This is a genomic window from Streptomyces sp. NPDC053367 (genome assembly GCF_044545925.1).
Lineage (GTDB): Bacteria > Actinomycetota > Actinomycetes > Streptomycetales > Streptomycetaceae > Streptomyces.
Genome location: NZ_JBITYN010000010.1, coordinates 112,877 through 227,929, shown reverse-complemented (window position 1 = coordinate 227,929; position 115,053 = coordinate 112,877). Strand labels below are relative to the sequence as shown.

94 protein-coding genes and 2 pseudogenes (2 of these 96 only partly in view) are annotated in these 115,053 nt (G+C 72.3%); 59 read left to right on the top strand and 37 right to left on the bottom strand.

Annotated elements, in window-relative coordinates; genetic code table 11:
* Both ACIGXJ_RS27800 and ACIGXJ_RS27795 read right to left on the bottom strand, forming a co-directional pair.
* Window positions 1-32, bottom strand: the beginning of a protein-coding gene (locus ACIGXJ_RS27800) for a hypothetical protein (RefSeq protein WP_399650698.1). Its footprint begins 1,228 nt before the window's first position; only the first 32 of its 1,260 coding nucleotides appear in the window; the start codon lies at window positions 30-32; its stop codon lies beyond the left edge, outside the window.
* Window positions 29-1,234 carry an ATP-grasp domain-containing protein gene (locus tag ACIGXJ_RS27795; protein ID WP_399650696.1) on the bottom strand — a complete coding sequence of 402 codons (1,206 nt, stop codon included), beginning with the start codon at window positions 1,232-1,234 and terminating at the stop codon, window positions 29-31. The genes ACIGXJ_RS27800 and ACIGXJ_RS27795 overlap by 4 nt, the downstream gene beginning before the upstream one ends.
* A 345-nt stretch (window positions 1,235-1,579) precedes the next feature.
* Here ACIGXJ_RS27795 and ACIGXJ_RS27790 point away from each other — a divergent pair, with 345 nt between their 5' ends.
* The 11 genes from ACIGXJ_RS27790 (at window position 1,580) to ACIGXJ_RS27740 (ending at window position 13,643) form a co-directional block, all read left to right on the top strand.
* Window positions 1,580-2,629, top strand: coding sequence for an N-acetylneuraminate synthase family protein (locus tag ACIGXJ_RS27790; RefSeq protein WP_399650694.1), 1,050 nt, complete (start codon window positions 1,580-1,582; stop codon window positions 2,627-2,629).
* Window positions 2,630-2,636: 7 nt separating this feature from the next.
* Window positions 2,637-3,446 carry an SDR family oxidoreductase gene (locus ACIGXJ_RS27785; RefSeq protein ID WP_399650692.1) on the top strand — a complete coding sequence of 270 codons (810 nt, stop codon included), beginning with the start codon at window positions 2,637-2,639 and terminating at the stop codon, window positions 3,444-3,446.
* Between the two features lie 34 nt (window positions 3,447-3,480).
* Window positions 3,481-5,385 carry a transketolase C-terminal domain-containing protein gene (locus ACIGXJ_RS27780; RefSeq protein ID WP_399650689.1) on the top strand — a complete coding sequence of 635 codons (1,905 nt, stop codon included), beginning with the start codon at window positions 3,481-3,483 and terminating at the stop codon, window positions 5,383-5,385.
* A 58-nt stretch (window positions 5,386-5,443) separates the two neighbouring features.
* On the top strand, window positions 5,444-6,118 hold the full coding sequence (locus ACIGXJ_RS27775; RefSeq protein ID WP_399650687.1) for an RraA family protein: 675 nt from the start codon (window positions 5,444-5,446) through the stop codon (window positions 6,116-6,118).
* A gap of 9 nt (window positions 6,119-6,127) precedes the next feature.
* Window positions 6,128-7,036 (top strand): SDR family oxidoreductase, encoded by a 909-nt coding sequence (locus tag ACIGXJ_RS27770; RefSeq protein WP_399650684.1) that lies wholly within the window; start codon window positions 6,128-6,130, stop codon window positions 7,034-7,036.
* Complete coding sequence (locus ACIGXJ_RS27765) at window positions 7,033-8,370, top strand: D-arabinono-1,4-lactone oxidase (RefSeq protein WP_399650682.1); 1,338 nt, start codon at window positions 7,033-7,035, stop codon at window positions 8,368-8,370. The genes ACIGXJ_RS27770 and ACIGXJ_RS27765 overlap by 4 nt, the downstream gene beginning before the upstream one ends.
* Window positions 8,367-9,044 carry an HAD family hydrolase gene (locus ACIGXJ_RS27760; protein WP_399650679.1) on the top strand — a complete coding sequence of 226 codons (678 nt, stop codon included), beginning with the start codon at window positions 8,367-8,369 and terminating at the stop codon, window positions 9,042-9,044. Before ACIGXJ_RS27765 ends, ACIGXJ_RS27760 begins: the two co-directional genes overlap by 4 nt.
* On the top strand, window positions 9,041-10,030 hold the full coding sequence (locus tag ACIGXJ_RS27755) for a branched-chain amino acid transaminase (RefSeq protein ID WP_399650677.1): 990 nt from the start codon (window positions 9,041-9,043) through the stop codon (window positions 10,028-10,030). Before ACIGXJ_RS27760 ends, ACIGXJ_RS27755 begins: the two co-directional genes overlap by 4 nt.
* A gap of 205 nt (window positions 10,031-10,235) precedes the next feature.
* Complete coding sequence (pssA, locus tag ACIGXJ_RS27750) at window positions 10,236-11,024, top strand: CDP-diacylglycerol--serine O-phosphatidyltransferase (protein ID WP_399650674.1); 789 nt, start codon at window positions 10,236-10,238, stop codon at window positions 11,022-11,024.
* A gap of 37 nt (window positions 11,025-11,061) precedes the next feature.
* Window positions 11,062-12,339, top strand: a complete 1,278-nt coding sequence (locus ACIGXJ_RS27745) for an ATP-grasp domain-containing protein (RefSeq protein ID WP_399650671.1) — start codon at window positions 11,062-11,064, stop codon at window positions 12,337-12,339.
* Window positions 12,336-13,643: an MFS transporter gene (locus tag ACIGXJ_RS27740; protein ID WP_399650669.1), complete on the top strand. Its 1,308-nt coding sequence runs from the start codon at window positions 12,336-12,338 to the stop codon at window positions 13,641-13,643. Before ACIGXJ_RS27745 ends, ACIGXJ_RS27740 begins: the two co-directional genes overlap by 4 nt.
* 68 nt (window positions 13,644-13,711) lie before the next feature.
* Here the strand turns inward: ACIGXJ_RS27740 and ACIGXJ_RS27735 are convergent, their stop codons facing one another.
* Window positions 13,712-15,121: an aminopeptidase P family protein gene (locus ACIGXJ_RS27735; protein ID WP_399650666.1), complete on the bottom strand. Its 1,410-nt coding sequence runs from the start codon at window positions 15,119-15,121 to the stop codon at window positions 13,712-13,714.
* 128 nt (window positions 15,122-15,249) lie between these two features.
* Here ACIGXJ_RS27735 and ACIGXJ_RS27730 point away from each other — a divergent pair, with 128 nt between their 5' ends.
* From ACIGXJ_RS27730 to ACIGXJ_RS27710, 5 genes are all read left to right on the top strand, one after another.
* The gene (locus ACIGXJ_RS27730) at window positions 15,250-16,233 is read left to right on the top strand and encodes a LuxR C-terminal-related transcriptional regulator (protein ID WP_399650663.1); all 984 of its coding nucleotides are present in this window, start codon (window positions 15,250-15,252) and stop codon (window positions 16,231-16,233) included.
* Window positions 16,234-16,371: 138 nt separating this feature from the next.
* Entirely contained in the window at window positions 16,372-16,761 is a 390-nt protein-coding gene (locus tag ACIGXJ_RS27725) for a cell division protein SepF (protein WP_399650662.1), read from the top strand.
* A gap of 130 nt (window positions 16,762-16,891) precedes the next feature.
* A complete protein-coding gene (locus tag ACIGXJ_RS27720) occupies window positions 16,892-18,130 on the top strand; it encodes an ATP-binding protein (protein WP_399650660.1) in 1,239 nt (412 codons plus the stop codon).
* On the top strand, window positions 18,082-18,462 hold the full coding sequence (locus tag ACIGXJ_RS27715; protein ID WP_399650656.1) for a nucleotide pyrophosphohydrolase: 381 nt from the start codon (window positions 18,082-18,084) through the stop codon (window positions 18,460-18,462). The genes ACIGXJ_RS27720 and ACIGXJ_RS27715 overlap by 49 nt, the downstream gene beginning before the upstream one ends.
* Window positions 18,463-18,659: 197 nt before the next feature.
* A complete protein-coding gene (locus ACIGXJ_RS27710; RefSeq protein WP_399650653.1) occupies window positions 18,660-19,124 on the top strand; it encodes a DUF6099 family protein in 465 nt (154 codons plus the stop codon).
* On the opposite strand, the gene ACIGXJ_RS27705 is transcribed toward ACIGXJ_RS27710, so the two are convergent.
* Window positions 19,121-19,270 (bottom strand): hypothetical protein, encoded by a 150-nt coding sequence (locus tag ACIGXJ_RS27705; RefSeq protein WP_399650650.1) that lies wholly within the window; start codon window positions 19,268-19,270, stop codon window positions 19,121-19,123. The two genes, ACIGXJ_RS27710 and ACIGXJ_RS27705, sit on opposite strands and share 4 nt — an antisense overlap.
* 112 nt (window positions 19,271-19,382) lie before the next feature.
* On the opposite strand from ACIGXJ_RS27705, the gene ACIGXJ_RS27700 reads away from it, so the two are divergent.
* The 10 genes from ACIGXJ_RS27700 (at window position 19,383) to ACIGXJ_RS27655 (ending at window position 36,034) form a co-directional block, all read left to right on the top strand.
* A complete protein-coding gene (locus tag ACIGXJ_RS27700; protein WP_399650648.1) occupies window positions 19,383-20,306 on the top strand; it encodes an LLM class F420-dependent oxidoreductase in 924 nt (307 codons plus the stop codon).
* A 224-nt stretch (window positions 20,307-20,530) separates the two neighbouring features.
* Window positions 20,531-22,006 (top strand): 3' terminal RNA ribose 2'-O-methyltransferase Hen1, encoded by a 1,476-nt coding sequence (locus ACIGXJ_RS27695; protein WP_399650646.1) that lies wholly within the window; start codon window positions 20,531-20,533, stop codon window positions 22,004-22,006.
* A complete protein-coding gene (locus tag ACIGXJ_RS27690) occupies window positions 22,003-24,543 on the top strand; it encodes a polynucleotide kinase-phosphatase (protein WP_399650643.1) in 2,541 nt (846 codons plus the stop codon). Before ACIGXJ_RS27695 ends, ACIGXJ_RS27690 begins: the two co-directional genes overlap by 4 nt.
* Before the next feature lie 282 nt (window positions 24,544-24,825).
* A complete protein-coding gene (locus ACIGXJ_RS27685; protein WP_399650642.1) occupies window positions 24,826-26,277 on the top strand; it encodes a hypothetical protein in 1,452 nt (483 codons plus the stop codon).
* The gene (locus tag ACIGXJ_RS27680) at window positions 26,274-27,335 is read left to right on the top strand and encodes an AAA family ATPase (protein WP_399650638.1); all 1,062 of its coding nucleotides are present in this window, start codon (window positions 26,274-26,276) and stop codon (window positions 27,333-27,335) included. The genes ACIGXJ_RS27685 and ACIGXJ_RS27680 overlap by 4 nt, the downstream gene beginning before the upstream one ends.
* Window positions 27,336-31,616, top strand: coding sequence for an FxSxx-COOH system tetratricopeptide repeat protein (fxsT, locus tag ACIGXJ_RS27675; RefSeq protein WP_399650635.1), 4,281 nt, complete (start codon window positions 27,336-27,338; stop codon window positions 31,614-31,616). It begins immediately after the preceding gene.
* Window positions 31,617-31,635: 19 nt separating this feature from the next.
* Window positions 31,636-32,820 (top strand): hypothetical protein, encoded by a 1,185-nt coding sequence (locus tag ACIGXJ_RS27670; RefSeq protein ID WP_399650633.1) that lies wholly within the window; start codon window positions 31,636-31,638, stop codon window positions 32,818-32,820.
* Window positions 32,817-33,956 (top strand): caspase family protein, encoded by a 1,140-nt coding sequence (locus tag ACIGXJ_RS27665; RefSeq protein WP_399650630.1) that lies wholly within the window; start codon window positions 32,817-32,819, stop codon window positions 33,954-33,956. The genes ACIGXJ_RS27670 and ACIGXJ_RS27665 overlap by 4 nt, the downstream gene beginning before the upstream one ends.
* A gap of 74 nt (window positions 33,957-34,030) precedes the next feature.
* Complete coding sequence (locus tag ACIGXJ_RS27660; RefSeq protein WP_399650627.1) at window positions 34,031-34,249, top strand: hypothetical protein; 219 nt, start codon at window positions 34,031-34,033, stop codon at window positions 34,247-34,249.
* 87 nt (window positions 34,250-34,336) lie between these two features.
* Entirely contained in the window at window positions 34,337-36,034 is a 1,698-nt protein-coding gene (locus ACIGXJ_RS27655) for an HEXXH motif domain-containing protein (protein WP_399650623.1), read from the top strand.
* 7 nt (window positions 36,035-36,041) lie between these two features.
* On the opposite strand, the gene ACIGXJ_RS27650 is transcribed toward ACIGXJ_RS27655, so the two are convergent.
* Together ACIGXJ_RS27650 and ACIGXJ_RS27645 are read right to left on the bottom strand one after the other, a co-directional pair.
* The gene (locus tag ACIGXJ_RS27650; protein WP_399650620.1) at window positions 36,042-36,929 is read right to left on the bottom strand and encodes a hypothetical protein; all 888 of its coding nucleotides are present in this window, start codon (window positions 36,927-36,929) and stop codon (window positions 36,042-36,044) included.
* The gene (locus ACIGXJ_RS27645; protein WP_399651007.1) at window positions 36,926-38,071 is read right to left on the bottom strand and encodes an SPFH domain-containing protein; all 1,146 of its coding nucleotides are present in this window, start codon (window positions 38,069-38,071) and stop codon (window positions 36,926-36,928) included. Before ACIGXJ_RS27645 ends, ACIGXJ_RS27650 begins: the two co-directional genes overlap by 4 nt.
* Window positions 38,072-38,206: 135 nt before the next feature.
* Between ACIGXJ_RS27645 and ACIGXJ_RS27640 the strand changes: the two genes are divergently transcribed.
* The 3 genes from ACIGXJ_RS27640 (at window position 38,207) to ACIGXJ_RS27630 (ending at window position 42,069) form a co-directional block, all read left to right on the top strand.
* Window positions 38,207-39,430, top strand: a complete 1,224-nt coding sequence (locus ACIGXJ_RS27640; protein WP_399650618.1) for an arginine deiminase — start codon at window positions 38,207-38,209, stop codon at window positions 39,428-39,430.
* A 64-nt stretch (window positions 39,431-39,494) separates the two neighbouring features.
* Entirely contained in the window at window positions 39,495-40,502 is a 1,008-nt protein-coding gene (gene argF, locus ACIGXJ_RS27635; RefSeq protein WP_399650615.1) for an ornithine carbamoyltransferase, read from the top strand.
* A gap of 127 nt (window positions 40,503-40,629) precedes the next feature.
* Window positions 40,630-42,069 (top strand): amino acid permease, encoded by a 1,440-nt coding sequence (locus ACIGXJ_RS27630; protein ID WP_399650612.1) that lies wholly within the window; start codon window positions 40,630-40,632, stop codon window positions 42,067-42,069.
* On the opposite strand, the gene ACIGXJ_RS27625 is transcribed toward ACIGXJ_RS27630, so the two are convergent.
* A complete protein-coding gene (locus tag ACIGXJ_RS27625) occupies window positions 42,020-42,481 on the bottom strand; it encodes an ATP-binding protein (RefSeq protein ID WP_399650609.1) in 462 nt (153 codons plus the stop codon). The two genes, ACIGXJ_RS27630 and ACIGXJ_RS27625, sit on opposite strands and share 50 nt — an antisense overlap.
* A gap of 323 nt (window positions 42,482-42,804) precedes the next feature.
* Here ACIGXJ_RS27625 and ACIGXJ_RS27620 point away from each other — a divergent pair, with 323 nt between their 5' ends.
* Together ACIGXJ_RS27620 and ACIGXJ_RS27615 are read left to right on the top strand one after the other, a co-directional pair.
* Window positions 42,805-43,632, top strand: coding sequence for an enoyl-CoA hydratase family protein (locus tag ACIGXJ_RS27620; RefSeq protein ID WP_399650607.1), 828 nt, complete (start codon window positions 42,805-42,807; stop codon window positions 43,630-43,632).
* Between the two features lies 1 nt (window position 43,633).
* Entirely contained in the window at window positions 43,634-45,973 is a 2,340-nt protein-coding gene (locus ACIGXJ_RS27615) for a bifunctional salicylyl-CoA 5-hydroxylase/oxidoreductase (protein WP_399650604.1), read from the top strand.
* Between the two features lie 28 nt (window positions 45,974-46,001).
* Here the strand turns inward: ACIGXJ_RS27615 and ACIGXJ_RS27610 are convergent, their stop codons facing one another.
* Together ACIGXJ_RS27610 and ACIGXJ_RS27605 are read right to left on the bottom strand one after the other, a co-directional pair.
* Complete coding sequence (locus ACIGXJ_RS27610) at window positions 46,002-46,817, bottom strand: PaaX family transcriptional regulator C-terminal domain-containing protein (RefSeq protein WP_399650602.1); 816 nt, start codon at window positions 46,815-46,817, stop codon at window positions 46,002-46,004.
* 15 nt (window positions 46,818-46,832) lie between these two features.
* On the bottom strand, window positions 46,833-48,422 hold the full coding sequence (locus ACIGXJ_RS27605) for an AMP-binding protein (protein ID WP_399650599.1): 1,590 nt from the start codon (window positions 48,420-48,422) through the stop codon (window positions 46,833-46,835).
* A gap of 107 nt (window positions 48,423-48,529) precedes the next feature.
* Between ACIGXJ_RS27605 and ACIGXJ_RS27600 the strand changes: the two genes are divergently transcribed.
* From ACIGXJ_RS27600 to ACIGXJ_RS27590, 3 genes are all read left to right on the top strand, one after another.
* On the top strand, window positions 48,530-49,666 hold the full coding sequence (locus tag ACIGXJ_RS27600) for an acyl-CoA dehydrogenase family protein (protein WP_399650597.1): 1,137 nt from the start codon (window positions 48,530-48,532) through the stop codon (window positions 49,664-49,666).
* 19 nt (window positions 49,667-49,685) lie between these two features.
* On the top strand, window positions 49,686-50,084 hold the full coding sequence (locus ACIGXJ_RS27595; protein WP_399651004.1) for a RidA family protein: 399 nt from the start codon (window positions 49,686-49,688) through the stop codon (window positions 50,082-50,084).
* 83 nt (window positions 50,085-50,167) lie between these two features.
* Complete coding sequence (locus tag ACIGXJ_RS27590) at window positions 50,168-50,593, top strand: DUF6299 family protein (protein ID WP_399650594.1); 426 nt, start codon at window positions 50,168-50,170, stop codon at window positions 50,591-50,593.
* Window positions 50,594-50,722: 129 nt separating this feature from the next.
* On the opposite strand, the gene ACIGXJ_RS27585 is transcribed toward ACIGXJ_RS27590, so the two are convergent.
* On the bottom strand, window positions 50,723-51,457 hold the full coding sequence (locus ACIGXJ_RS27585; protein ID WP_399650592.1) for an ABC transporter permease: 735 nt from the start codon (window positions 51,455-51,457) through the stop codon (window positions 50,723-50,725).
* Window positions 51,458-51,846: 389 nt separating this feature from the next.
* On the opposite strand from ACIGXJ_RS27585, the gene ACIGXJ_RS27580 reads away from it, so the two are divergent.
* Window positions 51,847-52,821: a kinase gene (locus ACIGXJ_RS27580; protein ID WP_399650589.1), complete on the top strand. Its 975-nt coding sequence runs from the start codon at window positions 51,847-51,849 to the stop codon at window positions 52,819-52,821.
* Between the two features lie 15 nt (window positions 52,822-52,836).
* On the opposite strand, the gene ACIGXJ_RS27575 is transcribed toward ACIGXJ_RS27580, so the two are convergent.
* The 3 genes from ACIGXJ_RS27575 to ACIGXJ_RS27565 form a co-directional block, all read right to left on the bottom strand.
* Complete coding sequence (locus ACIGXJ_RS27575) at window positions 52,837-54,366, bottom strand: helix-turn-helix domain-containing protein (RefSeq protein ID WP_399650587.1); 1,530 nt, start codon at window positions 54,364-54,366, stop codon at window positions 52,837-52,839.
* A 64-nt stretch (window positions 54,367-54,430) separates the two neighbouring features.
* The gene (locus tag ACIGXJ_RS27570) at window positions 54,431-54,628 is read right to left on the bottom strand and encodes a DUF4236 domain-containing protein (protein ID WP_399650584.1); all 198 of its coding nucleotides are present in this window, start codon (window positions 54,626-54,628) and stop codon (window positions 54,431-54,433) included.
* Between the two features lie 45 nt (window positions 54,629-54,673).
* Window positions 54,674-55,297 carry a hypothetical protein gene (locus ACIGXJ_RS27565; RefSeq protein WP_399650581.1) on the bottom strand — a complete coding sequence of 208 codons (624 nt, stop codon included), beginning with the start codon at window positions 55,295-55,297 and terminating at the stop codon, window positions 54,674-54,676.
* 476 nt (window positions 55,298-55,773) lie between these two features.
* Between ACIGXJ_RS27565 and ACIGXJ_RS27560 the strand changes: the two genes are divergently transcribed.
* From ACIGXJ_RS27560 to ACIGXJ_RS27550, 3 genes and pseudogenes are all read left to right on the top strand, one after another.
* Window positions 55,774-58,569, top strand: coding sequence for an aconitate hydratase (locus ACIGXJ_RS27560; RefSeq protein ID WP_399650578.1), 2,796 nt, complete (start codon window positions 55,774-55,776; stop codon window positions 58,567-58,569).
* A gap of 234 nt (window positions 58,570-58,803) precedes the next feature.
* Window positions 58,804-59,883, top strand: coding sequence for a lytic polysaccharide monooxygenase (locus ACIGXJ_RS27555; RefSeq protein WP_399650576.1), 1,080 nt, complete (start codon window positions 58,804-58,806; stop codon window positions 59,881-59,883).
* Between the two features lie 259 nt (window positions 59,884-60,142).
* Window positions 60,143-60,593, top strand: a pseudogene (locus ACIGXJ_RS27550) (glycoside hydrolase family 92 protein); the annotation flags it as partial.
* On the opposite strand, the gene ACIGXJ_RS27545 reads toward ACIGXJ_RS27550, so the two are convergent.
* Window positions 60,574-61,578: an acetylxylan esterase gene (locus ACIGXJ_RS27545; RefSeq protein ID WP_399650574.1), complete on the bottom strand. Its 1,005-nt coding sequence runs from the start codon at window positions 61,576-61,578 to the stop codon at window positions 60,574-60,576. The pseudogene ACIGXJ_RS27550 and the gene ACIGXJ_RS27545 overlap by 20 nt on opposite strands.
* A gap of 177 nt (window positions 61,579-61,755) precedes the next feature.
* Here ACIGXJ_RS27545 and ACIGXJ_RS27540 point away from each other — a divergent pair, with 177 nt between their 5' ends.
* From ACIGXJ_RS27540 to ACIGXJ_RS27520, 5 genes are all read left to right on the top strand, one after another.
* Window positions 61,756-62,667 (top strand): ABC transporter permease, encoded by a 912-nt coding sequence (locus tag ACIGXJ_RS27540; protein ID WP_399650571.1) that lies wholly within the window; start codon window positions 61,756-61,758, stop codon window positions 62,665-62,667.
* Window positions 62,661-63,533, top strand: a complete 873-nt coding sequence (locus ACIGXJ_RS27535) for a carbohydrate ABC transporter permease (protein ID WP_399650569.1) — start codon at window positions 62,661-62,663, stop codon at window positions 63,531-63,533. The genes ACIGXJ_RS27540 and ACIGXJ_RS27535 overlap by 7 nt, the downstream gene beginning before the upstream one ends.
* Before the next feature lie 30 nt (window positions 63,534-63,563).
* Window positions 63,564-65,216, top strand: coding sequence for an extracellular solute-binding protein (locus ACIGXJ_RS27530; RefSeq protein ID WP_399650566.1), 1,653 nt, complete (start codon window positions 63,564-63,566; stop codon window positions 65,214-65,216).
* An 11-nt stretch (window positions 65,217-65,227) separates the two neighbouring features.
* Window positions 65,228-66,736: a xylan 1,4-beta-xylosidase gene (locus ACIGXJ_RS27525; protein WP_399651001.1), complete on the top strand. Its 1,509-nt coding sequence runs from the start codon at window positions 65,228-65,230 to the stop codon at window positions 66,734-66,736.
* 75 nt (window positions 66,737-66,811) lie between these two features.
* Window positions 66,812-67,492: a hypothetical protein gene (locus ACIGXJ_RS27520; protein WP_399650563.1), complete on the top strand. Its 681-nt coding sequence runs from the start codon at window positions 66,812-66,814 to the stop codon at window positions 67,490-67,492.
* Window positions 67,493-67,527: 35 nt separating this feature from the next.
* On the opposite strand, the gene ACIGXJ_RS27515 is transcribed toward ACIGXJ_RS27520, so the two are convergent.
* Both ACIGXJ_RS27515 and ACIGXJ_RS27510 read right to left on the bottom strand, forming a co-directional pair.
* Entirely contained in the window at window positions 67,528-69,471 is a 1,944-nt protein-coding gene (locus ACIGXJ_RS27515; RefSeq protein WP_399650561.1) for an alpha-glucuronidase, read from the bottom strand.
* Between the two features lie 21 nt (window positions 69,472-69,492).
* Entirely contained in the window at window positions 69,493-73,233 is a 3,741-nt protein-coding gene (locus ACIGXJ_RS27510) for a GH92 family glycosyl hydrolase (protein ID WP_399650998.1), read from the bottom strand.
* Window positions 73,234-73,649: 416 nt separating this feature from the next.
* Between ACIGXJ_RS27510 and ngcE the strand changes: the two genes are divergently transcribed.
* The 9 genes from ngcE (at window position 73,650) to ACIGXJ_RS27465 (ending at window position 85,885) form a co-directional block, all read left to right on the top strand.
* Window positions 73,650-75,098 carry an N-acetylglucosamine/diacetylchitobiose ABC transporter substrate-binding protein gene (gene ngcE / locus ACIGXJ_RS27505; RefSeq protein WP_399650558.1) on the top strand — a complete coding sequence of 483 codons (1,449 nt, stop codon included), beginning with the start codon at window positions 73,650-73,652 and terminating at the stop codon, window positions 75,096-75,098.
* A gap of 111 nt (window positions 75,099-75,209) precedes the next feature.
* Complete coding sequence (locus ACIGXJ_RS27500; RefSeq protein WP_399650555.1) at window positions 75,210-76,139, top strand: carbohydrate ABC transporter permease; 930 nt, start codon at window positions 75,210-75,212, stop codon at window positions 76,137-76,139.
* A gap of 20 nt (window positions 76,140-76,159) precedes the next feature.
* Complete coding sequence (locus ACIGXJ_RS27495; RefSeq protein ID WP_399650552.1) at window positions 76,160-77,092, top strand: carbohydrate ABC transporter permease; 933 nt, start codon at window positions 76,160-76,162, stop codon at window positions 77,090-77,092.
* Window positions 77,093-77,301: 209 nt separating this feature from the next.
* Window positions 77,302-78,501 carry an ROK family protein gene (locus ACIGXJ_RS27490; protein WP_399650549.1) on the top strand — a complete coding sequence of 400 codons (1,200 nt, stop codon included), beginning with the start codon at window positions 77,302-77,304 and terminating at the stop codon, window positions 78,499-78,501.
* Window positions 78,502-78,635: 134 nt separating this feature from the next.
* A complete protein-coding gene (locus ACIGXJ_RS27485; protein ID WP_399650547.1) occupies window positions 78,636-79,715 on the top strand; it encodes a sugar ABC transporter substrate-binding protein in 1,080 nt (359 codons plus the stop codon).
* 261 nt (window positions 79,716-79,976) lie between these two features.
* Window positions 79,977-80,768, top strand: coding sequence for an ATP-binding cassette domain-containing protein (locus ACIGXJ_RS27480; protein WP_399650544.1), 792 nt, complete (start codon window positions 79,977-79,979; stop codon window positions 80,766-80,768).
* Window positions 80,765-82,087: a sugar ABC transporter permease gene (locus tag ACIGXJ_RS27475; RefSeq protein ID WP_399650542.1), complete on the top strand. Its 1,323-nt coding sequence runs from the start codon at window positions 80,765-80,767 to the stop codon at window positions 82,085-82,087. The genes ACIGXJ_RS27480 and ACIGXJ_RS27475 overlap by 4 nt, the downstream gene beginning before the upstream one ends.
* Window positions 82,088-82,296: 209 nt before the next feature.
* Window positions 82,297-84,219, top strand: a complete 1,923-nt coding sequence (gene dxs, locus ACIGXJ_RS27470) for a 1-deoxy-D-xylulose-5-phosphate synthase (protein WP_399650540.1) — start codon at window positions 82,297-82,299, stop codon at window positions 84,217-84,219.
* A gap of 142 nt (window positions 84,220-84,361) precedes the next feature.
* Window positions 84,362-85,885 carry an amino acid permease gene (locus ACIGXJ_RS27465; protein ID WP_399650537.1) on the top strand — a complete coding sequence of 508 codons (1,524 nt, stop codon included), beginning with the start codon at window positions 84,362-84,364 and terminating at the stop codon, window positions 85,883-85,885.
* Window positions 85,886-85,988: 103 nt separating this feature from the next.
* Here the strand turns inward: ACIGXJ_RS27465 and ACIGXJ_RS27460 are convergent, their stop codons facing one another.
* The gene (locus ACIGXJ_RS27460; RefSeq protein ID WP_399650535.1) at window positions 85,989-86,363 is read right to left on the bottom strand and encodes an NTP pyrophosphohydrolase; all 375 of its coding nucleotides are present in this window, start codon (window positions 86,361-86,363) and stop codon (window positions 85,989-85,991) included.
* A 66-nt stretch (window positions 86,364-86,429) separates the two neighbouring features.
* Between ACIGXJ_RS27460 and ACIGXJ_RS27455 the strand changes: the two genes are divergently transcribed.
* Window positions 86,430-87,452, top strand: a complete 1,023-nt coding sequence (locus ACIGXJ_RS27455; RefSeq protein ID WP_399650532.1) for a hypothetical protein — start codon at window positions 86,430-86,432, stop codon at window positions 87,450-87,452.
* Window positions 87,453-87,706: 254 nt separating this feature from the next.
* Here the strand turns inward: ACIGXJ_RS27455 and ACIGXJ_RS27450 are convergent, their stop codons facing one another.
* Window positions 87,707-89,836, bottom strand: a complete 2,130-nt coding sequence (locus tag ACIGXJ_RS27450) for a 3-hydroxyacyl-CoA dehydrogenase NAD-binding domain-containing protein (RefSeq protein WP_399650529.1) — start codon at window positions 89,834-89,836, stop codon at window positions 87,707-87,709.
* The gene (locus ACIGXJ_RS27445; RefSeq protein WP_399650526.1) at window positions 89,833-91,050 is read right to left on the bottom strand and encodes a thiolase family protein; all 1,218 of its coding nucleotides are present in this window, start codon (window positions 91,048-91,050) and stop codon (window positions 89,833-89,835) included. The genes ACIGXJ_RS27450 and ACIGXJ_RS27445 overlap by 4 nt, the downstream gene beginning before the upstream one ends.
* A 197-nt stretch (window positions 91,051-91,247) precedes the next feature.
* Here ACIGXJ_RS27445 and ACIGXJ_RS27440 point away from each other — a divergent pair.
* Window positions 91,248-91,355: pseudogene (locus ACIGXJ_RS27440) on the top strand (carbohydrate ABC transporter permease); the annotation flags it as partial.
* A 55-nt stretch (window positions 91,356-91,410) separates the two neighbouring features.
* On the opposite strand, the gene ACIGXJ_RS27435 reads toward ACIGXJ_RS27440, so the two are convergent.
* From ACIGXJ_RS27435 to ACIGXJ_RS27425, 3 genes are all read right to left on the bottom strand, one after another.
* Entirely contained in the window at window positions 91,411-92,700 is a 1,290-nt protein-coding gene (locus ACIGXJ_RS27435) for an HRDC domain-containing protein (protein WP_399650524.1), read from the bottom strand.
* A gap of 181 nt (window positions 92,701-92,881) precedes the next feature.
* Window positions 92,882-93,544, bottom strand: a complete 663-nt coding sequence (locus ACIGXJ_RS27430; protein WP_003972894.1) for a response regulator transcription factor — start codon at window positions 93,542-93,544, stop codon at window positions 92,882-92,884.
* Between the two features lie 212 nt (window positions 93,545-93,756).
* Complete coding sequence (locus ACIGXJ_RS27425; protein ID WP_399650522.1) at window positions 93,757-94,443, bottom strand: DUF3000 domain-containing protein; 687 nt, start codon at window positions 94,441-94,443, stop codon at window positions 93,757-93,759.
* A gap of 97 nt (window positions 94,444-94,540) precedes the next feature.
* Here ACIGXJ_RS27425 and hemE point away from each other — a divergent pair, with 97 nt between their 5' ends.
* Window positions 94,541-95,608, top strand: a complete 1,068-nt coding sequence (hemE, locus tag ACIGXJ_RS27420) for a uroporphyrinogen decarboxylase (protein WP_399650519.1) — start codon at window positions 94,541-94,543, stop codon at window positions 95,606-95,608.
* Window positions 95,609-95,615: 7 nt separating this feature from the next.
* Here hemE and ACIGXJ_RS27415 read toward each other — a convergent pair whose 3' ends face one another.
* Window positions 95,616-96,422 (bottom strand): rhomboid family intramembrane serine protease, encoded by an 807-nt coding sequence (locus ACIGXJ_RS27415; protein ID WP_399650518.1) that lies wholly within the window; start codon window positions 96,420-96,422, stop codon window positions 95,616-95,618.
* 107 nt (window positions 96,423-96,529) lie between these two features.
* On the opposite strand from ACIGXJ_RS27415, the gene ACIGXJ_RS27410 reads away from it, so the two are divergent.
* Complete coding sequence (locus tag ACIGXJ_RS27410; RefSeq protein ID WP_399650515.1) at window positions 96,530-96,775, top strand: hypothetical protein; 246 nt, start codon at window positions 96,530-96,532, stop codon at window positions 96,773-96,775.
* Window positions 96,776-96,845: 70 nt separating this feature from the next.
* Window positions 96,846-97,457, top strand: a complete 612-nt coding sequence (locus ACIGXJ_RS27405; protein ID WP_399650513.1) for a hypothetical protein — start codon at window positions 96,846-96,848, stop codon at window positions 97,455-97,457.
* On the opposite strand, the gene ACIGXJ_RS27400 is transcribed toward ACIGXJ_RS27405, so the two are convergent.
* Both ACIGXJ_RS27400 and ACIGXJ_RS27395 read right to left on the bottom strand, forming a co-directional pair.
* Entirely contained in the window at window positions 97,454-98,845 is a 1,392-nt protein-coding gene (locus ACIGXJ_RS27400; protein WP_399650996.1) for an FAD-dependent oxidoreductase, read from the bottom strand. The genes ACIGXJ_RS27405 and ACIGXJ_RS27400 overlap by 4 nt on opposite strands.
* 33 nt (window positions 98,846-98,878) lie before the next feature.
* Window positions 98,879-99,901, bottom strand: coding sequence for a DUF4349 domain-containing protein (locus tag ACIGXJ_RS27395; protein ID WP_399650510.1), 1,023 nt, complete (start codon window positions 99,899-99,901; stop codon window positions 98,879-98,881).
* Window positions 99,902-100,141: 240 nt separating this feature from the next.
* On the opposite strand from ACIGXJ_RS27395, the gene hemG reads away from it, so the two are divergent.
* A complete protein-coding gene (hemG, locus tag ACIGXJ_RS27390) occupies window positions 100,142-101,593 on the top strand; it encodes a protoporphyrinogen oxidase (RefSeq protein ID WP_399650508.1) in 1,452 nt (483 codons plus the stop codon).
* 5 nt (window positions 101,594-101,598) lie between these two features.
* Window positions 101,599-102,330: a hydrogen peroxide-dependent heme synthase gene (hemQ, locus tag ACIGXJ_RS27385; protein ID WP_399650504.1), complete on the top strand. Its 732-nt coding sequence runs from the start codon at window positions 101,599-101,601 to the stop codon at window positions 102,328-102,330.
* Between the two features lie 65 nt (window positions 102,331-102,395).
* Here the strand turns inward: hemQ and ACIGXJ_RS27380 are convergent, their stop codons facing one another.
* From ACIGXJ_RS27380 to ACIGXJ_RS27325, 12 genes are all read right to left on the bottom strand, one after another.
* Window positions 102,396-104,012 carry an alpha/beta hydrolase gene (locus tag ACIGXJ_RS27380; protein ID WP_399650501.1) on the bottom strand — a complete coding sequence of 539 codons (1,617 nt, stop codon included), beginning with the start codon at window positions 104,010-104,012 and terminating at the stop codon, window positions 102,396-102,398.
* Window positions 104,013-104,134: 122 nt separating this feature from the next.
* Window positions 104,135-104,938: a TIGR04222 domain-containing membrane protein gene (locus ACIGXJ_RS27375; RefSeq protein ID WP_399650498.1), complete on the bottom strand. Its 804-nt coding sequence runs from the start codon at window positions 104,936-104,938 to the stop codon at window positions 104,135-104,137.
* A 92-nt stretch (window positions 104,939-105,030) separates the two neighbouring features.
* Window positions 105,031-105,813 carry a DUF4142 domain-containing protein gene (locus tag ACIGXJ_RS27370; RefSeq protein ID WP_399650496.1) on the bottom strand — a complete coding sequence of 261 codons (783 nt, stop codon included), beginning with the start codon at window positions 105,811-105,813 and terminating at the stop codon, window positions 105,031-105,033.
* A gap of 79 nt (window positions 105,814-105,892) precedes the next feature.
* Window positions 105,893-107,215 (bottom strand): DUF692 domain-containing protein, encoded by a 1,323-nt coding sequence (locus ACIGXJ_RS27365; protein WP_399650493.1) that lies wholly within the window; start codon window positions 107,213-107,215, stop codon window positions 105,893-105,895.
* Between the two features lie 117 nt (window positions 107,216-107,332).
* Window positions 107,333-108,121 carry a DUF4142 domain-containing protein gene (locus ACIGXJ_RS27360; RefSeq protein ID WP_399650490.1) on the bottom strand — a complete coding sequence of 263 codons (789 nt, stop codon included), beginning with the start codon at window positions 108,119-108,121 and terminating at the stop codon, window positions 107,333-107,335.
* 118 nt (window positions 108,122-108,239) lie between these two features.
* Window positions 108,240-108,941: a peptidyl-tRNA hydrolase gene (locus tag ACIGXJ_RS27355; RefSeq protein ID WP_399650488.1), complete on the bottom strand. Its 702-nt coding sequence runs from the start codon at window positions 108,939-108,941 to the stop codon at window positions 108,240-108,242.
* A complete protein-coding gene (locus ACIGXJ_RS27350; RefSeq protein WP_399650485.1) occupies window positions 108,934-110,178 on the bottom strand; it encodes an MFS transporter in 1,245 nt (414 codons plus the stop codon). Before ACIGXJ_RS27350 ends, ACIGXJ_RS27355 begins: the two co-directional genes overlap by 8 nt.
* 54 nt (window positions 110,179-110,232) lie before the next feature.
* Window positions 110,233-110,412, bottom strand: coding sequence for a hypothetical protein (locus tag ACIGXJ_RS27345; protein WP_399650482.1), 180 nt, complete (start codon window positions 110,410-110,412; stop codon window positions 110,233-110,235).
* 18 nt (window positions 110,413-110,430) lie between these two features.
* Window positions 110,431-111,276, bottom strand: coding sequence for a polysaccharide deacetylase family protein (locus ACIGXJ_RS27340; RefSeq protein WP_399650479.1), 846 nt, complete (start codon window positions 111,274-111,276; stop codon window positions 110,431-110,433).
* A 116-nt stretch (window positions 111,277-111,392) separates the two neighbouring features.
* Entirely contained in the window at window positions 111,393-112,763 is a 1,371-nt protein-coding gene (locus ACIGXJ_RS27335; protein WP_399650476.1) for an alkaline phosphatase PhoX, read from the bottom strand.
* An 86-nt stretch (window positions 112,764-112,849) separates the two neighbouring features.
* The gene (locus ACIGXJ_RS27330; RefSeq protein ID WP_399650474.1) at window positions 112,850-113,626 is read right to left on the bottom strand and encodes a slipin family protein; all 777 of its coding nucleotides are present in this window, start codon (window positions 113,624-113,626) and stop codon (window positions 112,850-112,852) included.
* 134 nt (window positions 113,627-113,760) lie between these two features.
* Window positions 113,761-115,053, bottom strand: partial view of a SulP family inorganic anion transporter gene (locus ACIGXJ_RS27325; RefSeq protein WP_399650471.1) — the 3' portion only. The gene runs 219 nt beyond the window's last position; 1,293 of the gene's 1,512 nt are visible here — the last part of the coding sequence; its start codon lies beyond the right edge, outside the window; the stop codon is at window positions 113,761-113,763.

Below are 115,053 nucleotides of genomic sequence, written 5' to 3'. Positions count from 1 at the left end.
AGCGGAGTACGGTTCAGGACGAGGAATTTCACCGCACCTCCACGGATATCGCGTCGCGGAACTCCAGGAATCCGGAATCCACGGCCTCGGCGGTCTCGCCGGAGAACAGCACGTGCCCGTGGGCCGCCGACGCGTGCGGCGGCACGAGCACTCGGTCGCCGACGTTCCCGTACAGCACGATTTCGCTGACGCGCTCGTCGCCCTCGACCTTTTCCATGCCGTGCACGCCGACGAGTTCACCGGCTCGCTCGGCGAAGAACAGATAGAAGCCCGTGGGCTTCGGAGCCCGCGGCGGGTCCAGCTCCACCGGGCGTCCAGTGGAAAGATCGAGCAAAGCTTCGACCATGTCGATGCCAGTGCTGAGGAGCACCGACTGATAAACCGGGCCGCCGCCCAGCCGTCCGGCCGTCTCCAGAATGTACGGGTCACCTTCCGCGGTGATCCGGAATTCCGTGTGCGTGGCACCGGTGTCGATGCCCAGCGCCCGGTGCGCCTCGTCGGTGGCGGCCGTTATGCGGGCCACGAGTTCCTGCGGCAGCCGGGTCGGCGTGGTGTAGTAGACCTCTTCGAAGAAGGGCCCCTCCATGGGCAGCGGCTTGTCGTGCACGGCCACCACATGGGTCTGCCCGTCGACGACCAGCGACTCGACGCTGATCTCGGAGCCGGGGACGTACGCCTCCAGCAGCACGGCCTCGCCGTACTCGTCCTTGGTGCGCACATGCAGCGGGTCGTGCGTGAAGCCCGTCCAGGCGCCGCGGCGGATGGTGTCGAAGTGCTCGGCCAGCTCGGTGTCGTCGTCGACCCGGCGCACGTACTTGCTGCCCCCGCCGATGAGCGGCTTGAGCACCAGCGGATATCCGACGCCGACGGCCGCCTCGCGCGCTTCGCCCAGGTCACGGGCGAGCGCGAAGCGCGGCTGCGGCAGTCCGGCGGCGCCGAAGGCGGAGCGCATCGCGTACTTGTCGCGCGCGAGATAGGCGGCCCGCTCGCCCACCGAGGGCAGTCCCAGCTCCGCCGCCACGGCCGCGGCCGCCGGCACGCTCTGCTCGACGAACGTCAGGACACCGCGGATGGGCTCGGTCTCCTCGGCGGCGAGCAGCGTGGCCGCCGCGACCGTCTCCTCGATGCTGGCGGTGTCCGCCACCACCACCCGGTCGACGAAGTCCGCCTCCCACGTCGCGTCCTTCATCACCATCAGGAGCCGCTCGCCGTGCTCCCGTGCATAGTCCCGCACGCGGGCGAGGTGCTTTCGGCGGCTCAGGTTCCGCGTGTGCAGTAGGAGGATGCTCACAGTTGTGTGTCTCTCAAATCGTTGAAGAGTGAGGCAGGATTGGGGTATTGGGAATCGGCTCCTGGTAACCCGGTGCAGCACAGGTTCGTTGAATTCGGGCATACGGCGTCATTCATCAACGAGGGGGACCGGGGCGGAACTTGATGCCCAATTAGGTGTTGCTGAACCATGATCAGATCATGCTAGCGTTCGCCTGGTCAATCGCCTCGGGGGAGCTGTGCGCCGTTTCGCGACCCGTCCCGCCGAGGGATTTCAGGGGACCCATTTTGCATGCGGGGGACATAGTTAATGTCGCGCAGTATCACTATCGGCAACAAGACCATCACTGACAGTGCCGATGCCTATGTCATAGCCGAGATCGGTCACAACCACGGCGGAGACATCGGGCTGGCCGCGGAACTCGTGCGCATGGCCGCAGAATCCGGCGCGCACGCCGCCAAGCTTCAGAAGCGTGACAACAAGTCGCTGTTCACCAAAGCGATGTACAACCAGCCCTACACGGGCCGAAACAGCTACGGGGCCACGTACGGATTGCACCGTGAGGCCGTGGAATTCGGGGAGAAGGAGTACCGCCACCTCGCCGAGGTCGCGGCCGAGGCCGGTATCGACTTCTTCTCGACCGCCTTCGACTTCAACAGTGTCGATTTCCTCGCCGAGTTGGGTGTCCCGGCCATCAAGATGGCCTCCGGCGACCTCACGAACACACCGCTGCTGGCCTACGCGGCCAAGACCGGCATCCCGCTGATCATCAGCACCGGCGGCGCCGGCATGGCGGACGTGCGCCGCGCCGTCGAGACCATCCTGCCGCTGAACGACCAGCTCGCCGTGCTCCAGTGCACCGCCGCCTACCCGGCCACGCCCGACGTGCTGAACCTCTCGGTCATCAGCACCTATCGCGAGGAGTTCCCCGGCGTCGTCGTCGGCCTGTCCGGCCACGACGTCGAGTCCGAGTCGAGCGTCATCGCCTATTCGCTGGGCGCCCGCGTCATCGAGAAGCACGTCACGCTGGACCGCTCCATGCCCGGCAGCGACCACCACTTCTCGCTGGAGGCCGGCCACCTGCGGGACCTCGTCGACAGCCTGGAGCGCACCCGGCGCTCCCTGGGCAGCCCGGTCAAGGAGCTGCTGCCGGTCGAGGCGCCCGCCCTGCACAAGATGGCCAAGAAGCTCGTCGCGGCCCGCGACCTGGCGGCCGGCGAGATCCTCACCGTCGAGGACGTCGCCATCAAGTCGCCCGGCGACGGCCTGCGGCCGTACGTCCTCGACGAGCTCGTCGGCCGCCCCCTGCTGGTGCCGCTCGCCGAGGACGAGGACATCAAGCTCGACGACCTCGGCTGAGCGCGCCATGAGTGCACACATCGACCTGACGGGACAGGTCGCGGTCGTGACGGGCGTCCTCGGCAGGCTCGGTGCCGTCTGGACCGACGCCCTGCTCGGCGCCGGCGCCCGGGTCGTGGGCCTGGACCGCACACCGTCCGTGCCGGACGCCTTCGCCGCCGTCCTCGAACGCCATGACACCGACCGCTTCCACCTGCTGGAAGCCGATGTGACAGACACCGGGAGCCTGCGCGCCGCGCTGGCCCGGTGCCGGGCCGAGGCCGGCCTGCCGACGGTCCTCGTCAACAACGCGGGGATCGACCAGCCGCCGTCCGCCACGGGCGACAGCTGGCTGTTCGGCGACATCCCGGCCGAGGTGTCCGCCGCCGTCCTCGACGTCAACGCCCTGGGCGTCCTACGGGTCTGCCAGGTCTTCGGCACCGCCATGGCCGAGGCGGGCGCGGGATCCGTCATCAACATCGGTTCGCTGTACGGGTCGATGGCGCCCGACCCGCGCCTGTACGAGCACCTGCCGCAGGACCCGCCGTTCCTCAAGCCGCCGGCGTACGGCATGTCCAAGGCGGCCGCCGCCGCCCTGACCCGCTATCTGGCCGCGCTGTGGGGGCCCGCGGGCGTCCGCGTCAACACGCTGTCACCGGGCGGTGTGCTGGGCGGCCAGGACCCGGAGTTCCGGGCCAAGTTCAGCGCACGCGTGCCGCTGCGGCGGATGGCCGAACCCACGGACCTGACCGGACCGCTGCTGTTCCTCGCCTCCGGCATGAGCAGCTACGTCACCGGCACCGAGCTGCTCGTCGACGGCGGCTACGTCAGCTGGTGAGGCGGCGTCCGTCACCCGTACCTCTGGAGAAGTCATGAACACCACTCTCGCCTGGCTGCCCGCCGACGAGTTCACCCGTCTGCTGAACGGCATCCCCGATCGTCACGACCGGAGCAAGGCCTTCGCGGACGCCGCCCGCATCAACACCCTCTACAGCATCATGCGCGCGGGCTCCGGCCACCTGGGCTCCAGCTTCAGCGCCGCCGACACGGTCGCCTGGCTGCTGCTGGAGGAGATGCGCTCGCCCTTCGAGCCCGACGGGGACATCTACTTCTCGTCCAAGGGCCATGACGCGCCCGGCCTCTACGCGGCACTGATCGCCCTCGGCGCGCTGCCCGAGGACAAGCTGCACCGGCTGCGCAGGCTGGGCGGACTGCCCGGGCACCCCGACGTCAGCCTCCCGCACATGCACGCCAACACCGGCTCCCTCGGGATGGGCATCTCCAAGGCCAAGGGCATGATCCTGGCCGACCGGCTGATCGGCGCCGACCGCCGTGTCTACGTCCTCACCGGTGACGGGGAGCTCCAGGAGGGCCAGAACTGGGAGGCGCTGGCCGGGGCCGTCCATCGCGAGATGGGCGAACTGACCGTCATCGTCGACCACAACAAGATCCAGTCGGACACCTGGGTCGCCGATGTGAGCGATCTCGGCGACCTGGAGGCCAAGTTCGCCTCCTTCGGCTGGGCCGTGCTGCGCTGCGACGGCAATTCCGCCAAGGACCTCGACGCCGCCTTCCGCACGCGGGAGACGGAGTACGCGGGCCGGCCCGCGGTCGTCATCGCCGACACCGTCAAGGGCGCCGGCTGCGCCACCTTCGCGGCCACCTCCATGCCGCCGGGGGAGTGGCGCTACCGCTTCCACAGCGGGGCGCCGGCCGTCGAGGACTACCTGCGCGCGCACCGGGAGCTGGTGGCGTCCGTCGACGATCTGCTCGGCCGCCACGGCCTGCCCCCGCTCGCCCTGACGACTGCCGAAACGATTCTGCCCGCCAAGGCGGCCGGACCCCGGCTCCCCGAGGTCTACGGCCGCGCCCTGCTCGACCGGGCGCGCACCGACGAGCGGATCGTGGCGCTCGACGCCGACCTCGTCCTCGACACCGGCCTCATCCCGTTCTCCGAGGCCCTCCCGGACCGCTTCGTCGAGTGCGGCATCGCAGAGCAGGACATGGTGTCGATGGCCGGCGGCATCGCCTCGCGCGGCCTGCTGCCGTTCGCGCACTCCTTCTCCTGCTTCCTGCACGCCCGGCCCAACGAGCAGATGTACACCAACGCCTCCGAGCGCCGGAAGGTCGTCTACGTCGGCTCCCTCGCCGGACTCGTCCCGGCCGCTCCCGGCCACTCCCACCAGGCGGTGCGCGACATCAGCGCCCTGGGCGCCGTACCGGGTCTCGTCCTGCTGGAGCCGGCGAACTCCGCCGAGACCGAGGCCGCCGTCGCGTTCTGCGCCGAGACCGACACCAGCGTCTACCTCAGACTCGTCAGCACCCCGGTCCCCGAGGAGGCGGAGTCGCTCGGCGCGCAGCCGCTGCGGACCGGGCACGGCCGCGTCGTCCGGCAGGGCGGCCGGACCGTGGCGATCGGCTCCGGTCCCCTCGTGCTGACCCAACTGCTGCGCGCAGCGAATCTGTTGGCTGCCGACGGGGTCGACCTCACCGTGGTGGCGCTGCCCTGGCTGAACCGGGTGGACACCGACTGGCTGCACGAGGTGGCGGCGGGCGCCGACGAGCTGTTCGTCGTCGAGAACCACTACACGCACGGCGGCCAGGCCGACCTGATCGCCCGGGCGCTGCTGGAGCTCGGCACCGACCGCACCCCCTCGTTCACCGGCATCGGCCTGACCGACGTGCCGCTGTGCGGCACCGAGGCGGAGGTCCTCGACGCCCACGGCCTGAGCGCCGAGAAGCTCGCCACCCGGATCGGCGCCCGGACGCGGTCGTAACGCGACGACCGACGCACCGGCCCCGGCCATCCACCCACCCAAAGAGGAGCAACCCCCCATGGACACGGTCTACAACGACCTCTCCCGGCCGCCGCAGGACATCGTCGACGGCTTCCGCGAGCTGCTCGCCGAGTACAGCCCGAGCTGCGTGGTCACCGACGCCCAGCGACGGGCCGGAGCCATCGGCGGCTTCCAGGTCGTCCGCCACGACCAGAAGATCGCCGGGCCCGCGTTCACCATCAACCTGTCGATCGACGACTGGGTCAACACCCTGCCCATCCTCTCCCGGGCACAGCCCGGCGACGTCATCGTCATGGCCTGCCACGGCGTGGCCACCACCGCGATGTGGGGCGGCCTGACCGCCACGGTCTCCCACAAGTTCGGCATCGCCGGAGCGATCATCGACGGGGCCGCGCGGGACATCGACGAGATCCGCGACATCGGCTTCCCCGTCTGGTACCGCACCACCTCCCCGCGGCAGTCGCCCGGTGCCGTCCACGACCGCATCGAGCCGGTCCAGGTCAACGTGCCGGTCTCGGTCGGCGGCCAGGTCATCTTCCCCGGCGACATCGTCGTGGCCGACGAGAACGGCGTGGCCACCGTGCCCTCGGGCAGCGCCAAGGCCGTGCTGGAGAGCGCCCGCGGGGTCGCGGCGCGCGAGAACGAGATCCGTGACCGCATCAGCTCCGGCGCTACGGCCGCGGACCTGCGGGCCGAGTTCGGCAACCTCTGAGGGGACACCATGCGCGTCTACATCACCGGAGCGGACGGCAGCCTCGGCAAGGCCCTGACCAAGGAGCTGAGCACCGACCCGCGCACCGCCGACTGGCCCGTCCTCGGCGTGTCCGTGGCGGACTTCGACATCGGCGACGAGCACGCCGTGTCCGCCTCCGTCGAGTCCTTCCGCCCGGACGTCGTCCTGCACCTGGCCGCCATCTCCATCGTGGCCGCCTGCGAGACCGACACCGAGCTCGCCCTGCGCGTCAACGTCGCCGGCGTCCACCAGGTCGCCGAGGCCTGCCGCAAGGCCGGCAGCCGCATGGTGTACATCTCCAGCGACTACGTCTTCGACGGCGTCTCGGCCCCCGAGGAGGACTACCGGGAGACCGACGTCCCCAACCCGCTGAGCCTGTACGCCCTCACCAAACTGGCCGGCGAGCAGATCGCCGAGCGGGTGCCCGAGCACCTCGTGGTGCGCACCTCCTGGCTGTTCGGCGGCGCGGCGGAGAACAACGACGACGTCCTGGCCACCATCCGCTCCGCCGAGCGCGGCGAACGCCAGGAGCTGATCGACGACCAGTACAGCCGCCCCACCTACACCGTCGACCTGGCCCGGGCACTCATCCACCTGATCACCCTGGACGAGTTCCCCACCGGCATCGTGCACGTCGCGAACCAGAACCGGGCCACCCGCTACGAACTGGGCGCGTACGCCCTCAACGAGTACGACCCCAAGCTGCACGCGGAGCACCCGCCGACCGCCGTCTCCTTCGACGACTGCACCTTCGTCGGCGGCAGGCCCAAGGTCTCCGTCCTGAACACCGACCGGCTCGCGCGGCTCGGCCTGACCATGCCGACCTGGCAGGACGCCGTGGCCAGGCACTGCGCGGTCCTCCGCGACGACACCGCATCCCGGAAGGCCACCGCATGAACCTGTTGACCCGGGCCACCGCCTCGCCCGCCACCTGGCGCAACTGGGCCCGCTCCGCCCGCTGCACCCCCGACCGCATCGTCCGTGCCACGCACGAGAGCGACATCGTCGACGCCGTGCGGTACGCCTCCGACCGCGACCTCACCCTGCGTGCCGCCGGGACGGGCCACTCGTTCAACCCCCTCGTCACCACCAGCGGCGTCGTGCTGGACATGACCGGCTACACCGGCATCGTCGCCCTCGACCCCGCCGCCCCCTCCGTCACCGTCCGCGGCGGCACCCTGCTGCGGGAGCTGAACTGGGCGCTGGACAAGGCCGGCCTCGCCCTGTCCAACATGGGGACCCTGGAGGAGCAGACGATCGCCGGGGCCATCTCCACCGGCAACCACGGCAGCGGGCTCACCCACCGCCCCTTCTCCGGCCAGGTCCTCGCCCTCACCCTCGTCACCGCCGACGGCTCCGTGCGCAGCTGCTCCCCGCAGGAGGACCCGGAGCTGTTCGCCGCCGCGGCCACCTCCCTCGGCGCGCTCGGTGTCATCTCCACCGTCACCCTGCGCTGCGTACCGAAGTTCAACCTCCGCGTCACCGAGGGCAGCCGGCCGCTGGAGAGCATCCTGGAGGACATCGAGGCCTACGCCGGCAGCGCCGAGCACGCCACGTTCTCCCTCAAGGGCTGGAGCGACAACGCCTCCACCCTCAAGCTGGAGCCGACCGACGCGCCGGTGTCCGCCGACGCCGCCCGCCGCCGTCGCGCCAACACCCTCGGCGAGGTGCGCTGCGCCACCGCCGGCCTGGTGGGCCGTATCGACCAGCGCAGCGTGCGGCGCATCATGACCGCCCAGCTCGGCGGGGGCTCCGGCCCCGCGGACCACGTGGACGTCAGCTACAACGCGTTCACCTTCCCGCAGCCGGTGAAGTTCCTCTCCCTCGAGTACGCCCTGCCGTTCACCGCGTCGGCCGACGCGGTGCGCCATGTGCACGAGGACGTCAAGCGCTTCGGCCTGCGCACCCCCTACTCCATCACCGTGCGCTTCGGCGCCGGTGACGAGCTCCTGCTCAGTCCCGCCCAGGGACGCACGACGACGTACGTCAACATCACCGTCCCGCGCACCGTCGGCTACACCGAACTGCTGCGCACCTTCGAGGCGGTGCTCCTGGAGCACGAGGGCCGGCCGCACTGGGGCAAGGCGCACACGGCGACCGCCGAGGTCGTCGCCGACCGCTACCCCGGCTGGAAGGCGTTCCAGGACATCCGGGCCGAACTCGACCCGCGGTCCCTGTTCACCAGCGACTACCTCAGGCGTGTGCTCGGAGGCGCGCGCCCCCAGCAGTGACCGCCGCCGTCGCCGTCACGGCCGCCGCCGTCCTCATGGACTTCGACGGGCTCCTGTGCGACACCGAACGGGCCGCCCACCGGTCCTGGCACAACCTCTACGGCCGCCACGGGCTCGCGTTCCCGGACGAGGTCTGGACCGCCATGATGGGCCGGGCCACCGGGGAGTCGTACGCCGCCGAGGACCTCGCCCGGCGGCTGGGCCGCGCCCTGACCCCGTCCGAACTCCAGGAGCGGCGGCGGGACAAGCACCGCCTGGCCTCGGCGGAACCGCTGAGGCCGGGCGTGGCCCGCCTGCTGGAGCACGCGGCGGACCAGGGCATCGCCTGCGCGGTCGTCTCCAGCTCCGAGCGCGACTGGGTCCACGGCCACCTCCGACGCCTGGGCGTCCTGGACCGGTTCACCGAAGTGGTCACCGGCGAACAGGTCCGGGCCCGCAAACCCGCGCCCGACCTGTACCTGCGCGCACTGGAGCTGCTGGGTGCCGCCCCGGCCGACTGCGTGGCGCTGGAGGACTCCGCCACCGGCGTCACCGCGGCGAAGGCGGCGGGGCTGCGCTGCGTGGCGGTCCCGGGCGCCCGGGGCAGCCGCTCCGGCCTGACCGCGGCCGACCTCGTGCTCGACAGCCTGGAGCACATCTCCACCACCAAGATTCCAGAGGTGAAACCCGTATGACGACAGCAGAACAGACACCCGGCGCGCCCATGTCCATCATGGACTCGCTGGTCCGCACGGACGGCGAAGGACCCGACTGGCTCTGGCGCAGCGGCTCCCTGGTGCCCTGGGCCGAGGCGAGCGTGCACGTCAACGCCGTGGGCCACGCCTCCGTCGCGGCGGTCTTCGAGGGCATCAAGGCGTACGTCTCGCACGACGGCGGCCGCCTGCTGGTCTTCCGGCTGGACGAGCACCTCGAGCGCCTGTACGACTCGGCCCGCATCGTCCGCCTCCACCTGCCCCACGACCTGCCCACGCTGCGCGAGGCCGTCCTGGACGTCCTGCGCGCCAACCGGTACCGCGAGGACGTGTACCTGCGGCCCTGGGCGTTCCCGGCGGGCGTCATCCAGGAACAGATGGTGCCGGCCGGCGTCCCGTGTGAAGTGGTCGTGGACAGCTGGACGTTCACCAGCGGCCTGGGCACCGAGCGCGGCTGCCGGGCCGCGGTCAGCTCCTGGACCCGCATCAACGAGGCGTCCATGCCCCCGCGGGTGAAGGCGTTCTCCAACTACCACAACGGCCGCCTCGCGATGATCGAGGCCCGGGAGAACGGCCACGACTGGCCCATCCTCCTCAACGAGCGCGGCAAGGTGAGCGAGGGCCCCGGGGCCTGCATCGCGATCGTCCGCGACGGCGAGGTGATCACCCCGTCGACCACCAGCGGGATCCTGGAGAGCCTCACCCGTGAGACCTCCCTGACCCTGCTGCGCGAGATGGGCCGCACGGTCGTCGAACGCGACGTCGACCGGACCGAGTTGTACCTGGCGGAGGAGGTCTTCTTCATGGGCACCGGCTGGGAGATCCTGCCGGTGACCTCGGTGGACGGACTCCAGGTCGGGGACGGCTCCGCGGGCGAGGTCACCCGCGCACTCGACGCGGCCTACGCGTCCGTGGTGCGCGGAAGGTCGCAGGCCCACCGGGACTGGATCACGGAAGTCCCGTTCTGACCGCCCTGTTGGGCCGATCGCCCTACTGAGCGGTACGGTCGGGTCCCCGACATGCCCGGCCACAGAGCGTCCGGCCCCCGGCCGTGCGCTCGGGCCCTGCTGCGATGATGCTCGTTCCGACGCCGCAGGCAGCCAGACAGACTTGTAGGAGAGCGCGTTGACCGTCACCGAATCCGAAGCCCCCGCTCCCTGGACGGGAGAACCCATGGGCGACGCCAAGGCCACCAAGAGGGAGCCTTCCCCCTCGCGACTGTCGGTGGCGGACGTCCTGACCCTCGGGAACGCGGTCTGCGGCTTCTCCTCGGTCTACTTCATCACCGTCGCGGTACTCGTGCCGTACCTCACCGACGGCCAGAGCACCGGCTCCGTGCGGCAAGGAGCGGCCACCGCGGTGCTGTTCATGCTGATGGCCGCCCTGTTCGACATCTGCGACGGCCTCGTAGCGCGCCGGTTCCGCAGCTCCGGCATGGGCGCCGAGCTCGACAACCTCTCGGACCTGATCAGTTTCGGACTGGCGCCCGCCTACTTCGTGGTCGTGTGGGGGCTGGTGAGCGACTACGACCACCCGGGGCTGGTCGTCGCCGCCGCCGTCGCCGTCATGCTCGGCGGCCTGCTCCGGCTGGCCCGGTTCTCCTGCACCACCATGCAGGACGGCATGTTCCAGGGCATGCCGATCCCCTTCGCGGCGCTGACCGTCGTCTCGGTCGTGCTGCTCCAACTGCCGTCCACGCTCACGCTGCTCTTCGTCGTGGGTGTCGCCTGGCTCATGGTGAGCCGGGTCCAGTACCCCAAGCCGGTGGGCAAGATGGCGGTCGCCACCATCGTGTGGGGGACGGTCAACATCGGATGCCTGGTCGCCTGGGTCGGCGGCGTCACCGGAGCCGAGACGCTCCTGGTGACCGGCTGCACCCTGCAGGTCGCGCTGGCGGCCGGGCTGCCACTCTTCGCCGCCGGGCGACGGATCAACGCCATGCGGTACGGGCGTTCGGCCTGACGTTCCGCGCACACGTCACCTTTGGAGTGCAGCGCACATGCCTTTGAACCACCAAGCCCACGACGGCGTCCGGCACCTGCTGGTCGTCGGTGACGAGCGGGACATCGTCGCCCGCGCCCGCGGCTTGCGTCCCGGACTCAGGACGAGCGTCCTGTGCACGCACCAGGAAGCGCGCAAGATGCGGACCACGGACGGCCACCGCAGGGTGGTGGTCGTGGCGGCGGACGCCCCGCTCGAGGAGTGGACCGCCGCCGCACGCTTCGTCCACGAGGCCGAGCCGGTGGACCGGGTCGTGTGCTACGGCGAGGAGGGCCAGGCGCCCGCCGCGCGCATCGCGCTGGAGCTGGGCCTGCCGTGGCACTCCCCGGAGACGGTGAGGGCCGTCGACGACAAGCGCCTGATGCGCGAGCGCCTGGCGGCCGCGGGAGTCGACGACACCCCCTGCCTGGAGGCGACGACGGCCGAGGAGGTGACGGCCTTCGGCGAGCGGGTCGGCTACCCGCTCGTCTGCAAGCCCGGCCGGGGCGTGGGCAGTCAGGGAGTGGTGCGCTGCGAGGGGCCCGAGGACGTCGCCGAGAAGCTGCGGGTGACGTTCGCGGCCGCCGCGGGCCTGCCCGGTTCCGGCGTGCTGGTCGAACCGTTCCACGAGGGCGAGGAGTTCAGCGTCGAGTGCCTGAGCGAGGACGGTGAGCACATCGCGCTGTGCGTCACCAAGAAGTTCCTCGTCCCGGGCCGTTTCGTGGAGCTGGGCCATGTGCTCCCGGCCCCGCTGCCGGCCGGAGAGGAGGAGCGGATCGTGGCGGCGGTGAAGGCCGCGCTGGACGCCCTGGGCGTCCGGGAAGGGGCCACCCACACGGAGGTCATCGCCGGCGAGGACACGGTCAGGATCGTGGAGACCCATCTGCGCCAGGGCGGTGACCGGATCCCCTACCTGCTGCGGGAGGCCCTCGGCGCCGACATCGTGGCCGCCCTCGCGCGCCAGAGCATCGGCGTGCCCTCCCTCGGCGAGGTGCGCGACGCCCTGGAGAAGGCCGCCGGCGAGCCCCGCTCCGCAGCCATCTGGTACGCGGTGCCGCAGGCGGCCGGTGAACTCCTGGAGGTGCGCGGCGCCGAGGAGATCAAGAGCCGCCCGGGCGTGTGCGACGTGGTGATACGCAGCGCGCCCGGCGACCGCCTCGGGCCCGTGACCTGCTCCGCCGACCGGCCCGCCCATGTCTGGGCCGTGGCGGACAGCCCCGAGGCCGCGCTGGACACCGTGCGCGGCGCCGTGGCGGACCTCCGGTTCGTCGTCGGCGTGCCGGGCAGCCTCGGATGACGGCCGGTGCGGGCGGCTCGTTGCCGAGCGGATTCGCACGGGCCGTCAGGAACAGCTCGGCCGCGGAACGGACCCTCGTCGTCAGTTCCCTGTCCGACTCCATGGGCACCGGGCTCTTCGCCGCGCTCGCCGCCGTGTTCTTCACCCGTGTCAGCGGTCTGACGGCGACCCAGTTCGCGCTGGGCCTCTCCCTCGCCGGGGCCGTCGGCTTCCTGCTCACCATCCCGATGGGCGTGGTCGGCGACCGCTTCGGCGCCCGCCGTACGCTGATCGCCCTCAACCTGTGGCGGGCCGCCGGCTTCGCCTGCTACGTCCTCGTCACCTCCTTCCCCGCCTATCTCGTCGTCGTCCTGCTGACGGCCGTCGCCGACCGGACCGCGGGCGGGGTCAGCCAGGCCATCGTCGCCGACGTGGCCGGAGACGACCGGCGCGTCAGCCTCATGGCCGTCATCCGCTCCGTACGCAACGTCGGGTACGCGGTGGGCGGACTGGCCGCCGGGGTCGCCATCGCGGTCGGCAGCACCTGGGTGTTCCGCGCCACGCTGTTCGGCATCGCGCTGTTCTACGTGGTCTGCGCGGCCCTGCTGGCGCGGCTGAGGACCGCGGACGCCGTGCGCGTCCCCCGCGGGACCAAGCGGCGGTGGGCGTTCCGCGACCGCCGGTACCTGGCCTTCACCGGGCTGAACACGCTGCTGACGCTGCACGTCACCACCCTCAACGTGCTGCTGCCGCTGTGGATCCTCGCGTCCCCCGGTGTCCCCGAGTCCCTCGTCGCGCTGCCGCTGATCCTCAACACCGTCGTCGTCTCGGTGTTCCAGCTGCCGGCCACCCGGCACATCGCCGACCTCCGGGGGGCGGGGCGGGCGGCGCTGGCGTCCGCGGTGCTGCTGACCGCCGCCTGCGCGTTCTTCGCGCTGTCCGCCTGGTGGAACGACCCGGCCGGCGCGGTGCCGGTGCTGCTCGCCGGGGTGCTCGCGCTGACGCTGGCCGAGATGTGGCAGGCGGCGTCCTCCTGGCAGATCTCGATGGACCTCGCCCCCGAGCGCGACCGGTCGCAGTACCTCTCGACGTTCAACCTCAGCAACACGGCGGAGCGGGTGATCGGGCCGGCGGTCCTGCCGGCGCTCGTCATGACGTTCCGGTCCTGGGGCTGGCTCGCCGTGTCGGCCGTGGTCCTGGCCGGCGGCGCCGCCACCTGGTGGCTGAGCCGTCCGGCCGACCCCCCGGCGGCGGACACCGGCGACGAGGTGCCGGGCGACGAGGTCCCCGGCGAGGAGGTGGCCGGCGGCCTCGGCACGGCGTGACGCGGCCCGCCCGTGAACGACTTCGCCCTGTCCGTCGCGGACAGGGCGAAGTCGTTCAGCGGCGTTCCTCAGCCCCCGAACTCCGCCATCCAGGCCTCCACCTCGTCCGCCGAGCGTGGCAGGCCCGCCGAGAGGTTCTCGTGGCCGGAGCCGGTGACGAGGAGGTCGTCCTCGATACGGACCCCGATGCCGCGCCACTCCTGCGGGACCGTGAGGTCGTCCGGCTGGAAGTAGAGGCCGGGCTCGACGGTGAGGACCATGCCGGGCTCCAGGACGCCGTCGACGTACTCCTCCGTGCGGGCGTGGGCGCAGTCGTGGACGTCGAGGCCGAGCATGTGGCCGGTGCCGGCCATGGTGAAGCGGCGCTGCAGGCCGAGCTCGTAGGCGCGGTCGGCGGGGCCCTCGACGAAGCCCCAGTCGACCAGGCGGGCCGCGAGGTGACGCTGGGCCGCCTCGTGGAAGTCGCGGTAGTGGGCGCCGGGCTTCACGGCGGCCATGCCGGCCTCCTGGGCCTCGTACACGGCGTCGTAGACCTGGCGCTGGACCGCGGTGAAGGTGCCGCTGACGGGGAGCGTGCGGGTGACGTCCGCCGTGTACAGCGAGTGCGTCTCCACACCGGCGTCCAGGAGCAGGAGGTCGCCCGGGCGCACCGGGCCGTCGTTGGACGTCCAGTGCATGATGGTGGCGTGCTCGCCGGCGGCGCAGATGGTGCCGTAACCGACGGAGTTGCCCTCCAGACGCGCCCGCCGGTAGAAGGTGCCCTCGATCCAGCGCTCGGACGAGGCGATGGCCCGGGAGAGCTCGCCGACGACGTCGGTGAAGCCGCGGACCGTGGAGTCCACCGCCTTGCGCAGCTCCCCGATCTCCCAGTCGTCCTTGACCAGGCGCAGCTCGCTCAGCGCCTCCTCGAGCTCGTCGTCGCGCGCCTCGTCGGTGGTGACGGCGGCCTCCAGGGCCGGGTCCACGCCGCGCACGATCCGGGTCGGCGCGCCCGAGGCGGCGAGGTCGGCGGCCGCCGTGCGGACGTCGCGGCAGGGCAGGCCGAGCACGCGCTCGGACTCCGTGAGCGAGCGGCGGCGGCCCATCCACAGCTCGGCGGTGTAGCCGGTCCAGAACTCGTCGGTGTCGCGGCCGTCCCGGGGGAGCTGGTAGCAGTAGGCGTCGTGGCCGCCGTCCGCGCGGGGTTCGAGGACGAGCGCGCCGTCGCGGGCCTGGTCGCCGGTCATGTGGACGTAGCCGGAGTACGGGCGGAAGGGGTAGGTGTCGTCGTTCGAGCGGACCTTGAGGTTGCCGGAGGGGACCACGAGGCGTTCGCCGGGGAAGCGGGCGGACAGCGCGGCGCGGCGGCGGGCCGCGTACGGGGCCTGCTCGGCGGGCTCCAGGTCGTGCCGCTCGGTGTCGGCCCAGCCGGTGCGCATGAGGGCGGACAGCTCGTCGGAGATCCCTGCGTACAGACCGTTCTTTCGGCTCTTGGCCACGAGGTTCCCTTCGGTTCGGGGGTGCGTGCGAGGGACCGTAGCCCGGCCGGGGCGCGCGAAGTGCCAGGAAGTGCCACTGGCACGGATCGGCCGTCCGGGCGGGGCGCGAGCCGTCGATAATGCCGCTCATGACGAACGCGAAACTCCGGCAGGCCCTGCGCTTCCTGGGCGTCGACGAGGCCGCGGGACGCGTCTACCTCGCGCTGCTCGAGGTGGCGCCGGCCCCGCTGAGCGCGGTCGGCGCGGCGGCCGGACTCGGGGGTGCGGAGCTCGCCGCCGCGTACGCCGCCCTCGTCGACGCCGGGCTGGCCAGCGCCGCCGACGAGACCGGCGACGTGGTGGCGCCGGTGCCGCCCGCCGCCGGGCTGGAGATCCTCGCCCGGCACCGGGCGGCCGAGGTCGAGGAGTCCCGGATCGCCGTCGGGGGCGCCTTCGAGTCCTTCCGGCGGCATCGGCTCGCCGCGTACAACGACGACCTCGTGGAGGTCGTCACCGGCGACGCCATCGGCCCGCGCATGCGGCACGCCTGGGCGAGCGCCCGCGAGCAGATCCGCCAGTTCGAGTCGCCGCCGTACGTCGCCCTCCCCGGGGCCCGCGAGGACGCGCTCGCGACGCTCGCCCGGGGTGTCACCCAGCGCGTCGTGTACTCCCGGGCCTCGCTGGAGCACCCGGGCCATCTGGAGAACGCCATCGAGCCGTGCGTCGAGGCCGGCGAGCAGGCCAGGGTGCTGCCGTCGGTGCCGGTCAAGCTGCTGATCATCGACGAGGCGTATGCGCTCGTGTCGCTGTCGATCACCGAGGCCGACGTGGTCAACACCCTGCTGGTGGTGCAGCCGTGCGGGCTGCTGTCCGCGCTCGTGGCCCTCTTCGAGCAGTCCTGGCAGAACGCCCTGCCGCTGCACGGCGGCACCGCCCGGCCGGGCGGGCTCACCCCGTCCGACCGCCGTCTGCTGCGCCTCCTCGCGGGCGGCGCGGCCGACGAGACCGTCGCCCGCGAGCTGGGCATCAGCCGCCGCACCCTCTTCCGCCGCCTGCAGATCCTGATGGCCCGGCTCGGCGCCGCGAACCGCTTCCAGCTCGCGCTGCAGGCCCAGCGCGCCGGGTGGCTGTGACCTGACCTGAGCCACTTCGTGGGCGCCGGCCGTCGTCGGAACCTGTCGCGCACCGTGTCGCTGTTGGGCTGAACGGGTGACTTGGCGTAAGAATTGGCTGGTGCAGGCGATGAGTGCGAGTCAGATCGGGGGGAGCCGGTGAACAGCCACGACGTCACCGATGAACAGTGGGAGGGGCTCGCCCAGGTCGTGCCGTTGCGGGGACGCGACGCCTGGCCGTCGTCGGTGGGGCACCGCGCGCTGCCGGACGCGGAGACCGAGACCCGGCGCCGCTTCGTGGTGCTGCGGGTCAATGTGTTCGCCGACGCCCGTGAGGTCGCCGAGACCCTGATGGCGGGCATCCCCGTCCTGCTCGACCTCACCGGCGCGGAGTCCGAGGTCGCCAAGCGGGTTCTCGACTTCAGCACCGGTGTGGTCTTCGGCCTCGCCAGCGGTATGCACCGCGTGGACCGAAACGTGTTCCTGCTGACACCGGCCGGCACGGAGGTCCAGGGCCTCATGGCGAGCGCGGGCGTCCCCGGCGTGTGAGGACGCTGCCGGGTCCGCCGGGCCTCCCGGTGTGCCCGGCGAGGGCCCGGCCTGCGCCCGGGTCGCCCGATCGTAGGAAAGCCGCCGAGGCGGAACGGTTCCGCTGAGAACGGAGCCCTACGGTCCGCGTATGGCCGTACGCCCCGGGTCCTCCGCGACCCCGCTGCCGCGCAGCACACGTCCCGAATCCGTCCCGCCGCCGCGGGAGCCGTCGGCCGCGTCCCGTCCGTCACCTCCGCCGGGCCCGGCAGGCGGCGTCGAGCGGCCCCGGATCACCGAACTGCGGCTGTCCGCGTTCGCCGGGCACCGCGGGGCCGGCTTACCGCTCGGGGCGTTCACCCTGCTCACGGGACCCAGCGGAGCGGGGAAGACCACGGCGCTGCGGGCCTACGAGGCGCTGGCGCGGCTCGGCGGCGGTGCCGGGCTCTACGACGTGTTCACCGAGCCCGAGGCCTACGTGCCCGACTGGGCCCGCCCCGACGCCCAGCGGCGCCGCGGCTTCCGTATCGGGTGCACGGCCGACGGACCCGAGGGACCGGTCCGGCTCGACGTCGCCGTCCAGGCCGAGCCCGAGCTGCGGATCGTCGGCGAGCGGCTCTCCGCCGACGGGGTCGTCCTCCTCCAGACCGCCCTGCGCGATCCCGGCCGCCCCGTCGTGCAGGCCGCGTGGCACACGGCGGGCAGCGCACCCGTCACCCGTGCCCCGCTGCCCGACGACCGGCTCGGCACGGCCCTGCTGCCGCTGCGCGTTGCAGGCAAGACGGACGGACAGCGGCGGGTGCTCGCCGCCGCCGAGCAGATGGTCGTCGCCCTGCGCTCCGTCTTCGTCTGCGACCCCGACCCCGGCCGGATGCGCGAACCCGTGCCGACCGGCTCGGACCGGCTGCTGCCCGCCTGCGACAACCTCGCCGGCGTGCTGTGGCGCACCCGCGCCGAGTGCGGCCAGCGGCACGCCCGGTACGTCGCGGCCGTACGCGCCGCCCTCACCGGCCCCGTACTGGACGTCGTCGCCGAACGGGAGGGCCGGGGCTCGGTCCGCGGCCTCCTCGACCGCGGCGACGGGCTGCGCAGCGACTTCGCCCGGCTCGGCGACGGCGAGCTGCGCCATCTCGCCCTCGCCCTGGTGCTGCTCACCGGCCCGGGCGTCCTCGCCCTCGACGCCCCCGGCGAGGTGCCGTCGGCCCTGCAGGCGCTGACCGTGCTCGCCGACGGCTTCGACCGGGCGCTCGACCCCCGCCAGCGCGCGGAACTCGCCCGGCTCGCCGCGCGGATGGCCGAGCTCGGGCACATCCGGTGCGTCGGCACCGTCAGCGACGCCTCATGGGCCGCGGGGACACCCGGCGTCACAGTGGTACACCTGGACACGTGACAGAAGATCCGCGGCCGCTGGACGTGGCCGGACTCCAGCGCAGGCTCGCCGAGTTCGCCGCCGCGCGCGACTGGCAGCCGTACCACACGCCCAAGAACCTCGCCACCGCGCTCAGCGTCGAGGCGTCCGAACTGGTCGAGATCTTCCAGTGGTTGACACCCGAGGAGTCCGCCCGGGTGATGGACGACCCCGGCACCGCGCACCGCGTCACCGACGAGGTGGCCGACGTGCTGGCCTATCTCCTGCAGCTGTGCGAGGTGCTCGGCATCGACGCGCTGGCCGCGCTGGACGCCAAGATCGACCGCAACGAGCGGCGCTTCCCGGCGCCTTGAGGCGCGGCACGGCGCGGAAGGGCACCCCACGGGGAGGGAACGACATGGAACTGAGACGTCCGCTTTCACTCTCCGCAGTCGGAGTCGAGTCCGAATCCGAATTGTTGTCCACAGATTTCCGTCTTCCTCTGGCTTTTCGCCGCACGGAGCTTCACTCTGGGTAGTGGTCAAAGGAGTTCGGGAGACGGGGGCAGCGCATGGACGCGGTGCGGCTCATCCTGAAGAGCAGGCGTGCCCTGGCGGGCAGCGGCGAGGTGCCGCAGATCATGGCGGAGGTGTGGCAGGCGCAGTCGCTCGCCCAGGCGATCGGCAGCAGACTCGCGGTCTTCGGCCCGCCCCAGCTGCGCGGCGAGGCACTCGGCCTCACCGAGCTGGCGGGCCGCGGCTGCGGCGTCCTCGACGAACCGGAGCTGGGCCCCGGCGAACTGCGCGCGGCCCAGCTCACCGAGCTGGGCGACGCCCGCCAGGCCCTCGTCCACCTCGGCGGGCTCCTCGGCGAGGTCGGCATAGCCCTGGTCGGCGTGGCGAGCGCCGCCGACGACGAGGGCGTCTACTGGCAGTGCATGGAGGCCATCGACGCGGCCGACGAATCCAGGGACCGCGTCCTGGAGATGCTCAGACGCCTGGCGGACGGTGAAGAGGCGCTGGCCGCGGTCCCCTAGGGGCCCGGGGCCGGGTCCGGCTCCTCGTCCGAGGTCCGCCCGGTGGCCTGGAGGTCGGCGTCCAGCGCGGAGAGGTCCGCGTTCAACGCCGCCATCAGTTCCTCCATCTGCTGAAGCAACCCCTTCGGCACGGCTTGCTCGGACATCGAACGGCCTCCTGGTCCCTGCGCACGCACCGGACGTTCCGGCCCGCTCCGCCCGAGCCAACGATCATCGCCGAGGCCGGGTCACGGTGCGGGAGGGTGCAGGATGGAAGGCATGGATCTCCGCATCTTCACCGAACCGCAGCAAGGCGCCACCTACGACACCCTCCTCACTGTGGCGAAGGCCACGGAAGACCTCGGCTTCGACGCCTTCTTCCGCTCCGACCACTACCTCAAGATGGGCGACGCCGACGGCCTGCCCGGTCCCACGGACGCCTGGATCACCCTCGCCGGCCTCGCCCGCGAGACCAAGCGCATCCGCCTCGGCACCCTGATGACCGCCGCCACCTTCCGGCTGCCCGGCGTGCTCGCCATCCAGGTCGCCCAGGTCGACCAGATGTCCGGCGGCCGCGTCGAACTCGGCCTGGGAGCGGGCTGGTTCGAGGAGGAGCACACGGCGTACGGCATCCCCTTCCCGAAGGAGAAGTTCGCCCGCCTGGAGGAGCAGCTGGAGATCGTCACCGGGCTGTGGGCCACCGCGCCCGGCAAGACGTACGACTTCCACGGCACGCACTACGACCTCACCGGCTCGCCCGCGCTGCCCAAGCCCGCGCAGGACAAGATCCCGGTCCTCGTCGGCGGCCACGGCCCCACCCGCACCCCGCGGCTCGCCGCCCGGTACGCGGACGAGTTCAACATGCCCTTCTCCTCGGTGGAGGACAGCGCGCGCCAGTTCGGCCGGGTCCGTGCCGCCGCGGAGGCCGCAGGCCGCGAGGGCGACGACCTCGTCTACTCCAACGCCCTCGTCGTCTGCGTCGGCAGGGACGACCGGGAGGTCGCCCGCCGGGCCGCCGCGATCGGCCGTGAGGTCGAGGAGCTGAAGACCAACGGCCTGGCCGGCTCCCCCGCCGAGGTCGTCGACAAGATCGGCCGCTACGCCGAGATCGGCTCCGGCCGCATCTACCTCCAGATCCTCGACCTGCACGACCTGGACCACCTGGAGCTGATCTCGTCCGAGGTGCAGTCCCAGCTGGCCTGAGCACCGCTCACGGGGGGCGGGGGCTGCGGGCGGGGTCCGGGGCGGGCCCGGGGCGGGCCCCGGCGGGCTCGGGGGCTGCCAGGCGCGACGGCGGTCCCCGCCGCGGCCGGCCGTCGGCGGAACCAATGGCGGGCGATCCGCGGCGGGAAAACCGAAGGCGCAGGTCACAGGCCCTGTGTCACAGTGGGCGTCGTCCATCGTCGACGGCCTGAGAGGCCCCGCCCATGTTCCTCACGATCACGACCACCGGCACGACCGAACGCCCCGCCACCGACCTCGGCCATCTGCTGCACAAGCATCCGGACAAGGCGCAGGCGTTCTCCACCTCCTACGGCACGGCGCACGTCCTCTATCCCGAGGCGCGGCCCGAGCGCTGCACGGCGGCGCTGCTCCTGGAGGTCGACGCGGTGGCCCTGGTCCGCAGGGGCAAGGGGCGCGGCGGCGCACCCGACGCGGCGCTCGCGCAGTACGTCAACGACCGCCCCTACGCGGCCTCCTCCCTGCTCGCGGTCGCGCTGAGCAGCGTCTTCTCCAGCGCCCTGCGGGGCGTGTGCCACGCCCGCCCGGAACTGCCCGGGCAGCCGCGCCCGCTCAGGATCGAGGTGCCCGCGCTGCCCGCCCGCGGCGGCGCCGGCCTCGTACGGCGGCTGTTCGAGCCGCTGGGCTGGACCGTCACGGCCGAACCGGTGCCGCTGGACGGCGAGTACCCCGAGTGGGGCGACTCGCGGTACGTCCGCCTCACCCTGGAGGCGGACACGCTCACCCTCACCGAGGCCCTGCGGCATCTGTACGTCCTGCTGCCGGTCCTGGACGACGCCAAGCACTACTGGGTCGCCCCCGACGAGGTCGACAAGCTGCTGCGCGTGGGCGAGGGCTGGCTGCCCGGGCACCCCGAGCAGAAGCTGATCACCAGCCGCTACCTCTCCCGCCGCTGGTCGCTGACCCGGAAGGCGCTGGAGCGGCTCGAACTGGTCCGGCTCGCCGAGGCCGACGACAGCGAGGTCGAGGACATCGACAACGCCGTCGGGGCCGAGACGGAGGACGAGGAGAAGCCGACCCCGCTGGCCGTGCAGCGGCGCGAGGCGATCCTCACCGCGCTGCGGGCCTCCGGCGCCACCCGGGTGCTCGACCTCGGCTGCGGCCAGGGCCAGTTGGTACAGGCCCTGCTGAAGGACGTGCGGTTCACCGAGATCGTCGGCGTGGACGTGTCCGTGCGCGCGCTGACCATCGCCGCGCGCCGGCTGAAGCTGGACCGCATGGGGGAGCGGCAGGCCTCGCGCGTGCAGCTCGTCCAGGGCTCGCTCGCCTACACCGACAGCCGGCTCAAGGGCTACGACGCCGCCGTGCTCAGCGAGGTCGTCGAGCACCTCGACCTGCCGCGGCTGCCCGCCCTGGAGTACGCGGTCTTCGGCGCGGCCCGCCCCCGAACGGTGCTCGTGACGACGCCGAACGTCGAGTACAACGTCCGCTGGGAGTCCCTCCCGGCCGGCCGGGTCCGCCACGGCGACCACCGCTTCGAGTGGACCCGCGAGGAGTTCCGCACCTGGGCGGGCGCGGTCGCCGAACGGCACCGGTACGCCGTGGAGTTCATGCCCGTCGGCCCGGACGACCCCGAGGTCGGCCCACCCACCCAGATGGCCGTGTTCACCCTGAACGACACACGCGACGGCAGGGCCGAGAAGGAGGCGAAGGCCGCATGACACAGGCAACGACCGGGCGTACGCTCCCCGTCACCGACCTCTCCCTCGTCGTCCTGATCGGCGCCTCCGGCTCGGGCAAGTCCACCTTCGCCCGCCGGCACTTCAAGCCGACCGAGGTGATCTCCTCCGACTTCTGCCGCGGCCTGGTCTCCGACGACGAGAACGACCAGAGCGCCACCAAGGACGCCTTCGACGTCCTGCACTACATCGCCGGCAAGCGCCTCGCGGCGGGCCGCCGTACGGTCGTGGACGCCACCAGCGTGCAGTCCGACGCGCGCAAGCAGCTGATAGCCCTGGCCAAGCAGTACGACGTGCTGCCCATCGCCATCGTGCTCGACGTGCCCGAGGACGTGTGCGCCGAGCGCAACGCGGCCCGCACCGACCGCGCCGACATGCCGCGCCGGGTCATCCAGCGGCACACCCGCGAACTGCGCCGCTCCCTCAGGCACCTGGAGCGCGAGGGCTTCCGCAAGGTGCACGTCCTGCGGGGCGTCGAGGAGATCGAGCACGCCACCGTCGTCACCGAGAAGCGGTTCAACGACCTGACCCACCTCACCGGCCCCTTCGACATCATCGGCGACATCCACGGCTGCTCCGCCGAACTGGAGTCGCTGCTCGCCAAGCTGGGCTACGTCGACGGGGTGCACCCCGAGGGCCGTACGGCCGTCTTCGTCGGCGACCTCGTCGACCGCGGCCCGGACAGCCCGGGGGTGCTGCGCCGGGTGATGGCGATGGTGAAGTCGGGCAACGCGCTGTGCGTACCGGGCAACCACGAGAACAAGTACGGCCGCCACCTGGGGGGCCGCAAGGTCCAGCACACCCACGGCCTCGCCGAGACCGTCGCGCAGATGGAGGGCGAGAGCGAGGAGTTCAAGGCGGAGGTACGGCAGTTCATCGACGGGCTGGTCAGCCACTACGTCCTGGACGGCGGACGCCTGGTCGTCTGCCACGCCGGCCTGCCCGAGAAGTACCACGGCCGCACCTCGGGCCGGGTGCGCTCGCACGCGCTGTACGGCGAGACCACCGGCGAGACCGACGAGTTCGGGCTGCCCGTGCGCTACCCGTGGGCCGAGGACTACCGGGGCCGCGCGGCCGTGGTCTACGGCCACACCCCGGTCCCGGAGGCCACCTGGCTCAACAACACCATCTGCCTGGACACCGGAGCCGTGTTCGGCGGCAAGCTGACCGCGCTGCGCTGGCCGGAGCGGCAGCTGGTCGACGTACCCGCCGAGCAGGTCTGGTACGAGCCGGTCAAACCGCTCAGGTCCGAGGCGCCCGGCGGGCACGACGGGCGGCCGCTCGACCTGGCGGACGTCCACGGGCGGCGGGTCGTCGAGACCCGGCACCAGGGGCGGGTCGCCATCCGCGAGGAGAACGCGGCCGCGGCGCTCGAGGTCATGAGCCGGTTCGCGGTGGACCCGCGGCTGCTGCCGTACCTGCCGCCGACGATGGCCCCGACGGCCACCTCGAAGGCGGACGGCTACCTGGAGCACCCGGCGGAGGCGTTCGCGAGCTACGCCGAGGCCGGTGTCGGGCGGGTCGTGTGCGAGGAGAAGCACATGGGCTCGCGGGCGGTGGCACTGGTGTGCCGGGACGCGGAGGCGGCCCGCAAGCGGTTCGGTGTCGACGGCCCCACGGGCTCGCTCTACACCCGTACCGGACGGCCTTTCTTCGACGACGCGGCCGTCACCGAGGAGATCCTCGGCCGGCTGCGGACCGCGGTCGGCGAGGCCGGCCTGTGGGCCGAACTCGACACGGACTGGCTGCTGCTGGACGCCGAGCTGATGCCCTGGTCGCTGAAGGCGTCCTCGCTGCTGCGCTCGCAGTACGCGGCCGTCGGCGCCGCGGCGGGTGCCGTCTTCCCCGGTGCGCTGGCCGCGCTGGAGGGTGCCGCCGCGCGCGGTGTGGAGGTGTCCGCACTGCTGGACCGGCAGCGCGAACGCGCCTCGGACGCGGCCGCGTTCACGGCCGCGTACCGCCGCTACTGCTGGACCACGGACGGCCTCGACGGCGTCCGGCTGGCGCCGTTCCAGATCCTGGCCGTCCAGGGCCGAAGCCTCGCCGCGCTGCCGCACGACGAGCAACTCGCCCTGCTGGACCGGATGGTGGAGCACGACAACACCGGCCTGCTGCAGACGACCCGGCGGCTCCACGTCGACACCGGCGACCCCGAGTCGGTGCGGGCCGGCGTCGACTGGTGGCTGGAGATGACCGGGCGCGGCGGCGAGGGCATGGTCGTCAAGCCGGCCGGCGCCCTCGTACGTGACGGACAGGGACGCCTGGTCCAGCCCGGCATCAAGTGCCGGGGCCGCGAGTACCTGCGGATCATCTACGGCCCGGAGTACACGCGCCCCGACAACCTCGCCCGGCTGCGGCAGCGGTCCCTCAACCACAAGCGCTCCCTCGCGATCCGCGAGTACGCGCTCGGCCTGGAGGCCCTCGACCGCCTCGCCGACGGCGAGCCGCTGTGGCGGGTGCACGAGGCGGTGTTCGGGGTGCTGGCCCTGGAGTCGGAGCCGGTGGACCCACGCCTGTGATCCCGCGCCGACGGGCGGACGCCATGCCGCGCCCGCCCGTCGGTTCGAACAAAACCCTTGTGGCGGAGGGGAGTTGCCGGCCGGGGTTGTGAGGTGGCCTGGATCGCCCGGAAGCACCGTGCTACGTTCACTGGTCAGTCAGCGGTACCGGCTCGTGGGGGAAGGTCGGTGGAGACAGGGGCGGGATTAGGCGAGTTCGGGCGAGCGCCGCGACGGCACCTGCTGTTCCGCCTGACGGAAGCGCTGTGTGAACTGAGCTGCCTCGAGGACCAGGCAGGGCGCGTGTTCTTCGCGAGAGTCCTCTCGGAGCAGCTCGACACGCATGTCGACCTCCGGGGAAGCAAACAGCGTGAGGACGTCGTCGTGCTGGTGCAGGCGGCGTTGGGCGTGACCGGCGGCGAACGCGTGCTGATCGACGTCGTCCAGGTCATGGAAGGCACCTCGGCCGCCACCGAGCTCGAACAGCTGGTGCTCTCCCTGAGCACGGAGGCACTGCCGCCCCGGCTGCCCGGCCCGCTCACCCCGCGGGACATGGACTCCGCCATAGGTCTCCTGGACGCCGCCGAAACCGGCCTGCCCCTGGGCCGCCTGCGTGACGAACTCGCCGCCGACCTCCAGGTCGAGCTGCCCACCGGCCTCTCGGCCCGCCAGCTCTTCGCGTACGCGACCGAGCTGAACGTCCAGCCGGACGGCGTCCCGCCCGCCGTGCTCCTCCTCGACCGGGCGGCGGAGCTGACCCGCGTCCCCGGCTGGAGCCACGCCCTCGTCACCTGGGCCGAGGGCTGGGCGGAGCGCAACGGACTGCTCGCCCAGCTCGAACAGCGCCGCGCGCGCCGCGCGGAGGCCACGCCCGACCCGACGATCCCGAGGTGCCTGGTCGTCGCCGTCGAACCGGCGCGCGACGGCTCGGGGGACATCGTCGTCCGGACCTGGCTGAACGCGGTCCCCGGTCACTGGCACCCGCAACCGGTCGACCCCGAGGTCACGCGCCTGGACGACCTGGCCGCCGCCGTCGAGCGGGCGCTGAAGCAGACCATGCGGCTGTCGGCCGCCCACGACACCCCGCCCGGCGGGAGCGGCAGCAGCGCGCCGCCGTACGTCGAGTTCCTCCTGCCCTACGACCTGCTCAACTTCGACGTGGCAGGGCTGACCGTCCGTACCGGGGACGGGAATCCGCTGCCGCTGGGGCTGAAGTACGGGGTGCACCTGCGCAGCCTGGAACGGATGCGGGCCGACGACTTCCTGGTGAGGGCCCAGTGGAAGGCGCGGTGGCACACCCTGCAGACCGAGGGCATCACCGTGCACGGCTGGCGGGCCGCCGACGCCCAGGACGTCGGCCGGTGGCAGGCCGCGCTGGCCGCCGAGCCGAGCTGTACCGCCGCGGTCCTCGACGCCCCCGACAGCGGCGCGGCGACGGAGGCGCTCAAGGCCGCCGTCGCCGAGGGCATCGGCCTGGCCGTGTGGGACAGAAGAGGCGAGTTCCCCGAGGAGCGGCGGGAGGTCGTGGCGGCCGTGTTCGCCGCCGTCCAGCAGCCGGCCCGCCTTCCGGGCGTCATTCACGAGCTGCGCCGCCGAGCCGAACTGGACTCGGCCGGACCCCAGTTGGTGAGCCGGCACCTCGCCTTCCTCTGGGACGACCCGAACCGGCTGGTGGACGTCCACACCACCGCCGACCACGGCTCAGGACCTCCCGGCCGTACGGACACCGCCGACAGCGAGGAGACCCCGGTATGAGCGGGCTGGAGCGAGCCGACGACGAGGCCGGGTACGTCTTCCGCGCGACCGGGGCCGCCCCGGACGGGCCGCCCCCCGACCTGCCTCCCGCCCCGCCGTGGCGACGGTTCCACGGCGGACCGCCGCAACCCCCGCCGCCCGACGACGAGCAGGCCGTCCTGCGGCGCCTCGGCCAGGTCGACGCCGTGCCGTATCTCGACCGGGCGGGCGTCGACCTCGTCAACGCGGCGCTGTTGCTGCGCCGGCCGCTCCTGGTGACGGGCGCGCCGGGCGTCGGCAAGTCCACACTCGCCTATCTGCTCTCCCGGGAGCTCGGTCTGGGCCGGGTGCTGGAATGGAACATCGTCAGCCGTACGACCCTGCGCGACGGCCTCTACTCCCACGACGCCCTGGGCCGGGCCCAGGCCATCGCGGCCTGGCGGGCCGGCCTGCGCCCCGCCCCGACGGCCGGCACGGAAGAGTTGGGCGAGGCGGGCGGTCCGCCGCCGGCGCTCGGGGACTTCGTCACCCTGGGCGCCCTCGGCACCGCTCTGCTGCCGTACGACCGCCCCCGCGTCCTGCTGGTCGACGAGCTCGACAAGAGCGACATCGACCTGCCCAACGACCTGTTGCACGTCCTGGAGAACGGCAGCTACGAGATCCCGGAACTCGTGCGGGACCGGGCCGAGAACGCCCAGGTCCACACCGACGACCCCGGACGCTTCGCCGAGGTGCGCCACGGGCGGGTGGAGTGCCGGGAGTTCCCGGTCGTGGTCATCACCAGCAACGGTGAGCGGGAGTTCCCGGCCGCCTTCCGCCGGCGCTGCCTCCCCCTGGAGATGCCGCTGCCCAGCCGGGAGCAGCTGCTCGCCATCGTGGACAGCCACCTCCGAGTGCGTGCGCCCGGCACCGAGGGGCTCGTCGACCGGTTCGTCGAACTCGTCGAGGCCGGCGGTACGCATTCCGTGGACCAGCTCCTCAACGCGGTGCACCTGACCACCGCGGGCACCTTCCGGGCGGACGCGGACGGGCGTGCCCTGCTCGACCTGGTGCTGCGCGACCTGGCCAAGGGGCGCTGAGTGGACGGCCCGCCGCCGTCGGCGCCCCGCGCGGACCGGCCCGCGTCCCTGCCGCACTGGCAGGAGCTGGCCGACGCCGTCTGGCTGAGCGCACACCGCTCCCGGGCCGGGCGCCCCGCGCCGGACAGCGGGCCCGCCCGCACCGACCGGCCGGCGGGTGCCGCTCCCGGGCCGGCCCCGCCCCGGTCGCCGGCCGCCGAGCGGCACCCGCCGCCCGGCTCCGGAACGGCACCGACGCGGTCGTTCACCCCCGACCCCGACGGTCCCGACAGGGTGCGCCTCGGACTGCCCGCACCCGACCGGCCGGGCCTCGGCAGGCGCAGACCGGCGTCGGACGACGGGTACGTACCGGGACTGGCCCGTGCCCTGCACCGGCTCGCCCGCCGGGTGCCGTCCCGCGACGCCGTGGAACTGGACGAGGAGGCCACCGCCGAGCGGGGCGTCTTCGACGAACTGTGGCTGCCCTGGTTCCGGCCTGCCGCGGCCATCGCCTTCGACCTGGTCGTCCTGGCCGACGACGCCCCCACCATGGCGGTCTGGGGCGAGGCGACCGCCGCGCTGCGCGCCGCCGCGGAACACAGCGGGGCCTTCCGCGCGGTGCGTACCGTCCGGGTGTCGGTGCCGTCCGCCGGATCCGCCCGGCTGCGCTGGGGCGGCGCGCGGAACACGGTGGACCCCGGCGAGATCCTCAGCGGCGGGGGCGGCCGTGTCTTCCTCGTCGTCACCGACGGCCTCGGCCACGGCTGGGCGGGACCCGCCGCCGACCGGCTCCTGGACCGGCTGGGCAGGTCCGGTCCCACCGCCGTCGTGCACCTTCTCCCGCCCCACCTGCGGCACCGTTCCTCGCTGCGGCCGTACGAGGCCGACCTGGAGGCGGGGGGATTCGGCGCCGCCAACGACGCCCTGGCCCACCACCCGGCGCCCGGGGGCGGAGATCCCCTCAGACCGCTGCCGGACGCCGGCGAGCGGGCCCTGCCCGTGCCGGTGCTGTCCCTCAAGGCCGGATCGCTCGCGGCGTGGAGCGACCTCGTGACCGGGGGACGCGGTGTGCGCCGGAACCTGCCGGCCCTGCTCACCGGGACCCTGTGCCGGACGGCGGCGGCGCCCGGCCTGCGCCCCCCGCCCTCCCGGAGCGCGGCCACCGCGGCCGTGCGCCGCTTCCTCACCCTGGCCACCCCGGCCGCCCGCCGCCTCGCCACCCACCTGGCGGTCGTGCCCTTCACCCATGACCTCATGGAGCAACTGCGCCGACGCGTCATGCCGGGCACCGGTCCCGAGCACCTCGCCGAGATCTTCATGGGCGGATTGATCGACTGGGGGGACTGGGGGGACTGGGGGGACCGGGGCGACGGCACGGCACGCCCCGACTTCGCCGACGGCGTCCGCGAGGCCCTGCTCGCCACGACCACCCGCACCCAGCTCGCCCGCACCGTCGCCCTGACGGGCGAGCTGCCCGCGGCGGGGGAGCACGGCGTCGCGCTCCGGGCCGCCCTGCACGATCCGCGGACCGCCGCGCTGCCCGACCCGGCCGACGACGGCTGGGTCCGCAGCGAACTGGCCGTCCTGCGCGCACTGTCGGGACCGTACGCCGAGCGGGCCCGTCGGATCACGGCGGGCCGGCCGGCCGGCGGCACCACCGGCAGCCCAGCGCGCGACACACGCCGACGGCTCACCGGGGCGCGTCCACCCGAGCCGCCGCCGGCAGCCGCCACGACGCCACCTTCCGACCTGACCCACCACCCCACGGAGGCACGGCCAGGCATGACAAACACGACGAGCACGCCTGCCCTCCTGGTGAACGTCCCCCTGCGCAACACGACGTTCGTCGGCCGCCACGCGCTGCTGAGGGACGTCGAGGCGCAGCTGAACGCCCAGGACACCGCGGCCGTACTGCCCCATGCGCTGCACGGCATGGGCGGTGTCGGCAAGTCCCAGCTCGTGCTGGAGTACGTCTACACCCACCAGCACGACTACCAGGTGATCTGCTGGATCCCCGCCGAACGGGAGAGCCTCGTCCTCGTCGCGCTCGCCACCCTGGCGGTCCAGCTGGGCGTCGCCCCCACCGAACGCGACAGCGTGGGCGCGCCCGCCGCCGGCACGGCCGTCCCCGCGGCACTGGAGGCGCTGCGCACGGGAGCGCCGTACGTGAACTGGCTGCTCGTCTTCGACAACGCCGAGGACGTCGAGATGGTGCGGCGCTACTTCCCGGCCAGCGGCCCCGGGAAGATCATCGTCACCTCGCGCAACCGTGCCTGGGAGCGGGTGGCCACCCCGCTGCCGGTGAACGTCTTCGAACGCGAGGAGTCCGTCGAACTGCTCCAGCGGCGCTCGCCCCACCTGTCCACCGAGGACGCCGGCCGGCTCGCCGAGGCCCTCGGCGACCTTCCTCTCGCGGTGGAGCAGGCGGGCACCTGGCACGCCGTCACCGGCATGCAGGTCGACGAGTACCTCTCACTGCTCGAACGGCGCAGCCCCGAGATCCTCGACCTCGACCCCGCTCCCGACTACCCGGTCTCCGTCGCCGCGGCCTGGGACATCTCGCTGGAGCGGCTGCGCGAGAGCAATCCGGGAGCCCGCCAACTCCTGGACATCTGCGCCAGCATGGCGCCCGAGCCGATCCCCCGTTCGATGCTGCGCGGCAGCCGGGGCGTCAACATCACCCCGGAGATCGACCCGCTGCTGCGCGAGTCGATCAAACTCAACCGTGCCGTGCGTGACCTCAGCCAGTTCTCCCTGGTCAGGATCGACCCCCGCTCCGACACCCTGCAGATGCACCGGCTGCTGCAGACCGTGCTGCTGGCCAAACTGTCCCCGGAGCAGCGGGAGAAGATGCGGGACGCCGCCCACCAACTGCTCTCCGCCGCCAAGCCGGGCCCCTACGGATCGTCCCTGGAATGGCGCGCCTACCAGGCGCTGCTGCCGCACATCCTGACCTCGCAGGCGGTGACCAGCACCGACACCTGGGTCCGGGAACTGATCGAGGACACCGTGTGGTTCCTCTACTACTGGGGTGACCACACCGGCGCGGCCGATCTCGCACGGCAGGCCTGGCTGGCCTGGCGCGCCGCCTCGGGAGAGGAGGACATCCAGGCCATCCGCATGGCCAAGAGCGTGTCGTTCCTGCTCCGGCAGAACGGGGACGTGGCGGAGTCCATCCCGCTCAGCGAAAGGGCGCTGGAGCTCTCCCGGAGCAGCGAGGTCGAACCCGAGGAACTGATCGACTCGATGCGCGACCTCGCCGACGCCCGTGGCTATCAGGGCCGCTTCCAGGAAGCCCGGGAGCTGGCCAGGGAAGCGACCGAGCTGGCCAGATCCCTGTACGGCGCCGAGGACCCCGTCACGTTGCGCGCCACCCACACATGGGGGGTCGCTCTGCGCCTGTGCGGGGAGTTCACCGAGGCGCTGGGGCTGGACCGGGAGAACGCACGGCACCGGGACCTGCTCTTCGGCCCCGCGAACTTCTTCACCCTCAACAGCCTGAACGCCATCACCCTCGACATGCTGGGGACCGGCGACTACCTGGAGGCCCGCGAGTTCCAGGAGGACGTCCATCGCCGGGCCCGCGCCGCCCTGGGCGACGAGAACCCGCTGTCCCTGCGCATCGCCCGCACCCTCGCGGTGTGCCGGCGCAACGACGGAGCGACCGCCGAGGCCGCCGTCCTCTCCGAGGAGACCCTCCGGCACTTCACGGCCCGCTACGGGGCCGGGCACTTCGACTCGCTGTCGTCGGCGGTCAACGTCGCCGTCGACCAGCGTCTGGCCGGGGACCTGGAGCAGTCCCGCAGGCTTGCCGAGGAGACGCTGCGCCACTTCCGGCAGAAGCTCGGCGACGACCATGTCTACACCCTGGTGACCGCGGCCACGCTCGCCGCCACCCTGCGCACGCTGGGCGCCCTCGACCAGGCCCAGGAGCTGGAGGACGACGCCGCCCGCCGGCTCGGCGCGACGGTGGGCCCGCACCACGACGTCACCCTGACCGTCGAACTCGGGCGGGCCACCACCGCGTACGTGGGACTGGACTTCGAGCGGGCCCACGCGATCGACGCGGCCACGCTGCCGCTGCTCGGTGCGGCCCTGGGCGAGCGGCATCCGGTCACCCTCGCCTGCGCCGCGAACCTCGCCCTGGACCTGCGCGGTCTGGGCCGGGGCGGGGAAGCCGACGAACGCCGGCACACAGCGGTGGAGGGCCTCGGGCGCATCGTCCGGGCCGACCATCCGTGGCTCCTGGCGGCGCGCCGACGGCGTCGCATCGAGTGCGACATGACGCTCATGCCGCTCTAGCCGGCGAGAGGAGGGGCTCATGCCGACGGTCGTTCTCATCCACGGAACAGGGGTGCGCCGCCGAGGGCTTGCGACGCTCGTGGAGCACGTCACCGCTGGGTTCGGCGCGGTGCGCGGCGATGTGAGCGTCGTGCCCTACGACTGGGGCAGTACTCACGGTGCCTCCCTCGCCGCGGGCGGTCTCAGCCTCCCGCCGGAAGGGGGCGCGCACCGCGGCATCGGCGACGGTTCCCCGGCGGTGCCGTTCGCGGCGGAGGACGCCGATGTCGCCGACTGGGCCGCCCTCTACGCCGACCCCGACCTCGAACTCGCCCTCGCGGCGGCGGCGGGCGGCGGCGCCGAGCGCCCGCCGGGCTCCGCGCTGCCCGAGCAGCGGCTTCAGGACCGGCTGGCGGCGCTGCCGGCCCCGGGCGGCGCAGCGGCGGGCGCGTGGGACAGCCGGCTTCCCGACGCGGCTGCCGTGGCGGAGCTGCGGGCGCATCCCCTGCTCGCTCCCGCCGCCGAGGTCCTCGGCCCCGACGTCCTCGCCACGGTGGTGGCGCGGTCGCTGGTCGCCCGTACCGTCGCGGCCGCGCTCGCCTCCGGCGACCCGGTCGTGCCGGACGGCGCCACCCGCGACGCGTTCGTGGACCGACTCGCCCGGTATCTCGGCGCCGCCCCCGGCGGCAGCGAACGCGGAGCGCGGGCATGGCTGCTGAGGCGGGCGGGAGCCGTGGCCTCCCATGCCGTCGTACGGCGTCGGCACGCCCTCACCCAGGCCGCCCACCCCGCCGCGGGCGACGTGCTGCGCTACCTCAGCCGGGGCGAGCCCGTCCGCGCCGGACTGCGGAGCCTGGTCGGGGAACTCGCGCCACCCGTCGCCCTGCTCGGACACAGCCTGGGCGGAATCATCGCCCTCGACACCCTGATCACCACCCCGCTGCCCCAGGTCCGGCTCCTGGTGACGGTGGGCTCCCAGGGCCCCTTCCTGTACGAGTCCGGTGCGCTGCCCTCCCTCGTCCACCCCGAGCCGCTGCCGCCCCACGTCCCGGACTGGCTCAATCTGTACGACCCCCGCGACCTGCTGGGCCACCTGGGCGCCGGCCTCTTTCCCGGCCGGGTCACCGACGCCGAGGTCGACAGCAGGCAGCCGTTTCCCGCCGCGCACAGCGCCTACTGGACCAACCCGCACGTGTACCGGCTGATCGGGGAGCGGCTTCCATGACCGGCCCCGGCGCACCCTCCCCGCGGGTCCGGCCCGAGCGGGTACAGGCCCTGATCGTCGGCATCGAGGCGTACGAGGCGGGGCCCGCCTGGGATCTGCCCGGCCCCGCCCGGGACGCCGTCGCCTTCCACCGGCTGCTGCGCGCCGCGGGCGTCCCCGAGGACCGACTGCGTCTTCATCTCTCGCCCTTGCCGCCCTACGCGCCCGGTGTCCCGTACCGCCCCGCCGATCAGGCCGTGCTGCGCCACACCCTGGTGCGTGAGCTGCCGCGGTCGCCGGGCGACGTCCTGTGGGTGTGGTGGGGCGGGCACGGCGTTCTCGACCGGGCCGGCCGGCTGCGGTTGTTCTGCGCGGACGCCGCCTTGCACGACAAGGTCTCCATCGACCTCGACTCCGCGCTCACCCGCTACGCCAGCGACGCCGTACCCGCGTTCACCGAGCAGCTGTGGATCGTGGACGCGTGCGAGACGTTCGAGGAGGCCCTCGCCTTCCGTGACCCGCTGCCGTCCGACTCCCTGCCGTCCGGGCGGCGCACGGTGACACACCGGCAGGCCGTGCTGCGCGCCGCCGGCCGGGGCCGACAGGCGGTCAACGACCCGGCGCGGGCGTCCGGCCTCTTCTCCGAGGTGGTCCTCGGCCTGCTGGCGGACCGCGCGGCGACGCTGCCCGCCCTGCCCGACGCGGGCGAGCTGTTCGACGCCGCACGGGAGCGCATCGCGGCGCTGCGGGGGGCGGGGCGCACCCTTCAGCACCCCGAGATGCAGCTCCGCGGCGGTGAGCGCACCGAGACGCTGGCTGCGGCGGCCGCCGCCGAGCGCCCGGCGTCCCCGCTGGCCCGGGCCGTGGAGGCGCTGCTCGCCTACCCGTTGATGGCCGACCCGGCCGAACGGCAGGCCGTGGTCGGCGCGTTGCGGCCGGCGGACTCCGGGACGCTGCCCCGCCACAGCAAGGCCCGCACCGACGCCGTCGGCATCCTCACCGCGCTCGCCCGCCGCCGTCCGGACGCGCTGTGGGACCTGTACGACGCGGTGCGGTCACTCGACGACGACCCCGGCCGCGGCGCCGAACTCCGGGCAGCCCTAGGAGACTTGGCGCCACCGGACACGCCCGGCGAACGATCTCGCCATGTGCGATGATCTGGCGGTCGCCGGGGTTCGGACCCACCCCGGCGTCTCGTGTGCCACCATCTCTCAGGAAGGGGGGAGACACCATGGAGCAGCCCACCGCTCCCTACCGTTCCGGAGCCGACGTCCCCGAGCAGGTCCATGCCGCCGTCCGGGAGTCCGACCTCACGGACGTCGCGATGCTGCCCCTGGCGGCCGTCGACGACCTCACCCCGCTCCGGCCGACCGCCCGCCTTCTCGACGAGGTCCTTCGCGCACGCAGCAGCGTGCGAGGCGGCAACGAGGGAGCCGCACGGGCCGAATGACGGCTGCCCGCCCGAGACCGTCGGACCGGCAGCCCGGCAGCCCGGCGACCGGCCCGACGCCCGCGCCCGTCCCTGGAGGTCACGCCCATGACGAGCGAGCCGCACCCCGCTCCGCTCCGCATGCCCGAAGGGCTGTTCGCGGAGCTGGCCTCAGGAGGCGGCTCCGCCGAGGCCGTCGCCTTCCTCGAACGCGGGGAGCGGGCACGGCGGTTGCTGCTCCTTCGGACGCTGCTGGACCGACTGGGCACGCTGACCACCCCCCTCACCGCGCCCGCGCAGGCATGGTCCGCGCTCAAGGAGGCGGCGGCGCGGGCACCCGAACCGGTCGACCGGCTGCTGCTCGCCCCGGCGACCGGCGCCTGGATGGGCCATGTGCTGCGTCGACTGCACGGCACCGCGGCCGGGCCGCCCCTGTGGGCGGAGGCGGGTCACCTGTGCGCCCTCGCGGTCGTCGCCTCCCTGCACGCCGGGACGACGGTGGACCTGCCGGTGCCGCTCAGCGACGGCGCGATCCATCTGCCCGGCCTGGGACGCGCCCGGATACCCGGCGCGGCGGCCGGGCTGACCGCCGGCCGGGCCCGTACCGCCGCGGGGCGGCTCACCCTGACAGGACCGGCACGCGAGGGCGGTCCGGCCGTCCTCACCCTGCGCCCGGCCGCCGCGCGGGAGGTGACCGAGGACGCCCCCGACGGCAGCTGGCTTCCCCTGCGCCACCTCACGGTGGCCACCCGCACCGGCCCCGTCGCCGTGCCGCTCGACGATCTCGACCCCTATCGCGACCTGGACGACCCGATCCCGCCCGCCCGGCTGGACGCCGCCGAGGCAAGGGCCTGGCAGCTCCTCTTCGAGGACGCCGTCGCCGTGCTCACCGGACCGGCGGGCGCCGGGCCCGGACGGGCCGACCCCGCCCTGATCCGGGCCGTCGTCCCCTGGGGCCGCACCGGAGTGCTGCCACCCGCGCCGCCGACCGTCCGGCTCTCCGCCTCCAGCGGCGACTCCTTCGGCGCCATGGTGATCGCCCGCCCGTCCTCGGCGCTCGCCCTGGCCGAGACGCTCGTCCACGAGTGGCAGCACAGCAAGCTGGCCGCGCTGCTGCATCTGTTCCGTCTGCTCGACGACGACAGGGAGGAGCGCTACTACGCTCCCTGGCGCCCCGACCCACGGCATCTGACCGGCCTGCTGCACGGCGCGTACGCCTTCACCGGGGTCGCGGGCTTCTGGCGCGACCGGCTGGCCGAGGCGCCGGACGCACCGACGGCCGAGGAGGCCGGCTACCACTTCGCGCTGCGCCGGCTGCAGAGCCGGCTCGTGGTGCGCACCCTCCTGACCAGCGGGCGGCTGACCGTGCACGGCCGTGCCGTGGTCCGGGGGCTGGCCCGCACCCTGGACGGCTGGCTGCGGGAACCCGTGCCCGCGCCCGCGCTGTCCCGGGCGCGCACGGCCGCCGCGCTGCACCGCACCGAGTGGCGGCTGCGCAACGTGGCGCCCACGGACCGGGCCGCACGGGCCGTTCCCGGTCTGCGGGCGGACCGTGCGCCCTGGCCTGACGTACGCACCCATGCCTTCGCCACGGCCGGCACCGCACCGCGCACGGCGGACGAGCACCTCGCCGCCGGTGACCCGGCCGCCGCGCTGTCCCGCTATGCCGCGTGTCTGACGAACGATCCGCGTGAGCCGCATCACCTCGCCGGATGGATCGTCGCCCAGGCCGCCCTGCAACCCGGCCGTGCGGCCCGCCGCATGCTGGCCCGGCCCGAACTCGTGCCGCTTCCCGCCCCGAACTGACGGCCGCTCAGCCGACCAGCCGCAGTCGCTCCTCGCACACCCCGACGCGGACGCTCTGCCCCCAGGTGAGCTCCAGCGCGTCGGACTCCATCCCGTCCCCGAACGCGACCAGCCGTTCCGACTCGACGGTGAGGGTCAGCCGCTGTGACGCGGGCAGTTCCCCCGCGACCAGGGAGGTCCCGGTGGCGGGGGAGGGCCACGCCTCGCGCACGAACCACAGGAGGCGGTCCTCGGTGGGGGCGGGCAGGCGCGTCCGCGCACCCCGCTCCTGCCACACCGAGCGCAGCCAGCCGGTCGCGCCCGTGCCCGTGCCGACGAGCACCCCGGAGGACGCCTGGGCCTCGACGACACCCCCGTCGCCCTCCAGGCCCAGGCGGTAGCGGGCGGTCTGGTGACCGGCGGCTCCGAGGTAGATCTCGTTCAGGGCGACCAGGCGCTGGGTGTCGTCCGAGACTGCCTCCACCATGGTCAGTTCCTCCACCGAGGCGGACGCGGTGAGCAGGGCTGCCGTGTGCTCGGCGCGGTGGCGGACCAGGACGCCCGGGTTGCGGCCGGGGTCGGTGTCGATGCCGATCACCGGCTGTCCGGCGAGGTACTTGGCGACGTTCGCGACCAGTCCGTCCTGGCCGACGACGACCACGACGTCCTCCGGCGCGAACAGGAAGCGGTCCAGGTCGGCCCGTTCCACCCGCGCCTGCCGCCAGGCCGGCGGGATCGCGGCCGTCACCTGCGCCAGGGCCCGGTGCGTACGACGGTGACGTGCGGCGACCTCCTCGAGGTCCCGGCCGCGCGAGGCGAGGAAGAAGGCGGCCTGGCCGTGGGTGCCGTGCCGGGCGACGAGTTCCTCGTACTCGGTGGTGCGGTGGACCAGGACCGCCCGGGGCGCGAGGCTCATGTCCGCTCCTGGACGCCCAGCCTGGCGAGCAGGCCGGTGAGCACGTCCGGCGTGATCGTGACGCTGTCGATGTGCGGCAGGTTCTCGGCGAGCCGGGTGCCGGTGAGGGCGTGCAGGGTCGTCGTGCCGTCCACCCCGGCGTCGGCGTGCACCCGCAGCCAGGCCGCCTGCGCCTGGGCCCGGGCCTCGCCGACCTCGCGGGCCGCCTCCGCCTCGGCACGGGCCAGCCGTACCGCGCGCTCCGCCTCCGCCGCGGCCAGCTTCTGGGACCGGGCGGCCTCCGCCTCGGCGAGCTTCACCGAGCGCGCCGCCTCCGCGTCCGCCAGCTTCAGCGAGCGTTCCGCCTCCGCCTCGGCGAGCTTCACCGTGCGGGCGGCCTCCGCCCGGGCCCGTACGGCGTCCGCGGCCGCGTTCTCCTCGGCCTCGCGGCGGGCGTTGGTGCCTCGCTGCTCGACCAGCTGCTCCTCGCGGCGGGCCAGCTCGATCTTGCTGGCCAGCTCGTTCTCGGCGATGGTGCGCTCGCGTTCGACGGCCACGGCCCGGCGTTCGTAGGTCGCGCGGTCGGCCTCCTGCTGGATCTGCTCGCGGGCCGGGGTGCGCAGGGCCCGCTCGACCTCGGGCTCCGGGCGCACGGCCATGACGCGGACGGCCACGATCTCGATGCCGGTGGCAGGCAGCCGGGGCTCGACGGCGAGGCCGGCCGCGACCCGTTCACGGACCGCGGCCACTCCGTCGACGAGGGCCGACGACAGCGGCGTACGGGCCAGCACGTCCAGCGCGTGCTGCTGGGCCGTCTCCGTCAGCAGGGTGCCGAGCTGCTCCAGCGGTGTGCCGCGCCAGACGCCGGTGTCCGGGTCGATGGAGAAGTCCAGGCGGGCGGCGGCCAGCGCCGGGTCGGCGATCCGGAAGGTGACGGTCGCCTGGACGGCGACGTCCTGGAAGTCGGAGGTGCGGGCGTGGAAGGTCATCGCCAGCTCGCGGTCGTCGACCGGGACCTCGGACAGGGCCGCGGTCAGCGGCCGGAACCAGAAGCTCAGCCCGGGCCCGTCGTGCACCAGGCGCCCCGAACGGTGGTGGCGGATGTGCGCCGTGGGTGCGCCCCGCAGATGGCGCATGCCGAGGCGCCGGGTGATGTCGGCCATGGAGAGCCCCTCCTCTGTTCTCGTCATGAAGACGATAAGGGGGGAGCTCTCTTATCGTCAAGGCGATGAAAACAAGCGTGGCCGGAAACGGGCGAGAAGGGGGTGAAGCCGGTCGCCGATGGTCAGGATGGAGGCATGGGATTCCAAGTCGACTCCGAGGCCGGGCGGCTGCGCCGCGTCATCCTGCACCGGCCGGATCTCGAGCTCAAAAGGCTCACCCCCAGCAACAAGGACGCCCTGCTCTTCGACGACGTGCTCTGGGTGCGCCGGGCGCGTGCCGAGCACGACGGGTTCGCCGACGTGCTGCGCGACCGCGGGGTCGCCGTGCACCTCTTCGGCGACCTGCTCACCGAGGCCCTGGAGATCCCGGCGGCCCGAGCGCTCGTCCTGGACCAGGTCTTCGACGAGAAGGAGTACGGGCCACTGGCCACCGGCCACCTGCGCGCCGCCTTCGAGGCGATGCCCGCCCGGGAACTGGCCGAGGCGCTGGTCGGCGGCATGACCAAACGCGAGTTCCTGGAAGGGCACACCGAGCCCACCTCGGTCCGCTTCCATGTGATGGACCTCGACGACTTCCTGCTGCGCCCGCTGCCCAACCACCTCTTCACCCGCGACACCTCCGCCTGGATCTACGACGGCGTCTCCATCAACGCCATGCGCTGGCCCGCCCGGCAGCGCGAGACCGTGCACTTCGAGGCCATCTACCGGCACCACCCGCTCTTCCGCGACGAGCCGTTCCACATCTGGTCCGAGGGGCAGGCCGACTACCCCTCCACCATCGAGGGCGGCGACGTGCTGGTGATCGGCAACGGCGCCGTCCTGATCGGCATGAGCGAGCGCACCACCCCCCAGGCCGTCGAGATGCTCGCGCACAAGCTGTTCGCGGCCGGGTCGGCGCAGACGATCGTGGCGCTCGACATGCCCAAGCGGCGCGCCCTGATGCACCTCGACACCGTGATGACCATGGTCGACGGCGATGTCTTCACCCAGTACGCCGGCCTCGGCATGCTCCGCTCCTACACCATCGAACCGGGCGCCGGCGAGAGGGAGCTGAAGGTCACCGACCATCCGCCCGAGCACATGCACCGCGCGATCGCCGCCGCGCTCGGGCTGAGCGAGATCCGGGTCCTCACCGCCACCCAGGACGTGCACGCCGCCGAGCGCGAGCAGTGGGACGACGGCTGCAACGTCCTCGCCGTCGAGCCGGGCGTGGTCGTCGCCTACGAGCGCAACTCCACCACCAACACGCATCTGCGCAAGCAGGGCGTCGAGGTCATCGAGATCCCGGGCAGCGAGCTGGGCCGGGGCCGGGGCGGGCCGCGCTGTATGAGCTGTCCCGTGGAACGAGACGCCGTATAGAAATTCTGAGCTTCGTATAGAGTTACATCGTCTCTGTTCCCGTCCCACGTCCCTGGAGCGCCCCATGGCGACTGTCCCGACCGCCCTCGCCGGCCGCCACTTCCTCAAGGAGCTGGACCTCACCGCGGAGGAGTTCCGCGGTCTCGTCGAGCTGGCCGCGGAGCTGAAGGCCGCCAAGAAGGCCGGGACGGAACAGCGGTACCTCACCGGCAGGAACATCGCGCTGATCTTCGAGAAGACCTCGACGCGCACCCGCTGCGCGTTCGAGGTCGCCGCCGCCGACCAGGGCGCCTCCACCACCTACCTCGACCCGTCCGGCTCGCAGATCCGGCACAAGGAGTCGGTGAAGGACACCGCCCGGGTCCTCGGCCGGATGTTCGACGGCATCGAGTACCGCGGCGACAGCCAGGCCAAGGTCGAGGAGCTGGCGGCCCACGCGGGCGTGCCCGTCTACAACGGCCTCACCGACGACTGGCACCCCACCCAGATGCTCGCCGACGTGCTCACCATGACCGAGCACAGCAGCAAGCCCCTCGACCGGATCGCCTTCGCCTACCTCGGCGACGCCCGCTTCAACATGGGCAACTCCTACCTGGTCACCGGCGCCCTGCTCGGCATGGACGTACGGATCGTCGCGCCGAAGTCGTACTGGCCGGCCCGGGAGATCGTCGACCGGGCGCACGAGCTGGCCGCCTCCAGCGGGGCCCGGATCACCCTCACCGAGTCCCTGGAGGAGGGTGTGCGGGGCGCCGACTTCGTCGCCACCGACGTCTGGGTCTCCATGGGCGAGCCCAAGGGCGTCTGGGAGGAGCGCATCGCCGCCCTCGCCCCGTACGCCGTGACGATGGACGTGCTGCGCGCCACCGGCAACCCCGGCGTGAAGTTCCTGCACTGCCTGCCGGCCTTCCACGACCTGGGCACCAAGGTGGGCCAGGAGATCTTCGAGACCTACGGCCTGGACTCGCTGGAGGTCACCGACGAGGTCTTCGAGTCCGCGCACTCGGTCGTCTTCGACGAGGCCGAGAACCGTCTGCACACCATCAAGGCCGTCCTCGTGGCGACGCTGGCCTGAGGCAACCAACGCGCGTCTACCGCCTGAACAGGCCTTATGCTGTCCGGCGGCCCGGAGCCACCCCTTCCGCGGCCGTCGCGCGCCCCACCCGGGCGCACCCCGTCCCCAGAAACGAGCACCACCCGCAATGCCCCGCATCAAATCCCCCGCCCTGCTGGTCGCCGAATCCGGCGCCGACCGCGAGGGCCACGGCCTGCGCCGCACGATGGGCCTGTTCCAGCTGATCTGCTTCGGCGTCGGCGCGATCGTCGGCACCGGCATCTTCGTCGGCCTGTCCGACTCGGTCGCCCAGGCCGGACCCGCGGTCGTCGTCTCCTTCGTCCTCGCCGCGATCACCTGCGTGTTCACCGCGTTCGCGTTCGCCGAGCTGGCCGGCGCCATCCCGGTCTCCGGCTCCTCGTACTCCTTCGCCTACGCCGGCCTCGGCGAGACCACCGCCTTCCTGATCGGCTGGTGCCTGCTCCTGGAGTACGGCGTCTCGATCTCGGCCGTCGCCGTCGGCTGGAGCCAGTACGTCAACGAACTCCTCGACAGCGTCCTCGGCGTACAGCTGCCCGCCGCGCTGTCCGCCGGGCCCGGCGAGGGCGGCATCGCCAACCTCCCCGCGGTGCTGGTGATCGCCATGGCGTGCGTGCTGCTGGTGCGCGGTGTGCGCGAGAGCGCCCGGGCGACCGCCGCCATGGCCGTGCTGAAGCTCGCCATCCTGCTCGCGTTCTGCGCGATCGGCTACAGCGCCTTCAAGGACGGCAACCTCAGCCCCTTCACCCCGGCCGGCCTCGGCGGCATCGGCGCCGGCACCACCGCCGCCTTCTTCTCCTACATCGGCTTCGACGCCATCACCACCACCGGCGAGGAGGCCAAGAACCCGCGCCGGGACGTGCCCGTCGCGATCCTCGTCTGCATGGGCGTCGTCACCCTGCTGTACTGCGCCGTCGCGCTCGCCGCGATCGGAGCCGTCGGCGCCGACGAGGTCGGCGGCCGCCCCGCCGCGCTGTCGTACGTCGTCAACCAGGTCACCGGCTCCACGGTCGGCGGCGGGATCGTCGCCTTCGGCGCGGTCGTCGCCATCGCCTCGGTGGTGCTCGCCGTGATGTACGGCCAGACCCGCATCCTGCTGTCCATGTCCCGCGACGGCCTCATCCCGGCCGTCTTCGAGAAGGTCTCGCCGCGCACCGCCACACCGGTCGCCGGCACGGTGATCGTCGCGGTCGTCTTCGCGGTCCCGGCGGCCTTCGCCTCCCTGGACGCGGTGATGAACCTGTGCACCATCGGCACGCTCGCCATCATGGCCGTCGTCAACATCGCGGTGATCGCCCTGCGCCGCAGCGAGCCGGAGCTGCCGCGCACCTTCCGCGTGCCGCTGTTCCCGGTGGTGCCGGTGCTCGGCGTGGGGTTCTGTCTGTACCTGATGTACGAGACCGGCTGGCAGACCTGGCTGCAGTTCGCCGTGTTCCTCGCCGTCGGCCTGCTGATCTACCTCGGCTACGGCCGCCGCAACTCGCGCCTGACGATGCCGGTCACTCGGCCGGCCCAGGACGCCGCTGAGGCGGTACCGCAGGCAGTCTGAACCACACCGCCTTGCCGGACTCGGTGGGGCGGTGCCCGCAGGACGAGCTCAGGGCGCGGATCAGCAGCAGGCCGCGTCCGCCCTCCTGCCACACGTCGGGCACCTGGTCCGCGGCGTGCACCAGATCGCCGGGCGGTGCCGGGTCGGGGTCGTGCACCTCGACCTGGCAGCCGGCCGGCCCCAGCCGCACGACCAGCTCTATGGGGGCGGGCCCGGCGGTGTGCTCCACGGCGTTCGCCACCAGCTCCGCGGTCAGCAGCTCCGCCGTGTCGCAGTCCGCGCCGTGCTCCCCCTCGGTCAGCGCCGACCGGACCAGCGCACGCGCCACCGGCACGGCCGCGGTGGAGTGCGGCAGCGCGATACGCCAGGAGGCGGGGGAGGCGGGGGGTTCGTGCAAGGTGAGTCCGTTCATGGCGCAGGGGGTCCCGACCGTGATCATCAGGCTGTCCTGCTTTCAACCTTAGGAATGGTACGGCGCCCCCGGCGCAGTCGCACGACGGGCGTCGCGACGGGGACCCTCGGCCCCGCTGCCGGCGGCCTACCCACGGCGGCGCCCCGCCTCGCGCGGCCCCTGCCGTTGTTACGACGCCGTTGAGGACCCGGGCAGCGCCGGTGACGGATGTGACGGACACGGACCACGGGTTGTCGCGCTGTCGTGACGGCAGTCACGAACCGGTGATAACTTCGGGGGACAGAGCTCAGTGAGGCAGTGCCCGCCCGAGGAGGCCGCACCCCATGAGTCCCTTCACCGGCTCCGCCGCCCCCACCGCCGACTGGCGCCATCTGCGCCTCGACGTCACCGACGGCGTCGCCACCGTCACCCTCGCCCGCCCCGCCAAGCTCAACGCGCTCACCTTCGGCGCCTACGCCGACCTGCGCGACCTGCTCGCCGAGCTGTCCCGGGAACGGGCCGTACGGGCCCTCGTCCTGGCCGGCGAGGGCCGCGGGTTCTGCTCCGGCGGCGACGTCGACGAGATCATCGGGGCGACCCTGTCGATGGACACCGCCCAGCTCCTCGACTTCAACCGCATGACGGGCCAGGTGGTCCGGGCGATCCGCGAGGCACCCTTCCCGGTGATCGCCGCCGTGCACGGCGTGGCCGCGGGCGCGGGAGCGGTCCTCGCGCTGGCGGCGGACTTCCGGATCGCCGACCCCTCCGCCCGCTTCGCCTTCCTCTTCACCCGCGTCGGCCTGTCCGGCGGCGACATGGGCGCGGCGTACCTGCTGCCCCGGGTGGTCGGCCTGGGCCACGCCACGCGCCTGCTGATGCTGGGCGAGCCGGTGAGGGCACCGGAGGCGGAGCGCATCGGCCTCATCAGCGAACTCACTGAGGAGGGCCGCGCCGGCGAGCGAGCCCTGGCCCTGGCCCGCCACCTGGCCGAGGGCCCGGCCCTGGCGTACGCCCAGACGAAGGCACTCCTCACGGCAGAGCTGGACATGCCGATGGCGGCGGCCGTGGAGATGGACGCCTCCACCCAGGCCCTGCTGATGAACGGCGAGGACTACGCCGAGTTCCACGCGGCGTTCACCGAGAAGCGCCCCCCGAAATGGAAGGGACGCTGACATGGGTCCCCTGGGGGCGCGGGGAACCGCGCGACCGGCCACGACGAACCAGCAGCCGCCGGCGAGGCGGAACGAGCCCCCGCGCATCGCGATCGTCGGCGGCGGCCCAGGCGGCCTCTACGCGGCGGCCCTCCTCAAACGCCTCGACCCCACCCGCGAGATCACCCTCTGGGAACGCAACGCCCCGGACGACACCTTCGGCTTCGGAGTCGTCCTCTCCGACGAGACCCTCGGCGGCATCGAACACGCTGACCCGGTCGTCCACGACGCCCTCCAGCGGCATTTCGTCCGCTGGGACGACATCGACATAGTCCACCGAGGCAGCCGCCACACCTCCGGCGGCCACGGATTCGCGGCCCTCGGCCGCAAGCGCCTCCTGCAGATCCTCCACGAGAGGTGCCGCGGCCTCGGGGTCACCCTGAACTTCCGCACCGAGGCCCCCCACCCCGCGGAGCTCATGCGCACCCACGACCTCGTCATCGCGGCCGACGGAGTCAACAGCACCACCCGGGAGACCTACGCCGAGACCTTCCGCCCCGCCGTCGAGACCCACCACTGCCGCTACATCTGGCTGGCGGCCGACTTCCCGTTCACCGCCTTCCGCTTCGAGATCGCCGAGACCGAACACGGCGTGATGCAGCTGCACGGCTACCCCTACGCCGACGACGCCTCCACGGTGATCGTCGAGATGCGCGAGGAGGTCTGGCGCGCGGCCGGGTTCGACGAGCGGGATGCGGCCGAGTCGATCGAGGTGTGCGCCAAGATCTTCTCCGACGCGCTCGGCGGAAGGCCCCTGCACTCCAACAACTCCGCCTGGACGACGTTCCGTACGGTCGTCAACGAGCGCTGGTCCCACGGCAACCTGGTCCTGCTCGGGGACGCCGCCCACACGGCCCACTTCTCCATCGGCTCGGGCACCAAGCTCGCGGTCGAGGACGCCCTCGCCCTGGCGGCGTGTCTCAAGGAGCAGCCCGGCCTGCCGGAGGCCCTAGCGGCGTACGAGGCGGAGCGCAGGCCCGTCGTGGCGTCGACGCAGCGGGCCGCCCGGGCCAGTCTGGAGTGGTTCGAGAACCTCGCGCTCCACCTGGACCAGCCGCCCCGCCAGTTCGCGTTCAACCTGCTCACCCGCAGCCGCCGCGTCACCCACGACAACCTCAGGCTGCGCGACGCCCACTTCACCGAGGCCGTGGAGCGCGAGTTCGGCTGCCCGCCGGGCACGCCCCCGATGTTCACCCCGTTCCGGCTGCGCGGGCTGACCCTGCGCAACCGGGTGGTCGTCTCGCCGATGGACATGTACTCGGCCGAGGACGGCGTACCCGGCGACTTCCACCTCGTGCACCTCGGCGCGCGGGCGCTGGGCGGGGCCGGGCTGGTGATGACCGAGATGGTGTGCGTCAGCGAGGAGGGCCGGATCACTCCGGGCTGCGCGGGCCTGTACAACGGCAGGCAGGCGGAGGCATGGAAGCGGATCGTCGACTTCGTGCACACCCGGGCGCCCGGCACCGCGATCGGCGTCCAGCTCGGCCACTCCGGCCGCAAGGGCTCGACCCGGCTGATGTGGGAGGGCCTGGACGAGCCGCTGCCCGAGGGCAACTGGCCGCTGGTGGCCGCGTCCCCGCTGCCGTACAAGCCGGGCAGCCAGACCCCGCGTGAGCTCTCCCGCGCCCAACTGACGGATCTGCGCGAGCAGTTCACGGCCGCCGCGCTGCGGGCCGCGCGCGCCGGCTTCGACCTGCTCGAACTGCACTGCGCGCACGGCTATCTGCTCTCCGGCTTCCTCTCCCCCCTGACCAACCTGCGCACCGACGCCTACGGCGGCTCGCCGGAGCGGCGGCTGCGCTTCCCGCTGGAGGTCTTCGACGCCGTACGCCGGGTGTGGCCGGAGGAGAAGCCGCTGACCGTGCGGATCTCGGCGACCGACTGGGCGCAGGGCGGCAACACCGCCGAGGACGCGGTGCGGATCGCGCGGGCGTTCGCCGCGCACGGGGCCGACGCGATCGACGTGTCGACCGGGCAGGTCGTGGCCGAGGAGCGGCCGGAGTTCGGGAGGTCCTACCAGACGCCGTTCGCCGACCGCATCCGGCACGAGGCGCGGGTGCCGGTCATCGCGGTCGGCGCGATCTCCTCCTGGGACGACGTCAACTCCCTTATCCTGGCGGGCCGTACCGATCTGTGCGCGCTCGCCCGGCCGCACCTCTACGACCCGCACTGGACGCTCCACGCGGCCGCCGAGCAGGGCTACGACGGCCCCGGCGTGGCCTGGCCCGACCCCTACAAGGCGGGCAGCCGCCGGCCCAACACCGGCCGCACCGACGCCCCCAGACCCCGGCTGAGCCTCTAGCTGTATCGATCAGGAGCGTTGTCGACCGCTACCGCACTCCCGCGAACTCGGCGCCCGCCTCCCGCAGCCGCTCGTGCAGCGCGCGGAACACGGCCGCCGAGCGGGAGCCCGGCCAGTCGGCGGGCAGCAGGCGGGCGGGCAGCCCGGGGTCGGTGTACGGCAGGTGGCGCCAGGAGTCCAGCGCGAGGAGGTAGTCGCGGTACGCCTCCTCGGGCGGGGTGTCCGCGCGCCGCTCCCACTCGTCCAGCACGCACGCGTGCCGGTCGAGGAACGCCTCGTGCGCCTTGGCGATCGCGGCCAGGTCCCACCAGCGGGCGACCGCCTCGGCGGTCGGCGCGAAGCCGAGGTGCTCGCCGCGGAAGAAGTCGACGTAGGGGTCCAGGCGCAGCCGCTGGAGCGTGTGCCGGGTCTCCTCGTACCACCGGGCGGGGGCGATCCACACGCCCGGCGCGGCCGTGCCGAAGCCGAGCCCGGCCAGCCGGGAGCGCAGCACATGCCGTTTCTGCCGCTCCGACTCCGGCACCGAGAACACGGCGAGGACCCAGCCCTCGTCCTCGGGCGGCGTGGTGGCGTACACCCGGCGGTCACCGTCCCGCAGCAACTGCCGGGCATCGGGGGAGAGTTCGTAGCCCGCCGCGCCCTCCGCCGTGCGGGCCGGCACCAGCAGGCCGCGGCGTTTGAGCCGGGACACCGACGAGCGGACCGAGGGCGCGTCCACGCCCACCGCGGCGAGCAGCCGGATCAGCTCGGCGACGGGCACCGGGCCGGGGAAGCGACGGCCGTACGCGCCGTAGAGCGTGACGATCAAAGACCGTGGAGCATGCTGGTCGGACACATTGATCATCTTAGGTCGTCGGTGTCACTGCCGGCCGTCCTCGGTGCGCAGGCGGAAGCGCTGGAGCTTGCCGGTCGCGGTGCGCGGCAGGGCGTCCAGGAACTGGATCTCGCGCGGGCACTTGTACGGCGCCAGCTCCCGCTTGACGAACGTGCGCAGGGCCTCCGGGTCCCGGGGCGCGCCCTCGCGCAGGACGGCGAAGGCGACGACGACCTGGCCGCGGTCCTCGTCGGGCCGGCCCACCACCGCCGCCTCGACGACGTCCGGGTGCCGCAGCAGCGCGTCCTCGACCTCCGGGCCGGCGATGTTGTACCCGGCCGAGATGATCATGTCGTCGGCGCGGGCCACGTACCGGAACCAGCCGTCGGGTTCGCGGACATAGGTGTCGCCGGTGACGTTCCAGCCGTCGCGCACATAGACGCTCTGGCGGGGGTCGGCGAGATAGCGGCAGCCGATCGGCCCGCGCACGGCGAGCAGTCCGGGTTCGCCGTCGGGGACCGGGTCGCCGTTCTCGTCCTGCACGCGCGCGTGCCAGCCGGGCACGGGGACGCCGGTGCGGCCGGGGCGGGCGGCGTCGTCGGCGGCGGAGATGAAGATGTGCAGCAGTTCGGTGGCGCCGATGCCGTTGACGATCCGCAGGCCGGTCCGCTCGTGCCAGGCGTGCCAGGTGGCCTCCGGGAGGTTCTCCCCGGCGGACACGCAGCGGCGCAGAGAGCCCAGGTCGTGACCTTCGGCCTCGGCGAGCATCGCCCGGTAGGCGGTCGGCGCGGTGAACAGCACCGAGACCCCGTGCTCGGCGATCGCGGGCGGCAACTGGCGGGGCCCGGACTGTTCGAGCAGCAGGGCGGAGGCCCCCGCGCGCAGCGGGAACACCACGAGCCCGCCGAGGCCGAAGGTGAAGCCGAGCGGGGGACTGCCCGCGAACACATCGTCCTGGTGTGGTTGCACCACATGCTCGGAGAAGGTGTCGGCGATCGCCAGCACATCGCGGTGGAAGTGGACGCACCCTTTCGGGCGACCCGTGGTGCCCGAGGTGAACGCGATCAGCGCCACGTCGTCGGCCGCGGTGTCCACGGCCCGGTACGGCGTGTCCGGCGCGGGTCTGCGCAGCAGGTCGTCCGGGCCGTCGCCGCCGTACGTGGTGATGCGCAGCCCCGGTATCTCCGCCTTGGCGAGGTCGTCGACCGACCGGATGTCGCACAGGGCGTGCTGCACGCGGGCGATCTCACCCATCGTGCGCAGCTCCTGCGGGCGCTGCTGGGCGAGGACCGTCACGGCGACCGCGCCCGCCTTCAGCACCGCCAGCCAGCAGGCCGCGAGCCAGGGGGTGGTGGGGCCGCGCAGCATCACCCGGTTGCCGGGGACGACCCCCAGCTCGCCGGTGAGGACATGCGCGATCCGGTCGACCCGGGCGCGCAGCTCGCCGTAGGTCCAGGTCCCGTCCGGGGTGTGGAACGCCGGGCGGTCGCCGGGCGGGCCGTGCAGCAGTTCCGCCGCGCAGTTCAGCCGTTCGGGGTAGTGCAGCTCCGGCAGGTCGAAGAGCAGTTCGGGCCACTGCTCGCGCGGCGGGAGGTGGTCGCGCGCGAAGGTGTCGACGTGGGCCGACTTGTGCATGGCGCCCCCTTGGTGGAGTGGGCTCGCGCCTGGAGCGTATCGCCTTGGTGACGGCAGTCAAGGGAGCGCGATATGGTCGGTGGCAGGCCTGGCAGAGGGGACCGGCGATGACCGCATTCTCGCTCGAACCGGCACAGACCGCCTGGTGTGCGGAGGTGCGCACCCTGGCGGAGGAACGGCTGCGCCCGCTCGCCGACAAGGGCGAGGAGGGGCACGTCAACCGCCCGCTCATCGCCGAACTCGGCCGACTCGGACTGCTGGAGCGCCTGTTCACCTCCGGCGCCCTGGACCTGTGCCTGATGCGCGAGTCCCTCGCCTACGCCTGCACGGAGGCGGAGACCGCGCTGGCCCTGCAAGGTCTGGGCGCCCATCCGGTGCACGCGCACGGCACGCCGGCCCAGCGGGAGCGCTGGCTGCCGAAGGTCGCCGACGGGTCCGTGGTGGCCGCCTTCGCGCTGACCGAACCCGGCGCGGGCTCCGACGCCGCCGCGCTCGCGCTCGCCGCCGAGCCCGACGGCCCCGGTCACTGGCGGCTCACCGGCGACAAACGCTGGATCTCCAACGCCCCCGAGGCCGACTTCTACACCGTCTTCGCCCGCACCGCGCCCGGCCCGCACGGCGTGACCGCCTTCCTCGTCCCCGCCGACCGCCCCGGACTCACCGGCACCGGCCTGGAGATGCTCTCCCCGCACCCCATCGGGGCCCTGGCCTTCGACGCCGTACCGGTCACCGCCGACGACGTCCTCGGCGAGGAGGGACACGGACTGCGGGTCGCCCTCGGCACCCTCACCCTCTTCCGGCCCAGCGTCGGGGCCTTCGCCGTCGGCATGGCCCAGGCCGCCCTCGACGCCAGCCTCGCGCACACCGCCGAACGGGAAGCCTTCGGCGGGCCGTTGAGCGGCCTCCAGACGGTCGCCCACCAGATCGCCGAGATGGCGCTGCGCACGGAGGCGGCCCGTCTGATGGTGTACGCGGCGGCCTCGGCGTACGACCGCGGCGACCCGGACGTCCCGCGGCGCGCGGCGATGGCGAAGCTGCTCGCCACCGAGACCGCGCAGTACGTCGTCGACGCCGCGGTCCAGCTCCACGGGGCCCGCGCGCTGCGCCGCGGCCATCTGCTGGAGCACCTCTACCGCGAGGTCCGCGCCCCCCGGATCTACGAGGGGGCCAGCGAGGTGCAGCGCGGGATCATCGCCAAGGAGACGTACCGGACGAACATGAAGGGACCGTCGAGTGACTCCTGAGCGAGGCGGCCTCGAGCGTGTGCCTCCCGAGCGGGTCAATCCGGCCGGGCTGGCGCCGCCCACCGGTTTCTCGCACGCCGTCGTCGCCACCGGGTCCCGGGTGGTGTTCCTCGCCGGGCAGACCGCCCTGGACGGCGACGGCAAGGTGACGGGGGAGACGCTGCCCGAGCAGTTCGAGAAGGCGTTGGGCAATCTGCTCACCGCCCTCGCGGCGGCGGGCGGCACCCCGGCCGACCTCGCCCGGGTCACCGTCTACGCCACCGATGTCGCCGAGTACCGGTCCTGCGCCGCCGAACTGGGGCGGGTGTGGCGGCGGCTGGCCGGGCGGGACTATCCGGCGATGGCCGTGGTGCAGGTCGTACGGCTGTGGGACGAGACGGCCCGGGTGGAGCTGGACGGGTTCGCCGTGCTGCCGTAACACGCCGACGAAGGGGTGACGGTCAACGCCCACGGCCCGGCCGCCCGGTACCAGTGGAACCCCCCGAACCAGGAGGTTTCCCCATGAAGTACCGCTCCCGCCTCGGCATCGCGGCAGGCGCCGCCCTGCTGCTGGCCGTGCCCGCCGGGTCCGCGACGGCCGACTCCTACGAGTCGGTCACCGTCGACCCGACCGGCCGGATCGCGCCCGACGGCACGGTCACCCTCACCGGCACCTACCGCTGCACCGGCGGCACGGGCCCGGTGTTCGTCAGCTCCTCGATCGGCCAGGGCCGCCCCTCGGTCCGGCACGGCATCGGCGGCACGGCCGCCCTGTGCGACGGGGCCGAGCACCGCTGGGAGAACAGCGGCCGGCCCTCCTACGCCACCCTGGAGCCCGGCGCCGCCCTGGTCGAGGCCACGGTGATGGAACTCGACCCGTCGGCCGGGCTGCCCATGCCCCGCTTCCACGCGGCGCGGCAGCAGGAGGTCACGCTCGTACAGGGCTGAACCACCTCAAGCGGCCGGGTGCCGGTCCGGTGGCGGAGGTGCTCACCGGCGCCGGGGCACGCGCCCGGTGACGGCGGGCCGTGGCAGGGCCGCGGCCCGCCCCGCCGGCCCTTCTGACGCGCCCCGTGCTCACGCCCCGGCCGAAGCCGCCTCCACGGCGGGCACCCGCAGCACATGGCGGGCCGTCCCCAGCGTCGTGACCAGCGTGGACGCGGCCGCGACCGAGGCGATCACGAGCCACAGCGCGGGGCTCAGCTCCGGCACCGCGTCCCCGGTGCGGGCCCGGCTGTAGGCGACGACGCCGGTGAGCGCCGCGCCGATGCCGAGGACCACGCCGAGCACGGTCAGCGCGAGGCCCTCCGCGAACACCGTCAGCAGCACCTGCCGCGGTGTCGCCCCGGCCAGCCGCAGCTGCCCGAACTCCCGGACGCGCTCGGACGTGGCCGCGTACAGGCCGTTGACGAGCATCACGCAGGCGAACACCACGATGATCCCGACGACCACCAGGTTCAGGGTCTCGATGTTCTTGTCGTCCACGGTCCGCGACCCCCCGGCCGCCCGCAGGGTGTCCGACGCGACCGTCTGGAGGGAGAGCGTGCCGGCCGCCATGCCCACGAAGGACACCAGCGGCAGCAGGACGCCCGACTGCCGGTCCGCGCCCTGCCACAGGGCCGTCCCCGCCAGTGTGCCGCGCACCGGAGCCGTCAGGAACCCGAGCAGCGTCGGCGCCGCCGTGCCGAGGCCGACCGACAGCAGGATCGCGCCGTAGCCCGCGGGGGCCATCAGCAGCGGGTCGTCCGGCTCGAAGGTGCCGGTCGCCGCCAGCAGGCCGATGCCCGCGACCGCCGGCACCGCCGCCGCCACCAGCCGGCCCCGCGTCCGCGGCCGCCCGGGCGGCCGACCGGCGAGCGGGTGGCCCGCCGTACGGCCAGGAAGGCCCCGCCGACCGAGGCGAGAAGCGTCGTGCCGAAACCCGTCGTCAGGGCCGTGGTCCCGAAGACGTGGTCCACGCCGGCCGCGACCTGGCCGGTGTCCTTCAGGACGTCCAGCAGCGCCCGCCCCCCGAACCACGCGGTGTCGTGACATTCCCGTTCCTCCGCCGTCGGCGCGGGACGCCTCCCGTCCCCGGCCACGAAGCTACGCACCGCACCCGGCGTGCACACGGGGCGTGGCACCCCGGCCGGGGTGGTGCTGAGTGCACCCTCCGGGGGCCGCATACTTCCGCTCTGGTGGCACAGGAGGAGGTGAACGGCATGGCAGGGGACGCCGTACGGCGTGTCGGGCGGGGGTGGGCGCCGGTGCACCACGGCGAGATCCTCCAGGGCGCCTTCCCCCATGAGGGCCGCCTGGTGCGGGCCCTGGTCACCCTCCCCTGCACGCTCCACACCACCAGGGCGACCTTCACCCCGGAGCCCGGCGGGAGGCTGACGGTCTCCCCGCCGTGCAGGACGAAGGCGCTACGGGCCGCACGCCTGGCGCTGAAGGCGTGCGCGGGGACCGACGACGACGCCGGCGGTCACCTCACCCTGACCGGGGACGTCCCCCCGGGCCGCGGCTTCGGCTCCTCGACGAGCGACGTACTGGCGGCGGTGAACGCGGTCCAGGACGCGCTGGAGGTCTCCCTGCCCACGGAGGAGACCGCCCGCATGGCGGTCCGGGCCGAAACGGCCTCCGACGCGCTGATGTTCCCCGACACCACCGTCCTCTTCGCCCAACGCGAGGGCGAGGTGCTGGAGGACTTCGGCCACGCCCTCCCGACGCTCCGCGTCCTGGGCTTCGGCTCCCGCCCGGACCTCGCGGGCCGGGGCGTCGACACCCTGACGCTCCCGCCGCCGCACTACACGCCGTCCGAGATCCGCACCTTCACCCGGCTGCGCTCCCTGCTGCGCGAGGCGGTCGCCACCAAGGACCCCGCCCTCGTCGGCGAGGTGGCCACGGCCAGCACCCTCCTCAACCAACGCCACCTGCCCGTACCGGCGTTGGACACCCTCCTGGCCATCGCGGAGAAGACGGACGCCCTGGGGCTGCAGACAGCGCACAGCGGGGACATCGCCGGCCTGCTCTACGACCCGGGCACCGACGCGCCGATCCGGGAGGCGAGCGACCTGCTGCACGCGCTCGGCCTCCACGAACAGTGGCGGTTCACCACGCCGGGCCTGCCGCGGGGCCTGCCACCGGAACGGCGATGCCGCCGCAGCCCGTGGCAGGGCGCGGCGGCATCGACGTAGGCCGTGGCAGGGACGTCAGATGTCCCGGAAGATCTCGATCTGCGCCCCGATCGAGTTCAGCCGCTCGGCGAGGTCCTCGTAACCCCGGTTGATGACGTACACGTTGCGCAGCACCGACGTGCCGTCGGCCGCCATCATCGCCAGGAGGACGACGACCGCGGGACGCAGTGCCGGCGGGCACATCATCTCGGCGGCGCGCCAGCGGGTGGGGCCCTCGACGAGGACGCGGTGGGGGTCGAGCAACTGCAGTCGCCCGCCGAGCCGGTTGAGGTCCGTCAGATAGATGGCGCGGTTGTCGTAGACCCAGTCGTGGATGAGGGTCTTGCCGGAGGCCACCGCGGCGATGGCGGCGAAGAACGGGACGTTGTCGATGTTCAGCCCCGGGAAGGGCATGGGGTGGATCTTGTCGATCGGCGCCTCCAGCTTGGAGGGGCGGACCGTGAGGTCGACCAGCCGGGTGCGGCCGTTGTCGGCGAAGTACTCGGGGGTGCGGTCGTGGTCGAGGCCCATCTCCTCCAGGACCGCGAGCTCGATCTCCAGGAACTCGATGGGCACCCGGCGGACCGTCAGCTCCGACTCGGTGACCACCGCCGCCGCCAGCAGGCTCATCGCCTCGACCGGGTCCTCGGAGGGGGAGTAGTCCACGTCGACGTCGATGTTCGGCACACCGTGCACGGTGAGGGTCGTCGTGCCGATGCCCTCGACCTTGACGCCGAGCGCCTCCAGGAAGAAGCACAGGTCCTGGACCATGTAGTTGGAGGAGGCGTTGCGGATGACCGTCACCCCGTCGTGGCGGGCGGCGGCCAGCAGCGCGTTCTCGGTCACCGTGTCACCGCGCTCCGTCAGCACGATCGGACGGTCGGGGCGGACCGAGCGGTCCACCACCGCGTGGTACTGGCCCTCCGTCGCCGCCACGTCCAGACCGAACCGGCGCAGCGCGATCATGTGCGGTTCGATGGTGCGGGTGCCGAGGTCGCAGCCGCCGGCGTAGGGCAGCTTGAAGCGGTCCATGCGGTGCAGCAGCGGCCCGAGGAACATGATGATCGAGCGGGTGCGGACGGCCGCCTCGGCATCGATCGCGTCCATGTCGAGGCCGGCCGGCGGCACGATCTCCAGGTCCACGCCGCCGTTGATCCAGCGGGTGCGGACGCCGATGGAGTTGAGCACCTCCAGCAGGCGGTAGACCTCCTCGATGCGGGCGACCCGGCGCAGCACCGTGCGCCCCTTGTTGAGCAGCGAGGCGCACAGCAGGGCGACACAGGCGTTCTTGCTGGTCTTGACGTCGATGGCGCCGGACAGCCGCCGCCCGCCGACCACCCGCAGATGCATGGGGCCCGCGTAGCCCAGAGAGACGATCTCGCTGTCGAGGGCTTCGCCGATACGAGCGATCATCTCAAGGCTGATGTTCTGGTTGCCGCGCTCGATGCGGTTGACGGCGCTCTGGCTGGTTCCGAGCGCCTCGGCGAGCTGCGTCTGCGTCCAGCCCCGGTGCTGCCGGGCGTCACGGATGAGCCTGCCGATGCGTACGAGGTAGTCGTCTGCCATGAGGTTGAGGCTATCTCAGATATGAGATGACGCCCGCCAGGGGGCCCGAGCGGGTGACACCTCGTCAATGGCCCCTGGTGGAGCGGGTGCGCCGCCAGCCGAAAGGTCCGGGCAAATCCACCGATGTCGTATGACGTCCGGTGCTGCTGTGCGTGTGGCGCGGGCCGTTGCGCCCGCCCGTGGTGATGGACCAGGAGCGGCGGTTGATGTTCAGCCGCACGCCGGGAAGGATCCGGAAACTCTTACGGAACGTCAGGGGCACGTCCGCCTCCCGTTCAGGGTCGTCGTGACGTCTGTGCCTCTTCGGTTACCCCCACTTCGCGTATTGATGGCCGAAGAGGACCGGGTCGGCGAAAGTGACCGACATCACCGGTTCGGCCGAGTGCACCGGTGCGGCCGGCCCCACGGTGTACCGGTGGCGCGTCACCTCGCCGTCGGGCCGCCGCAGTTCCAGCACCCCCGGCTCCGGGCAGGCCCAGGTCAGCGGCTCCACGTCCGCCATGAAGGCGTTCGACACACTGCCCCAGCCTGCTTTGTCGGCCCGCAGTTCGAGGTCGGAGCACTCCATCACGCCGTAGTCGAAGGCGTCGGTGCTCCAGTGCCCGATCAGCGCCACGTCCAGCCCGGTGCGCGGGTCCGCGGCGTCCCGCTCGGCCACCTCCGCCCGGGTTGCGACCTCGGCGCCGCCCAGATGGACGACCCGGTCGCCGTGCAGGATGACGCCGACGCCGCGCTCCGGGTCGCGACGGCAGTCGAAGGCGATGCCCGTGTAGGGGACGCCGTCCCGGGTGACGGAGTGTTCGTACACCGCCCGCACGGTCGCCAGCCGCTCCGGCTGCTCCTTCTCCTCGGGGTCCAGCAGTGCGTAGTGCGCGCGCAGCGAGGGCCGCAGGGCCCTGTGCAGGGGGCCGTGGGGGTCGGTGAGGTCCATGGCCGGGCAGCAGATCACAGGGGGCCGGTGTGCGCCACACGGGGTGCGCCGGCGCACAGCGGGGCTGCCCCGCACCAGGGCGCCCGGCGCCCCCGCGCGGCACGCCCAGTGCCCTGCCTCTCCTCGCCGTGCGCGAGTGCGGGCCGTCCGTGGCCGGTCGCGCAGTTCCCCGCGCCCCCGAGGGGGCTGGACTCGGCCCCGTGAGTCCGCCGGGGTGCCCACCGCGCCCGCGAACGCCAGGCCGCGCGGACCCCACGCGACGCATCCCCGCCCCCGGGCGCGCACCACACCGGGCCGGGGCATGACCATCCGGCCCCCATGTACTAGAGTTATCTCGACATCGAGATATCTGCCGAGGCGCACCGCAGCCGCCGGCCGAGTAAGGGTTACCTAACTTAGCCAAACCTTAGCGGATCGGCCAAGCCGGCGTGGCGGCAGGATGCGGTGGTACGCGCACATCAATGAAGGAGACTGTCGTGTCGGCGAACAGCTTCGACGCCCGCAGCACGCTGCAGGTGGGCGACGACTCGTACGAGATCTTCCGGCTGGACAAGGTCGAGGGCTCCGCGCGCCTTCCCTACAGCCTGAAGGTCCTGCTGGAGAACCTCCTCCGCACCGAGGACGGCGCGAACATCACCGCCGACCACATCCGCGCACTCGGCACCTGGGACTCGCAGGCCCAGCCGTCGCAGGAGATCCAGTTCACGCCGGCCCGCGTGATCATGCAGGACTTCACCGGCGTGCCCTGTGTCGTCGACCTCGCCACCATGCGTGAGGCCGTCAAGGAGCTCGGCGGCGACCCGGCCAAGATCAACCCGCTGGCCCCGGCCGAGCTGGTCATCGACCACTCCGTGATCGCCGACAAGTTCGGTACGCCGGACGCCTTCGGCCAGAACGTCGAGCTGGAGTACGGCCGCAACAAGGAGCGCTACCAGTTCCTGCGCTGGGGCCAGACCGCGTTCGACGAGTTCAAGGTCGTCCCGCCCGGCACCGGCATCGTCCACCAGGTGAACATCGAGCACCTGGCCCGCACGGTCATGGTCCGGAACGGCCAGGCCTACCCCGACACCCTGGTCGGCACCGACTCGCACACCACCATGGTCAACGGCCTCGGTGTGCTGGGCTGGGGCGTCGGCGGCATCGAGGCCGAGGCCGCGATGCTCGGCCAGCCGGTCTCCATGCTCATCCCGCGCGTCGTCGGCTTCAAGCTCACCGGTGAGCTGCGGCCCGGCACCACCGCCACCGACCTCGTCCTCACGATCACCGAGATGCTGCGCAAGCACGGCGTCGTCGGCAAGTTCGTCGAGTTCTACGGCGAGGGCGTGGCCGCCACCTCCCTGGCCAACCGCGCCACCATCGGCAACATGTCGCCGGAGTTCGGCTCCACCGCCGCGATCTTCCCGATCGACGACGAGACCCTGAACTACCTGCGCCTGACCGGCCGTTCCGCCAAGCAGGTCGCGCTCGTCGAGGCGTACGCCAAGGAGCAGGGCCTCTGGCTGGACCCGAAGGCCGAGCCGGACTTCTCCGAGAAGCTGGAGCTCGACCTCTCCACCGTCGTCCCGTCGATCGCCGGCCCGAAGCGCCCGCAGGACCGCATCGTCCTCGCCGAGGCCGCCCAGCAGTTCGCCAAGGACGTCCTCAACTACGTCGACGCCCCCGTCGCGCAGACGCCGGCCGCCGCCACCTCGCCGGTCGACGAGGCCGGCGCCGAGTCCTTCCCGGCCTCCGACGCCCCGGCCTACGGCCACGAGGAGAACGGCGCCGGCGCGCCGCAGCACGGCCAGGGCACCGGCGCCGTCCCGTCCAACCCGGTCACCGTCACCGCCCCCGACGGCACGACCTACGAGCTGGACCACGGTGCGGTGACGGTCGCGGCCATCACCTCCTGCACCAACACCTCCAACCCGTACGTCATGGTCGCCGCCGCGCTCGTCGCGAAGAAGGCCGTGGAGAAGGGCCTGACCCGCAAGCCGTGGGTCAAGACCACCCTCGCCCCCGGCTCGAAGGTCGTCACCGACTACTTCGACAAGGCGGGCCTGACCCCGTACCTCGACAAGGTCGGCTTCAACCTCGTCGGCTACGGCTGCACCACCTGCATCGGCAACTCCGGCCCGCTGCCGGAGGAGGTCTCCAAGGCCGTCAACGACAACGACCTGGCCGTGACCTCGGTCCTCTCGGGCAACCGCAACTTCGAGGGCCGCATCAACCCCGACGTCAAGATGAACTACCTGGCGTCCCCGCCGCTGGTCGTCGCGTACGCCATCGCGGGCTCCATGAAGGTGGACATCACGCGCGACGCCCTGGGCACCGACCAGGACGGCAACCCGGTCTTCCTGAAGGACATCTGGCCGTCCGAGGCCGAGGTCAACGACGTCGTGGCGAACGCCATCGGCGAGGACATGTTCTCCAAGTCCTACTCCGACGTCTTCGCCGGTGACGCCCAGTGGCAGGCGCTGCCGATCCCGACCGGCAACACCTTCGAGTGGGACCCGCAGTCCACCTACGTCCGCAAGCCCCCGTACTTCGAGGGCATGACGATGGAGACCACCCCGGTCTCCGACATCACGGGCGCCCGGGTGCTGGCCAAGCTGGGCGACTCGGTCACCACCGACCACATCTCCCCGGCCGGTGCGATCAAGGCCGACACCCCGGCCGGCAAGTACCTCACGGAGCACGGCGTCGAGCGCCGCGACTTCAACAGCTACGGCTCGCGCCGCGGCAACCACGAGGTCATGATCCGCGGTACGTTCGCCAACATCCGCCTGCGCAACCAGATCGCGCCGGGCACCGAGGGCGGCTACACCCGCGACTTCACGCAGGAGGGCGGCCCGGTCGCCTTCATCTACGACGCCTCGCAGAACTACCAGGCCGCCGGCATCCCGCTGGTCGTCCTGGCCGGCAAGGAGTACGGCTCCGGCTCGTCCCGCGACTGGGCCGCCAAGGGCACCGCGCTCCTCGGCGTCAAGGCCGTCGTCGCCGAGTCCTACGAGCGCATCCACCGCTCCAACCTCATCGGCATGGGCGTCCTGCCGCTGCAGTTCCCGGAGGGCGCCTCGGCCCAGTCCCTCGGCCTGACCGGCGAGGAGACCTTCTCCATCACCGGCGTCGAGGAGCTCAACGAGGGCCGTACGCCCCGCACGGTGAAGGTCACCACCGACACCGGCGTGGAGTTCGACGCGGTCGTCCGCATCGACACCCCCGGCGAGGCGGACTACTACCGCAACGGCGGCATCATGCAGTACGTGCTGCGCAGCCTGATCCGCAAGTAGGCGGACCGGCAGGGCGGTTCAGGGCCGCATCCCCTTCGCGGGGGGTGCGGCCCTTCGCCGTGGAGGTCGGCCGAAAGCGTTTACAACCGAACCACTCGGCGCTACCTTCCGCAGAAGGTGGGTGGGAGCGCTCCCACCTCGGTGGACCGGAACCCGCCGAAAAGGGCGCGCTCCCTCCCGCCGCTTCGCAGTGAACGTTCCTGACACCCCACACCGAAGGGACGTAGGACTGTCATGCCTATAGCAAGCAAGGCCGGAGCGGGCCGCTCACCGCTCCGATCCCGACCCGCGGCGCTCGCCCTGGTGCTCCTCTCCCTCCTCGCCGCGCTCCCCGCCCTCGCGCTGATCGTCACCACGGGGGGCCGGGCCGAGGCCCACGGCACCCCGATGAAACCCGGCAGCCGCACCTTCCTGTGCTGGCGGGACGCCCTCACGGACACCGGTGAGATCAGGCCGGTGAACCCGGCCTGCAAGGCGGCGCAGCAGACCAGCGGGACGACCCCGTTCTACAACTGGTTCTCCGTGCTGCGCTCGGACGGCGCCGGCCGCACCCGCGGGTTCGTGCCCGACGGCGCGCTGTGCAGCGGCGGCAACCCCAACTTCACCGGCTTCGACACCCCCCGCGGCGACTGGCCGCTCACTCATCTCACCGCGGGCGCGACCATCGACTTCTCCTACAACGCCTGGGCGGCGCACCCTGGTTGGTTCCGCGTCTACGTCACCAAGGACGGCTTCGACCCGACGCGCACCCTCACCTGGGACGCCGTCGAGGAGCAGCCCTTCCTGACCGTCGACCACCCGCCGCTGAACGGCTCCCCTGGCACGGTCGAGGCCGACTACTCCTGGACGGGCAGGCTCCCGGAGGGCAAGTCGGGGCGCCACATCGTCTACATGGTCTGGCAGCGCTCCGACAGTCAGGAGACCTTCTACTCCTGCTCGGACGTCGTCTTCGACGGCGGCGCCGGCGAGGTGACGGGCATCCACGAACCGGGCAGCCCCACCGAGCCCGTGCCCGGCGCCTGTTCGGCCACCCGCCGTACGACCGGCAGCTGGTCCGGCGGCCACCAGGCCGAGGTCACCGTCACCAACACCGGTGACGTGCCGATGCTCGGCTGGATGGTCGACTGGACCCTCCCGAGCGGCCAGAGGGTCGACAGCCTCTGGAACGGCACCCCGACCTACACCGGCCAGTCCGTGATGGTCCACAACGCGGGCTGGAACGGCTCGCTCGCCCCGGGGCGGAGCACGACCTTCGGTTATGTCGTCACCGGCGGCGGGGACACCGCGGCGGCGCTGTCCTGCCGGGTCGGCTGAGCCGAGCGCTCCGGGCGGACCCGGTGGCCGAAGCGTGGTCACCGGGTCCGCGAGCCGGACGGGCGCGAGGGGGGGAGGGGGCGCCCGTCCGGAGGTGCGTGGCTCGTGTCGCCGCCGGCTGCGCAACAACGTTGTCGATTGGTCTGGACAAGTGGGGTTCGGCATGACTCTACCGCCCCAACGGACAACGATGTCAACCCGCTTGGCCCCCCCGGCCGTCCAGGTGACCCCGCCGCGCGCCCCGCCCCGGAACGCGGCCCTGTCCGCGACGCCCGACCCGGCCTGGGGCGAGGCCGAGCCCCCGCCGTCCTTCCGCGAGGGCGAGCAGCCGTACCAGTTCGGCGTCGGCCCGACGACCGCCACCCTCGCGCCCGGCGGGCGCACCGAGACCGTCGTCCGCGCCCTCGCCCTGAACGGCGGGACGGGCCCCGCGGTCCGCTTCCGTTTCACCACGCCCGGGGGCGTCACGGCGCCCCCTGCCGAGGGCACCGTCTCCGGCGGCTCGCGGAGCATCACGCCGGGCGCCGGCCGTGGCCGACCTGACCGTCGCGCGGACCGCGTACCGCGATGTCGCGGGCGCCGGCCGCGACCCGGTGGCCACCTATGTGTTCGCCACCCGGCCGTTCCGGGCCCCCGCGGGCAGGGCGATCCGCAGTGTGACCCTGCCGCGCGACGGCGGCCTGCATGTGTTCACGCCGGCCGTGGGCTGACCGGCAGCACCTTCGCCAGCCAGTCGAGCTGGCGGCGCACGTGCACCGCGTCGCCGCCCTCGTGCCCGTTGTACGGATAGGCGCGGATCTCTTTCAGGGGGTCCGCGCCGCTCAGTTCGCCGTAGCGGTTGAAGGCGGCGTAGGCCCCGCTCGGCGGGCACACCGTGTCGCGCAGTCCGACGCCGAAGTGGGCCGGGGCGTGGGCGCGGCGGGCGAAGGAGACACCCTCGACGTAGGACAGGGTGCGATGGACGGCCGCCTCGGCGCTCCGGTGGACCGCGAGGTAAGCGGTGATCTCGCCGTACGGCGGCGCGTCGGTGAGGTCGAGGGCGCGCCGGATGCCGCACAGGAAGGGCGCGGTCACCAGCACCGCCGCCAGGTCGGGCACCAGCCCCGCGACGGCCAGGGCGAGGCCGCCGCCCTGGCTGTTGCCGACGGCCGCCACCCGGGAGGCGTCCACGCCCGGCAGCGCCCGCACGGCGGCCACCGCGCGCACCGCGTCCGTGACGAGCCGCCGGTAGTGGTGGTCCCGCGGGTCCCCGATGCCCCGCACGGCCGGTCCGGGGCCGCCGGGTGCCTCCGCGTGCGGGTCCGGGGTGGCGCCGCCGCTGCCGTACTGGTCGCCCTGGCCGCGGTTGTCCATCAGCAGATGCGCGTACCCGGCGTTCACCCAGGTCAGCCGCTCGTGCGGAAGGCCGCGGCCGCGCCCGTACCCGGCGTACTCGACGACGGCCGGCAGCGGCTCGGGCACCCCGGCCGGTCTGCTGAACCACGCCCGCACCGGGTCGCCGGCGAAGCCGTGAAAGGTCACGTCCCAGGTCTCGGTGAGCCGTAGCCCGGTCGCCACCGGGCGCGCCCGCGCCAGCACCTGCGCCGCGGAGGCCTCCTGGAGCGTGCCGTGCCAGAACGCGTCGAAGTCGGCGGGCTCGTCGGGCAGCGGGCAGAAGCGCTCCAGCTCCGGGAGCGGCAGGTCGAACGCGGGCACAGAGCCTCCGATCGTTGCGTATGTCCACCAGAATGTTTCGCATCAGTGGTGGCGCGGCAAGACCGCCGGACCCTCAATGTCTCACCCCACCCGCCCCATTGACAGCGCTTACCACCCCACCTAACCTCGCCGCAAAGTTGCCGGTACCCCTCCGAAACTTTCGCTTCAGGGAGGCTCATGCAGATGCCCACACAGGCGCGCAGACCCCTGCGCCGGGACTGGCAGCTGTATTCGCTCGCCGTGCTCCCGCTGGTGTTCTTCCTGGTCTTCCGCTACCTGCCGATGATCGGCAACGTGATCGCCTTCCGCCGCTTCGAGCCCGGCGGCTCGATCCTCGGCGAGGACTGGGTCGGCCTGCGCTATGTGCGCATGTTCCTCAGCGACCCCACCTACTGGCAGGTCTTCCGCAACACCCTCTGGCTCGGCGGTCTCACGCTGGTCTTCTGCTTCCCGGTCCCCATCGTGCTGGCGCTGCTGCTGAACGAGGTGCGCCGGCGGTCCCTGAAGCGGTTCGTGCAGTCGGTGTCGTACCTGCCGCACTTCCTGTCGGTCGTGATCGTCGCGGGCATCACGCTCCAGATGCTGGCCACCGACGGGCCGGTCAACCACGCCCTGGCCTGGTTCGGCCACGAGCCGATCCGGTTCATCCAGGAACCCGAGTGGTTCCGCACGATCTACGTCGGCTCGGAGATCTGGCAGACCGCCGGCTGGGGCACGATCCTCTACCTCGCCGCGCTCACCACCATCGACGACAACCTCTACGAGGCCGCCCGCATCGACGGCGCGAACCGCTGGCAGCAGATCTGGCACGTCACCCTGCCCGGCATCCGCCCCACCATGATCACGCTGCTGATCCTGAACATCGGCACCTTCATGGCCGTCGGCTTCGAGAAGGTGCTGCTGCTGTACAACCCGCTGACCTACCAGACCGCCGACGTGATCTCCACCTACGTCTACCGCACCGGCGTGGAGTCCAACAGCTTCAGCTACGCCGCCGCGATCGGCCTGTTCGAGGCGGTCATCGGCCTGGTCCTGATCACCTCCGCCAACCAGCTCTCGCGCCGCACGGTCGGGACGAGCCTGTGGTGAGACCGAGCCGCTCCCACCGGGTCTTCCAGGGCGTCAACGGGGTGGTCCTCACCCTCGTCGTGGTCGTGACGCTGTACCCCTTCCTCAACATCGTCGCCCGCTCCTTCAGCGGGGAGCGCCAGATCCGGGCGGGCGAAGTCGCCCTGTGGCCCAAGGGGTTCGACCTCACCACGTACGAGATCGTGCTGAAGGACGCGATGTTCTGGCGCAACTACGGCAACACCGTGTTCTACACGGCCGTCTCCACCGCTGTCGCCATGGTCCTGACCACCTGCTACGCCTACGTCCTGTCCAAGAAGCACCTCAGGGGCCGCACCGCGCTCGTCGGCGTCGCGGTGTTCACCATGTTCTTCAGCGGCGGCCTCATCCCGCAGTACGTCCTGGTCACCGGCCTCGGCCTGAAGAACAGCGTGTGGGCGATCGCCCTGCCCAACGCGATCAGCGTCTTCAACCTGCTGGTGATGAAGGCCTTCTTCGAGAGCCTGCCGGCCGAACTGGAGGAGGCCGCCGAGATCGACGGACTGAGCACCTACGGCGTGCTGTTCAGGATCGTGCTGCCGCTGTCCAAGGCGGTGGTGGCGACCATGGTGCTCTTCTACTCGGTGTCCTTCTGGAACTCCTGGTTCAGCGCCTTCCTCTACCTGGACCGGTCGGACCTCATGCCCGTCACCGTCTACCTCCGCAACCTCATCCAGGGCGCCACCGGAGGCGGCAACGCGGGTGCCGGAACCGAGCAGCTCAGCCAGGTCGGGGCCAACATCCAGGCGGTCACCATCGTCCTCACCGCCCTGCCGATCCTCTGCGTGTACCCGTTCGTCCAGCGCTACTTCGTCTCGGGCGTGATGCTCGGCGCGGTCAAAGGCTGACCCCCGCGCCCACTCGACAAGGGAGTCTCCGTGAAGAACGCAGGGCACCTCTCGCGGCGCCAGATCCTCGCCGCAGCCGGCTTCGTCGGCCTCACCACCCTCACCGCCTGCGGCGGCGGCGACGGCGGCGACAGCAAGGACCTGTCGAAGAAGCGGCGCGGCGCCATGAAGGACTACCGCGCCGGACAGCGCTTCAAGGCCGCCGAGCCGCTCTCCTTCTCGCTGCTGCACAACGACAACCCCGTCTACCCGATGAAGCGCGACTGGCTGTTCTGGAAGGAGGTCACCGAGCGCACCGGCATCACCCTGGAGCCGCTCGACGTCCCGCTCGCCGACTACGAGAAGAAGCGCAGCGTCCTCATCGGCGCGGGCGACGCCCCCTTCATCATCCCCAAGACGTACCACCCCTCCGAGGTCGCCTTCGTGTCGTCCGGCGCGATCGTCCCGGTCAGCGACTACGTCCACCTGATGCCCCACTTCCGCGACAAGGTGCGCAAGTGGAGGCTGGAGCCGGAGCTGGACTCCCTACGCCAGTCCGACGGGAAGTACTACCTGCTGCCGGGCCTGCACGAGAAGGCCAAGGCCAACTACTCCCTGGCGCTGCGCACCGACGTCCTCGACCGGCTCGGCCTCGCCCTGCCCACCACCTGGGACGAGGTGTACGACGTGCTCAGGGCGCTCAAGGCGGAGTACCCCGGCAAGTACCCCTGGACCGACCGCTGGAGCACCAACACCCCCTTCCCCTGCGGTGCGTTGTTCGGCTACCTCGGCCAGGCGTACGGGGTCAAGGCGGGCTGGGGCTACGACAACATCAGCTACGACACCGAGGCGCGGAAGTTCGTGTTCACCGCCGCCACCGACCGCTACCGCGCGATGGTCGAGTACGTCAGGAAGCTCGTCGCCGACAAGCTCCTCGACCCGGAGAGCTTCACCCAGCAGGACGACCAGGCCGTGCAGAAGCTGCTCGCCGAGAAGTCCTACGTCATCAGCGCCAACCCGCAGGAACTGGTCCAGAACTACCGCTACAACCTGCGGAAGCAGGTCCGGGGCGCGAGGATCGACATGGTGCCGGTGCCCCTCGGCCCGGCGGGCCCCGTGGTGCTCGGCGGAGCCCGCCTGGAGAACGGCGTCATGATCTCCGGCAAGGCGCTGCAGGCCGACACCTTCGTGGCGATGATGCAGTTCGTCGACTGGCTCTGGTACTCCGACGAGGGCCAGCGGCTGTGCAAGTGGGGCGTCCCGGGCGTCACCTGCACCGCGTCCGGCGGCCGCTACCGACCGAAGCCCGGCATCAGCCTCATGGGCTCCGACCCGGACGCCCCGAAGGACCTCCAGAAGGACTTCGGCTTCTTCAACGGGGTGTTCACCTACGGCGGCAGCTGGGACCTCGTCTCCTCCTCCTTCAGCCCCGACGAGAGGAAGTTCCAGGACGCCATGGCCCGGCGCGAGCAGCTCCCCGTCGAACCCGCACACCCCCTGCAGTCCGCCGAGCAGGAACAGGCGACCCTCTGGGACACCCCCCTGAAGGACCACGCCATCCAGAACACCCTCAAGTTCGTCCTCGGCCAGCGCCCGATGTCCGAGTGGGACGCCTACCTCGCCGAGCTGAAGGCCAGGAACCTCCAGCAGCTCGTCGACCTGCACAACAGGGCCCACGACCGCTTCCAGAAGGAGAACGCGTGAACGGAGTACGCGTGATACGCGTCCCCGCCGAACCCTCCGGCCGCCTCCCCGACGCCTGGCGCCACTGCGTCGGCACCGGCCGCATCGAACTCGCCCTGCGCCGCGACTACCAGGACTCCCTGAAACTCCTCCAGCAGGACATCGGCTTCCGTCACATCCGCGGGCACGGCCTGCTCAGCGACGGCATGGGAGTCCACCGGCCCTACGACCACGACGGCGCCCGCCGCGTCCACCACTCCTTCACCTACGTCGACCAGGTGATCGACGCCTACCTCGACCTCGGCATCCGCCCCTTCCTCGAACTGGGCTTCATGCCCGAGGAGATGGCGTCGGGCGAGCAGACCGTCTTCTGGTGGCGCGGCAACGTCACCCCGCCCCGCTCGCACCAGGAGTGGGCCGCCCTGGTCCGGGCGACCCTCACCCACCTCGTCGACCGCTACGGCCTCGACGAGGTGCGCACCTGGCCCATCGAGGTGTGGAACGAACCCAACCTGTCCGACTTCTGGCAGAACGCCGACGAACCGGCCTACCACCGGCTCTACCAGGTGACGGCCGCCACGGTGAAGGAGGTCGACGCCTCGCTCCAGGTCGGCGGCCCGGCGATCTCGCCCGGCGCGGACGAATGGCTGGACCGCTTCGCCGAGTTCACCGAACGGCACGACGTCCCCGTCGACTTCGTCTCCAAGCACGCCTACACCTCCGGCCCGCCCCAGCACGTCCCGTTCGGCTCGTACCAGACGCTCGCGCCGGCCGAGCAGCTGCTGGAGCAGTTCGCCACGCCCCACGAGCGCCTGAAGGGCACCCGCCTGGCCGGACTCCCGGTCCACATCACCGAGTTCAACTCCTCCTACTGCCCCGACAACCCGATCCACGACACCGCCTTCAACGCCGCCTATCTCGCCCCCGTCCTCGCCCACGGCGGCGACCACGCCGACTCCTTCTCCTACTGGACGTTCAGCGACATGTTCGAGGAGGCCGGCGTCCCCACCGCCCTCTTCCACGGCGGGTTCGGCCTGCTCACCCACCGGCAGGTGCGCAAGCCGACCTACCACCTGTACGCCTTCATGGCCCGGATGGGCCCCGACCTGCTCGCCCGCGGCGACGACCACCTGGTCACCCGCCACCCCGACGGCCGTGTCACCGTCCTGGCCTGGGCCCCGGTCGACCCCAGCGGCGAGACGCCCGGCCCCGAGCGGCACCGGCTGCGCCTGCTGATCCCCCTGGCCGCCGAGGAGGCCTTCGCCCGCCGGTCCAGCGTGGACGAGGAGTACGGCAACGCCCGCACGGCCTGGCAGCGCATGGGCAGCCCCCGCTCGCCCGACCGGCACCAGCTAGGCGTACTGCACGAGGCCGCCGAACCCGGGCGCCGCCATCTGCGGCTGCCGGTCGCCGAAGGCCGGGTGAGCCTGGACCTGACGCTCACCCGCCACGAGGTCACCCTCGTGGAGCTGAGCCCGCTGCGCGACGAGGCCCCGCCCTGGACGGACGAGCGCCGACTGCTCGGGAGGAACCCCCGGTGAACCGGTCGGACGAGCGCCGACTGCTCGGGAGGAACCCCCGGTGAACCGGCAGCCCCGGACCGGGAGCCGCCCCCGATGAGCGCACCGGCCCTCTCCTTCGGCACCGGCCCCCTGTCCCGGGCCGCCGCCCTCACCCACACCCTCCTCACCGTCCAGGCGCTGCTGCTCCTCGCCGCCGCGCCGGGGACGGCCGGGCTCCTCCTGCTCGGCCCCGACCCGGCGAACCTGCCGCTGGCCGCGCTCTGCCTGCTGCCGCTGGGCCCCGCGCTGTCCGCCGCCGTGTACGCGCTGCACCACCGCGGCGCCGACCTCACCGACCTGCGCCCGGCGCGCGCGTACCGGCGCGGCTGGCGGCTGAACGCCGTACCGGCGCTGAAGCTGTGGGCTCCGCTGCTCGGCTGGCTCACGGTGATCGGGTTCACGCTCACCCACTTCGCGGCGACGGGCCTGCCCGTCTGGTGGGCGGGACTGCTCGGGGTGATCGGGGTGGCGTCCCTGCTGTGGGGCGCCCACGCCCTGGTCCTGACGTCCCTGTTCGCCTTCCGGGCCCGCGACATCGCCCGTCTGGCCGCGTACTTCCTGCTCACCCAGGGCAGGGCCACGCTCGGCGCCGCCTCCCTGCTGGTCCTGGCCGGCGCCCTGACCGCGCTGCTCACCGAGGCCCTGCCCGCGCTGCTGGCCGCCCCGCTGCTGCTGTCGCTGCTGCACAGCAGCCGCGCGGTCATCGCCCGGACCGAGGAGGACTTCACGGTGTGAACCGCGTGCCCGGCACCCCCGCGGGATCCCCGGCCTCAGCAGAGGCGGCGTCCGTGCGCGTCCGGCACCCCGGACTTGCGGAAGAAGTAGCTGTTCACCTGATCCCGCCACTCCCGCGCCGACCGCACCTGCTCCTCGAACAGCTCCGCCACCCGGGCGTGCCGCCCCACGTCCACCACGCCGTCCAGGCGCGCCCACACCCGGCGGGCCTCCTCCGCCTCCTCGACGCCCTCGAAGTGGGTGTCGTAGATGTGCTGGATCACCGTCTTCCCGCTGTGCAGGACATGCCCGTACGGCACGTGGTGGAAGAACAGCAGCAGCTCGTCCGGGCAGGTGTCCGGCGACTCGTAGACCCGCGCCCACGGCTCGGCGTACTGCGCGGCGAAGCCGGTGCCGGTGGCGGCGCTGCGGTCGACGCCGACGCCGTCGCGGTCGGCGAAGTGGTAGGTGCCCCACGGGCTGTACTCGTAGCCGTCGACGGCAGGCCCGTAGTGGTGCCCAGGCTGCACCATGAAGCCGACCCCGAGCGGGGCCGTGTACTTCTCGTACGTCCGCCACGAGCCGTCGAGGACCGCGTGCAGGTCCGCCGCCGCTCCGGGGCCGAAGGTGAGCCGGATCCACTCGTCGAGGATCTCCCGCGGATCCGCGTCCGGCCGCCAGGCCAGCCGCCCGAAGGTGTACAGGTTGGCCTGCGCCAGCGGATGCCCGGTCCAGTACGGGTCGTCACCGACGTTGGAGACCGCGACCAGACCGCCCCGGCACAACTCGCCCACGGACACGCCCTGCCGGACCGGAAACCGCAGCACCTCGCTCCACATCGGGCCCAGCCAGCACACGTGCCGCTGCTGCCCGGTGTACTCCTGGGTGGCCTGCACCTCCACCGCGAGCCGCGTCGCCGGCATCGCCCCGATCAGCGGTGACACCGGCTCGCGCACCTGGAAGTCCATCGGCCCGTGCTTCACCTGGAGCACGGCGTTGTCGGCGAACTCGCCGTCCAGCGGCACGAAGTGGTCGTACGCCGCCCGTGCCCGGTCCGTGGAGCGGTCCCGCCAGTCCTGCCGGTGGTCGTAGACGAACGCCCGCCAGTGGACCGTGCCGCCGTACGGCCGCAGCGCCTCGGCCAGCATGTTCGCGCCGTCGGCGTGGCTGCGGCCGTAGGCGAACGGGCCGGGCTGCCCCTCGGAGTCGGCCTTCACGACGAACCCGCCGAAGTCCCCGATCACCTCGTACACGCCCTGCGCGGCCCGCGCCCACCACTCCCGCACCCGCTCGTCCAGCGGGTCGGCGGTCGGGAGCCCGCCGAGCACGATCGGCGCCGCGAACGTCACCGACAGATGCGTCCGTATCCCGTACGCCCTGAACACCGCGGCATGCTCGGCGACCTCACCGATCCGGTCCGTCAGCAGACGCGCCTCGGTCTCGTGCACATTGACGTTGTTCACCGCCACCGCGTTGATCCCGCAGGACGCCAGCAGCCGCGCGTACGCCCGCAGCCGCTCCGGCTCTCCGCGCGCCCGGCCGTCCACCCAGAACAGGGACCCGCCCGCGTAGCCGCGCTCCACCTGGCCCATCACCGGGTGCACGGCCACGTTGTCCCAGTGGTCCAGCATGCGCAGCGCGAGCGCCGGACGGCAGGTCTCGCGCGGCCGCTCACCGGTGAACGCCTCCTCACCGAGCCGTACGACGTGGAACAGGCCGTACAGCAGCCCGGACGGCCCGGTCGCGGTGACGGTCGTCAGGTCGCCGGCGCGCTCGCAGGTGAACGCCTCGGACGCCTCGGAGCCCGTCAGGTCCAGCAGCAGGTCGTACGGCCCGGGGGCCGCGTCGCGGTCGACGCGGCCCCCGAACCGGGCGCAGGCCCGGGCCACTTCCTCGTGCACGGTGTCCACCAGCGGGCCCCAGCCGCGGACCAGCGTCCGCCGGCTGCCGATCGGCCGGAACACCTCGTCCGGCAGCCAGGCCGGGTCGGCACCCCGCATGCGTTCCTCCAACGAGTCCGCTCAGGCGAGCAGTTCGACCTCCGACAGCACCGCCTCTCCCGTCAGCACCAGGCGGTACCTCCCGTAACTACCCGGAGCGGCCACGGAGAACGCCCGCAGTTGCCGGTTCCAGCGGAAGGGTTCTCCCGAGCGCTCGTCGAGCGTCTCCCAGGTGGTGCCGTCGTCCGAGCCCTGGAGAGCCCAGCCGGCCGGCGCCCTCGTGCGGTCGGCCGGCGAGGTCAGCGTGTACTGCACGGCCCTGACCGGCCCGGACACCGGCAGGTCGACCGTCGTGACGGCCTCCTCCGTCGCCGAGGTGTCGTCGAACAGGGCACCCGCGCCCGCGAGGACGTCCGCGCGCGGCGACGGCACCTCGTCGTCCCGGGTGATCGACACCGGTGCGGCGAAGCGGCCCGTGCCCCACTTCGACGGCCGCGGACCCATCTCGAACTCCAGCTCGCCGCCGCGTGCGAGCAGGGCGTGGGGGAGCGCGGTCGACCGCCACCTGACGCCGTTGAACCGGACGTCCTGGACGTAGACGTTGCGCGCGCTGTTGCGCGGCGCCTTGACCACCAGCTCCCGGCCGTTCTCCAGGTGCACGGTCGCCCTGGTGAACAGCGGGGAGCCGATGGCGTACTCACCGCTGCCCATCACCAGCGGATAGAAGCCGAGCGCGGAGAACAGGAACCAGGCCGACTGCTCGCCGTTGTCCTCGTCGCCGTGGTAGCCCTGCCCGATCTCGCTGCCCACGTACAGCCGGGACAGCACCTCACGGACCTTCTCCTGCGCCTTCCAGGGCTGCCCGGCCGCGTCGTACATGTAGATCGCGTGGTGGGCGACCTGGTTGGAGTGCCCGTACATGCCCATCCGGACGTCCCTGGCCTCGGTCATCTCATGGATGACACCGCCGTACGACCCGACGAACTCCGGGGACGCCGTCTCGGGCGTGGCGAAGTACGCGTCGAGCTTGCCGGCGAGGCCGGAGCGGCCGCCGTAGAGGTTGGCCAGGCCCCGGCTGTCCTGCGGGGCGGTGAAGGCGTAGCCCCAGCCGTTGGTCTCCGTGTAGTCGTAGCCCCACACCCGCGGGTCGTACGTCGCGGAGTCCACCCGCCAGTCGCCCTCGGCGTCCCGGCCCTGGAAGAAGCCGGCCTCCCTGTCGAAGAGGCTGACGTAGTCCTGGGCCCGGTCGAGGAAGTACGCCGACTCCTCCTGGTAGCGCCGTTCGCCGGTCTGCCGGTACAGCGCCCGGCCCATCCGTGCGATGCCGTAGTCGTTGAGGTAACCCTCCAGCGCCCACGACAGGCCCTCGTGGGTGTCGGTGCTCGTGTAGCCGAGGAAGGGCGAGGTGGCCATGCCCTTGCGGCCCACCCCGGAGACCGGCGGCACCACGGTGGCGTTCTTCACCCCCGCGTCGTACGCCGCCCGCGCGTCGAAGTCGACGCCCTTGACATAGGCGTCCGCGAACGCCACGTCCGACGAGGTGCCGGTCATCAGGTCGGCGTAGCCGGGGGAGGACCAGCGCGAGGTCCAGCCGCCGTCCTTGTACTGCTGGACGAACCCGTCGGTCAGCTCGCCCGCCTGAGAGGGCGTCAGCAGCGAGTACGCCGGCCATGTCGTCCGGTAGGTGTCCCAGAAGCCGTTGTTGACGTACACCTTGCCGTCCACGATCTTCGCCCCGGTGTGCGTCGGGGTGTCGGGGCCCGGCATCGGCGAGAACGGGGAGGCGTACTTGTACGTCGAACCGACCTTCTCGAAGCCCGAGTTGGGGTACAGGTACAGCCGGTACAGGCTGGAGTAGAGGGTGGTCAGCTGGTCCGGCGTGGCGCCCTCGACCTCGACCTTGCCGAGGAGGCGGTCCCACTGCCGCTGGGCGCGGACGCGGACCTCCTCGAAGCCGGTGCCCTGCGGGATCTCCTGGCGGAGGTTGTCCTCGGCCTGGTCGGTGCTGATGAGGGAGGTGGCGATCCGCAGCGTGACGGTCCGGTCCTCGGCCTCGAAGCGCAGATAGCCCTTGACCCCGCTCGACGACCCCTCCGTCACGGGCTTGTCGAACTCGCCGTAGACGAACAGCCGGGTCGCGCCGGTGGACAGGCCGGACTTCACGTCCGAGTAGCCGGTGAAGGTGCCGCTCGCCGTGTCCAGCGTGAACCCCGCCTGGTCGGTGACGTTGTCGAACAGCACGCTCGCGTCGTCGCCGGGGTAGGTGAAGCGCAGCACCGCCGCGTGGTCGGTGGGGGTCATCTCGGCCTTGAGACCGTTCTCGAACGTCACGCCGTAGTAGTGCGGCCGCGCGGTCTCGTTCTCGTGCCGGAACGCCAGCTCGCGCGCCTCACGGCCGAGCTCCGGGGTGCCGGCCGCCGCCGAGGGCATCACCTGGAAGGTCTGCCGGTCGCCCATCCAGGGGCTGGGCTCATGGCTGGCGCTGAACGCCTGGACCGTCGGCAGGTTGTCGTCGTTGTTCCCGCGCGCGTAGTCGTAGAGCCAGCTCAGCGATCCCGCGTCGGTCACCGGCGTCCAGAAGTTGAACCCGTGCGGCACGGCCGTCGCCGGGAAGTCGTTGCCCCGCGAGAAGCCGCCGCTGGAGTGGGTGCCGCGGGTGGTGAGGGCGTAGTCGGACAGATGCGCCCTCGGCCGCTCCCGGGCCACCGGTGCGAGACGTACGTCGTCGATCCAGCCGCGGAACCCGGCGGGGCCGGCGGGGGAGTCGTACGCGATCAGGATCCGGTCGACCGTCCGGCCGGCCGCGACCGGCCCGATCCGCGCGGCCACGTTGTTCCACTGGTTGACGTACAGCACCTTCGCCGCGCCCTGCCCCCGCGGGCTCAGCTCGAAGCCGTGCTGGTCGCGCGCCCCGAGGTCGCTGAGGTGGGTGCCGTCGGTGAAGACGAGGTCGACGGAGACGTGGGTGGCGTCGTAGTCGCGGTCCCCGTCCGCCATGGACGGGAAGATCCGGTAGGACAGCTGGGTGTCGCGGCCCACGGCCACGTCCACGTCGAAGACCTTGTTGTACGAGTACGCCCGTCCGTCCGCGGTGTGGCGTCCGGCGTAACGCAGTGCACGCTTTCCGGTGAAGCCCGTCCCCGCCTTCGCGGTGGGCGAGCCGCTCGGGCCCCGGTCGACCAGCGACAGCATGTCCCGCGGTACGGGGCCGTCGCCGCCGCCGACCGAGAACTGCACGTCGGCGAGTTGGGTGATGGTGAGGGCGCCGTTGTTGCGGGTGATGTCCAGCCGGAAATAGCGGTACTCCGCCGGCTCGGCGAGGCCGTAGGTCTTCGTCTGGAAACGCTCGGCGAAGGTCTCGCCCGTGCGGGTGTCGAGGGTCTTCCAGTCCGTGCCGTCGGCGGAGCCCCGCAGCGTCCAGTCGCGCGGGTCGCGCTCGGCGTGGTCATTGGCAGAGGTGAGGGCGTACGTTACTGGTTTCACCGGTTTGTCCAGCTCGAACCGGGCCCACCCGCTCGGCTGGAAGACCAGCCACTTGGTGCTCGGCTCGCCGTCGACGAGGTTCTCCTTCACCTCGCCGCCGCCGGTGTTCTCGCCGCTGGCCCGGACGTCGGTGACATGGTCGGTCACATTGCCCGGGATGCCGCTGCTGTACCCGCCGTCCACACCGGAGGCGCGCTTGGTGCCGTCCGGCGTGGTGTCGACGGTGTTCAGCCAGTCGGGTGCCGGATCGCCCGCCTCGAAGGAGGAGGTGAACTCCCGTTCGGCGCCCTCCGGTTCCTCCGGCAGGGCGGCCGCCGCCCCAGGTGAGCCCACCGCCAAGGCCAGGACGGCGGCCAGGACCACCGCCCGGGCCGCTCTGTGCCGAACTCTGCGCACAAGCCCTCCCTGCACTTCGGACAACGTTGTCAACTTGAGTGCCAGGGACCAGTAGGGGCTCAAGTGGCGAAGCATGTCAAGGCTGTTGGCTGTGGCGTCCGGGGGTAATGCCGTGGATTTTTCCGGCAAGGTGCGCACGGGCGGCGGATATTTCCGCGAGGTCTCAACTCGGAAAAGACCGGCGGCGAACCTTGCATTCGATCTTGCTCCCCCGGCCGGAAGTGGACTATACCTGTCGGCGATCCCGGACCTTCCCCTGAGTCCCGGAGCGATTCGTGCACGACCCAGCTTGACCCCACCGCGGTGCCGGCGAGGATCCGGTTCACCGCCTGAGTCCTGGAGAAGGCGAGGACTTGAGCATGGGATCCACTTCCGCCGAGAACGAAAACGGTTCCTCGGGTGTCGGCCGCCGCGATCTGATGAAGCGGTCCGCCGCGCTCGGCCTGGTCGCCGTGCCGTCGATGGGTTTCCTGTCCGCCTGCGCGAGCGGCGGTGGAGGAGACGACTCGAACGAGGACACGCAGGGCAAGACGTCCAAGGACAACCCCTTCGGCGTCAAGAAGGGCAGCAAACTCGACGTCGTCATCTTCAAGGGCGGCTACGGCGACGACTACGCCAAGGCGTGGGAGGCCGGCTTCCAGAAGAAGTGGGGCGTCACCTCCACGCACACCGGCACGCAGGAGATCACCGGAAAGCTCCAGCCGCGCTTCAACGGCGGCAACCCGCCGGACATCGTCGACGACTCCGGCGCCCAGAAGATCAAGATCGACGTCCTGTACAAGAACGGCCAGCTCCTCGACCTCGCCGAGATCCTGGACGCCCCGAGCGTCGACGACCCGTCGAAGAAGGTCCGCGACACGGTCATCCCCGGCACGCTCGACCCGGGCCTGCAGGAGGGCAAGGTCGTCGCCCTGAACTACATCTACACGGTGTGGGGCCTGTGGTACTCCGGCAAGCTCTTCAAGGAGAAGGGCTGGGAGGAGCCCAAGACCTGGGACGACTTCCTCGCCATCTGCAAGGACGCCAAGTCCCAGAACATCGGCGGTCTCGCGCACCAGGGCAAGTACCCGTACTACATCAACGTCGCCATCATGGACCTGATCGCCAAGAAGGGCGGCCTGGACGCCATGAAGGCGATCGACAACCTCGACCCCAAGGCGTTCGTCGGCTCCGACGCCGCCCAGGCGGCCGTGGAGGCGGTCTACGAGGTCGTCGAGAAGGGCTACCTCATGCCCGGCACGAACGGCCTGACCCACACCGAGTCGCAGACCCGCTGGAACCAGTACAAGGCCGCGTTCATCACCTGTGGCTCCTGGCTGGAGAACGAGCAGATCAAGCAGACGCCGGCCGACTTCGACATGAAGTTCATGCCGATGCCGGTGCTGGCGGACAGCCAGATGCCGTACGAGGCGATCCGGGCCGGGTCCGGCGAGCCGTTCATCATCCCGGCCAAGGCCAAGAACCTGCCCGCGGCCAAGGAGTTCATGCGGATGATGCTGTCCCGCGAATGGTCGACGATCTTCGCCAAGGAGGCGAACTCGCTGACCATCCTCAAGGACGGCGTGGACCCGAGCGTGCAGCTGCGACCGGGTACGCAGTCGACGGTGGAGGCCTCGAAGGCCGCCGGTGACAACACCTTCCGGTTCCTGTACACCGAGTGGTACAGCGAAATGGACACGGCGATCCAGAACGCGTCCAATGAGCTGATGGCGAAGCGGATCCAGCCCAAGGAGTGGCTGAAGCGGGCGCAGGCGGCGGTGGACAAGGCCGCCAAGGACCCGGCGTCCAAGAACAACCGCCGGGAATAATCGCCGGGTCTCGCCGTTCGGGGCGCGGGGGACCAGCGGGATACCGGTCGTCGGGTGGCCGGTCGCGCGGTTCGCCGCGCCCCTTCAGGCCAACAACGGGCAGGAAAATCAATGCGCAGAGGGCAGTACCGGTTCGTCGCGGGGTTTCTCTTCGTCCCTGTGGCGTTGTATCTCGTCTTCGTCATCTGGCCCTATCTCCAGACGATCGGCTATTCGCTGACCGACTGGAAGGGGCAGTCGCAGACGTTCAACTTCGTCGGGCTCGACAACTACAAGGAGTTGTTCCAGGACGACATCTTCCTGGGGGCCGTCTGGCACAACATCCTGTTCCTGGTGTTCATCCCGGTGATCACCATTCTCCTCGCGTTGTTCTTCGCGTTCATGCTGAACGCGGGCGGACGCAGCCGGGCCGGCGGCGTTTCCGGGGTCGCCGGCTCGAAGTTCTACAAGGTCGTCTACTTCTTCCCGCAGGTGCTCTCGCTCGCGATTCTCGCGGTGCTGTTCGGGGCCGTGTACCGCAGTGACAGCGGCGGCATGCTGAACGGCCTGCTGATGAAAGCGGGACTGGTCGACGAGGCGAGCCCGGTGGAATGGCTCAACGAGCCGAACATGGTGCTGTGGATGCTGATGCTGGTCGTCGTCTGGCACGGCGTCGGCTTCTATCTGGTGCTGTTCTCCGCGGCCATGCAGTCCATTCCGCGGGACATCTACGAGGCGGCCCTCATCGACGGTGCCGGGCGCGCCCAGTCGTTCTTCCGGATCACGCTGCCGCTGCTGTGGGACTCGGTGCAGACCGCCTGGGTCTACCTCGGCATCGCGGCGATGGACATGTTCATCCTGGTGTCCACCATGACGGCCGGTGAGTTCGGCGGCGGCCCCGACCACCACAGCGAGGTCATGGCGACCGTGATGATGCGCAACTTCCTCATCTACGGCAAGAGCGGCTACGCCTGCGCCATGGGCGTGGTGATGCTGCTGCTCACCCTGATCCTGTCCGTGGTCATGCTGCGCGCCACCCGCCGCGAGCGCATCGAGTTCTGAGCGGGAGAGAGACGACCGACATGAGCGCACCCATCGACGAGACCCCCGTGAAAGAGGCCGTGCCCGTCCGGCGGCCCGTGGACAAGGTCCCCGCCCGCACCGAGGCCCCCCGCAACGAGGGCGTCGTCCTGAACGTCTTCTCGCACGGCTTCCTCGCCCTGTGGGCCCTGCTGATCGTGCTGCCGCTGCTGTGGCTGGTGCTCAGCTCCTTCAAGACCGACGCCCAGATCGGCGGCTCGGCCTTCGGCTGGCCGCAGAACTGGGACCTGGACGTGTTCGCCCGGGCCTGGGACAAGGGCATCGGCGACTACTTCCTCAACACGGTCATCGTGCTGGCCTTCTCCGTGCCGCTGACCATGCTGTTCGGCTCCATGGCCGCGTACGTCCTCGCCCGCTACCAGTTCTGGGGCAACCGCCTGCTGTACTACTTCTTCGTCGCGGGCGCGATGTTCCCGGTGTTCCTGGCGCTGGTGCCGCTGTTCTTCATGGTCAAGCGGCTGGACATGCTGAACAGCTACCAGGGCCTGATCCTGGTGTACGTCGCCTACTCGATGCCGTTCACGGTGTTCTTCATGCACGCCTTCTTCCGGACGTTGCCGACCGCGGTGTTCGAGGCGGCGATCCTGGACGGCGCCTCGCACGCGCGGACCTTCTTCCAGGTGATGCTGCCGATGGCCAAGCCGGGCCTGATCAGCGTCGGGATCTTCAACACGCTGGGGCAGTGGAACCAGTTCATCCTGCCCACGGTGCTGATGCAGCCGCAGAGCGGCGACGACCCCGAGCGCTATGTGCTCACCCAGGGTCTGATCCAGCTCCAGCAGCAGCAGGGCTACGCCACCGACCTGCCGGTGCTCTTCGCCGGCGTCAGCATCGCCATGATCCCCATGCTGGTGGTGTACCTGTCGTTCCAGCGCCAGGTGCAGGCCGGACTGACCTCGGCGACGCTGAAGTGACCCGGGGCCGCCGCCCTTGAAGTGACCCAGCGCACACACCCGTACGCACGCCGCTTCCGCCCCAGGAAGCGGCGTGTGTCGTTGTGTCCCTGCTCGCGGAAAGGGTTCAACCTCTTGACGGGAGGCAACCCGAACAGCTCAGCTTAGAGTTCACTAGTTGGACATGAACGGGGCCTCGCTGAAGCGGCCCCGCCGCGCAGGAGGTCGTCGTGGAGACTCCGGGGTCGCAGTCGTCGCTGCACCGAGCCAACCTCGAGCGGGTGGTCCGCGCCGTACGGCTGGCCGGTTCCCTCACGCAGGCGGAGATCGCGAGGACCACGGGTCTGTCCGCGGCGACGGTCTCCAACATCGTGCGCGAGCTCAAGGACGGCGGAACGGTCGAGGTCACGCCCACCTCGGCGGGCGGCCGCCGGGCTCGCAGCGTGTCCCTGAGCGGGGACGCCGGCATCGTGATCGGCGTCGACTTCGGGCACACGCACCTCAGGGTCGCCCTCGGCAATCTCGCCCACCAGGTGCTCGCCGAGGAGTCCGAGCCGCTGGACGTGGACGCCTCCGCCGCACAGGGCTTCGACCGGGCGGAGGAACTGGTCAGCAGGCTGATCGCGGTGACCGGTGTCGACCGCTCCAAGATCGCCGGGGTGGGTCTCGGCGTGCCCGGCCCGATCGACGTGGAGTCCGGCCAGCTGGGCTCGACCGCGATCCTGCCGGGCTGGGGCGGCACCCGTCCGGCCGAAGAGCTGCGCGGCCGTCTGGGTGTTCCCGTGCACGTGGACAACGACGCCAACCTGGGTGCCCTCGGAGAGCTCGTCTGGGGCGCGGGCAAGGGCGTTCGGGACCTGGCGTACATCAAGGTCTCCAGCGGTGTCGGAGCCGGTCTGGTGATCGACGGGAACATCTACCGCGGCCCTGGTGGCACCGCGGGAGAAATCGGACATATTACTCTTGATGAATCCGGCCCGGTCTGCCGCTGCGGCAACCGCGGCTGCCTGGAGACCTTCGCGGCGGCGCGCTATGTGCTGCCGCTCCTCCAGCCCAGCCACGGAACCGACCTGACCATGGAAGGCGTAGTCAGGCTGGCCAGGGACGGTGATCCGGGCTGCCGTCGGGTGATCGCCGACGTCGGCCGACACATCGGCAGTGGAGTGGCCAATCTCTGCAATCTGCTGAACCCGAGCCGGGTCGTCCTGGGCGGTGATCTCGCCGAGGCCGGAGAACTGGTGCTCGGGCCGATCAGGGAGTCTGTCGGCCGCTACGCGATCCCCAGCGCGGCGCGCCAACTCTCCGTTCTCCCGGGGGCACTTGGGGGCCGTGCGGAGGTGCTCGGAGCGCTCGCCCTCGCCCTCAGCGAGATGGGTGATTCGACACTTTTGGACGGCACGCTGCACAAGGCGGCGCCTGCCTTCACTTAGAGAACGGATGGCACCGTTGCCATCTCGTTAAGGATTTACTTCTTGACGTCGCACGTGTGGCCGAGTTGACTTCCAGCCACCTCGGCCGCAACGACGCGGCCTCGTCAGGGAGGTTTCTAGAAGTGAACACGTTTATGCGTCGTGCCGCCGTTCCCGTGCTGGTCTCGACTCTGGCTCTGACCGCCGCCGCCTGTGGCACGGCCGGTGACGACGACTCCGACAGCGGCAGCTCGGACAACAAGTCGATCGGTCTGCTCCTGCCGGACAGCGTCACGGCTCGGTACGAGAAGTTCGACCGGCCCTACTTCGAGGCCAAGGTCAAGGAGCTCTGCTCCGACTGCACCGTCGACTACGCGAACGCCGCGGCCGACGCCAACAAGCAGGCGCAGCAGGTCAGCACCATGGTCACCAAGGGCGTGAAGGTCATCGTGATCTCCGCCCAGGACTCGGCCGCCATCAAGTCCTCCATCCAGGCCGCCGTGGACAAGGGCGTCAAGGTCGTCGCGTACGACCGTCTGGCCCAGGGCCCGGTCTCCGCGTACGTCTCCTTCGACAACGTCAAGGTCGGTGAGCTCCAGGGCCAGGCGCTGCTCGACGCCATGGGCTCCAAGGCCTCCCCGAAGGCGAACGTCGTCATGATCAACGGTGACGACGCCGACCCGAACGCCGCCCAGTTCAAGGAAGGCGCCCACAAGGCGCTCGACGGCAAGGTGAAGATCGCCTACGAGCAGTCCGGCCTCTGGAAGGACACCGTCGCCGCGGAGAAGATGTCCGCCGCCATCACCCAGCTGGGCGCGAAGAACATCGCCGGTGTCTACTCCGCCAACGACGGCATGGCCGGTGGTATCGCCAACACCCTCAAGGGCGCGGGCATCAGCAGCACCCCGCTGACCGGCCAGGACGCCGAACTCGCCGCCATCCAGCGGATCGTCGCCGGCACCCAGTCCGCCACGGTCTACAAGGCCTACAAGCCCGAGGCCGACACCGCCGCCGAGATCGCCGTCGGCCTGCTGGAGGGCAAGGACGTCAAGTCCCTGACCGACACCGAGGTCACCAGCGGCTCCGGCGACAAGGTCCCCGCGAAGCTGCTGACCCCGGTCTCCGTCACCAAGGCCAACATCAAGGACACGGTCGTCAAGGACGGCCTGTACACGGTGGCGCAGATCTGCACCGCCCAGTACGCCGCCGGCTGCAAGGCCGCCGGCCTCCAGTAGGTCCCACCAGCGCGGCCAGGTGCTCCCCGTGACCACCCGGCCGCCCCGCGAAGCTCCTCCGGCGTCCGCCCCGCCTTCCAACCCCGCTGCGCGGCGGGCGCCGGACGGAAACCGTTGCCACGCGTGACGGATTCGCGCATGTTCATCTGTAAACCTAGTGCGTCAGCTCCGCCGCCGGCCGACCGAAGGCCGCGGCCCTGCGCACATCCCTCCGCGCCTGTAAGCAAGCGCGGCATCCCCGCCGGTCAGGCGGCGAAGGAGATGGTTCACGTGTCCGCTACGCCCGTGCTGGCGTTGCGCGGAGTCTCCAAGCGGTTCGGTGCAGTGCAGGCACTCACCGACGTCGAGCTGGAGGTTCACGCCGGAGAAGTGGTCGCCCTGGTCGGCGACAACGGCGCAGGCAAGTCGACCCTGGTGAAGACGATCGCCGGTGTCCACCCCATCGATGAGGGCGTCATCGAGTGGAACGGCAAGCCCGTCAGCATCAACAAGCCGCACGACGCCCAGGGACTCGGCGTCGCGACGGTCTACCAGGACCTCGCGTTGTGCGACAACCTCGACGTGGTCGGCAACCTCTACCTCGGACGTGAGCTGCTCCATCGCGGTGTCATCGACGAGGTGACGATGGAGAAGAACTCCCGGGAGCTGCTGTCGACGCTCTCCATCCGCATTCCGAGCGTGCGCATCCCGATCGCTAGCCTCTCCGGCGGTCAGCGCCAGGTCGTGGCCATCGCCCGCGCCCTCATCGGCGAGCCCAAGCTGGTCATCCTCGACGAGCCCACCGCGGCCCTGGGCGTCGAGCAGACCGCCCAGGTCCTCGACCTCGTCGAGCGGCTGCGCGAGCGCGACCTCGCCGTCATCCTGATCAGCCACAACATGGCCGACGTCAAGGCGGTCGCGGACACCGTCGCCGTACTGCGTCTGGGCAAGAACAACGGCGTGTTCCCCGTCAAGGACACCAGCCACGAAGAGATCATCGCCGCGATCACCGGTGCCACGGACAACGCCGTGACCCGTCGTGCGGGGCGTCGCAGCACGGAGGCGGAAAAGTGAGCGACACATCGAAGGTTTCGAAGTCGAAGGGCACGGTGGAGAACCAGAACACCGTCGCGCCCGCCGACGACCCCACTGCCGCCGCGGTCACCGTCGTCGACCCGCGCCTGCTCGTCCGTGAAGAGGGCTTCAAGGGCTACATCACGGAGTTCAAGCGCAAGATCAAGGGCGGTGAGCTGGGCTCGCTGCCGGTCGTCATCGGCCTGATCATCATCTGGATCATCTTCCAGGCGAAGAACGACCGCTTCCTGAGCGCCGACAACCTCTCCGACATCAGCTTCTTCATGTCGGCGACCGGCATGCTGGCCATCGGGCTCGTGTTCGTCCTGCTCCTCGGCGAGATCGACCTCTCCGTCGGTTCCGTCAGCGGCCTCGCGTCCACGCTGTTCGCCGTGTGGGTGGTCGAGAACGGCATGAACAGCTGGCTGGCCCTGGTGCTGGCGATCGCGACCGGTGTGGCCATCGGCGCGTTGCACGGCTGGTTCTTCGCCAAGATCGGTGTACCGGCGTTCGTCGTGACCCTGGCCGGCTTCCTCGGCTGGAACGGTCTGATGCTGTGGCTGCTCGGTTCGAGCGGCACCATCAACATCCCGAACGACGAGGGCCCGGTGAAGCTCTTCGGCCAGAGCTCCTTCTTCATGGACCAGGCCATCATCGGCGCCTACCTGCTGGCCGGTCTCGGCGTCGTGCTGTCGCTCGTCGGCAACTTCGGCGAGCAGCGCCGCCGCCGGGCCGCCGGTGTGCCCTTCCGGCCCACCAGCGAGATCCTCGTCCGCGTCGGTCTGCTGGCCATCGCGGCCTTCGTCGCGGCCGCCGTGCTGAACAACGCGCAGGGTGTGTCCAACGCCCTGGTGATCTTCCTGGCTGCGCTGGTCATCGTGGACTTCGTGCTGCGTCGTACGACGTACGGCCGCAAGGTCTTCGCGGTCGGCGGCGGTATCGAGGCGGCGCGCCGTGCCGGTATCAGCGTGCCGATGGTCCGGATCAGCGTGTTCGCCATCTCCGGTGGCTTCGCGGCGATCGGCGGCATGTTCTTCGCCGGCCAGACGGCCTCCGCGACGCTGAGCGCCGGTGGCGGCAACACGCTGATGCTGGCCATCGCGGCGGCGGTCATCGGCGGTACCTCGCTGTTCGGCGGGCGTGGCTCCGTGTGGTCCGCGCTCCTCGGCATGCTGGTGATCCAGTCGATCACCACCGGTCTGAACCTGCTGAACATGAACACCTCGATCCAGTACATGATCACCGGTGGTGTTCTGCTGGGCGCGGTGGTCATCGACTCGGTGTCCCGCAGGAGCCAGAAGGCCGCCGGTCGCGCCTGACGGATCGCCCCTCGCCGTACGGGGTGCGGCGGGACCGCGTCGGACTCGCCGTCTCGGCTGGTCACGCGGTTCCCCGCGCCCCTTGGAAGCAGGTCGGTACACGTGCCCGGCACTCACAGGTGCCGGGCATCGTCGTGTCACGGGAACGGGCGACATAGACTCGTCCAAGCCCGGCAACAGCTCAACAGCTCTACTGCAAGGAGGCACGGGTGCCGCTGCTGACCCGCATCACGGGACCGCGCGATCTGGACCGGCTCAGCCTGGAGCAGCTGGACCAGCTGGCCGGGGAGATCCGGACCTTCCTCGTCCAGGAGGTCTCCAAGACCGGCGGGCACCTGGGTCCCAACCTCGGTGTGGTGGAGCTGACCATCGCCCTGCACCGCGTCTTCGAGTCGCCCAAGGACAAGGTGCTCTGGGACACCGGCCACCAGTCCTACGTGCACAAGCTGCTCACCGGCCGGCAGGACTTCTCCCGGCTGAAGATGAAGGGCGGCCTGTCCGGCTACCCCTCACAGGCCGAGTCCGAGCACGACGTCATCGAGAACAGCCACGCCTCCACCGTCCTCGGCTGGGCCGACGGCATCGCCAAGGCGAACCAGCTGATGAAACGCGACAGCCATGTCGTCGCCGTCATCGGTGACGGCGCCCTCACCGGCGGTATGGCCTGGGAGGCGCTGAACAACATCGCCGACGCCAAGGACCGCCCGCTGGTCATCGTCGTCAACGACAACGAGCGCTCCTACGCCCCCACCATCGGCGGCCTCGCCAACCACCTGGCGACCCTGCGCACCACCGACGGCTACGAGCGCTTCCTGGCCCGCACCAAGGACCTCCTGGAGCGCACCCCGGTCGTCGGCAAGCCGCTCTTCGACACCCTGCACGGCGCCAAGAAGGGCCTGAAGGACTTCATCGCCCCGCAGGGCATGTTCGAGGACCTGGGCCTGAAGTACGTCGGCCCGATCGACGGCCACGACATCGAGGCGCTGGAGTCCGCGCTGGCCCGTGCCAAGCGGTTCAACGGCCCGGTCATCGTGCACTGCCTCACCGAGAAGGGCCGCGGCTACCAGCCCGCCCTCCAGGACGAGGCCGACCGCTTCCACGCCGTCGGCAAGATCCACCCCGACACCGGCCTGCCCATCGCCTCCTCCGGCGCCGACTGGACCTCCGTCTTCGGCGAGGAGATGGTCAAGCTCGGCGAGGAGCGCGAGGACATCGTCGCGATCACCGCGGCCATGCTCCACCCGGTCGGCCTGGACAAGTTCGCCAAGCGCTTCCCCGACCGGGTCTACGACGTCGGCATCGCCGAGCAGCACGGCGCGGTCTCCGCTGCGGGCCTCGCCCACGCGGGCGTGCACCCCGTCTTCGCCGTCTACGCCACCTTCCTCAACCGCGCCTTCGACCAGGTCCTGATGGACGTCGCCCTGCACAAGTGCGGTGTGACCTTCGTCCTGGACCGGGCCGGCATCACCGGCACCGACGGCGCCTCCCACAACGGCATGTGGGACATGTCGATCCTCCAGGTCGTCCCCGGCCTCAGGCTCGCCGCCCCGCGCGACGCCGACCAGGTGCGCGCCCAGCTCCGCGAGGCCGTCCAGGTGACGGACGCGCCGACCGTGGTGCGCTTCTCCAAGGGCGCCGTCGGCCCCGCCGTACCGGCCGTGGGCAGGGTCGGCGGCATGGACGTGCTGCGCGAGCCCGGCACCGACCGGCCGGACGTCCTCCTCGTCTCGGTCGGCGCGCTGGCCCCCATGTGCCTGGAGATCGCCGGCCTGCTGGAGCAGCAGGGCATCTCCACCACCGTCGTCGACCCGCGCTGGGTCAAGCCCGTCGACGAGGCCATGGCCCCGCTCGCCGAGCGCCACCGCGTGGTCGTCACCGTCGAGGACAACTCCCGCGTCGGCGGTGTCGGCTCCGCGATCGCCCAGGCCCTGCGCGACGCCGGCGTCGACGTCCCGCTGCGCGACTTCGGCATCCCGCCGCGCTTCCTCGACCACGCCTCCCGCGCCGAGGTCATGGCCGAGATCGGACTGACCGCGCCGGACATCGCCCGGCAGGTGACCGGTCTGGTGTCCCGGATCGACGGCCGGTTCGACCGGGAGAGCGCCGACGAGGCCGAGCCCGCCCGCGACTGACGTTCGAACACACCCGAATGGGCCGGTTCCACCACTGCGAGAGTGGTGAAACCGGCCCATTCGCGTGAAACCGCTCGTGCCGGGGCATACGTGGGAGACCCCCTCTCGATCATGTCGGGGACGACAAGTGGGAGGTAAGCCCGTGAGCAGTTCCCTCTTCCGGACGAAGAAGGTCGAACAGTCCATCCTCGACACCGAGGAGCCCGAGCACGCGCTCAAGAAGTCCCTGTCCGCCCTGGACCTCACGGTGTTCGGCGTCGGTGTGATCATCGGCACCGGCATCTTCGTCCTCACCGGCACGGTGGCCAGGAACAACGCCGGACCCGCCGTGGCCCTCGCCTTCGTGGCGGCCGGTGTGGTCTGCGCGCTCGCCGCACTGTGCTACGCCGAGTTCGCCTCCACCGTCCCGGTGGCGGGCTCCGCCTACACGTTCTCCTACGCCTCCCTCGGCGAACTGCCCGCCTGGACCATCGGCTGGGACCTCGTCCTGGAGTTCGCGCTCGGTACGGCGGTGGTGGCCGTCGGCTGGTCCGGCTACATCGCCTCACTGCTGGACAACGCGGGCTGGCACCTGCCCGAGGCGCTCGGCACCCGTGACGGCGCCGACGGCTTCGGGTTCGACATCCTCGCCGCCGCGCTGGTCCTGGTCCTCACCGGCATCCTCGTCCTCGGCACCAAGCTGTCCGCGCGGGTGACCTCGATCGTCGTCGCCGTGAAGGTGACGGTCGTGCTCACCGTGATCATCGCGGGTGCGTTCTTCATCGTGGGCGACAACTACGACCCGTTCATCCCCAAGGCCCAGGAGGTCCCGGCCGGCGACAGCCTGCAGTCCCCGCTCATCCAGCTGATGTTCGGCTGGGCGCCCTCCAACTTCGGCGTCATGGGCATCTTCACCGCCGCCTCCGTGGTCTTCTTCGCCTTCATCGGTTTCGACGTCGTCGCCACGGCCGCCGAGGAGACCCGCAACCCGCAGCGCGACATGCCCCGCGGCATCCTGGGTTCCCTGTTCATCTGCACGGCCCTGTACGTGGCGGTGTCGATCGTGGTCACCGGCATGCAGCACTACACCAAGCTGTCCATCACGGCTCCGCTCGCCGACGCCTTCAAGGCCACCGGGCACCCCTGGTTCGCGGGCTTCATCAGCTTCGGTGCCGCCGTCGGCCTCACCACGGTCTGCATGATCCTGCTGCTGGGCCAGACCCGCGTCTTCTTCGCCATGAGCCGCGACGGACTGCTGCCGCGGTTCTTCTCCCACGTCCACCCGAGGTTCAAGACCCCGCACCGGCCGACCATCCTGCTCGGCGTGCTCATCGCGATCCTCGCCGGCTTCACCCCCCTCAGCGAACTCGCCGAACTCGTCAACATCGGCACCCTGTTCGCCTTCGTCGTCGTCGCGATCGGCGTGATCATCCTGCGCCGCACCCGCCCCGACCTGCACCGGGCCTTCCGCACCCCCTGGGTCCCGTTCGTCCCCGTCCTCTCGGTGCTCGCCTCCCTCTGGCTGATGCTCAACCTCCCCGCCGAGACCTGGCTCCGCTTCGCCGGCTGGATGGCCGTCGGCTTCGTCGTCTACTTCCTCTACGGCCGCTCCCACAGCCGCCTGGGCCGCCAGGAGGAGGCACGCGTGGGGGACGTGCTCAGGCCGCCGCGGGGCGAGGAGGACTGACCTCACGCTCTCAGCCGGCCTCCAAGGGGCGCGGGGAACTGCGCGACACGCCACGACGGGCAAGCGGTCGCCGTACGACGGCCAGGTCCACGGCGAACGGCGTTCAGTCCCCGCCCCCACGCACCGCACGAGGCCCGGCGACCGACGCCCCGAGCTCACTCACACGCCGACGCAGCTCCCGGTCGGCCGTCACCACCAGGCACGCCCGACCCGACCCCTCCGCGACCAGCTCCACCATCAGGTCGTCCCCGCTGCCCGGCGCGGACTCCACACGCACCCCCGGCACCGACGGCACACCCCGCGCCGCGCCCTCCACCACCAGCACGATCTCCACCGGCCCGGCGACCCCCGGCACCCCGTCCACCGCCAGCCGGTCCCGCAGCCGCTCCGCGGCGCCCCGCCGGTCCCGCCACCACCCGTCCGGCACCGACCCGACCACGTTCGCCGCGTCGACGATCACCAGCACCGCGTCACCCATGCCGTCAGACTCCCACGCCCCCCGGCAGGGCGGCCCGGCCCCCACGGCTAAAGTGGCCTCGTGTCGATGGACCGTACAGTGAACGGCAACTGGCTCATACGAGGCCGGGACGGCCGACTCAGCGTCTACCTGCCCGCCGACGACGCGGTTCTGTGCCGGGCCGAACGCGTCCCCGGCGGCTCCTGGGAACCTCCGCGCAGGATCGGCGGCGACCAGCCGCTGCACGCCGGCTTCGCAGTGGGGCAGGGCCCCGACGGCTACGCCCACCTGGTGGCCTGGCGGCCCACTCGTCCGGGTGAATCGGGGCTGGTGCACTCCACCCACTTCCGGCCCCTGCTCGCCGCGCTCGACTGGACCCCGTTCGGACACCCCAACAAGGAGGGTGACCGCACCGGCGCCCCCGTCGTCGCCGTCGACGTCGAGGGGCGGGCCCATCTCTTCGTCCGCAACCGCGGCAAGGGCGTGTCCATGAGGAACCAGAAGGAGCGCGGCGGGCTCAACTCCTGGAACGACCTCAGGGGCTCCAAGGTGGAGGACCTGCTCGCCGTGACGGGCGAGTCGGGCCGTATCGAGGTGTACGCGACCAACCACACCGGCATCCTGCGCTGGTTCCAGCAGGAGCCCGGCAGGCGCCCGGTCGCGGCGGACCCACTGCTCGTGCCGGTGCGGCCGGGCACGCTCGCCGCGCTGCCCACCTCCAAGGAGCACACGACCCTCTTCTACGCCGACCCCGAGGGCACGCTCCACGCCTGGCGGCCCGACGCCGAGCCCAGGCCCCTGCTCGCTGCGGCCGGCCCCGGTCCGGTGACCGTGCTGCGCTGCGACATCGACGGCCTCGACTGCACGATCCTCGCCCAGCACTCCGTCTCCGGCCGGGTCGCGTTCGCCGCCTACCCGACCGAGCAGGAGCCGGTCGGCCTGAGCTGGACGGAGTCCGGCCCCCAACTGCCCACCGGCACGCGGGTGGCGCTCGCCCAGGACGCCACGGGCCGGGTCGTCGCGGCGACCCTCACCCCGGACGGCACCCTGCGCCTGAGCCGCCGCAAGGACGAACCCGGACTCGCCCTGGAGGCATGGCACGAGGTCTGACCAGCCGTAGGGCAGAACGCCGGACGTCCCGCACGCCGACGGACGTCCGGCCAGAAGCCCGGCGTCCGGCACGCCGACGGGCGCCCGGCACGACAACGGGCATGAAGCAGACGCCTCGTGCGGCACAACGCCTCGTGCGGCACAACGCCTCGTGCCGCACAACGCCTCGTGCCGCACAACGCCGCGTGCGGCACAACGCCGGGGCCCGGCACATCCGCCGATGTGCCGGGCCCCGTGACGTCCGTACGGAAGGGTTACGCGGGGACGCTCGCCACGCCCTGCTCCAGGAACCGCTTGCCGTTCACCCGCTCCGAGACGCCCTCACGGTCCAGGTACGGCGTGATGCCGCCCAGGTGGAAGGGCCAGCCGGCGCCGGTGATCAGGCAGAGGTCGATGTCCTGGGCCTCGGCGACGACGCCCTCGTCGAGCATGAGCCCGATCTCCTGCGCCACCGCGTCGAGGACACGGGCCCGGACCTGCTCCTCGGTCAGGACGACGTCGCCCTGCTTCAGCAGCGCCGCGACCTCCGGGTCCAGCTCCGGCTTGCCGCTGTCGTAGACGTAGAAGCCGCGCTTGCCGGCCTCGACGACCGCCTTGAGGTTCGGGGACACCTTGAAGCGCTCCGGGAAGGCGCGGTTCAGGGTCTCCGAGACGTGCAGGCCGATGGCCGGGCCGACCAGCTCCAGCAGGACCAGCGGCGACATCGGCAGACCGAGCGGCTCGACGGCCTTCTCGGCGACGGCGACCGGGGTGCCCTCGTCGATGACGTTCTGGATCTCGCCCATGAAACGGGTCAGGATGCGGTTCACGACGAACGCCGGGGCGTCCTTCGTCAGCACCGCGGTCTTCTTCAGCTTCTTGGCGACGGCGAAGGCCGTCGCCAGCGAGGCGTCGTCGGTCTTCTCGCCGCGGACGATCTCCAGCAGCGGCAGGACGGCGACCGGGTTGAAGAAGTGGAAGCCCACGACCCGCTCGGGGTGCTTGAGCTTGGAGGCCATCTCCGACACCGACAGCGAGGAGGTGTTGGTCGCGAAGATCGCGTGCGCCGGGGCGACCGCCTCGACCTCGGCGAACACCTGCTGCTTGACGCCGATCTCCTCGAACACGGCCTCGATCACGAAGTCCGCGTCCGCGAAGCCCTCGGCCTTGTCCAGGACACCGGTGACCAGGGCCTTGAGGCGGTTGGCCTTGTCCTGGTTGATACGGCCCTTGCCGAGCAGCTTGTCGATCTCGGCGTGGACGTAGCCCACACCCTTGTCGACGCGCTCCTGGTCGATGTCGGTCAGCACGACCGGCACCTCGAGGCGGCGCAGGAACAGCAGGGCCAGCTGGGAGGCCATCAGACCGGCGCCGACGACGCCGACCTTGGTGACCGGGCGGGCCAGGCTCTTGTCCGGGGCGCCGGCGGGGCGCTTGCCGCGCTTCTGCACCAGGTTGAAGGCGTAGATGCCCGAGCGCAGCTCGCCGCCCATGATCAGGTCCGCGAGGGCCTGGTCCTCGGCGTCGTAGCCCTTCTGCAGGTCGCCGTCCTTGGCGGCCTCGATGATGTCGAGGGCGCGGTAGGCGGCCGGGGCGGCGCCGTGCACCTTGGAGTCCGCGATGAAGCGGCCCTTGGCGACGGCCTGGTCCCAGGCCTCACCGCGGTCGATCGCCGGGCGCTCGACCACGACGTCGCCCTTGAGGACGTTCGCCGTCCAGATCAGCGACTGCTCCAGGAAGTCGGCACCCTCGAACAGCGCGTCGGCGATGCCCAGCTCGAAGACCTGCTTGCCCTTGAGCTGCCTGTTCTGGTTGAGGCTGTTCTCGATGATCACCGAGACGGCCTTCTCGGCGCCGATCAGGTTCGGCAGGATCGTGCAGCCGCCCCAGCCCGGGACCAGGCCCAGGAAGACCTCGGGCAGCGAGAAGGCGGGCAGCGCCTTCGACACGGTCCGGTAGGTGCAGTGCAGGCCGACCTCGACGCCGCCGCCCATCGCGGCACCGTTGTAGTACGCGAAGGTCGGCACGGCGAGGCCCGCGAGGCGCTTGAAGACCTCGTGGCCGCCCTTGCCGATGGCCAGCGCGTCCTCGTGCTTCTTCAGCAGCTCGACGCCCTTGAGGTCGGCGCCGACGGCGAAGATGAACGGCTTGCCGGTGATGCCGACACCGACGATCTCGCCGGCCGCGGCCTCTTTCTCGACCTGGTCGATCGCGGCGTTGAGGTTCGCCAGCGACGCCGGGCCGAAGGTGGTCGGCTTGGTGTGGTCGAAGCCGTTGTCCAGCGTGATCAGGGCGAAGCGCCCGGCGCCGTACGGCAGGTCGAGGTGGCGGACGTGCGCGGACGTCACGACCTCGTCGGGGAACAGCTCGGCCGCACCCTTCAGAAGCTCAGCGGTGGTGCTCACTTGTCCCCCTCGAAGTGCGGGTTCTCCCAGATGACCGTCGCGCCCATGCCGAAGCCGACGCACATGGTGGTCAGGCCGTAGCGGACGTGCGGCTGCTCCTCGAACTGGCGGGCCAGCTGCGTCATCAGACGCACGCCGGAGGAGGCCAGCGGGTGGCCGAAGGCGATGGCGCCGCCGTACTGGTTGACGCGGCTGTCGTCGTCGGCGATGCCGTAGTGCTCCAGGAAGGCCAGCACCTGGACGGCGAAGGCCTCGTTGATCTCGAACAGGCCGATGTCGGAGATGGACAGCCCCGCCTGGGCGAGGGCCTTCTCCGTGGCCGGGATCGGGCCGTAGCCCATGACCTCGGGCTCGACGCCCGCGAAGGCGTAGGAGACCAGGCGCATCTTGACCGGCAGGCCGTTCTCGCGCGCGAAGTCCTCGGAGGCGATGATCGAGGCGGTGGCGCCGTCGTTCAGACCGGCCGCGTTGCCGGCGGTGACCCGGCCGTGGACGCGGAACGGCGTCTTCAGCCCGGAGAGGTTCTCCAGGGTGGTGCCCGGGCGCATCGGCTCGTCGGCGGTGACCAGGCCCCAGCCGGTCTCGCCGGCCTCCGGGTTGGTGCGGCGCACCGAGATCGGCACCAGGTCCTGCTGGATCTTGCCGTCGGCGTACGCCTTGGCGGCCTTCTCCTGCGAGCGCACCGCGTACTCGTCGGCGCGCAGCTTGGTGATGCTCGGGTAGCGGTCGTGCAGGTTCTCGGCGGTCATGCCCATGAACAGGGCGGACTCGTCGACCAGCTTCTCGCTCACGAAGCGCGGGTTCGGGTCGACGCCCTCGCCCATGGGGTGGCGGCCCATGTGCTCGACACCGCCGGCGAGGGCGACGTCGTAGGCGCCGAAGGCGACGGAACCGGCGACCGAGGTCACGGCGGTCAGCGCGCCGGCGCACATACGGTCGATCGAGTAGCCCGGCACGGACTGCGGCAGCCCGGCGAGGATGCCCGCCGTGCGGCCCAGCGTCAGACCCTGGTCACCGATCTGCGTGGTCGCGGCGATGGCGACCTCGTCGATCTTCTTGGGGTCCAGACCGGGGTTGCGGCGCAGCAGCTCCCGGATCGCCTTGACGACGAGGTCGTCGGCGCGAGTCTCGTGGTAGATGCCCTTCGGGCCCGCCTTGCCGAACGGGGTGCGGACGCCGTCGACGAAAACGACGTCCCTGACGGTACGAGGCACGATGGCTCTCCTCCAGGGTGCGGTATGGCACTGCTGCGGCGCGCATGCACTGAGCGCGCGCTCAGGACCCATGCTACTTACGAGTAACGTAGCTGCACAGCCCCGGGGCCCGGAGCGGCGAAGGTCACATCGGAAACGGGCTCCTGGGTGCTGCGGCCGGGCGTGCGGGGAACCGCGCGCCGAGCCGCGACGGCGCGAACGACTTCTACATCCCCTTCGTCCTCGTCCGCATGCCCTCGGCAGACCTTGGCGCGATCTCGACGTCCCCGTTCCGATTCCGGGGCCCCTGCGCCGCCCACGGGGAGAACGGCCCCGTCGCACGGGCCGCCTTCGGCGGCGAGGCGGCCACGCCCCGCTCGGCTACGACGCCTGGGCGGAGAGGGCCGCCACGAGTGCGGGCGTGACCTGCTCGACCTGCCAGGCCCGCGCCCCGTGCCCGGCCAGCGCGGCGCTCACCGACTCGGCGTCGACCACCTTCGGCGGCTCCCAGCACACCCGCCGCACGGTGTCGGGGGCGATCAGGTTCTCCTGCGGCATGTTCAGCCGCTCGGCCAGCGCGGAGACGGCCGCGCGCGCCGCGGACAGACGGGCCGCGGCGGCGGGGTCCTTGTCGGCCCACGCCCGCGGCGGCGGAGGTCCCGCGACGGCCTGCCCCTGCTGCGGCAGCTGGGACTCGGTGAGGGCCCGGGCCCGGTCCACCGCGGCCTGCCACTGCTCCAGCTGACGCCGCGCCATCCGCTGCCCGAACCCGTTGAGCGCGGCGAGCGCCTGTACGTTGGCCGGCACGGCGAGCGCCGCCTCCACGATCGCCGCGTCGGACAGCACCTTGCCCGGCGACACGTCCCGCCGCTGCGCGATCCGGTCCCGCGTCTGCCACAGCTCCCGTACGACGGCCAGCTGCCGGCGTCTGCGCACCTTGTGCATACCGGACGTACGGCGCCAGGGGTCCTTGCGGGGCTCGGCCGGCGGCGCCGAGGCGATCGCGTCGAACTCCTCGCGGGCCCACTCCAGCTTGCCCTGCCGGTCCAGCTCCTTCTCCAGCGCGTCACGCAGGTCGACCAGCAGCTCGACATCCAGCGCGGCGTAGCGCAGCCAGGGCTCGGGCAGCGGGCGGGTGGACCAGTCGACGGCGGAGTGGCCCTTCTCCAGGACGAAGCCGAGCACGGACTCGACCATCGCGCCGAGGCCGACGCGCGGGAAGCCGGCCAGCCGCCCGGCCAGCTCGGTGTCGAACAGCCGGCCCGGCACCATGCCTATCTCGCGCAGACACGGCAGGTCCTGGGTGGCGGCGTGCAGCACCCACTCGACGCCGGACAGTGCCTCGCCGAGCCCGGACAGGTCGGGGCAGGCCACGGGGTCGATCAGCGCGGTCCCCGCGCCCTGGCGGCGCAGCTGCACCAGATAGGCGCGCTGGCCGTAGCGGTAGCCGGAGGCGCGCTCGGCGTCCACGGCGACGGGGCCGGAGCCGGCGGCGAAGGCGGTGATCACCTCGGCGAGGGACGCCTCGTCGGCGATCACCGGGGGAATGCCCTCGCGGGGTTCGAGCAGCGGGATCGGCGCCCCTGCAGCAGAAGATCCGTTGTCGTCCGGAGGGGCGCCCCCGGTGGTTCGCAGTGGTGTGTCTGCTGCGGTCTCTTGGGCGTCGGTCACCTGTCAAGGGTATCCATCTGTGGACAGGGCCCGCCGACGGAACGTTCCGTCGACGGGCACCTGGGGGTCGTAAACCAGTCAGCTCGGTGAAACGCCCGGTTCACGACGGTTCACGACGAGAGACGGCCGCGGATGCTTGGGGAATCGACGCCCGGCTCTGGTCATGTTCATGAATGCCGGCTCAGTGGATGATCCCGGTCCGCAGGGCCACCGCCACCATGCCGGCGCGGTCCCCCGTGCCCAGCTTGCGGGCGATGCGGGCGAGGTGGCTCTTGACGGTGAGCGCCGACAGACCCATCGAGACGCCGATCGCCTTGTTCGACTGGCCCTCGGCGACGAGTCTGAGCACCTCGACCTCGCGGCCGGACAGTTCGCGGTAGCCGCCCGGGTGGCTCGGGGCACCCGGGGGGCGGCGGTGCAGCCGGGCCGCGGCGGCGCCGATGGGGGCCGCGCCGGGCCGGGTGGGGAGCCCGACGTTGGTGCGGGTGCCGGTGACGACGTAGCCCTTCACTCCGCCCGCGAGGGCGTTGCGCACGGCGCCGATGTCGTCGGCCGCCGACAGGGCGAGGCCGTTGGGCCAGCCCGCGGCGCGGGTCTCCGAGAGCAGGGTCAGGCCCGAGCCGTCGGGCAGGTGGACGTCGGCGACGCAGATGTCGCGCGGGTTGCCGATGCGGGGCCGGGCCTCGGCGACGGACGACGCCTCGATGACGTCGCGCACACCGAGCGCCCACAGATGGCGGGTGACGGTGGAGCGGACGCGTGGATCGGCGACGACGACCATGGCGGTGGGCTTGTTGGGGCGGTAGGCGACCAGGCTTGCGGGCTGCTCGAGGAGAACGGACACCAGGCCTCCTGGGTGCGGGACGGCTTTGAAGGTCACAGTCGTCTTCGGCAGCAAACCCGGTGCCCTTTAGGGAATGATCACGATCTAGTGAGTAACAATTCGTGCAATTCGGACAGGCGATCGATCGTTCGGTGACCACATCGTTTCGTTCGATCGACTGCTTCTGATGGAAAGTGGCCGTATCGACATAGTGATGCCTCGCGGCGAGGCCGTCACCGGCTCTGCGGGCCCCGCCGTTGCGGCAGCGTCACCACCGACGCGTCACCCGGACCGGCCGGCGGCAGCCCCGCGACCTGGGCGAGCAGATCGCACCAGGACGCCAGATGCGCCGCCGTGTCAGGAATCCCGCCCAGCCCCTCCCGGGGCGTCCAGGACGCCCGGATCTCGATCTGCGACGCGGGCGGACGCGCCGACAGCCCCCCGAAGTGATGGGAGCTCGCCCGGGTGACCGTGCCGCTCGGCTCGCCGTACGCCAGCCCCCGGGCCTGCAGCGCCCCGGTCAGCCAGGTCCAGCACACGTCCGGCAGCAGCGGATCGGCCGCCATCTCCGGCTCCAGCTCCGCGCGCACCAGCGTCACCAGCCGGAACGTGCCGCGCCAGGCGTCGTGCCCGGCCGGGTCGTGCAGCAGCACCAGCCGGCCGTCGGCCAGCTCCTGCTCACCGTCCACGACGGCCGCCTCCAGCGCGTACGCGAAGGGGGCGAGCCGCTTGGGGGCCGGTGTCGGATCCACCTCGATCTGCGGGCGCAGCCGGGCCGCCCGCAGGGCGTCGACGGCGGCCCTGAAGGGCAGCGGTGCCGTCCCGCCCGTATGCCGCTCCGCGTCCCCGATGTCCCCGGTGTCCTTGCTCTCGTCCATTCCGCCAGCGCCGTCCGACAGTCTTCCCTGAGCCGCAGCCATGCGGGGAAGAGTAAGGGGAACGGGGGCCGCGCGCAGGGCAAGACACCCGGCAGGGGGGCGGCCACGTCACCTCGGGAGCCGTGCGAGACTTTCCGACGTGAGTGCCAACGGAAGCCCTGCGGGCCAGCAGCCGACAGCCACCTACGACTCCGCCTTCCTCAAGGCGTGCAGGCGCGAGCCCGTGCCGCACACGCCCGTGTGGTTCATGCGGCAGGCCGGCCGCTCGCTGCCGGAGTACCGCAAGGTCCGCGAGGGCATCCCGATGCTCGAGTCCTGTATGCGCCCCGAGCTGGTCACCGAGATCACCCTGCAGCCGGTCCGCCGGCACGGCGTGGACGCGGCGATCTTCTTCAGCGACATCGTCGTCCCGCTGAAGGCCATCGGCATCGACCTCGACATCAAGCCCGGCGTCGGCCCGGTCGTCGAGCGCCCGATCCGCACCCGCGCCGACCTGGCCCAGCTGCGCGACCTCACCCCCGAGGACGTCTCCTACGTCACCGAGGCCATCGGCCTGCTCACCCGCGAGCTCGGCGCCACCCCGCTGATCGGCTTCGCCGGTGCCCCGTTCACCCTCGCGAGCTACCTCGTCGAGGGCGGTCCGTCGCGCACGTACGAGAACGCCAAGGCGATGATGTACGGCGACCCCGAGCTGTGGGCCGACCTGCTGGACCGTCTCGCCGACATCACTGCCGCCTTCCTGAAGGTGCAGATCGAGGCGGGCGCGAGCGCGGTCCAGCTGTTCGACTCCTGGGCCGGCGCCCTCGCCCCCGCCGACTACCGGCGCTCGGTCATGCCCGCCTCCGCGAAGGTCTTCCGCGCGGTCGAGTCCTACGGTGTGCCGCGCATCCACTTCGGCGTCGGCACCGGCGAGCTGCTCGGCCTGATGGGCGAGGCCGGCGCGGACGTCGTCGGCGTCGACTGGCGCGTCCCGCTCGACGAGGCCGCCCGCCGGGTCGGCCCCGGCAAGGCGCTGCAGGGCAACCTCGACCCGACCGTGCTGTTCGCCACCACCGAGGCGGTCGAGGCCAAGACCCGCGAGGTCCTCGACTCCGCCGCGGGCCTGGAGGGCCACGTCTTCAACCTCGGCCACGGCGTCATGCCGTCCACCGACCCCGACGCGCTCACCCGCCTCGTGGACCACGTCCACACGCTGACGGCCCGCTAGCGGCCCCTCACCACGTGTGCCGGGGCCGCGCCCGCCTGCCGAACAGCAGCCCGCGCGGCTCCGGCGGCGGGGGCGTGCCCGGCCGCAGCGGCCAGGCCAGCAGCATCCCGGCCACGAACCCCACGATGTGCGCCGCGTACGCCACCGTGCCCGCGTCGGAGACGCCCTCGCCCGACGAGTACACCGCCTGCAGCGCGAACCAGAAGCCCAGCACGATCCACGCGGGCAGCCGCAGCGGCAGGAACACCAGGAACGGGACCAGCACCCAGACCCTGGCCTTCGGGTACAGCACCAGGTAGGCCCCGAGCACCCCGGCGATCGCCCCGGACGCCCCGATCAGCGGCTCGCCCGAGTCGGCGTTCAGCAGGGCGAAGCCGTAGGTCGCCGCCAGGCCGCACACGCCGTAGAACAGCGCGAAGCGCACATGGCCCATGCGGTCCTCGATGTTGTTGCCGAAGATCAGCAGGAACAGCATGTTGCCCAGCAGATGCAGCCAGCCGCCGTGCAGGAACATCGCCGTCAGCACGCTCAGCTCGGGCGACTTGTCGTAGCCGGGCGGCGCGACCACGCACCCGGGCCCCTGCGCGCCTACCCCGACGTCACCCGTCGGCACCAGGCGGGGCAGCTGATGGTGGATCAGTTCCCGCGGCACGGCGGCGTAGTGGTCCAGGAACGCCTGCATGTCGCAGAGCTGGACGAGGCCCCGGCCGCTCCACGGCATGAACAGGAACACGACGATGTTCGCGGCGATGAGGCCGTACGTCACCCAGGGGGTGCGCCGTGCGGGGTTCACGTCATGGACGGGGATGACCACACAGGACTACTGCCCCCGATCCATGGGGCGAACCGGTGAACATGGCCGTTCGTGAGTCCGTATGACTCCACATGGCGATGAACGAACGAGTCGGTACGGTGCCCGCGATGCACGCCCTCCCGGACGGGGAGGCGGAGCTCGCGCTCGTGGTGCGGCTGCCGTGGGAGGACGTGGCACGGCTGGGTCAGGAGGCCGGGCGGCTGGCCAGCCAGATGCAGCGGCCGGTGACGCTGGACGAGGCGGTCAGCCATCGGCTCAGGTCGCGTCCGGCGGTGGCCGCGCACGCGAGGCCGGCCGAGCAGACCGGGACCGCCCCCGTGTCCGCGCTGCCGCGTCTCAACGGATCGGCCTAGGCACGCACGCGTTCCCGCTTGAGTACCGGTACTCATGTGAGGCGGTGGCCGGGAACAGCAAGCTGTGCGCATGCCACGAATCACTGCCGCGACCCGCACGGTCGCCCTCGCCCTGACCGCTCTCGCCGCCGTGTCGCTCACCGCCTGCGGCACGGAGACGACGAGCACGCAGCGGACGAGCACCGATGTCGCTGGAGCCCGCCCCACGCAGACCCGGGCGGCCGCCTCCGGCGCGGAGACGGCGTTCGCCGCGATGCTCGACGAGGTCGGGCGGTCCTGCCCCGCGCACGGCCCGCGGGACGTGCCGCCGACGGACCTGCCGGCCGACGACCCCGCGACCGAGGAGCTGGAGGGGCCCATCGCCCCCACCGCGGGTCCGGAGGCCGAGCTCGACGCGCGCGACTGGTGTGTGATGAGCCTCCACGAGGAGCGCGTCACCCGGGCCCTCCTCGAGGTGACGGACCCCGCCCCGGCCGAGGTCAGGAAGGTCCTCAACGGCCTCGGCTACATCGACGCACGCATCCACCGCCTCGAGCGGTCCGGCACCACCACCCGCTTCCTGCTCGACCTGCGCGACAAGGGCGGCCGGCTCTGCCTGGACGGCACGGCGGCCGGCGAGCGGACCCTCGTCGAGGGCTGCGTGGCCCCCGAGTCCGGCCCGCTGCCGCTGACGTCCCGTTAGCTGGGGCGGACCTTGGCCGCCGCCTTGCGCGCCGCCACCAGGACCGGGTCCCACACCGGGCTGAACGGCGGTGCGTAACCCAGGTCCAGGGCGGTCATCTGGTCCACCGTCATGCCCGCGGTCAGCGCGACGGCCGCGATGTCGACGCGCTTGCCCGCCCCCTCGCGGCCCACGATCTGGACGCCGAGGAGCCGGCCCGTGCGGCGTTCGGCGAGCATCTTGACGGTCATGGGGGAGGCGCCCGGGTAGTAGCCCGCGCGGCTGGTGGACTCGATCGTGACCGTCTCGTACTGCAGTCCGGCCCGCCGTGCGTCCTTCTCGCGCAGGCCCGTGCGGGCGATCTCCAGGTCGCAGACCTTGCTCACGGCGGTGCCGACGACTCCGGGGAAGGTGGCGTAACCGCCGCCGACATTGGTGCCGATGACCTGGCCGTGCTTGTTGGCGTGGGTGCCGAGCGCGATGTGCCGCTCGCGGCCGGAGACCAGGTCGAGCACCTCGACGCAGTCGCCGCCGGCCCAGATGTTCTCGTGGCCGCGCACCCGCATCGCCAGGTCGGTCAGCAGGCCGCCGTGGGCACCCAGCGGCAGCCCGGCCGCGCCGGCGAGGGTGGTCTCCGGGCGGACGCCGATGCCGAGCACGACGACGTCCGCCGGGTACTCGGCGTCCTCGGTGACCACCGCCCGCACCCGGCCGTCGGACCCGGTCCGGATCGCGGTCACCTCGGCGTCGTCGGCCATGGTGATGCCCAGGCCGGTCATCGCCTTGTGCACCAGGCGGCCCATGTCCGGGTCCAGCGTCGACATCGGCTCGCTGCCCCGGTTGACGACCGTCACCTCGTAGTCGCGGTTGATCAGCGCCTCGGCCATCTCCACACCGATGTACCCGGCGCCGACCACCACCGCGCGCCGCCCGCGCGTGCGCTCCAGCGTGTCCAGCAGCGCCTGCCCGTCGTCCAGGGTCTGCACCCCGTGCACCCCGGGCGCGTCGGCACCCGGCATGTCCGGACGGACCGGCCGGGCGCCCGTGGCGATCACCAGATCGTCGTACGACGTCCAGGACTCGGCCCCGGAATCCAGTTCACGCGCGCGTACCCGCTGCCCGGCCACGTCGATCTCCATGACCTCCGTGCGCATGCGCAGGTCGATCCCGCGCGAGCGGTGCTCCTCCGGGGAGCGGGCGATGAGCTCGTCCCGGTCGGTGACGTCACCGCCCACCCAGTAGGGGATCCCGCACGCCGAGTAGGAAGTGAAGTGGCCGCGTTCGAAGGCCACGATCTCCAGCTCCTCGGGGCCCTTCATCCGGCGCGCCTGGGACGCCGCCGACATGCCCGCCGCGTCCCCGCCGATCACGACGAGCCGCTTCTTCCCGTTCCCCGTGCCCCTGTTCATGGTCATGCGAACACGCTACGGGGACACGGCATTTCAGTCCCGCTCGCCCTCCCGCTGCGGACCCGGCACCGAACCCGGCACCGGACGCGCCGCCGGCTGCGGGCCGAGCGCGCTCGCCGCGGGGCCCCGCTCGGGGCGGCGCGGCAGCCGGGGCCGGACCACCCGCAGCCACAGCAGCGCCGACAGCCCGAGCGCCACCAGGAACGGCAGCACCGCGCCCAGCACCAGCGCGATCCACCGCAGGGTCGTCAGGAACGCGTCCCAGCCGCCCGACAGGGCGTCCCCGAACCCGGGACCGTCGTCCTCGGCGGCCTGCTTCACCGGCGTCCCGGTCAGCGACAGCGTGATCGTCGCCAGGCTGGTGCGGTCCTTCAGGGACGCCTGCCGCGCCAGCAGCGCCTCCAGATCCGCCTGCCGGGTGCTCAGCTCGCCCTCCAGCTCCACGACATCGCTGAGCCGGGTCGCCTGGTCCATCAGCTCACGGATGCGGGCCACGCTCGCGCGCTGCGACCTGATCCGGCTCTCCACGTCGACGACCTGCTCGGTGACGTCCTCCGCCCGCGCCGTGCGCTCCAGAAGCCGGCCCGCGCCCTGGAGGTCCCGCAGCACCTCGTCGTAGGACTCCGCGGGCACACGCAGCACCAGCCGGGTGCGTTCACGGCCCTCGGCGTCCCGCGAGGTCGACTCCCGGCCCACATAGCCGCCCACGCCCTCGGCGACGGTACGGGCCTGCTCCAGAGCCTTCGGCACGTCCCCGACCTGCACGGTCAGCGAGGCGGTGCGGATGATGAACGGCGTCCCCGGCACGGGCACGGGCGCGGTCTTGCGGTCCGCGCCGCCGCCCGCCGCCTCGGCGCCCTGCGCGCCGACCGCCTTGTCGTGGGCCGCGCCGCCACCGTCACCGCTGTCACCGGCACCGGCGCTGCACCCGGCGAGCGCCAGGACCGCGCCGAGCACGACTCCGGCCAGGGCCCGCGCGGGCCGAGCGGGCCGAGCGGGCCGTGCGGGCCGTGCGGAACGCGAGACACGCGCAGGACGTGCGGAACGTGTGTACATGGGACTGCCCCCCGAGGGTCGACACACTGACCCTTCTTCGACGCCCGAGCCCGCCCGGACGTTGGGTTCCGCACGTTCCGAGGCGATAACGGTCGGGACTCGGATCGGATCGGGGAGGGGGAGCGGGGAGGGGGCGGATCGGGGCGCGGGGCGGGGCGCCGGGTCGGACCGGTGAGGGGCCGGCTCGGCAGGGGCGGCGGCTCTGGCCGTGCTGTCGGTGGTGGATGAGAAAGTGGGGGCATGAGCGCACATGGCACCCAGAACAGGCAGGTCGTCGTCATCGGGGCCGGTATCGCGGGACTCGCGGCCGCGCACCGGCTGCTGGCGCGCGGCGCGGCGGTGACCGTGCTGGAGGCGTCCGACCGGGTCGGCGGCAAGCTGCTGCCGGGTGAGATCGCCGGCGCGCGGGTGGACCTGGGAGCCGAGTCGCTGCTGGCCCGCCGCCCCGAGGCGGTCGCCCTCGCCCGCGAGACCGGCCTCGCCGGCAGTCTCCAGCCGCCCGCCACCGCCACCGCCTCGATCTGGACGCGCGGCGCCCTGCGGCCCATGCCCAAGGGTCATGTCATGGGCGTCCCCGGCACCGCCTCCGCCCTGGCCGGCGTCCTCTCGGACGAGGGCCTGAAGCGCATCGAGGCCGACGCCGAGCTGCCCCGCACCGAGACCGGTGACGACGTGGCGGTCGGTGAGTTCGTCGCCGCGCGGCTCGGCCGCGAGGTCGTCGACCGGCTCGTCGAGCCGCTGCTGGGCGGGGTGTACGCGGGCGACGCCTACCGCATCTCGATGCGCTCGGCCGTCCCCCAGCTCTTCCAGGCCGCCCAGCGGCACACCTCGCTCACCGAGGCCGTGCGCGACATCCAGGCCGGCGCGGCCGCCGCCCGGCAGACCGGGCCGGTGTTCATGGGCATCGCCGGAGGCGTGGGCCGCCTCCCGCTCGCCGTCGCCGACTCGGTCCGCGCGCGCGGCGGCGAGATCCTCACCCGCGCGCGCGTGACCGAGCTGCGCCGCGAGCCGGCCGGCTGGCGCGTGGTGACGGCCGACCGGGTGCTGCACGCGGACGCCGTCGTCGTCGCCGTCCCCGCGCCCGCCGCCGCGGCCCTGCTGCGCGCCGAGGCCCCGGCCGCCGCGGCCGAGCTGACCGCCGTCGAGTACGCCTCCATGGCGCTGATCACCCTCGCCTACCGCCGCGCGGACGTCGACCTGCCCGAGGGCAGCGGCTTCCTGGTCCCGCCGGTCGACGGCCGCACCATCAAGGCGTCCACCTTCGCCTCCCAGAAGTGGGGCTGGATCGCCGACGAGAACCCGGACGTGGTCGTCCTGCGCACCTCCGTGGGCCGCTACGGCGAGACCGAGATCCTCGACCGCCCCGACGCCGACCTCGTCGACGTCTCCCGCCACGACCTGCGCGCGGCGACCGGCCTGGACGCCCGCCCCCTCGACACCCGCGTCACCCGCTGGACCGACGGCCTGCCCCAGTACCCGGTCGGCCACCACGCGCGCGTGGCCCGCGTCCGCGAGCACGTGGGCAAGCTGCCCGGCCTCGCCGTGTGCGGCGCGGTCTACGACGGCGTCGGCGTCCCGGCCTGCATCGCGAGCGCGTACGCGGCCGTGGACCAGCTCGACGGAGATCTCGGCGGTGTGCAGGAGCTCACCGCCCACCCGGTGCAGAGTCTGCACGGAGGAGCGGGAGAATAAGGACCATGAGTGACGACGCCCCCACCCCCGGCCCCGACCGGATCCCGAACAAGGGCAAGCTGGCCAAGGACCTCAACGAGGTCATCCGCTACACCCTGTGGTCCGTCTTCAAGCTGAAGGACGTGCTGCCCGAGGACCGCGCGGGCTACGCCGAAGAGGTCCAGGAGCTGTTCGACCAGCTCGCCGCCAAGGACGTGACGATCCGCGGCACCTACGACGTCTCCGGCCTGCGCGCCGACGCGGACCTCATGATCTGGTGGCACGCCGAGACCGCCGACCAGCTGCAGGAGGCGTACAACCTCTTCCGCCGCACCAGCCTCGGCCGTGCCCTGACCCCGGTCTGGTCGAACATGGCGCTGCACCGCCCCGCCGAGTTCAACCGCTCGCACATCCCGGCGTTCCTCGCCGACGAGACGCCGCGCAACTACGTCAGCGTCTACCCCTTCGTGCGCTCCTACGACTGGTACCTCCTGCCCGAGGAGGACCGCCGCCGCATGCTCGCCGACCACGGCAAGATGGCCCGCGGCTACCCGGACGTCCGCGCCAACACGGTCGCCTCCTTCTCCCTCGGCGACTACGAGTGGCTGCTCGCCTTCGAGGCCGACGAGCTCTACCGCATCGTCGACCTGATGCGCCACCTGCGCGCGTCGGAGGCCCGCATGCACGTCCGCGAGGAGGTCCCCTTCTTCACGGGCCGCCGCAAGAGCGTGAGCGAGCTGGTCGTCGGCCTCGCCTGAGTGCCTTCAGGGGCGCGGGGAACTGCGCGACCGGCCGCACACGGCCCGCAGTTCCCCACCGGCCGTCACCGGGACGGCGACGGCACCGGCTCCGCGCGCCCCGCACAGGCAGCGCGCCGAGAAGGCAGACGCCCCTCTAGCAGGTAGGCCTCGAAGTACGAGTTGACACATCGGTTGGGCCCCCCGGCCACCCCGTGCGACCCGGCGTCCCGCTCGGTCACCAGCACGGAACCCGACAGCCGCCGATGCAGCTCCAGCGCCCCGTCATACGGCGCGGCGGCGTCCCGCTCCGCGGCGAGGATCAGCACCGGCGGCACCTCCCCGGGCCCGGTCCGCACATCAAGAGGCCGCTGACGCGGCGCGAGCCAGTACGCGCAGGGCAGGTTCGTCCACACGTTGTCCCAGGTCTCGAACGGCGCCACCCGCGCCAGCCGCGTGTTGTCCCGGTCCCACACCCGGAAGTCCCTCGGCCAGGGCGCGTCGTTGCACTCCACGGCCGTGTACACCGCGCTGGAGTTCTCCGCCTCGGCGGCCGCCTCCCGCACCGGGCCGGCGATGTCGATCAGCAGCTGCGGGTCGCCCTTCAGGTACTCCGACAGCGCCTGCGCCCGCAGCGGCCAGTAGTCGTCGTAGTACCCGGCCTGCAGGAACGCCCCCTGCAACTGCCCCGGGCCGACCTTGCCGCCCGCCGGCTCCGCGGCCAGCCGGGCCCGCGCCTTCTCGTAGGAGCGCAGCACCTCCTCCGCCGTGTCGCCGAGGCCGTACACCTTGTCGTGCTCGGCGATCCACTCCCGCAGGTCGGCCCAGCGGCCCTCGAAGGCGGCCGACTGGGCGAGGTTGTTGCGGTACCAGATCTGCTCCGGGGAGGGGTCCACCGGCGAGTCGAACACCATCCGCCGCACATGTGAGGGGAACAGCGACGCATACAGCGCCCCGAAGTACGTGCCGTACGAGGCGCCCATGAAGGTCAGCCGGCGCTCGCCGAGGGCGGCGCGCAGGACGTCCAGGTCACGGGCGTTGTTCAGGGAGTGGTAGTGCCGCAGGGCGCCCCCGGTCCGCTCGGCGCAGCCGCGCGCGTACGCCTTGGCCTGCGCGACGCGTTCCCTCTTGTACGACGCCGAGGGGTGGGTCGGCGCCTGCGAGGGCCCCTTGAAGAACCGCTTGGGGTCCTGGCAGGACAGCGGCGCGGAGCGGCCGACACCGCGCGGGGCGTACCCGACGAGGTCGTAGGCGGCGGCGATGCGCTTCCACTCCGGCAGCATGCCGATCAGCGGGAAGTAGAAGCCGGAGGCGCCGGGCCCGCCCGGGTTGAAGACCAGGGCGCCCTGGCGCGGCACCTTGCGCTTGCTGTTGTGCGGGTCGCGCTGGGTGGCGCGGACCCGGGAGACGCTGAGCCTGATCTGCCTGCCGCCCGGGTCGGCGTAGTCGAGCGGGACGGAGACCGTGCCGCATTCCATGCTGCCGGGCATGTCCTGGTCCGCCGCGCACCTGCCGAAGTCGATGCCGGTCTGCCGGGCCCGCGCGGCGGCGACCGCGGTGCCGCGCAGTTCGGCCGCGGCGCCCGCCCTGCGGGACGTACCGAAGGGGTCGGACGCTCCGCCGGCCGGGGCCGCGGCCAGGGTGGTCAGCAGCAGTGCGGCGGTCAGCGTCCCTGCGGCCGAGTGACGGGCGGCGGCTCTCATGGCGTATCCCTTCGGTGCACGGCGGCGACAGAAGGGATGTTTCGTTCGGGCGTCGGGGAAGGCAAGCACCGTTCGGCCGGTGTCGGCCCCAATGCCCCTGTGCGCCCCCCGAACCGGGCCCCTCAGCCGTCGCGGCGGAGCCGGCGCTCCAGATGCCGCTCACGGTGGGCGAAGGCCGCCCGCAGGTCCGGTTCGCCGATGGCGTGGACGCCGCGCACGGCGACGGACGTGAGGAACGCCCGGTCGTCACCGCCGCCACCGGTGGGCCTGGCGAGCGCGCCCAGCAGCCGCTGCCCGGCGGGGGACGCCCAGCGCGAGCAGGGGCGCGCCTCGAACCGGGCGATGGCCAGACAGCTGAGCGCGAGTATCAGTGGCAGCGCGAACCACATCGCCATCAGCGGTCGGGGCATGTCGGCCGGGACGGGCAGCAGCAACGCGGTCGCGCCGAGCACCACCACGGCCGCCGCGGCGGCCCGCACCTGCCGCAGCGCGGAGGCGACCGAGGGGCGGCCGTCGTCGGGCATCGCCAGGCCCGCGCCCACCAGCCGGTCGGCCAGGGCGCGCACCGGGTCGGCGTACGCCGCGGCCGTGCGGACCGGCGCGATGGGCGACTGGCCCTCCGGTCCGATCGCCCCGATCACCGAGCGCTCCATCTCGTCGCGCCCGCGCGGGTCGACGACGGTCGCCCAGCCGGTGTGGGCGAGCAGCAGCCGGCGCTGCCGGGCCATCGACACCAGCGTCAGATCGGCGACCCGGCGCGGGCCGCCGGACAGGAACGCCGCCTCGTAGAGGGTCAGCGTGTGCTCCCGGCCCCGGCTCAGCGCGTCCCGCTCCAGGGACGCGGCGCGTACGGCGGCCAGGCACAGCCGGGTGCAGGCCGTGCCCGCGGCGGCCCAGGCCAGGAGCAGAAGGAGGACCCAGAACATGCCGTGTTTCTATGTCAAAGGCCCTGCGGACACCATGCCTTGCTCACCATCCGGACGCGTTGTGGTGGAGGTGTGACCTTCCGCTTCCGGCCCTACGACTCCGCGCGCGGCGGCGGACTGCTCGTCGGGGGCGGCAGCGGATGGCTCGGCGACGGCGAAGGGGTCACCGGCAGGGCCGGGGCCGGGTCGGTGACCGGGCCCGGCGGGGCGGGGGAGTGGGTGAGGGGCGGGGTGGAGGCGGCCGCCATGTCGTGGGCCAGCTGGTCGAAGTCGACGTACCCCGTGGCCTCCAGGACCTTGATGTGGTCCAGCACGGTCGCGTTGGCGTCCTCGGCGAGCTGCCGCACCAGCGTGTTGCGGGTGCTCGCCCGGACCTGCGCGACCACGCCGAAGACCTTGCCGTGCGCGAGCCGCAGGATGTTGGCGAACTCCCGGTCGTACGTGGCGCCCTGGGCCGCGTCGAGGGTGCCGAGCCAGGCCCGCTGCTGCTCGTTGGGCTCGTTCGGCAGCTCGAGGCCCAGCCGGGAGGCCACGTCGCGGACCCGGTCGTCCAGGAACACATGGCCGTCGACCAGGTGCTGCCCCGCCGTGCGCACGGCCTGTGTCGTGCCCTTCTCCTGCGCCTGCTGGCCGGCCGGCAGCTCCCACAGGCCCGCCAGGCGGACCTTGGTGACGAACTCCCGGTCAAGGGCGGACAGCGGGCCGAAGCGGGTCGTCACCGTCTGGGCGTCCAGTACGTCGGGACCGGTGCCGGAGCGGTCGGCGTAGGACCAGAGGGGGAAGACCATGGCGAGGAGCGTCGCGGTGAGACCGGTGACGATGAGTCCGGTGCCGCTGAGTATGCCTCGGCCGGGTATGGGGGGGCGGGGTCGCAAGGGTGCCTCCTGATGTGCGGAGGCATGTTACTGCGCCTACCGAGGCGGTCGTGCCCGTGCGATTGCGACTGACCTCCGGTCATGGCTGGCCGCGCAGTTCCCCGCGCCCCCGGGGGGCCTGCCGCAGAAGCATTCTGGCGAGTGCGGGGCGACGGCGCGGAGCCGAGCCCGCTCGGTCCAGCCACCAATGCCGCAGGGCCCTGCGCACGCGCGTGTTCGGCAGGTCGGTCTTGTCCAGCACGTGCGCGGCGAAGGTCAGGGCGTCCTGGCGGTAGCCGGCCGTCATGGGGGTGCGCCGGGCGTAGGACAGGAAGGCGGGGCGGTAGGTGTCGCCCAGGATCTGCGGGAGTTCCGGGGCGACCTTGGCCACCACGTCCGCCCGCTTTCCGGCGAGGGCCCGGGACTGTACGCGCAGGCGTGTCCGGTCGAAGCCCTCGGGGGCGGGGGTTCCGGCCACCAGGGCGGACAGGAGGGCGGCCTGGGCGAGTCCGAGGCGCAGGCGTGCCTCGGGGTGCGGTGCGCCGGTGTCGGGCAGCCGCTCCTCCGCGGTCCTGCGGGCTTGTGCCGCCTCTGCCCCGCGCCCCGCCCGCACCGCACCCCGTATCGCCGTCAACTCCCGCTCCAGCTCGGCCGGTTCGGTGAAGTTCTCGTCGCGTTCCAGGAGGACGCCGGGAGGGGAGACGCGGCCGGCGAGGTCGGTGAGGATGTCGAGGACGGGGCCGGGGACGGGGTGGGCGTGGCTGTCGTGCCAGACGCCGTCGCGCTCGAAGCCGCCGGCGACATGGACGTACGCGAGCGCCTCCAGCGGCAGTCCGGCGAGCGCCTCGGCCGGGTCCTCGCCGCGGTTGACGTGGTTGGTGTGCAGGTTGGCCACGTCGATCAGGAGGCGTACGCCGGTGCGGTCGGCGAGTTCGTAGAGGAACTGGCCCTCGGTGAACTCCTCGCCGGGCCAGGAGATCAGGGCGGCGATGTTCTCCACGGCCAGCGGCACGGGCAGCGCGTCCTGGGCGATGCGGATGTTCTCGCACAGCACGTCGAGGGCGTCCCGGGTGCGGGGCACCGGCAGCAGGTGCCCGGCCTCCAGGCGCGGGGACGCGGTGAGCCGCCCGCCCGCCCGGACGAACGCGATGTGCTCGGTGACCAGGGGCGACCCCAGTGCCTCGGCCCGCTCGGCGAGCGCGGTGAGCCGGCCCTCGTCCGGCCGGTCGGCCCCGCCGAGGCCGAGGGAGACGCCGTGCGGGACGACGGTCACCCCGCGCTCGCGCAGCCGCCGCAGGGAGTCCGGCAGATGCCCCGGGCAGACGTTCTCCGCGACGACCTCCACCCAGTCGATGCCCGGCATGGCCTCCACGGCGTCCGCGATCTCCGGCCGCCAGCCGATCCCCGTCCCCAGTCGCTCCATGATGCGTCCCCCTCGCGCTCGTGTCGGTCGGGGTATGGCCCACGCGGCGGGCTTCCGAATCCCGCCGCGGGCACCTTCAGAGCAACATTTGAGGTTCGCCCCGCAGCACCGGGAGCCTCACTGGAGGACCCCCTCGGAGTCCACCGGGTCGGGCCGGGAGGTGTTGACCGTGCCGGGCGCGCCCGGCGAGGGCCGCGAGGTGGTGCGGATGTCACCGCTCGGCCCGGCGGCGGGCGCAGACGGCACCGGCTGGCCGGGGACCGGCGGGGGCGGGCCCGTGGGGCTGGCGGTCGAGCCGCTCACCGAGTCGTTGGCGATGGCGTCGAAGTCGACCTTGCCGGTCTTCTCCAGGACCGTGATGTGGTCGAGCACGGTCTGGTTGGCGTCGCTGGCGAGCTGCCGGACCAGGGTGTTGCGGGTGCTGTTCCGCACCGCGCCGATCGCCGGGAAGATCTTGCCGTGCGCCGACCGCAGCAGGTTGACGAACTTGTACTCGTACTCCGCGCCCGTCGCCGCCGTCATCTCCTGCAGCCAGCCCTGCTGCTGCTCGTTGGGCTGGTTCGGCAGCTCCACGCCCAGCTGGGCCGCGACGATGCGCACGCGCTTGTCGAGGTCGGTGTGGCCGACGATCAGATGGTCGGCGGCCTCCTTGATCGCCTCGCTGGGCGCCCGCTCCATGGCCTGCTGCCCCGCCGGCAGCTCCCACAGACCCGCCAGGCGCACCCGCACGATCAGGTCGCGGTCGGACGCGGTGAGCGGGCCCCAACGGGTGTTGACCGTGCCGGCCGCCAGGTTCGCCTGGCCGGTGCCGGAGCGGTCCGTGTAGGACCACACGGGGAAAGCGAGCGCGCCGACGGTGGCGACGAGGGCCGCGATGATCAGGGCCGTACCGTTGATACGCCGCAAGGGAAGCCTCCCGGGGAAAGCCGACTGGTCGCTGCTGGGCCTGCTGATGCACGGCCGGCGCCCACTGGTACGGGCGGCGTCCCCGGGATGTTCAACGCCGCCCGCGATCGGCGGCCGGTCAGCCCCGCAGCGCCGGATGGTCGGCGACCACCGTGCACGAGCCCGGCGCGACCTCCGTGAACCCGGCGTCCCGCACCACCGGCAGCCCGCTCGTGGTCAGCTCCCGCCAGCGGGCCGGTTCCGCGGTGCGCACGGCGAGCGGGAAGCCGGCCGCGCGCCAGGCCTCGCGCTCCTCGTCCGACAGCTCCCACCAGGCGAGCTGGGCGCCGTGCCCGGCCTGGGCCATGGCCTTGCCGGCCGACATCTCCACCTCGGGGCTCATCCACAGCACGGGCGCCCCGGGGTCGGCGGCGACCGGCTCCTCGGGGTCCTCCAGCTCGGTGCCGGAGACCTGCAGCCGCGCGAGGTCCTTCGGCCAGCCGTCCAGCGGCACCGGCGGGAACACCCGCACCTCGGCCGACTTGCCCGGCACGGTGATGCCGTCCAGCGCCTCGGCCCGCCGCCACTCCGCGCCCCGGGCCCGCCGTACGACCTTGCGGATCCGGGCGTCCTGCCAGTCACGCACGGCCTGCGCCCACTCGCCCTCACCGAGGGAGCGGGGATCGCTCAGGATCGTCAGCACGGCCCGAGCGGCGGTCTCCAGCGCGTCGGTACGGGCCGGGGGCGCGGCCCGCTCCATCCGGACGACCAACGGCAGCACGAACTGCGGCGCCTCGTCACGCGCGCTCGGTTCGGAACGGAAGGGGCTCTCATCAGTCACGCCGTCCAGTGTGCCAACCCGCCGTCTCCCCCCGGACGGCGTCCCCGCGCAGCGGAAGCAGCAGCGGGGTGGCCAGCAGGACGACCCCCGCGGCGGCGATCGCCGCACGCGGACCGGTGACGGCGGCGAGCAGACCCCACGCGGCGGTCAGGGCGGCGACGGAGACACCCGCGCTGACCGACCACGCGGTCAGGGTGCGGGCGACCCGGTCGGAGGGCGTGTGGTCGAGCCGGCAGGTGGCCAGGACCGGGTTGTACACGGCGCAGCTCGCCACCAGCGCGAACTGGACGACGACGAAGAGGACGATCCCCGCGACGCCTGGCCGCACGAACGCCAGCCCGAGCGGCCAGCACGCCCGCACCACCCCGGAGACGAGAAGCACCCCGCGCCGCCCGTGCCGCTTCACCAGCCGGGGCGCCAGCCGAGCGCCGAGCAGCCCGCCCAGACAGGGCAGCGCGAAGGCGAGACCGTACTGCCAGGGCGCGAACCCGAGGTCGTCGAGGAGGAGGACGGTGAGCAGCGGCTCCGTGGCCATGATCAGGCCGTTGACCGCGAGGGTGTTGAGGAACAGCGGGCGCAGCACCGGGTGGGTGAGGAGGTGGCGCCACCCCTCGAGCAGGTCGGCCGCGCGCAGCCGTGGCGCGCCGGTCCGCTCGGGGTGCGGTACCGTCCCGCCGATCGAGCGGATGCCCAGCGCCGAGAGCAGGTAGCTGACCGCCTCGGCGGCCACGGTCGTCACGGGCCCGAGCAGCCCGATCGCGGCCCCGCCCAGCGGCGGCCCGACGACGGTCGCGGTCCAGGTCGTGGACTCGAACCGGCTGTTGGCGACGAGCAGGTCATCCGGCGGCAGCAGCGCCTTCAGATACGCGCCCGCGGCCGAGTTGAAGGCGATGCCGGACGCGCCGACGACGACGGAGACGACGAGGAGCTGGACGAAGCCCAGCACGCCGAGCGCGAACGCGGCGGGCACGCTCAGCAGGGCCGCGCAGCGGATCAGGTCCGCCGCGATCATGACGGGCCGCTTGCGGCGGAACTCCACCCACGGCCCGAGCGGCACCGCGAGCACCGCCCCCACCGCCCGCCCCGTCGCGGCCAGCGCGGCCACCTGCGCCGGGCCCGCGTGCAGCACGAGCACCGCGATCAGCGGAAACGCGCCGAAGCCGAGCCAGCTGCCGTACGCGCTGACGGCGTAGGCCGCCCACAGCCGGCGGAACGGCCGCCCCAGCCCCTTCGCCATCCCCGGCGTGCCCCTCCCCGACGCGTGCGGTGACCCGCACAGCGTAGTGGCCGGTCAGCCGGAGCAGGCCGTGCGCTGGGCCTCCTGCCACTCGCAGACCGGGCACAGGGTGATCCCCTTGTACGACTCGGGGTACTCCGTGGGTTCCCGGCACAGCACGCACTCCGCGTACGGCGGGCCCTCGGCCCTCGGCGGCCTGGCCGGGGCGATCAGGCAGCAGTCGTCCTCGCTCATGTCTCCAGCGTAGGACGCTCACCCGCCCCGGGCGGCGGCCCCGATCAGCTCCGAGACCTTCACGAACCGGTAGCCCCGCCGGCGCAGCTCCGGGACGACCGTCCGGACGGCCCGCTCGGTGGCGGGGGCCGCGCTGCGGGTGCAGTGCAGGACGACGACCGAGCCGGGGCGTACGCCGTCCAGGACCTGGCGGGCCACCGCGTCGGCGTCCGTGGCGAAGGCGTCGCCGCCGACCACGTCCCACTGCACGGCCGTCACACCCGTGGGGGTCAGGGCCCGCAGCGCCCCGCGGTCGTAACAGCCGCCGGGGAAACGGAAGTACGGCATCGCGTCCGGCACGCCCGCCGCGCGGAACGCCGCGTACGCCCGCTCCACGTCCGCCTTCATCCGGCCGGCCGGCAGGTCGGGCAGGCCGTAGCAGTCGGGGGTGAAGGCGTAGTGGCTGTAGGAGTGGTTCGCGACCTCGAAGAGCCGGTCGCGGCCGATCGCGCGGGCCTGGTCCGGGTACTGCTCGGCCCACCGGCCCGTCATGAACACCGTCGCCGGGACCCGCAGTGCCCGCAGGGTGGCGAGGAGGGAGGGGTTGTCGAAGTGCTCGCCGGCCGCGGCCCGCTCCCCCTGGCCCGCGGTCATGTCGGCGTCGAAGGTCAGCGCGACGGTCCGGCCGGCCGTGCGGGGGCCGTTGCGGAAGACGGGGGTCAGGCCCGCCGGGCCCGGCGCCAGCGTCGGCGGCCGGGTCACCGACGGGGAGGGCGCCGGGCGGGCGCTGCCCGAGGAGCGGGCCGGGGTGCCGGGGGCGCCGCAGGCGGAGAGGGCCGCGCCGAGCGCACAGACGGCGGCGAATCGTCGTACAGGAAGGATCACCGTACGAACGTAAGAGGAGTGAACCGGCATTTCGGGGAGCCGGTGCCGTCCGTGCGCCCGTGCCGGGCGGGAGTCACCCGCCCGGGCCCGCCACGGGGGCGGTCAGTGGTGCCTGGTCAGTGGTTCCAGGGTCCCGTCACGGCGAACGTCGTGCCGGGGGTGTAGCAGTTGACGTACATCGTCTCGCCGTCGGGGGAGAAGGTGACGCCGGCGAACTCGGACCAGTCCGGTTCCTCGGCCGTGCCGATGTTCTGGCGGTTGCGGGCCATGGCGTAGACCTCGCCGCTGCGGGTGACGCCGTAGACGTGCTGGGCGCCGCTGCCGTCCTCGCACACCATCAGACCGCCGCTCGGGGCGAGGCAGATGTTGTCCGGGGACTCGCCGGGCAGCTGCACATCGGTGTCCGGGCCGAAGGCGATCACCAGGGTGAGGCGGCGGCGCCGGGGGGCGTAGCGCCAGACCTGGCCGTAGTGGTCGGCCCCCGAGCCGTTGCTCCGGCGCGCGAACGACGACACGAAGTACACGCACTGCCCGCCCCAGTAGCAGCCCTCCAGCTTCTGCGCGTGGGTGATGCCGCCCGGCCCGAAGTCCTGCAGCCGGATGGGCGTCGTCTTGGCCAGCGGGTCGGGTACGTCCACCCACTGCACGCCGTTGAAGGAGGTGCCCGCCTCCTGGACCACCGACAGGTCCGGTACGCCGGGCACCCGCATCGCCTGGAGCCGGCCGCCGGCACGCAGCGAGCCGAGGCCGCCGAGCGGCTTCTCCGGCAGGAAGCGGTAGAACAGGCCGAACGGCTTCTGGAAGGCGTCCTCCGTCTCGTACACGACGCCGCGGCCGGGGTCGACCGCGATGGCCTCGTGCGCGAAGCGGCCCATCGCGGTCAGCGGCACCGCGCCGCTGCGGTGGGGGTCCACCGGGTCCACCTCGAAGATGAAGCCGTGGTCCTTGGTGTAGCCGTTGGTGCCTGCCTTGTCCTCCGTCTCCTCGCAGGTCAGCCAGGTGCGCCACGGGGTGGGTCCGCCGGCGCAGTTGACGGCCGTGCCGGCGATCGAGACCCGCTCGGCGAGGACGCGGTTGCGGGAGTCGAGGGTGAGCGTCGTACAGCCGCCCAGGCCCATCGGGTCGTACGTCAGACCGGGGACGGTGGGGACGGCGATACGGCCGGTGACGCGGTTCTCGTGGTTGCGGACGAGGTGGACGCGGCCGCCTCTGCCGGGCAGGGCGGTCATGCCGTCGTGGTTGGAGGGCACCCGGCCCTCGCCGGAGCGCAGCTGGTCGCCCTCGCGGGAGAGCACGCGATAGCGGAAACCTTCCGGCAGGTCGAGCAGGCCCCTGGGGTCGGGCACGAGCGGGCCGTAGCCCTGCCGGCCGAGGCCCGGGGCGGCGGCGGCCGTACCGGCGAACAGCTCGGAGAGGGCTCCGGTGAAGGCGATACCGGCTCCCAGGGCGCCGGAACGGGCGAGCGCCTGACGACGGGTCATGGACATGGTGCAGCCTTCCTGTTGGCGGACAGGACTGACCAGCCGTGTCTATCACCCACAGGGCCCCGCGGGAACTACGCGCGTCGCTGGAGTCACCGGTCCGGTGGCCCCTGTTGTGCCTTTTCCAGGAACCTCAGCAGCTCCACCGGGAACGGCAGGACCAGTGTCGAGTTCTTCTCCGCCGCGACCGCCACGATGGTCTGCAGCAGGCGCAGTTGGAGTGCCGCCGGGGTCTCGGACATCTGCTGGGCGGCCTCGGCGAGCTTCCTCGACGCCTGGAGCTCGGCGTCCGCGTTGATCACCCGGGCGCGTCGCTCCCGGTCGGCCTCGGCCTGACGGGCCATCGAACGCTTCATCGTGTCGGGCAGCGACACGTCCTTGATCTCGACACGGTCGATCTGCACGCCCCAGCCGACGGCCGGGCTGTCGATCATCAGTTCCAGGCCCTCGTTGAGCTTCTCGCGGTTGGACAGCAGATCGTCCAGCTCGCTCTTGCCGATGATGGACCTGAGCGAGGTCTGCGCCATCTGGGAGACCGCGAACCGGTAGTCCTCGACGTTGACGATCGCGGCCGCGGCGTCGACGACCTTGAAGTACACGACCGCGTCCACCCGCACGGTGACGTTGTCCCGGGTGATGCCCTCCTGTGCCGGGATGGGCATGGTCACGATCTGCAGATTGACCTTCCGGATCCGGTCGACCGCCGGGACGATCAGCGTCAGCCCCGGGGCGCGGGGCGTGCCGCGCAGCCGGCCCAGCCGGAACACCACCCCGCGTTCGTACTGCTTGACCACCCGGGCCGCCGCCGCGAGATACACCAGACCCGCCGCACCCGCCCCCGCGGCCACCGCCACCAGCTCCTCGAGCATGACGACCTCCTCGCCCGGAGGCGTGGACTGACTGCTCCTGTCACGATATGCCCGGTGCCCGGTCCGGGGCCATGAGAGGGCGCGGACCGGGCAGGGGCGGGGCCGTGCGGGGCCCCGGCGGGTCTCCGGCGGGTTCAGGCGGGTTCGGGGCGGTTCAGCGCTGGCTCGGGGTGCGGGGCCTCCACCGGGGCGGAGGCGGCGGCGGTGACCTTCACCGGCTCGGCGCTGGTCACGCTGTGCCGCTCGGACCAGCCCTGGAGTGCCGTACGGAAGGCGTGGTCCAGGTGGTGCAGCCCGGACAGGTCCAGCTCCACCGGCCGGTCCTGGGGCAGCGCCTCCAGGCTGTCGAGCATCTTCGGCAGTCTGAGGAAGGTCGCGTTGCCCGACAGGTGCACCTGGACGGGGCCTGCGCCCTTGTCGACGACCTCCAGGCGGAGGTTCGAGGCCTCCCAGGCGGTCTTCACGACGGCCAGGCCCAGGCCGATGAGCACGCCCTCGAACATGCTGACCGAGACGATCGCCAGGGCCGTCACCGCCAGGATGACCGCCTCGCCGCGGCTCTCGCGCCACAGCGGCACGAGCGCGCGCACGGGTATCAGCTTGGCGCCGGCGTGGATCAGGATGCCCGCCAGGGCCGCGATCGGTATGTGGGCCAGCGCCTGCGGCAGCAGGGCGGCGAACAGCAGCAGCCACAGACCGTGCATGACCCGGGAGGCCTTGGTGCGCGCGCCCGCCTGGACGTTGGCGGAACTGCGCACGATGACCGCGGTCAGCGGCAGGGCGCCGAGCAGACCGCTGACGGCGTTGCCCGCGCCCTGTGCGACGAGTTCCTTGTCGTACTCGGTGCGCGGTCCGGAGTGCATCCGGTCCACGGCGGCGGCGCTGAACAGCGACTCCGCGGAAGCGATCATGGTGAACGCGACGATGGTGGCGAGCATCCCGGGGTCGGCCAGATCGCCCAGCGTGCCCAGGGACGGCAGCCGCACCGAGTCGAACAGGCCGTGCACCTCGACCGTGGCCACCGGCAGGCTGAGGGTCACCGAGGCCAGGGTGGCGAGGCCCACCGCGGCGAGCGGACCGGGCACGGCACGCACCCGGCCGGGCAGCCGCGGCCACAGCACCAGTACGGCGATCGTGCCCGCGCCCAGCGCCAGCGAGGTGAGCGACGCGGTGTCCCCGAAGGCGTCCGCCAACGCCTCGGGGACACCGGCGATCTTCTCCAGGCCCGAGGAGGGGGCCTTGGCGTCGGAGAGCGCGTACAGCTGTCCGGCGATGAGGACCAGGCCGATACCGGCCAGCATGCCCTCGACGACGGAGACGGATATCGCACGGAACCAGCGGCCCAGCTTCAGGCCGCCCATGAGGATCTGCAGCAGGCCGGTGGCGAGCACCATCACGCCGAGCGCGGCCAGGCCGAACTCGGAGAC

What these genes read in the sequence shown, in the direction of transcription:
- ACIGXJ_RS27790 (WP_399650694.1), top strand. Translation starts at nt 1,580, where the DNA reads ATGTCGCGCAGTATCACTATCGGCAACAAGACCATCACTGACAGTGCC.
- ACIGXJ_RS27785 (WP_399650692.1), top strand. Translation starts at nt 2,637, where the DNA reads ATGAGTGCACACATCGACCTGACGGGACAGGTCGCGGTCGTGACGGGC.
- ACIGXJ_RS27780 (WP_399650689.1), top strand. Translation starts at nt 3,481, where the DNA reads ATGAACACCACTCTCGCCTGGCTGCCCGCCGACGAGTTCACCCGTCTG.
- ACIGXJ_RS27775 (WP_399650687.1), top strand. Translation starts at nt 5,444, where the DNA reads ATGGACACGGTCTACAACGACCTCTCCCGGCCGCCGCAGGACATCGTC.
- ACIGXJ_RS27770 (WP_399650684.1), top strand. Translation starts at nt 6,128, where the DNA reads ATGCGCGTCTACATCACCGGAGCGGACGGCAGCCTCGGCAAGGCCCTG.
- ACIGXJ_RS27765 (WP_399650682.1), top strand. Translation starts at nt 7,033, where the DNA reads ATGAACCTGTTGACCCGGGCCACCGCCTCGCCCGCCACCTGGCGCAAC.
- ACIGXJ_RS27755 (WP_399650677.1), top strand. Translation starts at nt 9,041, where the DNA reads ATGACGACAGCAGAACAGACACCCGGCGCGCCCATGTCCATCATGGAC.
- pssA (WP_399650674.1), top strand. Translation starts at nt 10,236, where the DNA reads ATGGGCGACGCCAAGGCCACCAAGAGGGAGCCTTCCCCCTCGCGACTG.
- ACIGXJ_RS27745 (WP_399650671.1), top strand. Translation starts at nt 11,062, where the DNA reads ATGCCTTTGAACCACCAAGCCCACGACGGCGTCCGGCACCTGCTGGTC.
- ACIGXJ_RS27740 (WP_399650669.1), top strand. Translation starts at nt 12,336, where the DNA reads ATGACGGCCGGTGCGGGCGGCTCGTTGCCGAGCGGATTCGCACGGGCC.
- ACIGXJ_RS27730 (WP_399650663.1), top strand. Translation starts at nt 15,250, where the DNA reads ATGACGAACGCGAAACTCCGGCAGGCCCTGCGCTTCCTGGGCGTCGAC.
- ACIGXJ_RS27720 (WP_399650660.1), top strand. Translation starts at nt 16,892, where the DNA reads ATGGCCGTACGCCCCGGGTCCTCCGCGACCCCGCTGCCGCGCAGCACA.
- ACIGXJ_RS27715 (WP_399650656.1), top strand. Translation starts at nt 18,082, where the DNA reads ATGGGCCGCGGGGACACCCGGCGTCACAGTGGTACACCTGGACACGTG.
- ACIGXJ_RS27710 (WP_399650653.1), top strand. Translation starts at nt 18,660, where the DNA reads ATGGACGCGGTGCGGCTCATCCTGAAGAGCAGGCGTGCCCTGGCGGGC.
- ACIGXJ_RS27705 (WP_399650650.1), bottom strand. Translation starts at nt 19,270, where the DNA reads ATGTCCGAGCAAGCCGTGCCGAAGGGGTTGCTTCAGCAGATGGAGGAA.
- ACIGXJ_RS27700 (WP_399650648.1), top strand. Translation starts at nt 19,383, where the DNA reads ATGGATCTCCGCATCTTCACCGAACCGCAGCAAGGCGCCACCTACGAC.
- ACIGXJ_RS27695 (WP_399650646.1), top strand. Translation starts at nt 20,531, where the DNA reads ATGTTCCTCACGATCACGACCACCGGCACGACCGAACGCCCCGCCACC.
- ACIGXJ_RS27690 (WP_399650643.1), top strand. Translation starts at nt 22,003, where the DNA reads ATGACACAGGCAACGACCGGGCGTACGCTCCCCGTCACCGACCTCTCC.
- ACIGXJ_RS27680 (WP_399650638.1), top strand. Translation starts at nt 26,274, where the DNA reads ATGAGCGGGCTGGAGCGAGCCGACGACGAGGCCGGGTACGTCTTCCGC.
- ACIGXJ_RS27670 (WP_399650633.1), top strand. Translation starts at nt 31,636, where the DNA reads ATGCCGACGGTCGTTCTCATCCACGGAACAGGGGTGCGCCGCCGAGGG.
- ACIGXJ_RS27665 (WP_399650630.1), top strand. Translation starts at nt 32,817, where the DNA reads ATGACCGGCCCCGGCGCACCCTCCCCGCGGGTCCGGCCCGAGCGGGTA.
- ACIGXJ_RS27660 (WP_399650627.1), top strand. Translation starts at nt 34,031, where the DNA reads ATGGAGCAGCCCACCGCTCCCTACCGTTCCGGAGCCGACGTCCCCGAG.
- ACIGXJ_RS27655 (WP_399650623.1), top strand. Translation starts at nt 34,337, where the DNA reads ATGACGAGCGAGCCGCACCCCGCTCCGCTCCGCATGCCCGAAGGGCTG.
- ACIGXJ_RS27650 (WP_399650620.1), bottom strand. Translation starts at nt 36,929, where the DNA reads ATGAGCCTCGCGCCCCGGGCGGTCCTGGTCCACCGCACCACCGAGTAC.
- ACIGXJ_RS27645 (WP_399651007.1), bottom strand. Translation starts at nt 38,071, where the DNA reads ATGGCCGACATCACCCGGCGCCTCGGCATGCGCCATCTGCGGGGCGCA.
- ACIGXJ_RS27640 (WP_399650618.1), top strand. Translation starts at nt 38,207, where the DNA reads ATGGGATTCCAAGTCGACTCCGAGGCCGGGCGGCTGCGCCGCGTCATC.
- argF (WP_399650615.1), top strand. Translation starts at nt 39,495, where the DNA reads ATGGCGACTGTCCCGACCGCCCTCGCCGGCCGCCACTTCCTCAAGGAG.
- ACIGXJ_RS27630 (WP_399650612.1), top strand. Translation starts at nt 40,630, where the DNA reads ATGCCCCGCATCAAATCCCCCGCCCTGCTGGTCGCCGAATCCGGCGCC.
- ACIGXJ_RS27625 (WP_399650609.1), bottom strand. Translation starts at nt 42,481, where the DNA reads ATGAACGGACTCACCTTGCACGAACCCCCCGCCTCCCCCGCCTCCTGG.
- ACIGXJ_RS27620 (WP_399650607.1), top strand. Translation starts at nt 42,805, where the DNA reads ATGAGTCCCTTCACCGGCTCCGCCGCCCCCACCGCCGACTGGCGCCAT.
- ACIGXJ_RS27615 (WP_399650604.1), top strand. Translation starts at nt 43,634, where the DNA reads ATGGGTCCCCTGGGGGCGCGGGGAACCGCGCGACCGGCCACGACGAAC.
- ACIGXJ_RS27610 (WP_399650602.1), bottom strand. Translation starts at nt 46,817, where the DNA reads ATGATCAATGTGTCCGACCAGCATGCTCCACGGTCTTTGATCGTCACG.
- ACIGXJ_RS27605 (WP_399650599.1), bottom strand. Translation starts at nt 48,422, where the DNA reads ATGCACAAGTCGGCCCACGTCGACACCTTCGCGCGCGACCACCTCCCG.
- ACIGXJ_RS27600 (WP_399650597.1), top strand. Translation starts at nt 48,530, where the DNA reads ATGACCGCATTCTCGCTCGAACCGGCACAGACCGCCTGGTGTGCGGAG.
- ACIGXJ_RS27590 (WP_399650594.1), top strand. Translation starts at nt 50,168, where the DNA reads ATGAAGTACCGCTCCCGCCTCGGCATCGCGGCAGGCGCCGCCCTGCTG.
- ACIGXJ_RS27580 (WP_399650589.1), top strand. Translation starts at nt 51,847, where the DNA reads ATGGCAGGGGACGCCGTACGGCGTGTCGGGCGGGGGTGGGCGCCGGTG.
- ACIGXJ_RS27575 (WP_399650587.1), bottom strand. Translation starts at nt 54,366, where the DNA reads ATGGCAGACGACTACCTCGTACGCATCGGCAGGCTCATCCGTGACGCC.
- ACIGXJ_RS27565 (WP_399650581.1), bottom strand. Translation starts at nt 55,297, where the DNA reads ATGGACCTCACCGACCCCCACGGCCCCCTGCACAGGGCCCTGCGGCCC.
- ACIGXJ_RS27555 (WP_399650576.1), top strand. Translation starts at nt 58,804, where the DNA reads ATGCCTATAGCAAGCAAGGCCGGAGCGGGCCGCTCACCGCTCCGATCC.
- ACIGXJ_RS27540 (WP_399650571.1), top strand. Translation starts at nt 61,756, where the DNA reads ATGCAGATGCCCACACAGGCGCGCAGACCCCTGCGCCGGGACTGGCAG.
- ACIGXJ_RS27520 (WP_399650563.1), top strand. Translation starts at nt 66,812, where the DNA reads ATGAGCGCACCGGCCCTCTCCTTCGGCACCGGCCCCCTGTCCCGGGCC.
- ACIGXJ_RS27515 (WP_399650561.1), bottom strand. Translation starts at nt 69,471, where the DNA reads ATGCGGGGTGCCGACCCGGCCTGGCTGCCGGACGAGGTGTTCCGGCCG.
- ngcE (WP_399650558.1), top strand. Translation starts at nt 73,650, where the DNA reads ATGGGATCCACTTCCGCCGAGAACGAAAACGGTTCCTCGGGTGTCGGC.
- ACIGXJ_RS27500 (WP_399650555.1), top strand. Translation starts at nt 75,210, where the DNA reads ATGCGCAGAGGGCAGTACCGGTTCGTCGCGGGGTTTCTCTTCGTCCCT.
- ACIGXJ_RS27495 (WP_399650552.1), top strand. Translation starts at nt 76,160, where the DNA reads ATGAGCGCACCCATCGACGAGACCCCCGTGAAAGAGGCCGTGCCCGTC.
- ACIGXJ_RS27485 (WP_399650547.1), top strand. Translation starts at nt 78,636, where the DNA reads ATGCGTCGTGCCGCCGTTCCCGTGCTGGTCTCGACTCTGGCTCTGACC.
- ACIGXJ_RS27480 (WP_399650544.1), top strand. Translation starts at nt 79,977, where the DNA reads ATGGTTCACGTGTCCGCTACGCCCGTGCTGGCGTTGCGCGGAGTCTCC.
- ACIGXJ_RS27460 (WP_399650535.1), bottom strand. Translation starts at nt 86,363, where the DNA reads ATGGGTGACGCGGTGCTGGTGATCGTCGACGCGGCGAACGTGGTCGGG.
- ACIGXJ_RS27455 (WP_399650532.1), top strand. Translation starts at nt 86,430, where the DNA reads ATGGACCGTACAGTGAACGGCAACTGGCTCATACGAGGCCGGGACGGC.
- ACIGXJ_RS27425 (WP_399650522.1), bottom strand. Translation starts at nt 94,443, where the DNA reads ATGGCTGCGGCTCAGGGAAGACTGTCGGACGGCGCTGGCGGAATGGAC.
- ACIGXJ_RS27410 (WP_399650515.1), top strand. Translation starts at nt 96,530, where the DNA reads ATGCACGCCCTCCCGGACGGGGAGGCGGAGCTCGCGCTCGTGGTGCGG.
- ACIGXJ_RS27405 (WP_399650513.1), top strand. Translation starts at nt 96,846, where the DNA reads ATGCCACGAATCACTGCCGCGACCCGCACGGTCGCCCTCGCCCTGACC.
- ACIGXJ_RS27400 (WP_399650996.1), bottom strand. Translation starts at nt 98,845, where the DNA reads ATGAACAGGGGCACGGGGAACGGGAAGAAGCGGCTCGTCGTGATCGGC.
- ACIGXJ_RS27395 (WP_399650510.1), bottom strand. Translation starts at nt 99,901, where the DNA reads ATGTACACACGTTCCGCACGTCCTGCGCGTGTCTCGCGTTCCGCACGG.
- hemG (WP_399650508.1), top strand. Translation starts at nt 100,142, where the DNA reads ATGAGCGCACATGGCACCCAGAACAGGCAGGTCGTCGTCATCGGGGCC.
- hemQ (WP_399650504.1), top strand. Translation starts at nt 101,599, where the DNA reads ATGAGTGACGACGCCCCCACCCCCGGCCCCGACCGGATCCCGAACAAG.
- ACIGXJ_RS27380 (WP_399650501.1), bottom strand. Translation starts at nt 104,012, where the DNA reads ATGAGAGCCGCCGCCCGTCACTCGGCCGCAGGGACGCTGACCGCCGCA.
- ACIGXJ_RS27375 (WP_399650498.1), bottom strand. Translation starts at nt 104,938, where the DNA reads ATGTTCTGGGTCCTCCTTCTGCTCCTGGCCTGGGCCGCCGCGGGCACG.
- ACIGXJ_RS27365 (WP_399650493.1), bottom strand. Translation starts at nt 107,215, where the DNA reads ATGGAGCGACTGGGGACGGGGATCGGCTGGCGGCCGGAGATCGCGGAC.
- ACIGXJ_RS27350 (WP_399650485.1), bottom strand. Translation starts at nt 110,178, where the DNA reads ATGGCGAAGGGGCTGGGGCGGCCGTTCCGCCGGCTGTGGGCGGCCTAC.
- ACIGXJ_RS27345 (WP_399650482.1), bottom strand. Translation starts at nt 110,412, where the DNA reads ATGAGCGAGGACGACTGCTGCCTGATCGCCCCGGCCAGGCCGCCGAGG.
- ACIGXJ_RS27335 (WP_399650476.1), bottom strand. Translation starts at nt 112,763, where the DNA reads ATGTCCATGACCCGTCGTCAGGCGCTCGCCCGTTCCGGCGCCCTGGGA.
- ACIGXJ_RS27330 (WP_399650474.1), bottom strand. Translation starts at nt 113,626, where the DNA reads ATGCTCGAGGAGCTGGTGGCGGTGGCCGCGGGGGCGGGTGCGGCGGGT.